Here is a 113,976-nt window from a genome sequence, read left to right on the forward strand (position 1 = left end):
CGCGTCTTCCATGAGAAGTTCGGCTATGGCACGGTCGAGGACGTCGAGGGCAACAAGCTGCTTGTGGATTTCGAGAAAGCCGGCGCCAAGCGCGTAATGGACAATTTCATTAGTCGGGCCTGAACCCGATATTACACCCTTCGAGACGCCCGAAAAGGACAAAGAAAATGAGCGACGATACGGTCTGGTGCATTTCGGGCATTCTGCCGCGCGACAAGGCGGAAGCCCTTGAATATGTGGTGGAGATTGCAGCCGACACGGTCGAGATGATCCCGCCGACCGTTACTTCGTTCGAGGTGGAGGACGGCAAGGTCTGGATGACCCAGATGTTCTTCGTGGGCGAGCCCGAGCCCGATCTGGTCACTGCCGTCCTCGCCGAAGCCGGGCTTACCGACTGGGCTTACGATTGCGCCCCGGTAGAGGACCGCGACTGGGTGAGTGAAAGCCAACGCCTGCTCGCCCCCGTCCGCGAAGGTCGCTTCTTTGTGTATGGCAGCCACGACGCCGACAAAGCACCGGATGATACCGTCAACCTGCTGATCGAGGCAGGCCAGGCGTTCGGTACCGGCCAGCACGAAACCACGTCCTGCTGCCTCGCCCTTATCGACGCGCTCGGCAACGAAGGCTATGCACCGGCCACCATCCTCGATCTCGGCACCGGCTCGGGCGTCCTTGCCCTTGCCGCCCACCGTGTGTGGGCGGATGCCCGCGTGGTGGCGAGCGACATCGACCCCATCGCGGTTGAAGTACTGGTTGAGAATCTCGCCGTGAATCGGGCGATTGAAAGGGGAATCGGTGAGGACCGGCCCGGCATTGCCCCGCTGGTGGCGGACGGGCTTGATGCCCCCGCCTTTGCCGAGGAAGGCCCGTTTGACCTTGTCACCGCCAACATCCTGGCGGCTCCCCTGATATTCCTGGCACCCGGTATCACGGGTGTTACCGCCAAGGGTGGCAAGGTGATCTTGTCGGGTATCCTGCAAACGCAGGCGGATGAAGTGCTGGCGGCCTATGTGGCCGAAGGCCTTACCCTCGAGAAAAAACTGGAGCGCGGCGATTGGGCCGCGCTCCAGCTTGTTCGGAACTAGAATTCAGTCGGACGGGCGAGACAGAACCCCTTGGGAAGGGGGGGAGGGGGAGGGTTGGAGCCCTGTCCCGCGCCGTCCGTTGGGCAGAAACCTGCTCAGTGCGCGTAGGCACCGCCGCCAAGCGACGCCGGGCGGGTGATCCGCACCATGCGTGCCGTCTTGGCATAAACCGACTGGATGTCGTTCACGATTTCGCCAACCGTCGGGCGGCGCAGCGTGCGCATCTGGCCCTTCGAGACCATCAGCGCGAAGAAAGCGCCGTCGGTTTCGCCCGTGGGCTCCAGCGAGGCGAGTTGCGCCTTGATAGTGCCGACTGCTTCACGGACCATCTCGATGGCCGGCGCAAAGGTCGGGCGGTTAGCGGGTGCCATGCCCTTCAGGGCCAGCATGTCCATGAACGGGGTCTCATACGAGAGTTTTTCTTGTGCTGCCAACAGTGCCATTTTTCGTCTCCGTAACACTTTAACCGGCAACAGTGTCGCGCCCCTGTGGCGCCGATCGCTGTCATTCAGGTTGTTTGTGACGCTTATGTAACGCTGTTAACCCTGCCGGAGTAGTGGGGCAAAAAGCAAACGAGCCATGCGTTAAACGCATGACTGTTGCGGTGCACACAATACAGAATATGGCAGCTTTGAGGCGGAAGCGGTGTCAGCGAACGGCAATGATGCCGAGAAGCGTGGCGAGTAGCAGCAGCCAGAACAGCATGCCGGTCAGCACATAGGGCTTGGCAAGCCGGCGTTCGAACCATTCGCGCGGGCGCATACCGCGGGCGAGAAAGACCGCAAGGCCCGACAGATTGACACAGACGATATTGACGCCAAGGAGGAGCAGCGCACTCATGCCGAGCCGCATTTCCCCTGCCCCCCACAGGAAGCCAGCGGTCGCGGCGGGCGGCAACAGGGCAACAGCGACCATGACGCCCACAAGGTTGGTCGACAGGCCCGAAGTCAGCGACAGCACGCCCGCGATGCCGGAAGCGGCCGCCAGCACAACGGCGGCGATACCCACCTCGGTGCGCGCCAGCAGCTCGTGCGACTGGGGCACCCCGCCCCACGCCCAGCCGGTGAAGGCGGCGATGGCCAGCGCCACGGCCATGCCGACAAAAGCGGTATAGGCTGCTTGCTTCATCAAGGCCTTGTCGCCGAGCGACGTGCCGAAGGCAAAAGCGAGGTTCGGCCCGAGGAGCGGTGCGATCACCATGGCGCCGATCACTACAGCCACATTGTCCTGGATAAGGCCGATGAGCGCCACGAGCGTGGAGAGAACGGTGAGGATCAGGTAATTCTGGTTGATGGACGCACCGGCATTGAGCTTCTGGTACAGCTCTTCCCGCGTGTCCACCGCCCCTTCCGTTTCAATGGCCGGGATGGTGGCATCCACAGGCGTGATGACGATGCGGGCATAATCGGACATCTCGAGGATGCCATATAGCTTGTCGATCAGACTTTGCCGCCCTTCGCCCGGTGCCAGCATGGAATAGAGCGCCAGGCCGTCCTCAAAGGTTTCTTCCCGGCGGAAGGAGACAGCGCCGAATTCGCGGGAAAGCTTCCGAAGGCTTTCTTCAGTTGCCACCGGTGCCGTGATTTCAAGCTTCTTGATCGACATGCCCGCCCCCTATGCTTGTGCCCCATGACCCTCAAGGATCGGGGCCGTCAGGTCAAGCACCGACAAGGGCCAGCCATTCGTCTTCCGAAATGACCTTCACGCCGTGCTTTTCGGCGTCCTTGAGCTTCGAGCCGGCCCCCGGCCCCGCCACCACAAGATCCGTCTTTTTGGAGACCGAGCCCGAAACCTTGGCTCCCAGCGCCTCGGCGCGGGCCTTGGCCTCGTTGCGGGTCATTTTCTCAAGCGAGCCGGTGAAAACGACCGTCTTGCCGGAAACCGGACTGTTGGTCGCCTGCGCTTCCACCGGCTTCACGGAAAGCTCGGCCAGAAGATCGGCAACCACCTGCCTGTTGCGCTCGTCGTGATAGAAATCCTCAAGGCTGAGCACAGCATCAACACCGATGCCGTCCAGTGCCATCAGGTCTCGGTTATGCTGTTCCAGCGCTGCCGCCTGTGCCACCGGCAACTGCACCTCTTCATCAAACTTGCGTCCCTTGTTTGCTGCAAACAGGAGAAGCGCGTTCGAAGCTTCCTTCTCGTCCTCAATCGTCAGGATTTTCTGCAAGCCCTGCAGCTTGCTGGATTCCATGATGATGGTAATAAGATCCAGCGATTCCTGCTCGCCAATCGCTTCCACCATCTGCTGGCGGTATTCTTCGGCCTTGTCCAGCCAGTCGACCATCGCGGCGGGGGTTTCAAAATGGCGGGCGAAAATCTTGGCGGTTTCCGAACCGATGGACGGAATGCCGAGCGCGAAGATCAGGCGGTGGAAATCGATGGCGCGGCGTTCCTCGACCGCTGTCATCAGGTTCTCGACCGACTTTTCGCCAAAGCCATCCATCATCAGAAGCTCGGCCCTGTGCGATTTCAGGCGGAAGATATCAGCCGGGCTATCAAGCCAACCGCGCCCGAGGAAAGCTTCCACCTGCTTCTCGCCAAGCCCTTCGATATCGAAGGCATTGCGGCTGACGAAATGCTTCAGGCGTTCGGCGCGCTGCGCCTTGCAGGTGAGGCCCCCGGTGCAGCGCACCACCACATCCTCACCTTCGGCAAGCGCCGGGCTGCCGCAGACGGGGCAATGCTCGGGAAAGACAAACGGCTTTGCGTCTGCGGCGCGCTTCTCGGTCACCACCTTCACCACCTGCGGGATCACGTCGCCGGCACGCTGGATCACCACCGTGTCGCCGATCCGCACATCCAGCCGGGCGATCTCGTCCCTATTATGCAGTGTGGCGTTCGAAACGATCACACCGCCCACGCCAATGGGTTCGAGCTTGGCCACGGGCGTCAGCGCGCCGGTGCGGCCCACCTGGATATCGATATCTTTCAGGATCGTCATCGCCTGCTCGGCCGGGAACTTGTGGGCGATGGCCCAGCGCGGGGCACGAGCGACCATGCCAAGGCGGGCCTGCCAGTCCAGCCGGTCGATCTTGTAGACGACCCCGTCGATATCATAGTCAAGCGTCGCGCGGGCCTCGCCGATCTTGCGGTAATGCGCCAGCGCGCCGGCGGCATCCTCCACCCGCACCATCAGCGGATTGACCTTGAAGCCCCAGCGTTTGAAGGCCCCCACGGCCTCCATCTGCGTATTGAAGGTGAGGGTTGAAATCTCCCCCCACGCATAGGCGAAAAACTCAAGCGGGCGGGACGCCGTGATCGTGGCGTCCTTCTGCCGAAGCGACCCGGCCGCTGCATTGCGCGGGTTGGCGAATATCTTGCCGCCAGACGCTTCCTGCGCCTTGTTCAGCGCCAGAAAATCCGCCTTGGACATATAGACCTCGCCCCGCACTTCCAGCACTTCCGGCCAGTCGGTGCCCGCGAGGCTTTGCGGGATGCTTTTGATGGTGCGGGCATTTGCCGTGACATTCTCGCCCACCGTGCCATCGCCGCGCGTTGCCGCCTGCACCAGTTCGCCGCGCTCGTAGCGCAGCGCCAACGACAGGCCGTCAATCTTGGGCTCGGCCGTCATGGCGACGGCTATCGCGTCATTCAAGCCCAGAAAGCGCCGCACACGGGTGACGAATTCGGTGACATCCTCATCGGCGAACGCGTTCTCAAGCGACAGCATCGGCCGCTTGTGCGTCACCTTCTCGAACTTGCCGCTCGCAGGCGCTACACCGACCCTCAGGCTCGGGCTATCCGCCAGTTTGATCTCGGGGAAGCGGGCCTCGATGGCATCGTTGCGGCGCTTCAGGGCATCATAGTCGGCGTCCGAAATCTCGGGGTCATCCTCGCCGTGATACAGCGCATCGTGACGGGCGATTTCATTGGCCAGCCGCTGCAGCTCCGCCTTCGCTTCACTTTTAGTCAGATGTTCAACGGGGATGTCGAATAGTCCGGGCATTCTTCTCAAACCGCTTCCAGAAGCCGGTCGGCCGCCGCGCGGGCTTCCGGCGTGATCTCGGCACCTGCCAGCATGCGGGCCACTTCCTCGCGGCGCTCCTCGATGGCGAGGGGCACAACGCTGGTGCGGGTGCCACCGGCGATATCCGCTTTCTCGATCCGGAAATGGACGCCGCCGCGCGCCGCCACCTGCGGGCTGTGCGTCACGACCAGCACCTGTGCCTCGGTCGACAGCCGCTTCAGGCGTTCGCCCACCGCATCTGCCGTGGCGCCGCCGATGCCGCGATCAACTTCGTCAAATACCATGGTCGGTGCGCTGGAGCCCTTGGCGAGCACGACCTTGAGCGCAAGGATGAACCGGGCCAGTTCGCCGCCCGAGGCGATCTTCACCAGCGGCCCGAAGGGTGTGCCGGGGTTGGTCTTCACCTCGAAGGCGACGCTATCGCCGCCGGCCGCCCCCCAAAGATGCTCAGGCAGCGCTTCAATCGCTGTATGGAACTGGGCCTTTTCAAGCTTCAGGGGCGGCAGTTCGGCCATCACAGCCGCGTCGAGCGCCGCCGCTGCCTTCTGCCGGCGCGCGGAAAGGCCGGCCACCTTGTCTTTGAGTGCTGCCCGCGCCGCAGCCACCCTGCCCTTCGCGGCGAGCACCGCTTCATCGCCAGCATCAAGGGCCGCGAGCTTCGCCTGCAAACGTTCCTTCAGCCCCGGCAGGTCACCCGCCGGGCAGCCATGCTTGCGGGCAAGGCGGCGGATTTCAAACAGGCGTTCCTCGATCCGCTCGAGGGCGGCCGGATCAAATTCCAGATCAGCTTGCAGGGCTTCAAGGCCCGCCACGGCCTCGCCAAGCTCGATGGCGGCACGGTCGAGGGCAGCACTCACCGGCTCCAGCCGCACGGCCAGGGGGCCATCCTGCCTGAGCATGCGGCGCAGCACCCCGCGCACGGTGGCATCCACACCGCCGTCTTTCGTCAGTTCGCTATGGAAGGTGCCAAGCTCCTCCATCAGCTTCTCGCCTTGCATCATAAGGGTGCGGTCTTCATCCAGCTTTTCTTCTTCGCCGGGTTCGGGGTCGAGCGTGACAAGCTCCTCGACTGCATGGCGCAGGAAGTCCTCGTCCCGGCGCGCTTCGACGAGCGAGGCTTCGGCGTCCATCAGGATCGTTTCTTCGTGGCGAAGCGCCTCGTGGGCCGCTGCCACCTCGGCGCGCGCGTCGCCGTTGCCCGCGAAAGCGTCCAGCAGGTCGCGGTGAGCGGCGGGGTCCAGAAGGCCGCGGTCATCATGCTGACCGTGGATTTCAACGAGAAGCGTGCCGATTTCGGCGAGCAGCGTCTGGCTCACCGGCTGGTCGTTCACCCAGGCGCGGCTGCGGCCATCGGTGGTGATCTGGCGGCGCAGGATCAACTGGCCGTCGCCGTGGTCCATGCCGTTGTCGGCGAGCCGCCCGCAGGCAACATGATCGGGGGCAAGATCGAAGGCAGCGGTCACACTGCCCTGCTCCGCCCCCTGCCGCACCAGCGCACGGTCGGCGCGGGCACCAAGGGCCAGCCCCAAGGCATCTAGAAGGATGGATTTGCCGGCGCCGGTTTCCCCGGTCAACACATTGAGCCCGGCTCCAAGCGCGAGGTCGAGCCGGTCGATCAGGACAATATCGCGAATACTGAGGTTCGCCAGCATTGCCGCCTCCCCCTCACGCGTGCCGCGTCAGAACGGCCACAGTTTGCTGAGCCAGCTTCCTTCATGCACTTCCGGCTCCAGCGACTGGTTGTTCAGAAGCGCATAGGAATAACGGTACCATTTGTTGCCCGGGAAGTTGTGGCCGAGCACGGCAGCTGCCATCTGGGCTTCCGGATAGATGCCAAGCGCCAGATAGCATTCCACCAGCCGGTGCAGGGCTTCGGGCGTGTGGCTCGTGGTCTGGAAATTTTCCACCACGTTGCGGAAGCGGATCACCGCCGACAGATATTCCTTGCGCTGCATGTAGAAGCGACCGACTTCCATGTCCTTGCCGGCAAGGTGGTCACGGGTCAGGTCGATCTTCAGCTTCGCGTCGCGCGCATAATCGGTGTCAGGGAAACGACGGACCACCTCGGTCAGCGAATCCAGCGCCTTCTGGGTCTGGTCCTGGTCGCGGCCCACGTCGCTGATCTGCTCGTAATAGCTGACGGCAATCAGATAATAGGCATAAGGTGCGCCGCGGTTACCCGGGTGCAGCTGCAGGAAGCGCTGCGCCGCGAGGACCGCGTCGTCATATTTATTGGCCATATAGTTGGAATAGGCCGCCATCAGCTGCGCGCGGCGGGCCCAGACGCTATAGGGGTGCTGGCGTTCGGTCTCGTCGAAAATAGCGGCGGCCTGCCGGTACTGTTTCCGGTCCAGCCGATCCTGCGCGAGGTTGTACAGAACTTCCACATCGCGGGCGATATAGGTGTCTTCATCCTTGCCACCGCAGGCGGAAAGCGCCACCAGACACCCCGCGAGACATGCAAGTTTCAGCCGTTTCATCGCCATACCAGTCACTTCCCCTCGCCGCGACGCCAGTCTTCCGTTGCCGCAGGTAGAATTATAAATATAATTTTCAACCATCGCGCACAGGAGAAGTCCTGCGCAAAATGAAGGCCGGGTCATCCTCTAGCACAGGTCCGGCGGCCCAGCCAACGACGAATCGCCCCTTACCGCACGAGGATTGAGTATGAGCAGGAAGAGCGAAGAAAACGGCGAAATCATGACCGCCGACACACCCCTCGGGCACGCCGCCCTGATCGACGCGCACGTGGCCTCCCGTCTGGCCGAAGCAAGGCGTGAACAGGGCCTCAGCCTCAGCGCGCTCGGGCAGGCGGCAGGGGTCAGTTATCAACAGATCCAGAAGTATGAAAACGGCCGAAACCGTATCAGTTGCGGCACGCTTTCGGTATTGGCCAGATACCTGCACAAGCCGGTCGAATGGTTCTTCGACACCCCGGAAAGCACAAGGGCGCCGGAGACAGCCAGCGCCCTTGATCCGATCGACAAGGCAATCGGCGAATTATTGATGGCGGTTCGCCAGTCGCAGTTCGTCCGTCGTCAGGCCGGCAGCTGACCGCGCACCAGCGCGTCATAGTCGAACATCAGCGACTTGGTGATCTCGCCAACCTCGAACCGGAACGGCCCGATTTCCGAAAGCGGGGTCACCTCGGCGGCGGTGCCGGTGAGGAATGCCTGCTCGAACCCTTCCAGCTCGTCCGGCATGATGGCGCGCTCGACCACTTCGATGCCCCGGCGGCGAGCGAGATCGATCACCGATTTCCTCGTGATGCCGTCAAGGAAGCAATCGGGCTTCGGCGTGTGGAGCTTGCCGTCTTTCACGAAGAAGACGTTGGCGCCGGTCGCTTCCGCCACCTGACCGCGATAATCATACATCAGGGCGTCGTCATAGCCCTTGGCTTCCGCAGCGTGCTTCGAAAGCGTACAGATCATGTAAAGCCCTGAAGCCTTGGCAGCGGTCGGCGCGGTATCTGGGGCCGGGCGGCGCCACTGGGCGATATCGAGGCGCAGGCCGCGCAGGCGCGCCTCGGGCGAGAAATAGGACGGCCATTCCCAGCAGGCGATCGCCGCATGGATCGTGTTCTTCTGGGCAGCCACGCCCATCATCTCGCTGCCACGCCAGATGATCGGGCGGAAATAGCAATCCTTGTAGCCCGCCTTGTTCATCACTTCGTAGCAGGCGTCATTGATCTGCTGCTGGGTGAAGGGAACCTTCATGCCAAGGATCTCGGCCGACTTGAACAGCCGCTCGGTATGTTCTTTCAGCTTGAAGATAGTGCCATTGTAAGCGCGCTGGCCTTCAAAGACCGCACTGCCATAATGCATGGCATGCGTGAGCACATGGACCTTGCAAGCACGCCAGGGGCGCATCTCGCCGTCCATCCAGATCCAACCGTCCCGATCATCATAGGGCGCCGTGCTCATTTTCGTCTCCAACCACTGAATTTAAAAGAAAAGTTCGTTTTCGGCTTGCCCGACGTAACATTATGTCGCATATATGTCAACAACACTGACATATGCCGGCAACGTTTTTTCAGCAAGAGGGCACATCCAGACCATGACACCGCGAAAAATTCCGCAATCGAATCTGTACCTTCGGGAAGAGGAACTGCGGCGCGGGATCGAGCTTCTGTATTTTGCCTACCGGGACTTCACCCGCGACCCTGACGAGATCCTTGCCAAATCACGATTCGGGCGGGCCCATCACCGGGTGCTCTATTTCGTCGGTCGCAGCCCCGGCATCACGGTTTCGGGGCTCCTTTCCATCCTCCGTATCACCAAGCAGAGCCTGTCGCGGGTGCTGGGTGAACTGGTCGAGCAAAGCTATATCCGGCAGGAAACAGGCACCGAGGACCGCCGCCAGCGGCTTCTCTACCTCACCGACAAGGGCGAAGCATTCGAGCGCCAGCTGTTTGCAAGCCAGCGTGACCGCGTGGCCCGCGCCTATAAGGTCGCTGGCCCCGAGGCCGTGGCGGGCTTCTGGGAAGTGCTCCTCAATATCGTCGATGATGACGAGCGCGACAGCGTCCTCAAGCATATCGAGAAATAGGCCTCGTTCATTCTGGACTCGACGGTACTGGCTTGTTGCCCTGTCGCGGCCATGCTAAACGGCAGCGCCAGAACAAACGAGGAGACTGATGCATGACCCTTGATCAGCGCCTGATCGACGGCTACCGACGCTTTCTCGAGACCGACTTCGAACGCGACCGCGAGCTTTATCACTCGCTCGCCGAAGAAGGCCAGACCCCCCATACACTTGTTATTGCCTGCTCCGACAGCCGCGTATTGCCCCAGCATGTGCTGGGCGCCGGGCCAGGCGACATGTTCCTTGTCCGCAACGTGGCAGCCCTTGTGCCACCCTTTGAGGATGACGCCGGCTATCATGGCACCAGCGCCGCCATCGAATTCGCCGTCACCAGCCTTGGCGTGAAGAATGTCATCGTCATGGGCCATGCCAAATGCGGTGGGGTCGGCTGTGTAGCCGATGGCAGCGTGAAGGAGACAAGCTTCGTCGGCCGCTGGGTCCGCCCCTTGCGCGAATGGCTGCACCGCCATGACGACCTGATCCCCAAAAACCCGACTGCCCGTGCCCGCCTTCTGGAGCGCGCGGCCGTGCACCTGTCGGTCGAGAATCTGATGACCTTCCCCTTCATCGCCGAGCGCGTCGCCGCCCGCACGCTGAATGTGGAAGGCCTCATCCTCGATATCTCGAACGGGGAACTCCTGAGGGTCATCGCCAAGCCGGACGGCATTTTCGACGTCCAGTCAGTGCTGAACGAAGGCTGAGCCGGTCGTCGCGGTCAGGGCAGCAGGTCCGTGGATGGCTTCAGTTTCTTGAAGCTGAACGGCTTCTCTGACACCGGCCCGAATTCGAAGACATTCTTCGAGACGCGACGACGCAGGACGATATCCACATAAAGGGTTTCATTGGCCTTCAGGATATCGGCCACGTTCAGACCATCCGAGCGGAACTCGGCCATAGCATAGTGCGAGAATCCTTCCGAGGGTCTCGCCTCTACCCGGAACCCGAGCGCAGGCATCTCACGCATCAGGTCGGCGTTCACATAATAGACCAGCCGGCCCGACAGGGCGTTGAACTGGCGGTCCACAAAAAAGCCTTTCGGCAGCCTCTCCGGCGCATAGCCTTCGCCAAGCAACAGCAGGTCATAATCCCGGATGGTCTCGCCCCTGTCATCCCGCACCTGAAACACGACCATCAAATAGCGCGCCCCACCTTGCTGCGAGGCTGCTGTCAATTGTGCCAGATCCTGCAGGCGCTGCTGATAATCGCCGGGCGATTGCACGTCGAAACATTTCAATATTTCGTCGACGACAGGTTTCTCGCCTGCATTGGCGACCGTGACGCTGTTCATGATCCCGATATCAGCCCCGGAATGCGAGGCATCTGGCACGACACCAAGCGGTATGGGCGCGGGGCGGCGGAGACCTCCCTCAGGCACGAGACTATAGACAAGGGGATCCTCAGACAGGGCATGGTCCGTCTGCTGTAATTGCAGAAAACCGCAATTCATGTTGGCGCCCGCCACCCGGACAACCCCGTCCGATCCCTTCTCGACCAGATAGCTGTTCAGGAAGTCATAGAATTTATGGTCGATGGCCTGCCCCGTCAGGACAAAAGGATAGAAGCCCTCGGCTCCGGCCGCGTGCAGAAGCGCTTCCTCGTTCAGGCGCCATTGCCCTTCGCTACCGAGGCAGAGCCAATCCAGAATGCGCTGGCCCGGTTCCACGCCCTGGAACCATGCCTTGATGCGGCCTACCCGCTTCTTGCCAAGCGCGGCGAGGCTGGAGCCATGATTGGCCGGCGCCAGCATGACCAGATGCTGCAAGGGCACGATGGGTGCGCCCAGATGCCAGTAGAACCGCCGGATCCATTCCCGGACCACTGGGCCGCCGGTGGAGTGGGTCACGCAGGAAAAGGGCGCGATATTCCCGGCCCCATCCCCGAGCGTATCGACGAGGGCCGCATTGAAGGCCCGCGTGACATCATCCATCGAGACTTCATCATGAAAGCTGATATAGCGCCCGAGATGGATATGCTGCACATCGATCGGGACGCCGGACCGCGCAACAAGGGCTTCGGGGAGATCGCCATAGGTCTCCGTATCGGTCACGCTCCAGCCATGCACAAATACAAGCTTCATCGCGCCCCCCTGCTGCTGATAGGGCCGTCACTTCGCGGGAAACCATGATAAGTTGCATGATACCACCTTGCGTGATGCAGGGCAATCGGAGCCACGGCGCCTGAAAACGAAAAGGCCGCTCAAACGAACGGCCTTTCCTTTTGTCTTCTGGTCGAAGGACCTTCGACTTAGTCGAAGTGTTTGCCTTCTTTCACCGGCTTCCAAACTTTCTTCATCGAGAAGTAGAGGATGATGGTCAGTACCAGCAGGAACAGGATCACGTTGAGGCCCATCGAATGGGACTGCTCGAGATGGGGTTCCGCCACGAAGGTCAGGAAATTGACCACGTCGCGGGCCATCTGGTCCTGGGTAGCCTTGGTACCGTCCTCATACTCGACGATATCGTCGGAAAGCGGCGGTGCCATGCCGATCTGGCCGCCCTTGAAGTAAGGGTTGTAGCTCTTGCCCGGCGTTACCGACACATCGGCCGGTGCGTCCTCGTAGCCAGTCATCAGGCTATAGACATAGTTGGCACCGTCATGACGGGCCTTGACGATCAGCGACAGATCGGGCGGCAGAGCCCCGCCGTTCGAGGCGCGCGCGGCGTTCTCGTTGGCGAAGGGAGCCGGGATACCGTGCTGCGGCAGGGCCTTGATCATGGTCGGTTCGCCGAACTCGTCGGGCTCGCCCGGTACTTCATACTCGGCGGCGAAGGCCTTGATCATGTCTTCTTCGTAGCCAAGCGCCGCAAGGTTGCGGAACTTGAAATATTTGAGGCTGTGGCACGAGGCGCAAACCTGCTTGAAAACCTGGAAGCCACGCTGGGCCGAGGCCTTGTCGAAGGTCCCGAAGGGGCCTTCGAACTGCCATTCAACCTGCTTGGGGTGTGCCCCGGCGGTCGCTGCATTGGCCGCCATGGTCAGACCCGCAACCGCGGTCAGGGCAAGGGCAAAATTCTTGATCATTTTCATTTGTCCAATCCCCCGGCTCAGGCTTTTTTCACACATGCCTTGGCGATGCTTTCGGGCAGAGGCAAGGTCTGCTCGATCTTGCCAAGAAGCGGCATGACCACCAGGAAGTGCAGGAAATAGTAAGCGGTGCCGATAAGGCCGACCACCGGCCAGATACCTTCCGGCTTCTTGCCGCCAACGATGGTGAGGATCACCATGTCAACCACGAGGAACCAGAAGAAGATACGGTAGGTCGGACGGAACTTCGCCGAACGAACCTTGCTCGTATCAAGCCACGGCAGCGCGAACAGGAGAAGGATCGAGCCGAACATGGCCAGAACGCCCAGAAGCTTTGCCGGGATGATCACGATATCGGTGAAAGGAATGCCGATATCGAACGTGATCGAGCGCAGGATCGCGTAGAAGGGCAGGAAGTACCATTCAGGCACGATGCTGTCCGGGGTCACCATCGGGTCGGCCGGGATATAGTTATCCGGGTGGCCAAGCGCGTTCGGTGCATAGAACAGGAACAGGCTGAAGAAGATCAGGAACACACCCACACCGAACGCATCCTTCACGGTATAGAAAGGATGGAACGGGATCTTGTCACCCTTGCCCTTGGCATCGATGCCGAGGGGGTTGTTCGAACCCGGCAGGTGCAGCGCCCAGATGTGCAGGATCACAACGCCGCAAATCACGAACGGCAGCAGGAAGTGCAGGCTGAAGAAGCGGTTCAGGGTCGGGTTGTCGACCGAGAAGCCACCCCACAGCAGGGTCACGATATGGTCACCCACCACCGGTATCGCCGAGAAGAGGTTGGTGATCACCGTTGCACCCCAGAAGGACATCTGGCCCCACGGCAGCACATACCCCATGAAGGCGGTCGCCATCATCAGGAGGAAGATGACAAGGCCGATCATCCAAAGCATTTCGCGTGGGGCCTTGTAGGACCCGTAATAGAGACCGCGCAGGATGTGGATATAGACGGCGATGAAGAACATGGAAGCGCCGTTCGCATGCATGTAGCGAATGAGCCAGCCATAGTTCACGTCGCGCATGATGCGCTCGACGCTGTCGAAGGCCATCAGCGTGTTCGGCGTATAGTGCATTGCTAGCACGATACCGGTCACGATCTGGATGACGAGGCAGAGCCCGGCGAGCGAGCCGAAGTTCCACCAGTAATTCAGGTTGCGGGGTGCAAGGTAGCCTGCACCGAGCGAACCATGGATGAGCGAGAAGATCGGCAGCCGGTCGTCAATCCATTTGACAACCGCGCTGTTCGTTTCAAACGCAGGTCCGTGAGCCATCTGGGCCTCCCTTAACCGATCTTGAGGACGGTATCGCTGGCAAAGGCATAGCCCGGAACTTCGAGGTTCCGGGGCGCGGGCCCTTTGCGGATACGGCCAGAGGTATCATAGTGCGAACCGTGGCAGGGGCAGAACCAGCCGCCGAACTCGCCGCGATCGTCACCCGTTTTGGTGCCAAGCGGCACGCAACCGAGGTGCGTGCAGACGCCAAGTACCACAAGCCATTCTTCCTTGCCGGGCAGAACGCGCTCGGCGTCGGTCTGCTTGTCGACGAGTGCGCCGACGTCAACAGCCTTGGCTTCCTCGATCTCGGCCGCCGTGCGGTGGCGAATGAAGACGGGCTTGCCTCGCCACTTGACGACGACGCCTTCGCCGACGGCGATCTTGGAAAGATCGACCTCGATCGAGGCCAGCGCCAGCGTGTCGGCAGCCGGGTTCATCTGGTCGATGAACGGCCACACGGCCACGGCCGCGCCAACAGCGCCGAAACCGGCGGCGGCAACATGGAGGAAATCACGGCGATTGACGCCGTCATCACCTTCCACCGTATTTTCGATTGTGCTCATTTAATCATCCTTGGCCGGAAATCATGCGGGCCGACTGGTCCTCGCCGAGGCGGCAACCGCACTTTTCTACCCTAACCTGGCGGTGTCGATGCGACGAAAAGCCGCGAGGCCGCCGCCAAGCGCCCCTGCGCCCGGGCAAAACAGGCGCCCGCGCGTTGGCTCCGGTTTAATCGTGCTCGCTCAAAGAGGCAAGGCTTTATGCCTGCCCCGACCAAAAAAATGCCATGTTTCAAGGGGTAGGAAATCGAAAGCCCGTTGCGCTCCTTGCGGCTATTCCTTATGCCACCGGATATGGACATCGCCCTCTATGAACCAGACCTGCCCCAGAACACCGGCACCATGCTGCGGCTTGCCGCCTGCATGGACGTGACGGCGCATGTCATCGAGCCCTGCGGCTTCCCCTTTTCGATCAAGGCGATGAAGCGCTCGCTGATGGATTATGCCGACCATGTTTCCCTCGCCCGGCACGAAAGCTACGAGGCCTTCGATGCGTGGCGCAAGGGTGCCGGGCGGCGACTGGTTCTCCTGTCCACCAAGGCAAGCCTCCCCTATGATGACTTCGCATTTCAGGGCGACGATATCCTGATGGTGGGGCGGGAATCGAAAGGCGTGCCGGACGATATTGCGATGCAGGCCGATGCTCGCGTCCTGATCCCCATGAAGGCCGGGGTACGCTCGCTGAATGTGGCGGTGTCGCTGGCCATGGTGCTCGGCGAAGCGATGCGGCAAACCGGCGGATACAAGCCCTTCACGAAAGGACAGTCATGAGCGACGCACTGACCATCGAAGACAAGAAAGCGAAAGCTGCCGACTGGTTCCGCACCCTTCGCGACCGCATCTGCGCGAGCTTCGAGGCCATCGAGGACGATAACCAAGGCCCGAAGGCCGATCTCGCCCCCGGCCGTTTCAAGCGTCAGGAATGGCAGCGCACCAACCAGGCCGACAGCCAGCCCGGCGGTGGCGGCGTGATGTCGATCATGACTGGCGGACGTGTGTTCGAAAAGGTCGGGGTCAATATCTCCACTGTCCACGGCACCTTCACGCCCGAATTCGCGAAATCGATTCCGGGGGCGGACGAAGACCCGCGCTTCTTCGCGACCGGCATCTCTTTGGTCGCCCATATGCAAAGCCCGCGCGTGCCGGCCGTGCATATGAACACCCGTTTCATCGTGACCACAAAGCACTGGTTCGGTGGTGGCGCTGACCTCAACGCCCCCCTGCCGGTGGCCGAGGACACGGCCGATTTCCACGCGGCCTTCAAGGGCGCCTGCGACCGCCACGGCGACGACTATTACGCGCGCTTCAAAAAATGGTGCGACGAATATTTCTACATCCCGCACCGGGGCAAGGCGCGCGGCGAAGGCGGCATCTTTTATGACGGCCTGAACACCGGCAACTGGGAAGCCGACTTTGCCTTCACGCAGGACGTGGGCACCACGTTCGACACCATCTATCCTGCCCTCGTGCGCCGCCATATGAACGAGGACTGGACCCCGGACGAGCGCGAAACCCAGCTCGTGTACCGGGGCCATTATGCCGAGTTCAATCTTGTCTACGACCGCGGCACCACATTCGGGCTCAAGACCGGCGGCAATGTAGACGCCATCCTGATGTCCCTGCCGCCAGAAGCCAAGTGGCCTTCGCCGATTTGAGAGGCCGAATTTTCGCAGGGGATTGGCACCTCAGGATTGCATAATCTCGCCGGATGTGAAGAACTGTCCCAATCAATGGATTGGGGGGAATTCATGCGTCGGGCTCTTGGCTTCATTCTATTTTTGTTTGCGTCTTACGCTGCATCTGCTGCCATGCCCGCAGACCGCGCTGCCATCCTCGAAGCATACAATGCCTCGAACGAGGCGGGCCGATCAGGCGACCGTGAGACCGCCAAAGTCAAGGCAGGAGCAGCGTTTCTGCTGGCGTCAGACACATTCTCTCCCGGCGATGAAGCGTTTCTGGCCGTGGCGATGAATTATGCCCTGTGGACTGACAACGACGAGGAAGCCGACCTTGTTCAGGACCGCGTCATGTCGATACTTGCGCAAAAACGCGGCTACCGGGGCGCACGCACGCTCGAAACAATAGTCGGTTTGACACCCATGTTGATCGAGCATGGAACCCTGAAAGCAGCTAAAGAGAAGTATCGCCAAGAGCTGACGGAAGCCAAAATGGAACACCTTGTCCCTGCGACAGAATTGGCGGGCGCCAAGATCGCATATGGCAAGCTTTCGTATGCGACGTTGTACTTTAAGGAAGCCCAAAAGGCCTTTCACCAATCAATCGAGGTTCTTGCGCCTACCACCGACAGCGAGGCCCGCAAGCTACTCGCAGAAGCCTACCTGTGGCGAGCCAAGGCACTATTCGAGAGAGGAAAGGTCAAGCGCGCCATTGAAGACCTAGAACGCTCACTGGCTATTCTGGATGAACTCGCACCATCCGGTGACAACATGATGGAGACCAGAAGAATGCTTGTGATTGCGTTCGAGACCACAGGCCAATCAGGAAAAGCGACTGAACACTGCCTGTGGATTGGCGCGGCAGGAGGCATCCCGAACATGAGAGAGTATGGGCCGATCTATCAGGTGCCGCCTGGTTATCCCTCGCAAGCGCTGGACGCAGGAGCACAGGGCGAAGTCGTGGTCTCGATGACCGTTGACGAGCAAGGCTTTGTGAAAGACCCGGAGGTCAAAACTCTCACCGGTTCCCGATTGCTGATTGCACCTTCACTACGAGCCGCGAGAAAACAACGCTTCGCGCCCCGTTTCGAAAACGGCAAAGCTGTCCCCACAGCGCAGGTCGAATCCGAATTCACGTATGAAATAGCCCGCTGATATTGCAGTAAAGGCGCCAAGTGGTACCCATTCCAGGAGAGTATAATGACCCTGCCCGCCCCGCTTCTCGTGAATCTCCGGTTGCCGGTCATCATGGCGCCCTTGTTCGTCATCTCGAACCCCGCGATGGTGATCGCGGCCGCGAAGGCAGGGATCATCGGCACCTTCCCGACACTCAATGCGCGCTCGCCCGAAATCCTTGAAGGCTGGATGGAAGAAATCACCGCTGCCCTCGGGCCCGATGACGCCGCGTGGGGCGCGAATCTCATCCTCCATAAAACCAACAATCGCCGCGATGCGGACCTTGCGCTGATCCTGAAGCACAAACCGAAGCTCGTTATCACCTCGGTTGGCGATCCCGCCCCGGTGGTGGAGGCGGTGCATGATTATGGCGGCGTGGTTTTCCATGACGTGCTGTCGTTCAAGCACGCAGCCAAGGCTGCCGCCGCCGGCGTGGACGGGCTGATTGCCGTGTGCGCGGGCGCGGGCGGCCATGGCGGCACCATCAGCCCTTTCACCTTCATCCCGGCGCTGAAGGCGAAATATAACTGCACCATCATCGCCGCAGGCGCGATCGGCGATGGCCGCGCCATGCGGGCGGCCGAGATGCTGGGCGCCGATGCGTGCTATATGGGCACCCGTTTCCTCGCGAGCACCGAATGCCGCATTGACCCCGCCTACAAGCAGATGATGATCGATGAGGATGCCGACGGGCTTCTCTATACCGACAAGATTTCGGGCATTCCCGGCTATTTCCTGAAGGAAAGCCTGAAAGCCGCCGGGCGTGACCCCATGACCGGCCTGCCCGCGGCCGATGCCGAAGCCATCGGCTTCAAGCGCCCGTGGCTCGATATATGGTCAGCGGGTCAGGGTATCTCGACAATCCACGATGCGCCGACGATTGCCAGGATCGTGGACAGGTTGGCAGGTGAGTATCACAATTCAAAATTGCAGTGAGCGAAATTCTGTGGCTCACTCACCCCAAAGCCTTGGGGGAAATATGAATAAATTTTCGAACTTTCTGGCATTCTTACTGCTCAGCACTGCAGCTATTGCTGACACCACTTCAGCGCGGCAAGAGCTGAAGGAGGCATACAATGCCTATAAGACCGCAATGGCATCCAACCAACGCGCCGACGCAAAAGCAGCAGCAGCCCGGGCTTACGAAGCCGGCAAAACAGTGCTGCCGGGCGACAGCAAGCAACTCGCCGCCCTAGCCCTGAATTACGGACGTTTGCACACCGGAAGCGAAGCCGAAGACATCCTCACACACGCGCTTGAAATTATGGAAAGAGCATACGGAAACGAAGCGTTGGAGCTCGTAGATCCGTTGATGGCTCTCGCCAAGGAAAAAGCTTCGCTAGGGCGGCTTTCAAGGTCAACAAGGCTTTACCAACGCGCAATGGAAATCGTTACACGCCACGAAGGAGAAGACAGCTTCCTGATGGGAATGGTCCATCTGCAAATGGGTGAAATCGCTGTAGCGGACGCCGCTTCCGGCACCGCAGATCACTATCTCGAAAAAGCCATCAGCATTTTCGAGACAATCGACGGAGACACACCACGATTTCAGGCAGCCTTGGCAAAATTCTGGATCGCCAAAGTCCGCCTTGCAGAAGACAAACCAAAGGCAGCCATTGACCTGTTTCTGCAAGCACTGAACTCCTTCGACCGAATTCAGCCAAATAGCCAGATTGTCCTGACTACCCATGCGTTTCTGATTGAAGCCTATGAACGCCGCGGGATGCGCAATGAGGCGACCGAGCATTGTCTTGCTATCGGCCAAGCCACCCCTGTGAAACCAGATCAGGACTATATGCCCGTCTACAAAGCAATGCCTACCTACCCGTCCAACGCATTACGAGCGGGTATAACCGGCCATGCGCTCCTGTCTGTGACCGTAGACAAAGATGGGTTTGCCCGAAATCCCATTGTTCTTGAGGTCGAAGGTAGCGACTCTTTCGCAGAAGCGGCACTGAAGACGATCGAAAGATTCCGCTACGCTCCCCGCTTTGTCGATGGCGCGCCGGTAGAAACGGATGATGTGACATACAAATTTACGTTCGACATCACCCACTGATCGCCTAGGCCACCGATTTCCTGAGGGCCGCCACCAGATCATGCATGACCTGATCGGCGGTTTGCTGTGTTGATGCGGCGAGCGTTTCCATCTGGCCAGCCAGATCGTCCACCTGTGCGGTTTCTTCCGCCACATTGCCGATATGGCTTGATACATCCCTGGTGCCAAGGGCGGCTTCCTGAATGTTGCGGCTGATTTCAGAGGCGACGGCATCCTGCTCCGTCACCGCTGCCGCGATGGCATCGGCGTTCGATTTCACGTCCCCGATCACCGACTGGATCGCCTTGATCACCTTTTCCACATTGAGCGCGGCTTCCTGAATACTGGAAATCTGGTCCCCGATCGTTTTCGTCGCGTGGGCGGTTTCGTTGGCAAGGCTTTTCACTTCGCTTGCGACTACGGCGAAGCCACGGCCGGCATCGCCTGCACGGGCGGCCTCGATCGTGGCATTGAGCGCCAGAAGATTGGTCTGGCTTGCGATATCATCGATCAGCTTCACGACATTGCCGATTTCCCTAGCGGTCACGGCAAGGCTGCCGATCACCTGCGTTGCCCTGTCGGTTTCCTCCACCGCCCGGTCGCTGATCAGGCGGGACTGTTCGGCCTGACGACCGATTTCGGCAACCGACGTGCTCATTTCCTCGGTCGCGGCTGCCACCGCGTCCACATTCACGCTCGCCTGTTCTGAGGCCGCTGCCACGCTTTCGGCGCCGCCCCGCATCTTTTCGATGGTCGCGCCCACGTCCCCGATTGCCTGCTGCAGTGAGCTATTCGTAGCGGCGAGTTTCTGGGATGCAGCGTTGGCTTCCCTTTCCAGCCCTTCCACAAGCCGCATCATCGACGCCTGCTTGTCTGACGCTGCCGCATCCAGATAGGTGGTCACCGCAATTTCGAGATCCAGCATGATGGCGCGGGTTATGGCCTTCGAGACCGGCGCTGCCGAACTGCCACAGACACGCTCGATCACGGCGGTGAGCGCCGACATCACGAAGGAATAGCCGCCGATATACCAGTTGGGCCGGAGGCCGATCCGATTGTGCGCCTGCCCGATGGCATAGGCACGCTGCCAGTAATCCTGATCGAAGCGCCCCGAGAAAAGCACGCCCCAATGCTCGGCCTGCTTCTGCTTCAGCGGCCCGATCCGGTCACGAGAGCCGAGGATTGTGCGGGTTTCATCGTGCTTCCACAAATGTTCGTAAAAGGCATCGAGAATGGCCGGAACCTCAGCCAGAATGGCGGGCCCATGCGCCGCCAGCGATTGCCGCGTTTCTTCATCGATCAGGAAAAACCCGAGACGCTCGGCAGAACGGTCCGCCGTAGCCGGAACTTCTTGAATCATTGCTACCCCCAGACTGTGTTGGCCGAAAAACGGCGTGTTTCACTCACACGGGTACAACTATAGAAGGAATTCAGATCAAGCGCTTGAGAACTACACACACATCAGTCCGGCAGGTTTCAGCCAAGGGAAAACCCGTTTTCGATCCAGCGCTCCTCCAGTTCTTTCAAGCGCTTGCCGAGTGCGGGGCCAGCCGGAATGCCGTCTGCCATAAGGTCCGCCGCTTTCACCGGAAACGCCGGAATATCCCAGTCCGTGCAGGCCTCAAGGGCATTTTTTCCATGTTTTTCATGCACTTCTGACAACCACACAACAGCCAGGGCCACATTCCTGCCGAACCGATATGCCGCTTCCTGCCATCTGGACAGCCTTGGCCTTTCCGGCAGTACCAGCGCCTTCGCCACATCATCCAGAAAGCGTGCCTCACTGCGACTGAGCCGGAACGAATCACCAAAGACTCGCATCCGCTCCCTGTCGCCTCCCAGAAGGGCAACCAGCCGGATCATCACTGATGCATAACTTTTGGTTGCAATTTCAAGACCCATCAGCAACCGCCACCGAACCCCGGTATCAAGGCCGCTGAAAAGAGCCTTCAGCACACCCTGCTCCTGCATCAGGCCGATCACGGCAGGGGCTGCAGGCTCCTTCAGGAGCTTCAGGAACTCGTCGCGCTTGCGCTCTGCCGAAAGGCCCGCAAGCCCCGGAAGCGCATCCCGGATGGCGGCAAGTGCAGCTTCATCCCGCTCCATGCCCCCCATCACTGCCATAAAACGGAAATAGCGCAAAAGCCGCAACCGGTCTTCCGCGAGACGGCGGGCGGGATCGCCAATGAAGCGCAGGCGCCGCGCGCGCACGTCCGCCAGCCCCCCGACTGGATCATAAAGCCGACCCTCGGGGTCCAGATACAGCGCATTCACCGTGAAATCACGGCGGGCGGCATCTTCCGCCCAGTCATCTGTATGTTCGATGCGGGCATGACGACCATCGGTTTCCGCGTCCCGGCGCAGCGTCGTGATTTCGACAGGCCTGCCCTCAGCCACTGCGGTGACGGTACCGTGGTCGATCCCGGTTGGCACGGCACGCAGACCAGCCGCCTCTAATCGCCACAGGGTCTCGTTCGGCTTCAGGGGGGTGGCGGCGTCAAGATCAAGCACCGGGCGGCCGAGGAAGGTATCGCGAACCGCACCGCCCACGAAGCGCAGATTGCCGGGCCCGAGGGCAGCCGTTACGGCACGAACAACATCAAGATCCAGCCAGTCGGGATGGAGGTCGAGGACAGCCTCTTCCTGAGGCTGGTCAGGGGCGCCCGTCACGTTCGCCATTGTCCTTCTCGTCGCCTTCCGGCTCCTCCATGGGTTCGAAGCGTCCGGGCACCAGCGTGTCGCCCTCCATGTGCGGCGGGATATAGCGCGTGTGGGCGTCGCTGCGTCGGTCATCGGTGAGATAAAGCCCGATGGCCGCCACAAGCATACCCACAACACAGGCGCCGAGCATCTTCCGCAGCCGCCGGATATCGGCCTCCAGCTCTTCTTCCGTGCGGTCAGCCCTCGCGCGGTGGCGCAACCAGAAGACTACGGCAACAAGCGGCAATGCCAGCAGAACGAAGCGGAAGAAAATGGCAATCACCCGGCGAGGCTCCTTTTCAGAAAGGTGGCAGGATCGTCTGTATCGGCAGTAGCGCGCATCAGATCGGCAAGATTGACGATCATGCCCGCTGTTGCGCCCCAGATATAATGTTTTTCGTGCGGGATGACATAAAAGTGCCGGGTGCGCCCCCTGAATTCGGCAGACTGGCGCTGATGGTTGCGCGGGTCCAACAGGTGTGCCAGCGGCACTTCGAAAATTTCGTCGACTTCGTCTTCAGCCCGGATCAGGTGAAAGCCTTCCTGCACCAGCCCCACGAAGGGTGAAATCTGGAAACCGGTCACCGTGCAATAGGTATCGAGATGCCCCCGCACATCCACATAATGCGGCCCGATGCCGACCTCTTCCTGCGTTTCGCGCAGTGCAGCGGCAAGCGGGCCAGTGTCGGTGTCATCAATGCGGCCGCCGGGGAAGCTCACCTGCCCGCCGTGTGCGCGCAGGCCGCCATGGCGCTTGGTCAGCAGCACGGTCGGCTCGGACCGTTCGATGATCGGGATCAGCACGGCGGCAGGGCGCAGGGGCTTGCCGGCAAGCGCCGAGACCGCCACAGGGTCGCTGCGGTCGAGGTCCCCGTCGCCGCGCAGGCCGCGGGCCGCGCTGTTGCCGGGGGCAAGCGCCCTGTCCAGCCAGTCACGCATCCGAAAGATCCTCCATACTCACACTGCCAAGGTCAAACGCCTCGCCCTGGCTTGTCAGCCGCAATGCCACCCGGCCATCGCCGACATCCACATGGCTCGCAGCGGCTACCAGTTCGTAAAAGACCGGACGGGCAATCAATGCCTCCAGCCGGCCCCTGATCAGGATATAGGGGCGCGGCTCGCCGGTTTCATCATCCGTTTCCACCCGGATCGGATGATCCTTACCTGCGATCACCGTGTCGCCCACGTTCGTTGTGAAAGCGAAGGCACGCTCGTCTCCCTCCCCGACATCTTCAACTGCAATCGCCAAGAAGGGGGCGTCCTCGACCCGGATGCCGACCTTTTCGACCGGCGTGACCAGATAGGTCTTGCCGTCTTCATCTTTCCGAAGGATCGAGGCGAAGAGCCTTACCATCCGTTCGCGCCCGATGGGCGTTCCCATATAGGTCCAGCTGCCATCCTTCAGGATCGCCATGTCGATATCGCCACAAAAGTCGGGATTCCAGCGCTCCACGGGTGGATGGCGCTGGCCTTCCACCTGTTTGATAATCTCTTCAAGCCTGAAAGCAGATTGCGGGCGGTCGTTCATTGACTGAGAATCCTCCATACCGGCTGCGATGATAACGCGCAGCCGGGCGGAGAAACAACCGTTCGGAAAGGAACCGCCGCGATCAGGCGGCAGCCGGAGTCACGGCTTTGGCCGATTTGCTTGCTTTTGCTGCCCGAAGGCGGGCGGGTTCCAGCGACGCGACAGCTTCGTCGGATGCCGGGGCAAAGCGTACGAGCTGACCAACTGCCGGCAGGGCGGCAATCATGCCACGCTGGCGGACGAGCAGGCGGTCAGCATCAGCACCGCCCGGAAGCGTGATATGGCACGGCTTCACCGGCACGAAACCGAAGCGGCCATAATAGGCAGCGTCACCCACCAGCATCACGCGCTGGTAGCCAAGGCGGTCGACTTTCGCGAGCGCCTTTTTCATGAGCGACGAGCCGATGCCCGAGCCTTGCGTTTCCGGGTCCACAGCAAGCGGGCCCAAATACAGCGTCGTGCTTTCGCGGCCCGTGAGCATATCGCGCACGGTGACGGGCCAGAAACGGATGGTGCCGACAACACGGCCATCCGCGTCGCGGGCCACCATTGAGAGATGCTGAACGGGGGCGACATCCTGCCGCAAGCGGTAGGAGGCTTTCATCAGCCGGGCGGGGCCGAATGCCTTGTCGAGAAGTTGATCGATCTGGCCGTCTTCAAACGGCCGTTCCGGACCATAAGTGATCATCTGCACTGCCCTTCAAACCCGGATTCTATGCCCGGGATGTCGATCCTGTCGTACGCATGTGCGCTACAACCGAGAAAAACGTTTGCTCAAGGAAACGCTTATCTTCGTCGCAGCGAAATCACCGTAGTAACAGGTCGGGTCAGTAGCATGGTCTTGATGACACTTTCATTTAGGAGGCGTGAAAATATGATGATCACCCCCCTCACACAAGCGGTTTTTCCATTCATACGAAAATAGAAAAAATGAAAAGGCGCCTCTAACCAAAGAGACGCCTTTTCAATGAGTTACAAGATGGTCAGCGTCGCCTTACCAGTCGACCTGAAAGCGCAGACCAAGGGCGTCGACGCTGTTTTCACCGTCCGTGCCATTGGCGGCCACGCCAAAGGTGTTTTCGATGTCGCTGCGGCTAAGGTTCAGCATCATGCGGGCATAGCGGTTGAGGTACCAGTTCACGCCAAGGAGGTAGGTATCCATCTCGCCGCCGAAGACGCCCTTGTCGCTGAGATCGATCCGGTCAAACCGTGCAGCGATCTGCCAGGCGCCGAAGCCGCCTTCGTCCACCGGGTTATTGACCTTCGGGCGGTCCCATACGCCTTGGCCCAGTTTCAGCGCACGCTGTTCGTCGGTCAGGAACATGCCGATTTCAACGAAGCCGCCGTTGAAGCTGGCATTGCCGCCGTCGGCCGCGACATTATCCGCCGACACAAAAGCCCACTCACCGGTCGCGTGGAAGGGGCCCTGCACATAGGCAGCCTCAAGGCCGTAAAGAACATCCTTCGAGGTCACATTGCCCGTGTCGATGAAACGCAGGGTGCTGAGATGCTGGTGCGGACGCTGGCGATAGCGGAAGGCGCCTTCATCGAGATTGCGGTAGCGGACCGACGCGCCGAGCATCCACGCACCGTCGCCGATCTTGTCACCATAGTGACCGCGAATGGCGAGGGTCTCGCCTTCCTTCTCGCCGCTCGTGCCCGCACTGCCCCGGAAAGCGCCGGCCGACACCGAATAATTGTCACCGCCGATGGTGGCCGACACGCCGATCTGGCGCGCGAAGCCGAAGGCATCGGTGTAGGACGAGCGTTCCATGAACGTGGTGTGACGGCTGGAGGTCAGTTCTTCCATCGAGGTCGGCGGATTGAACTGGCCAAGCTGGTAGGTTACGCCGTGACCGGCCTTGTAGGACAGGAAGGCGTCCTTCAGCTCAACCTCGTCACCCGCGAAATCGACCTCGAACTTGTAACCGGTGCGGGCACCTGCCTTGCCTTCGATCCCGAGGCGTGCGGCGCGCAGCTCGGTGGCCGAAAGGTCCATCGCATTGTCCTTGTCGGACGCCCATGCAGCATCGGCGAAGATGCGGCCGCGCACGTTGAAGGTGAAGTCACCAGCCGCGAAGCCAAGCTCGGAGGCAGGCTCCTCCTTCTTCACGACAACGGTCTTTTCCTGCTTCTTCTCAAGTTCTTCGATGCGCTTGGCAAGAAGCGCGAGCTGTTCTTTCAGCTCCTCGATCGACTGGGCTGAAGCAGGCACACCCCACACATAGGCCGCAAGGGCGGCAACGGCGGTGGCACTGCGCAGGGTTCCGGCACGGTGTTTCTGGCTGATCATTCTGTCTTGTCCTTGTTGCGGCCCGGCCCGGCGGGCAAAACGCGGCCCGAAGGCTGCATGGGCGCTTGTTTATGACGCACGTGTTACATTTTCATGACAAACGTCATAATTCAGTCATCAAACGGTAAGAAAGATGACACCGGCAGCGCTGGCCGGTGTCACGAAATGCTTCAGACTGTGCGAACGCCGCTGAGGAATACTCCTACTTCCGACTTGATGGTAGCCGCAAGCTCACCGAGCTTTTCAGCAGCCGTCATCACATGCGAGGAAGCCTTGCCGGTACGTTCGGCCCCGGTCGACACGTCGCGGATGTCGCTGGTCACACGCTCCGCCCCTTCAGACGTGAACTGGACGTTACGGCTGATCTCGTTCGTTGCCGCATCCTGCTCCTCGACAGCCGCCGAGATACTGGACATGACGGAAGAGAATTGATCGATCGTCCGCTCGATGGCCTTGATCGCGCTGACGACGGATGCCGTAACCGACTGCATGTCCTGGATCTGGCCGGTGATCTGTTCGGTTGCCTGCGCCGTCTGGTTCGCAAGGCTTTTCACCTCGCTTGCCACAACGGCAAAGCCCTTGCCGGCGTCGCCCGCCCGTGCGGCCTCGATGGTGGCGTTGAGGGCGAGAAGATTGGTCTGTTCAGCGATATCATTGATGAGCCGTACCACATCCTCGATCTGGTGGGCATTCTCGGCCATCCGGTCGATGGCAACCCCGCCCTGACCCGCTGCCGTCACCGCCTCGCCTGAATAGCGGGTAGCCGTATGGACCTGACTGTTTACCTCGCGGATGGCAGCCGCCATTTCCTCGATGGCGGCAGCCGTGGTCGCCACATTGGCGCGCATCTGTTCGGCCGCCGACGAAACGCTCGCTGCCTGCCGGCCTGTTGCATCTGCCACACCGACCATGTCGCCTGCCGTTGAATTCATCGAAACTGATGCTTTCTCCAGATCGGCCACAGCCGCCGTAATGCGGCTATCGAACTGCTGCACCAGCTCCTCCAGCCGGCGGGCACGTTCCTGCCGGGCGAGCGCTTCGGCCCGTTCCTTTTCCATCTTCTCGCGTTCGGCGGCAGCGCGTTCCTCGGCAAGGGCCAGATCCTGCTTCGCCTTTTCCTCGGTCATCCGGCGGGCTTCTTCCTCGAGCCTCAGCCGCTCGGCAGCCGCATCGCGCAGATTGAGCGCCACGCGCGCCATGCTGCCGAACTCATCCCGTTGCGCAGTGCCCGGCACATCGGTTTTATAGTCGCCTTCCGCGATCTTGCCGAGGGCGGCTTCGAGCCGCACCACCGGCCCGACCGTCGTCAGGATCACCAGCCAGCCAACAAGGCCCGTGGCAACCAGCACGATGCCCACAACGGTAAGGACGACATTCTGGATCAGGTCATAGGTTGCCTGCTCGGATGCATTCGCTGCCGCCACACCTGCCTCTGCCTTTTCACGCACCAGCGCGAAATGCTCCGCCGTGCGCGAATAAATGCTGCTCAGCGTTTCGACCTCAACCTCGATCTGCAGACGGTCCTTGGCGTAGGCATTGAAATTCTCGACATAGCTCGCAAGGCGTGCCTCGATATCCGCCTTTTCCGAAGCCGGGAAATTGGTTGCGGCAAGTGCCGTGCGGAATTCTGATGCGCGTGTCGCTATCTCGCCGATGTAACGCTCCTGCAGACGGGCGATGAAATCTTTCTCATGCCGCCGCATCATCAGCATCAGAATCTGCAGCTTGTCGCTCGGGTACTCCTTCAGCAATTCTTCGATATTGTGAACCGCCGCACGCAGCGCGCCTTGCAGCCCCTCGGTTTCTGAGAGGCCGACCGCCTTTTTCAGCTCAACGACCTTTTCAAACTGGGTGCGATGCTCGGGCAGTATCTCTTCAAGAGCGGTCACGGCCCGTTGAACGGCGCCATCGTCCGAGAGCGCCTTGATCCGCTTCAGGGTTGCGAGCGCCTTGTCAGACGATTCGCTATATTGTTCCGCATATTTCAGGTCATTGCGCAGAAGGAAATCCTTTTCCCGGCGGCGAATGTTCAACGACTGGATTTCCAGTTCCGCCGCCTGGTCGCCGAGCTCGTTATAGCGCGCCGCTTCCGCTCGCGCCGCTTCCATGCGCGACGATCCGATAAAATCAGTGACAAGAATGGCAATAAGTCCAAGTGCCGCCACCCCGACGAGCGTGAAAACGCGGATGGCTGTCTTGAGATTCTGGAAAATGGAAATAACCGACATGAGTGTCCTCCTGCCAGCGCCCTGAGGCGCGGGTTTTCAAGTGACAGCTCCCTTTGGTCGAAATGGCAACCGGTGCGTAATTGCCCGCCTGCTCGTTCTCATGCGGTGGATTGTTCCCCCGTCAGATGAGGAGATTATCCTAAGTCCGTAAATAATTTAATAAAATTTATGCACCCAGCAATAGCACACGCCAAAAAACAAAACCCCGGGAAGAGACCTTCCCGGGGTTTGCCAGGCCATCCGAGGACAGCCTATATCGTGTGGCTGAGAGCCGGACTTAGAAGTCCATGCCACCCATGCCGCCCATGCCGCCACCCATCGGGGCAGCCGGGGCTTTGTCTTCCGGTGCGTCAGCCACCATGGCTTCGGTGGTGATCATCAGGCCGGCGATCGAGGCAGCGTCCTGCAGCGCGGTGCGGACAACCTTGGTCGGGTCGATGATGCCCTTGGCAACGAGGTTGGTATATTCCTCGTTCTGGGCGTCGAAGCCGAAGTTGGTGTCGTTCTGCTCCAGGAGCTTGCCGGCAACAACCGCACCGTCAACACCGGCGTTTTCAGCGATCTGGCGAACCGGAGCCTGCAGGGCGCGACGGATGATGTCGATGCCTTTGGTCTGGTCGTCATTGGCGCCTTCAAGTCCTTCGAGGGCTTTGGTTGCATAGAGAAGCGCGGTGCCGCCACCGGCAACGATACCTTCTTCGACGGCTGCGCGGGTTGCGTGCAGGGCGTCGTCAACGCGGTCCTTGCGCTCTTTCACTTCCACTTCGGTCGCACCGCCAACCTTGATCACGGCCACACCGCCAGAGAGCTTGGCAAGGCGCTCCTGGAGCTTTTCCTTGTCATAGTCAGACGTGGTGACTTCGATCTGGGCCTTGATCTGCTCGACGCGGGCCTTGATGTCGTCAGCTGCGCCAACGCCGTCAACGATCGTGGTGTCTTCCTTGGTGATGGTGACTTTCTTGGCAGTACCGAGCATGTCGAGGCCGACATTCTCAAGCTTGATGCCAAGGTCTTCCGAAACCACCTGGCCACCAGTGAGGATGGCGATGTCTTCGAGCATGGCCTTGCGGCGGTCGCCGAAGCCCGGTGCTTTCACGGCAGCGATCTTGAGGCCGCCACGCAGTTTGTTCACAACGAGGGTGGCCAGTGCTTCGCCTTCGATGTCCTCGGCAACGATCAGGAGGGGCTTGCCCGACTGAACGACAGCTTCAAGGAGCGGCAGCATCGGCTGCAGGCTCGAGAGTTTTTTCTCGTGGAGAAGGATCAGCGGATTGTCGAGTTCGGCAATCATCTTCTCGGCGTTGGTGATGAAGTAAGGCGACAGGTAACCGCGGTCGAACTGCATGCCTTCCACGACGTCCAGCTCGCTGTCGAGGCCTTTGGCTTCTTCAACGGTGATAACGCCTTCCTTGCCGACTTTCGCCATGGCTTCAGCGATCATCTTGCCAACTTCGGCTTCGCCGTTGGCCGAGATGGTGCCGACCTGGGCGATCTCTTCGTTGGTCGTCACGTCACGCGAACGCGACTTCAGGCTTTCGATAACCTTGGTGGTCGCGATATCGATACCGCGCTTCAGGTCCATCGGGTTCATGCCGGCGGCAACCGACTTCATGCCTTCGCGGACGATGGATTGGGCCAGAACGGTCGCGGTGGTGGTGCCGTCGCCAGCCACATCGTTGGTGCGGCTTGCTACTTCCTTCACCATCTGGGCGCCCATGTTTTCGAACTTGTCTTTAAGTTCGATTTCCTTGGCAACCGAGACGCCGTCCTTGGTGATGCGCGGTGCGCCGAACGACTTTTCCAGAACCACGTTGCGGCCTTTCGGGCCGAGGGTGGTTTTCACAGCATTGGCGAGGATATCAACGCCCGCCAGCATCTTGGCGCGGGCTTCTTCGCGGAACTTTACTTCTTTGGCAGCCATATTGGCCTCCTGAACTGAATGGGTCTTAAAGGAATGACAGATGGGTCAGAGCAAGCGGGCTGCTTACTCGATGATGCCCATGATGTCGGATTCTTTCATGATGAGGAGATCGACGCCGTCGACCTTCACTTCGGTGCCCGACCATTTGCCGAACAGGACCTTGTCGCCCTTCTTGACGTCGAGCGGGGTCACTTTCCCGTCGTCGCCACGCACGCCGTTGCCGACAGCGATAATTTCGCCTTCCGAGGGCTTTTCCTTCGCGGTATCCGGCAGGATGATGCCGCCCGAAGTTTTAGCTTCGCTTTCAATACGCTTGACCAGTACGCGGTCATGAAGCGGACGAAGAGCCATTATGTGTCTCCATATCTGATAAAGCGTCAAATGAGCTGTTAGCACTCAATTCGCATGAGTGCTAACACGCCGCCTATGTAAGCCACCTGTGTTACGGCTTCAAGGCCGCGTGATGACATTTTTTGACTTTCGCCGGCTGCGTGTGAATTTGCTGCAAGCCTGCGCCACAGAATAAGCTTTTTGGCCAGCCGGAATAGAACAACACACCTAATACGATAGTAATATCACTCCAAGGGGTTCACACTCTGAATGTAACATAACCGCCACAGACGGAATCATATACGACGTTAACCATTATTAATGGCAACTATATTTCTTGAAGATGGTCATCAGGCGTCGATAATTTCAATCCTGACCTCTCGAAAGGTCTGAACCCAAAAAACATAATCGACGGCACTGCTTAAGCAGATGCCCGTCCAGGGAGAATATCAATGCAAGGGAAGACCAGCAAATTTCTGCGGGCCACGTCCATTGTCGCGCTTGTCGCCGTACCGATGACCACCGCGGCGTCGGCGCAGGATACCACCGCCCGCTCGGCTGACTTTGAAGAAATCGTCGTTACCTCGCGCAAACGTTCCGAAACGCTGCAGGACGTCCCCTTCTCGGTGAACGCCAAGACCGAAGAACAGCTCCGCAATTCCGGTGCGACCGGCCTTGCCGACCTCGCCCGTAACGTGGCGGGCCTTGCCATTACCGACCTCGGGCCCGGCCAGAGCCAGATTGCCATTCGCGGCGTCGCCGCCGGCCAGACCGCACGCGACCTCGCAAACGTGAAAGAACAGGTTGGCGTCTATCTTGACGAATCGCCGATCTCGGTCGCGCTGTTCACCCCCGATGTCGACCTCTTCGACCTCGAACGCGTTGAAGTGCTGCGTGGGCCGCAAGGCACGCTGTTCGGCGCGGGTTCGCTATCGGGTACCGTCCGCTACATCACCAAGATGCCGGAAATGAACAGCTCGGAAGCTGTTGTTGAGGCCGACGTCAATCAGGTCGACGGTGGTGGCTTCGGCTGGAGCCTGAAGACGGCGGTCAACCTGCCGATCGCCGAAGACAAAGCCGCCCTGCGCGCTGTGGCCTATCATACCAGCTATCCTGGCTTTATTGACGCGACACAACCCAACGGCCGCGTCGACAAAGACGTGAATGACGGCGAGCGGTCCGGTTTCCGGGTGGCGCTTACGCTGCAGCCGACAGAAAGCCTGACCATCACGCCGCGCATTCTGTTCCAGAAGCTGGACACCGATGGCTTCCCGCGCATTGACGTGTGGAACATTCTCGGCAACCCCTACACCACGACCGAGCCGGCTTTCGATCTCGGCGAACGCGGCCAGTTCACTCAGTTGGAGGAAGGCCTCACTGACGACTTCTTCCTGGCCGACGCAAAGATTGAATGGGAAGGCGATGCCGTCACCTTCACCTCGGTCACCAGCTACACCGACCGTGAAGTGCTTGTGCTGCGCGACGCCTCCCAGCTTACCGGCAGCGTGACCTACGATCTCGCTGGACCGGTTGGATACGAACTGGGTGAGGGTGCGCGGATTTCCTCCCCGCTGGCCGACACTTCAGACCTTGAGATATGGACACAGGAAGTGCGCCTGACCTCGAATGGCGATGGCCCGCTTAGCTGGGTGATTGGCGCCTTCTACACCGACTGGAAACGCGGCTACAGCCAGATCCTGAACGCGCCGGGCTGGGACGATCTGACCGGTCTCTCCAACGTCGGCACGGTCGGCTCGCAAAAAGACCAGCCTTATTGGTCCGTGATCGACATGGACTTCAAGCAAAAGGCCATTTTCGGCGAAGCAACCTACGCCATCACCGACGCTCTGGATTTCACCGCCGGCCTGCGCTGGTACGATTATGATGAAAGCCGTGTGCTGAAGTTCGACGGTGCGTTTGCTGTACCGACGAATGCACCGGGCGAGGCAAGTGCTGATGGCTTCGCACCCCGCTTCATCCTTTCTTACGATGCAACCGAGGATGTGACGCTCAATGCGCAGGTCGCCAAGGGCTTCCGTCTTGGTGGTATCAATGATCCGCTCAACGAGCCGCTCTGCAGTGCCGACGACCTCGAATCCTATGGCGGACACCCGGGTTTCTCCGATGAGTCCGTCTGGAACTATGAGGTGGGTGCGAAAACCAACCTCGGCGCCCGCGGCACCTTCAACGTTGCCGGTTTCTATACCGACATCAAGAATCTGCAGATGCCGGTGTCCGCTGGCAACTGCTCGTCGCGTATTCTCCTCAATGTGCCCAAGGCGCGCAGCATGGGTATCGAGGCAGAGTTCAACTATCTCGTAACCGAGAATTTGGATATCAGCCTTGGTGCAACTGTTATCGATGCGGAGCTTCGCTCGGACGTAACGGATGTGAACGGCAATATCCTTGCCGGCGCGGAATCAGGCGCTCGCCTGCCGACTGCACCGAAACTCCAGATGACGGCGGTGATGAACTACTATTGGCAGTTCGGCACCGACTATGAAGGCTTCCTCACTGCTTCGGTCCAGCATATCGGCTCGAACTATTCGCTGATTGCCCATCAGACACCGGGCTTCGGCTCGATCGCACTGCGGGACTTCGGCGATCCGACGATCGACACCTTCAATTTCGATCCGAAGATGCCTGCTTATACGCTCGGCAACCTGCGTATCGGCGCACGTCGCGGCCACTATGAAGTATCCTTCTATGTGAACAACATCTGGGATGAGCGTGCCTATCTTTCGCTCGATCTGGAGCGTGGCGGCGCCGCACGGGTCGGCTTCACCACCAACCAGCCCCGTACCTTCGGCGTGAATTTCCGCAGCGAATTCTAAGCCTTTTCCAAGCGTGATAAATCTGGGCGGTGCCACGGTGCCGCCCATTTTTCTTGAAACTGTAGCCTCATGATGATCCATGCCCGACTGAACAGAGCTGTTTCGTTTTTCGCCGCCAGCCTCGCGCTGGCCCTGCCCGTGCGCGCGGCAGAGCCTGCCGCAGAGCCTGACCGCAGCTGGACCCTGCAGGTGGAAAACGATCTGTTCAGCCAGTTCATGGGGCTTGCCGACAGCGATTCCGATGCACCCGATTTCGATGGTGACAGGGGCTATACCCAAGGCCTGCGCCTTGGCCTGACGCTGAAGCGCGAGGAGGATCTTTTCTTCATCTTCGACTGGATCGACGATAACGGCCTCAGCATTCTGGGTGGCGGTGAGGGCGACACCTCGGTGCGGACCAAGCAATATTTCTTCGGCCAGAATATCTACACGCCCAAGGACATCACAGTCAGCACCCCGCAGCCCGACGACCGCCCCTATGCCGCATGGCTTTATGCCGGTGGCTCGGTCGCGCGCCAGACAGGGCGTTCTTTCGAGGTGATCGAACTGGATGTTGGCGTGATGGGGCCGATGGCACTTGGCAAGGAAGTGCAGACGGCTTGGCATGATATCGTCAACACCCGGCACCCGGAAGGCTGGCGAAACCAGCTGCGCAACGAACCGGGCTTTGTGATGACCTATATGATCGCGAGCCAGCTTGTCCGGCATGACGCCGGCGGCGAGGCCAATGGCTTCGGCTTCGATATCACGCCGCATGGTTCCATCGCCATCGGCACCATTTATGATTATGTCAGCGTCGGCGGCACCGCCCGCATCGGCTGGGGCCGCGACCGCGAGATCGTGACGCCGAACCGCATCCAGCCTTCCACCCCCGGCAGCGACTGGTTTTCACCCGGCAGTTTCACCGGCTATTTCTTCGTGGGAGCAGAAGGGCGGTTCATGGCCCGCAATGCTTTCCTCGACGGCAACCTGTTCCGGGATAGCCAAAGCGTCGACAAGCATCACTGGGTGGCTGATATCGTGGCTGGCGCCGTCATGTTCGCGGGGGACTGGCGGCTGGCCTACACCCACACCTTCCGCACCGAGGAATTCCACGGGCAGGAAGGCGGGCAGTTCTTCGGTGCTGTCTCGGTTACCAAGCTTTTCTGAGATGCGTCACATCACCGGGTCCTTGGCATCCACATAAATGCCATCCCCCACGCTCGCGACCGGCAGGGCAAGTATCTTGTCGATCTTCTTGCCGTCCATATCCATCACCTCGAAATGCCAGGATTCCCAAACGGCAGTGTCGCCTTCTTCCGGGATGCGTCCCAAAAGCCGCAGGATCATGCCGGAAAGCGTGTGATAGCGCCCTTCTTCGGGCACAAACCGGATGCCGAGGCAATCTTTCAGGTCCGGCAGCGGCAGGCTGCCATCCAGCAGCCATGAACCATCGGCCCGCAGCATCGCGCGGCCCGTGCCTTCGGTTTGCGCGAAATCACCGGTCAGCGCTTCGAGTAGGTCATGGATCGTGACCAGACCCTCGATCTCGCCGTATTCATCAACAACCAGCGCGAAATGATCGGCACCCTGCCGGAAACGCTCCAGAAGCTCCATCCCGGTCAGCGTTTCAGGCACGTAAACGGCGGGGCGGATACGGGCGCGGAGGTCAGCACTGCCCGACGCCACATCGCCCAGCACATGCTTGGCCTGCACGTAGCCGAGCACATTGCCCGGCCCGCCCTCGCACACCGGGAAACGCTCATGCGCGCTTTCGATCATGAGCTTCAGGTTTTCAGCAAGCGGCCGGAGAAGGTCCACCCAGACAATCTCGCCGCGCGGCACCATCAGCGAGCCAAGCTGGCGGTCATCCAGCCTGAGCACATTGCGCACCATCGCATGCTCGTGCGCCTCGATGACGCCGGCGTCCGAGCCTTCGGCGAGCACGGCATGGATCTCCTCTTCCGTCAAGAGGTCGATCTTGTCCTGCCGTACACGAAGGAGCGTGAGAAGGGTCGTGGTGGAAACTGACAAGAGCGCCACAAAGGGGCGACTGGCAAAGGCGAGAATCTGCATCGGCCGGGCCACAAGGCGGGCGATGCCTTCGGGATGCAGTTGCCCGATCCGCTTAGGCACCAGTTCGCCCACGACGATGGAAAGATAGGTCACAGCCACCACCACCATCACGGTGGCGCTGATGGCTGCCGTTTCTGGATCGGTCCCGAGCCCCGTCATCCACCGTGCGAAATCGTCCGCGAGCACGGCCTCACCCACGATACCATTGAGGATACCGATCGAGGTGATTCCGATCTGCACGGTGGAGAGAAAACCGGTCGGTTCCTCAGCAAGCTTGAGAGCAGCAGCGGCCTGCCTGTCACCTTCCTCGGCGCGTTTGGCAAGCCGCGCACGGCGGGCGGTGACAATGGCGATCTCCGACATCGCGAAGACACCATTCAGGATGATGAGCCCGATCAGCAGCAGGATTTCCATCTCTGCCTCGCCCTAAAGCGCCAATGCAGGCACCGGGCGGTCGCTGCCGCCAATGCCACTCGTGTGATCGTCATCCATGCTGAAAACCCTGAAATGCTGGTGAGAAAGTTTATAAAGTCCGCCGGCCACATGTCAAATGAAGGTGGCAATTCCCGAAAAGGTGCCCTAGAAAGTGCTGCCGCGTCCTGTAAAGCGTTGAACGCGGCCTGTATTCTGACACATGAAAAGTACCCGATGCGTTTGATGAAGCCGGCTATAGTCGCTCTGATGGCGGCCATTTGCACCGCCCTGCCCGCTGCGGCAGGCGATGAACGCCGTCTGGTGTTTGGCTGCATCTGCGACGACACGCAGGATCTGCGCGACCGGCAGGGGTTGGTGATCGATTATCTCGCATCCGTTCTTTCGGATATCCCCGGCCTGACCATCGATTCCGCGCGCCTGCCCGATATCCCGGCCATGTCGGCGGCGATCAATGCAGGTAAGGTGGATTTCGTGTCGGAAACGCCGCTGGCGGCATGGGGCATTATCGATCGTACAAATGCCGAAATCACCTTCCGGGAGCGCCGCCACGGTGTGACCGCCTATCACAGCCTGATCATCGCGTCGGAAAAGTCTGGCGTGAAAAAGCTCGAAGACCTTGTTGGCAAGGTCGTTGCCTTTGAAGGACCGGGCTCCACCTCCGCTTTCCTGTTTCCGCTTTCGATGCTGAGGGGCGAAGGGCTTCAAACCGTCGAGCTCGCCTCCCCAAGCGACCCGGTGCCGGCCGGCAAGATCGGCTATATCTTCACCCATGAGGATGGTGCCGCCGCGCGCTATATTGCCGATGGCAAGGCCGTCGCCGGGGCACTGAGCGACGAAGACTGGGCTTCCCCGCGAGCCGAAGCCCAAATGGCCCGCGTGCGGATGAAAGTGATCGCCAAAAGTGAGCCGCTCCTGCGGGCCGTCACGCTCCTGCGCCGGGACATGGACCCTGCACTCAAAGCGCGGCTGATTACGGCCCTCGGGAACATGCATGACGACCCGGAAGGCTGGCAGGCGCTCAGGGACTATAACCGCGTCCGGCGTTTCGACCGTGCCGACGAAGCCATCCTCGCGGATATGGAACGGATGCGCGTTTACTATGAGCGCGTGAAAGACCGCGTAGGCTGATCCTCACCGCATATACCGGTATGAAAAAGGGGGCATCGCGCCCCCTTCCTATTCTCTCGCTTATTCTGCTGCTTCCGCCTCTGGCGACCAGCGCAACACGGGATTTCGCGCTGCCTGCGTTTCGTCCAGCCGTTTCCAGGGCGCAAAGTAAGGCGCGCCGGTGAAGCGTTCGGTTTCGCCAGCCTTGGCAGCAGCGGCGAGCCCGCGCATCGAGCGGATGAACTGATCGAGATTGTATTTGCTCTCGCTCTCGGTCGGCTCCACGAGCATGGCACCGTGCACAACGAGCGGGAAATACATGGTCATCGGATGGTAGCCCTCGTCGATCATCGCCTTGGCGAAATCGAGCGTGGTGACGCCGGTGCCCTTCAGGAACTCATCATCGAACAGGACTTCGTGCATGCACGGGCCTTCGAACGAGACGGTCATCAGGTCATCAAGGCAGGCCTTGATATAGTTGGCATTGAGGACCGCATCCTCGCTGGCCTGGCGGCAACCATCCACGCCGTGCGATAGCATGTAGGAAAGGGCGCGTACATACATGCCCATCTGGCCATGGAAGGCAACGAGGCGACCGAAGCTCGGGTCGTTATCCCCATCTTCATGCTCTTTCAGCACAAGGCCTTCAGTGGTTTTCACCACAAAGGGAAGCGGCACATGATCCTTCAACCGGTCAGAGAAGACGACAGGGCCGGAACCCGGGCCGCCGCCGCCATGCGGGGTCGAGAAGGTCTTGTGGAGGTTGATATGCATGGCATCCACGCCAAGGTCGCCGGGGCGGGCCTTGCCGACGATGGCGTTGAAGTTGGCGCCATCGCAGTAGAAAAGCGCACCGGCGGCGTGAATGGCATCGGCAATCTCGCGCACTTCATTCTCGAAAAGACCGCAGGTGTTAGGGTTTGTCACCATCACCGCTGCCACCGTATCATCAAGCGCTGCTTTGAGCGCTTCGATGTCGACGCGCCCGTTTTCCTTGGCCGGGATCGACTTCACCTTGTAACCGCAGAAAGCCGCAGTCGCCGGGTTGGTGCCGTGCGCCGATTCCGGGCAAAGGATCACCTCACGGGCGTCACCGCGGGCCTCCAAGGCCTTCCTGATCGCCATGATGCCGCACAGCTCGCCGTGGGCACCGGCTTTGGGCGACAGGGCCACCGCCGGCATACCGGTCAGTTCCATCAGCCAGTGGGACAGTTCTTCCATCAGGCCGAGCGCGCCCTGCACGGTCGATTGCGGCTGCAGCGGGTGGATGTCGCCAAAGCCCGGCAGACGGGCCATCTTCTCGTTGAGGCGCGGGTTATGCTTCATGGTGCAGGACCCGAGCGGGAAAACGCCCATGTCGATGCCATAGTTGCGGCGCGACAGGCGGGTATAGTGGCGCACCACATCGGGCTCGGCGAGGCCGGGGCAACCGGTGCCGCCGGTGCGTTCAAGCGCGCCGAGGTTCGAGACAAAGCCATCGATTTCCTCAACGTCCACACCGGTGCGGTCCTTGGAGCCGATCTCGAAGATCAGCGGCTCGGCCAGGCGCAGACCGACATGGCCCGAGAAGCTTTCATACTTGTGCTCGTCGGTCGTCACGGCATTGGGGGTCGTCGGCCGACCTTCGCTATTCATGCTCATGCCGCATACTCCTTCAGGCCGTTCACAAGGGCCTTGATATCGTCCCCCGTCACCGTTTCGGTGGCGGCAATGATCAGCAGGTCATCGAAGCCTTCGCCGGGATAAAGGCGCGAGGCCGGCACACCGGCGAGCACACCCTTCTCGGCGAGGGCATCAACCACCTTCGCGGCATCCTTCACGCGAACGGTGATCTCGTTGAAGAAGCGCTTCGAAAGCACTTCGACGCCAGCGCCTGAAAGCGCCTTGGCGACCGCCTGCGCGCGGGCATGGTTGACTTTCGCGAGGCCCGTCAGGCCCTTGTCGCCCAGAAGCGACATATGGACCGTGAAGGCGAGCGCACAAAGGCCCGAGTTGGTGCAGATGTTCGAGGTCGCCTTCTCGCGGCGGATATGCTGCTCGCGGGTTGAAAGCGTCAGCACGAAACCGCGCTTGCCATCGGCATCCACCGTTTCACCGCAGAGGCGGCCCGGCATCTGGCGCACATATTTCTGGTTGGTGGCGAAAAGGCCAAGGTACGGCCCGCCGAAATTGAGGCCATTGCCGATCGACTGGCCCTCGCCCACCACGATATCCGCGCCCATCTCGCCGGGGCTCATCACGAGGCCCAAGGACACGACTTCGGTGACAACCACAACAAGCAGCGCCTTGTGCGCATGCGCCTTTTCAGCCACGGGGCGGAGGTCGAGCACTTCCCCGAAAGCGGTCGGGTTCTGGACGACCACACAGCTCGTGCTGTCGTCGATCGCGTCCATCACGGCTTTCAGTTCGCCGTGCGGGTCCGCCGGATTGGCGGCCAGCGAGACAACCTCGTCTTCCGTATATTGCGTCATGGTGGTGACGACGTCGCGGTAATGACCATGCAGGGAGCCGGCGAGGATCGCCTTGTTCCGGCGGGTCACGCGGCGCGCCATCATCACGGCCTCGCCGCACGCGGTGGAGCCGTCATACATGGAGGCGTTGGCCACATCCATGCCGGTCAGCATCGCCACCTGGGTCTGGAATTCGAAGATATACTGCAGCGTGCCTTGCGCGATTTCGGGCTGATAGGGCGTATAGGCCGTCAGGAATTCACCGCGCTGGATGATGTGATCGACGGTCGCCGGCACATGGTGCTTGTAGGCACCGGCCCCCACGAAGAAGGGCACACTGGAAGCCGGGACGTTCTTTGCCGCCAGCCGCGAGAGGTGGCGTTCCACCTCCATCTCGCTTTTGTGCGCGGGCAGATCGATCACGGGGTTAAGGGCATCCTTCGGGACATCGATGAACAGGTCATCGATGCCCTTCACGCCGATCTTGGTCAGCATCTCCTGCCGGTCGGCAGGGGTCAGCGGCAAATAACGCATTGGGTCAGGCTCCGGGCGCGGAAAAGCGGGGGCAAGCCTCAGTCGAGGCTTGCGAGAAACTCGTTATAGGCGTCTTCGTCCATCAGGTCGTCGAGCTCGCCTTCGTCCTCAAGCTTCATCTTGAAGAACCAGCCGGCATCCATGGCGGCGGAGTTCACAAGCGCGGGCGTACCTTCAAGGTCATGGTTCACGGCCTTGATCTCGCCCGAGAGCGGGGCGTAAACCTCGCTCGCGGCTTTCACGGATTCGACCACTGCGGCTTCGTCGCCTTTCGAGTAAGTGGCGCCAACCTCCGGCAACTCCACAAACACCACATCCCCCAGCGCCTGCTGGGCATAATCGGTGATGCCGACGGTGGCGATGCCGTCCACATATTCGATCCACTCGTGATCTTCGGTAAATTTCAGCATGTCAGGTCCCCTATCGAAATAAGCTGAAGATATCAGGCAGTCTTGCGCTTGTAGCGCAGGGTAACGAACGGCAGGGCGGCGACCGTGGCCGGATGCGCCTTGCCGCGGATCATCAGGTTGAGCTTCGTGCCAACGGCCGAAAGCGCAGGCGGCACAAAGCCCATGGCAACCGGGCCACCCACCGTGGGGCCGAAGCCGCCGGAGGTGATCACACCGATCACGTTGCCTGCCTCGTCGGCAATCTCGGTGCCTTCACGGGCCGGCGCGCGGCCTTCGGGGCGGATACCGACCCGCACCTTGGCGGGGCCATCGGCCAGTTCCTTCAGGATACGCGACGCGCCCGCAAAATCACCTGCTTCCTTGCGCTTTTTACCCAGCGCGAAGGTGACGCCAGCCTCAACCGGGCTGACGCTTGCATCGAAATCATGGCCTGACAGGCAAAGGCCCGCCTCAAGGCGCAGGCTGTCGCGCGCGCCAAGGCCGATCAGTTCCACATCCGGGTGGCGAGTCAGACGCTCGGCGAGCGAAACAACCGCCTCCTCCGGCACCGAAATCTCGTAGCCGTCTTCGCCCGTGTAACCCGACCGGCTGATCCAGCAGACAACGCCTTCAAGCGTCACGGACGTTGCTTCCATGAAGCCGAGCTCGGCCACTTCCGGCGCGAACTGCGCGAGGACTGCTTCCGCCTTCGGGCCTTGCAGCGCGATCAGGGCCTTGTCTTCAAGGGGTTCAAGCGTGATCAGGTGGCCGAGCTTTTCCTCGACAATGTCGTAATCCTTGTCCTTGCAGCCGGCATTGACGACCACATACAGGGCACCATCGGGCTCATGCGTGCGGGTGACCATCAGGTCATCCTCGATCCCGCCTTCATCATTCAGGAGAAGCGTGTAACGCATCTTGCCAGGCTGCAGGGACTGGAGGGCACCGGGCATCAGCTTTTCAAGGGCGGCGGCCGGGTCGCTGCCATCGCGCGAGCGCACCATCGCCTGCCCCATGTGCGACACATCGAAAAGACCGGCCTTTTCCCGCGTGTGATTATGCTCCCCCATGATCCCCAGGGGATACTGGACGGGCATGTCATAGCCAGCAAAAGGCACCATCTTGGCGCCGCGCGCGACATGCAGATCATAAAGCGGGGTTTTATGGAGAGGGGTATCGGTCATTGGCGCAGGCACTCCGCAGGCGTGGGTTGACGCCGGGGTGAACCGGCCCAAAACCCCCTCTGTCATGGGACCTGAGAGATTTCGCCGTCCGCGCGGATCATCGCGCCAGACGGCTTACCCCGTCGGTGAGGCGATCAAGGTTGCCCTCGCCCGCCTGCTTTCCAGAGTTGTCCGCCGACCGTGCGGTCCTTCTGCCTGAGAGTTTCCGGGGTGGTTGCTCCTTCGGCGCCGGAATTTGGAGTCCGGTCTCTCCCGCACAGTCACCACGGGGAGCATTAGCCCGCCCCCGCAAGACCTGAATCAGTGGCCGCGATCATAGTGGCAGAGGGAAAAGAGTCAATCGGGGTTTGGGGCATGGGGCTGACAGCCACATGACGATCAATCACTGAAACCGCAGTCTCGTTTTCCACCCACATCAGTCCATTCAGCAACAACGAGAAAAACGCGCGACTTTCGGGCAGGTCTTTTTCTGCCAGCAGTGTCCGTCTGTCGAGAACATCCCAGATTATATGATCCGCCCGCAGGTCACGGGCGCGCCCCATGAAGTCCTCGCGCGGTGCAGCATCCCTCCCGGTCAGCCTTACCGTACCGTTCGGAGCGAAGTGCTGAACTGATGGAGTTGGTACGGTGCCGTCTCCCGTAAACCGGAGATAAGGCCGTTTCGACCAGCGAACTGAAGCAGGATCGATTGGCATATCCCGCAGGACAGGGTCCAGACGACCGAGAAGATCATGGATGGCATCCCCCGCGGCACGCGCCGATGCCTCATAGGACGCTGCAAGCGCCAGCAAATCCGGCCGCGCAAGCGGCTCGAACGCCGGGCGGGAGCGATTGAGCATTTGCGAGGGAAACCCGAAATGGCGGCGGCAGCGATCAGTCAGATACAGGGCATCTAAAAGATTTTCCCGGCCAATCCCGTTTTCCTGAAGATTGACAAGTTGGCTCTGCAAGGATTGCCGGGCCTCCGCTTTGAACGCGCTGCTGAACATTGCTTCGTGTTTTAAACGGCGCCCCATAAGCAGGCGGCTGACACGGGCTGCATATCCCTTGCGCCAGGGCAGCAATGCTGGCACCCCGCGCAGGGGTGGCGCGGGCCGATAAAAAGAACGGCCAACTTCGCCAAGACCACCGCGCACATGGACAATACCGGTCAGGCGACATGAACCGAGATCGGCCATCGAACCCAGATAATGACCTTGACCACAGAAAATGTTGCGGCGCTGCCCTTCAGCGGCATCCAGTTCCTCTCCCTGATGATTGCCCGGCCAAGCCATATGGTTCAGGCCCAAGAGTACGGCAATCATATCAGGAATGATTATGTCGGCTGGCGATCCTTCCGGTGATCGATTGATTGCCTGATGACGCAATCCCGCGTGGCGAGATGCCGCCAGCACAAGACGGCTATCAAGTCCGCCTGTCAGGTCATGCAGGATGGTTGCACCGTCAAATGCCCGCGAAAGCACAGCCATATCGGCAGAGAGAGATTCCGCCACTTCCCCAGCAGTCACATCGCGGGCGGCAAGGAACCGGCTGAGCCTGCCTGTGCGAACAACGTTCCAGGTATCCGCCAACATGTCAGCCTCAAGTCGGCAGTCAGCAGGGAAAAGTGACACTTCGCCGAAACCAGTATGCACCCCTGCCCCCATGCCAAGCGCAGCCTCAAATCCGGCGACACGGAACGTGCGGGTCAGCGACAACCCCATCCGCTTGAGCAGGGCCTCGATCATATACACATTGGTCGCTACCACCTGCACACCGCCGACGTTTGCCGTGAACAGGTTGTATTGGGAAAGAGGGTCAAGACTGACCTTGAGACGCCCCGAAACGAAGTCGATATCCGCAAGGGCAAATACCCCCGCTGCGGTGCCTTCCAATGTTACGGAATCAGCAGGTGCGGGCGTCGCGCCTACGGCCGCACTGTATGCACGCCCACCAGCGATTGCATGCCCATCGAAGAACTGGAAACGGCCACGATTCCGCGAAATAGAGGGCACTACAATAAGGAAGCTGCCGAGCCGCACTTCCTGAATCGCCCCGTCTACCGGGCTTAATCCGGGCCAGTCCGGCAATCTTCCCCACTCAGGAAACGCCTCACCCGCCCGGCGCGCTACCATGAAATCCATCGACCGCATCCCGAGCAATCAGACAACCTGAGCGACAGGTTCCCCTGAAGGGCGGATTTATGCAATCATGAAGTGCAAAAAATGATCTAGACCCCCGCCCAACGGCGGACGAGATTGTGGTAAATGCCGGTGAGCCGCACGGTTGTCGGGTCATCGAGGCCCTTCTCTGCGGCGAGGTCCTGCACGGACTGGTCGAGATCGAACAGCAGTTCCCGCTCGGCGCCGTCGCGCACCATGCTTTGCAGCCAGAAGAAGCTGCAAAGGCGCGTGCCTTTCGTCACCGGTTTCACATGATGGAGGCTGGTGGAGGGGTAAAGGACCATCGATCCCGCATCGAGCTTCACTTCCTGTGCGCCGTACTGCGTTTCGATCACCAGTTCGCCGCCTTCATATTCGTCCGCGCCCGCGAAGAAGATCGTAGCGGAAAGGTCGGTGCGCATCTTGATGGGCGTGCCGGGGATGCGGCGGATGGCATTATCCACATGCGTGCCGAAATTCTGACCGCCCGAATAGCGGTTGAAAAGCGGCGGGAAAATCTTGTCCGGCAGGGCGGCCGACAGGAACAGCGGGCTCTGAGATAGGGCCTCAAGGATCACCTCGCCCACCCGCACGGCGGCTTCGCTGCCTTCGCTTAGTTGCTCGTTCTTTTTGGCGCGTGCAGCCTGCGCGCCCGAGGTGGCGTTGCCGTCCACCCAGTCGCCGGCTTCGAGAAGGGCGCGGCAGGCTTTCACCTCGTCAGGGGTCAGGACATCGGGAATGCAGATCAGCATCGGCGGCCTCGTCTGGATAGCAATCCGCCGGGCAGAACCCGGCGGACAAGATGGTTCATTTGCCAGACTGCCCGGATCAGAAGTCGATGTCGAGCGTCACAGTGGCCGAGCGGCCCGGCGCGATATAGGTGAAGGGCGCGCTGCTGCGATACAGGCTGTCGTAATAGACCTTGTCGGTCAGGTTCTGCACATTCAGCGAGATTTCCACGCCTTCCTTCAGCTCGAAATGCGCGAAGGCATCGAAGCGCCAGTGCGAGGGCAGATAGGTGGTGCCGACATAAGTGGTGCCGCCGTAAATCTTGCTCGCATACACCGCCGTACCACCGAAGCTGAAGCGCTCGGTTGCCTGATATTTGGCAAGGAGCGTCGCGCTCGTTTCCGCCACGTTCGGCAGTTTGGAGCCGATTTCCACTTCGTTGTCCGACGCAAGGATTTCGGTATCGAGAAGGGTGACGCCGCCAAACAGGCTGAGCTTTTCGGTCACATTGCCCGAGAGGCCGATCTCGAAGCCGTCAACGCGCTGTTCGCCGTTGAGCGTGGTGACTTCCGACGAGCCCGAACCGGTGACCGAACGGCCAGCCGTTTTCTCGATACGGAAGAGCGCAGCGCTCACCAGGAAATGCTCGTCGAACACGGCCCATTTGGTGCCGATTTCGTAGTTCATGTTGCGTTCGGCATCGATGCTCTGGCTGCTGCCGGAAATGCCGCCATAGGCCGCACCGCCGCCGTCCACCTGCTCGCCCGGCGGGTTCGAGGACGAACCGATGGCGACATAGACGTTGCCGTTTTCGGCGGGCTTGTAGGTCACGCCGGCATGCCAGTTGAAGAAGTTGTCGTCGCTGCGAAGCTGCATGTCGCCGCCGCGCCCGCCAATGCTGGTGTAATCGATGCCGAAATCATCGAAACGCAGCCCGCCGAATACCTGCCACTGGTCATTCAGCTCGATCGTGTCGATCAGGAAGAAGGCCTTCGTGGAGATTTCGGATTCGGTGTAGGACGTGCCCGGAACGGCGAAAAGATCCCACGGCAGGTGCGGATCGGGGTTCCACAGATTCTGCGAAACCGAGGTGCTGGCCGGGGTCGGCGAACCGCCCGTGGACGGGTCTTCGGAATCGAGGAAGCCGTAGGGGTTGTTGTGGATTTTCTCTTTCGAGAATTCAAAGCCGCCCACAAAGGTGTGCTCGACGCCGCCGAAATCGGATTTCCAGGTCAGGTCCGTCTGGTTGACGAGATATTTGTTCGTCTGGTTCCGGTTCTTCGGGCTTGCCGATACGGTCCAGTTGGCCGGGTCTGGATCGGTGGTCACCGGGCGCTCGGGCGCCGAAACAACATAGCCGTTCCAGGTGTGGCCATAACGCAGGACGCTACGCAGCACCTTGCCGTCGCTCAGCTCAGCGCGGATCTGGCCGGTCACGATATCGATATTGTTCTTGTGGAAGTCGCGGTTCACAAGGCCATAGAAATTGTTGCGGTCCACCTTGAAGGGCTCGTTGTTCGCCACGTCATAGGGCACGCCCCAATCTGGCAGGCCGTCGGTTTCAAGGTGATAATAATCAAGGCCGAGCTCAACGGATTCGTTCATCTGGTAAGCGGCGGCTGCGGCCACGCCCCAGCGCTCGTTAAAGACCTCGTCACGACCGGCGGTTTCGCTGTCGTGATACATGCCGTTCACGCGCACAGCGAGCTTGTCACTGAGCTGGCGGTTCACATCGGCCGTCACGCGCTTGGTATCGTCGGTGCCGACAGTCACTTCCACATCGCCGAAATCCTGGGCTTGCGGGGCTTTGGAGATCATCGAGATGGCGCCGCCGGTGGTACCGCGTCCGCCGAAGGCCGAGCTCGGACCCTTGAAGATTTCGATCTGCTCAACGGCGAAGGTCTCGCGCGAGGTAACACCCGGATCGCGCACGCCATCGATATAAACATCGTTGCGGGCATCGAAGCCACGGATGAAGACGCGGTCACCGAAGGCGTTGCCGCCCTCTCCGGTGCCAAGCGTGACGCCCGGCTGGATGCGCATCAGATCACGGAAGGTGTTGGTGCCGGTGTCGTCGATCAGCTCTTTCGGCAGAACCGTGATCGATTTGGCCGCATCGAGGATCGATTGCGTCAGCTTCGAGGAAGCCGAACGGTCGATCTTGTAGGGCGCCATCGGGTCGGCATAGGGGTTGGAGCCGGCCTGACGGCCTTCGACCAGAACTTCCTCAATATCGTCATTCTTCGGGTTTTTCTTCGCGTCCGCTGTATCGGCGAAGGCGTGAGAGCTGACGAGAGCGGCCGAGAGAAGGCCAACCGTGCCGCGCGCGGCATGGCGCACTGCAACTTTCCTCAGTGAAAGAGGCTGCTTGTTACCGGACATTTCGATCCCTGCGATTTTGTTATGGGGATGTCGGTGCAATCGAAACTGAAACTCACTCTCATGAACCGACGAACGCCTTCTTATATGCGATCCATTCGCAGTTTCAATCGCAAAAGTGTCTTCTTGATACAATTGTGACAAAGACAAAGAAAAAGGCCCGCTCCAGATGGTGGGACGGGCCTTTTTCAGGATTGCGTCAGGGCAGAAACGCTCAGCTGCGTTCCATATTGTAAACCGCCTCGTCGGGGCTCAGCTGGAAGCCGACGATCACTTCATAATCGTAGCGGCGGGCCTGCTCGATCGAGGGCACCACATGACGGATCGTCTGGGCGCTCGAGGCCTTGCCGTCGGCATCAAAATTCAGGGTCACCGGGTAGGTCTGCTTGGTGATGATGCGGCTGTTGTCCTTGAGGACTGCCACGAAATAGGAAATATCCACCGTGCGGCTCGTGAGCGCAGGGCCGGCAGTGGCGCCGACCACGAAGCGGGTGGTGGCGACCACGGATCCGCTTTCCTTGTCGTCAGGCTCGTCGCAGTCCGTCACCACATTCATGATGGTGGCGGTGTAGGAAACATCCTGATCGGTGCGGCCGCTGCCGGCGAAGCGCGTTACCGTGCCGGCGTCACCAACCACGGCAATGGCGGAGCAGCGTGAAATCTTCACCTCGAGCGGGTTTCTGTTGCAGGCTGCAACCATCAGGCAAAGCCCGGCAAGGACAAGAGCACGCGCGATCATGTATTCCCTTTCGATCAATCTCATCGCCGCGGGAAGCAAAGCATCCCGAAGCGCCGCGATCATAGGGTGGCATTTAGGCAGGCGCAAGGCACCAATCGTTGCATCGCTCCGGGTGAGCGGATAGGCTCCGCCCCCATGATCCAGATCACCGATACCATAGGGCTTGATGAAGCCGAAATCAGCTTCACTTTCATCCGCGCCGGGGGGCCCGGCGGGCAGAATGTGAACAAGGTTTCAACGGCCGCCCAGCTCAGGTTCGATGCGCGCCATTCGCCGTCGCTGCCGCCCTATGTGCGGGCGCGGCTTGAAAAGCTGGCGGGCTCGAAACTGACAACGGCAGGCGAGATTGTCATCACCGCCAACCGCTTCCGCACGCAGGAGGCCAACCGCGAGGACGCGACAAACCGTTTGATCGAGATGATCAAGGCGGCGTCGATCAAACAGAAATACCGGGTCCCGACCAAAGCCTCGAAAGCGCAGAAGAAGAAGCGGCTCGAGGCCAAGGGACACCGGTCCGGCATCAAGGCGATGCGGCGCGGCCCGGCGCGGGAAGATTAACCCCCTCGCCTTATACCTGCCTATACCTGTCGCAACACCTTGCGCGCCGCCCGCTGCACATCGCCGGTCAGGGCCTCAAGGAGCCGGGCGCCGACGCGGGACGCCTGCCAGTAAAGCCGCACTTCCGTCACCTTGCCCGGCAGCAGTTCCACCAGCCGGCCAGACTTCACATAAGGCGCCGCCAGCATCTCGGGGTTCATACCCCAGGCGAGGCCGGCGAGTGTGAGATCGATGAAGGCCTGTGTGGACGGCACCCAGTGCCGCGGCGAGGCCAGATCAACCCCGCAATGGTCCCTCGCCCAGCGTGCCTGCAGATGGTCCATCCGGTCGTACCGCAGCACCGGGGCGCCCTTTAAGCTTGCCTCATCAACCACGCTCGGAAAATGCTTCGCGACATAAGCGGGGCTCGCTACCGCCAGATAGCGCAGCGCGCCAAGCGCAACGGTGCGGCAGCCCTGTACCGGTGTCGGATCGGCGGTCACCGCCGCCAGCACCTCGCCGGAGCGCAACCGCTCTGCAGTATGTCCCTCATCCTCCAGCACCAGATCGAACAGCGCACCGGTCTTTTCGGAAAAGCTCGTAAGCGCCGCCGGGAACCATGTGTTCAGGCTATCGGAATTGACCGCAATCCGGATGGTGGGGCGTTCCTCCGCCTGCTGCCCAAGGATCGACGGCAGTTCCCCCACCATCTCGCTTTCCATCAGGCGGACCTGCTCGACATGGGCGCAGAGCCGCGCACCCACTGCCGTGGCGCGGCAAGGCTGTTCCCGCACCACCAGTACGGTGCCAAGGCGCTCTTCGAGGAGCTTCAGGCGCTGCGAGATGGCGGACGGCGTTACGCCAAGGGCAGCCGCCGCCCGCTCGAAGCTGCCTTCACGCACAATGGCCGCAAGGGCGGAGAGGGACGCATAATCAAGCACATTAGCATTCCTTAATTCACATTATATAATTGAGATACACTAATATTCGGGCCAGCGCTACAACGGCGCCATGACCGAGATCCTTTCAACATTCGCCAATGGCTTTGCCATCACCGCCGCCCTCATCATGGCCATCGGGGCCCAGAATATGTTCGTGCTGCGACAAGGATTGCAGCGCGAGCATGTGGGGCCGATCGTCCTGTTCTGTGTGGTGTCCGACGGCCTCCTGATCAGTGCCGGTGTGGCCGGCATGGGAGCAGCGCTTGAGCTTGTCCCCGGCCTGTCGCTTTTCCTGTCGCTCGGCGGCGCTTGTTTCCTTGGCTGGTACGGGGCCGTGGCCTTCCGCCGGGCGGCAACGTCAAGCTCCATGCAGGTGGCAGGCGGCGCAGGTAAAACACTTGCCGCAGCCCTCGCCGGGGCCGCCGGTTTCACCTTCCTCAACCCCCATGTCTATCTCGATACGGTGCTGCTGATGGGGGCCGTTAGCTCGACCATCGCCGAACAGTTGCGGCCCGTATTTGTAGCCGGGGCCCTGACTGCCAGTATCATCTGGTTCACGGCACTTGGTTTCGGCGCGCGTTTTCTGTCGCCCCTCTTCGCCCGACCCGCCGCATGGAAAGTGCTTGATGCCCTTGTCGGCACCATGATGGTGGCAATGGCGGTCGGACTTCTTGTCCACGCCTTCGATCTGGCCTGAAGCCCCTCCTCAGGCCGGCTTGCCGAGCGCCTTGAAGCCTTCCCCGAACACGCGGGTCATGCGGTCGAGGATCGCTGCGAAATCGCCGGACCGGCACTGACCGCCCGACAGCACATCGATCCGCCCCGTTTGCGCCAGCGACAGGGAAATCGCCCCCGACATCAGGTGATAGAACCAGTAGATATCGGCTTCCTTCACATCCGGGCGCACTTCAGCCAATAGCTCCACAAGCCGCCGCACCACCGGATCGAATGGCGTGTGGGTCGTATCCACATCGCCGCCCATCGTGGTGCTGTTCAGCTTGGCGATCAGCGCGCCATAGTTCAGATAGCCGGGCTCGCCCGACATCATGAAACGGAAGGTCGGCTCCAGATAGGCCCGCACCACGCCCTCGGCCGTCATCTTGCCCGCATGCGCCGCCGCGTAGGCATCGAGCGATGTCTGCCGGGTTTCGTTCACAAGGCCGGCGCGGCGGGCGATCACGGCATCGAACAGCCCGGTCTTCGTGTTGAAATAATAATGCAGGAGCGACGTATCGGTCCCCGACGCGGAGGCGATCTCGCGCATCGTAACGCCGTCATAGCCGCGCCGTGCCAGCAGTTCCTCGGCAGCGTCCAGAATACGCTCCCGCGATTCCTCGCGCCGGTCCGCCTGCCGGCGCCGTACCGGTTGTTTCTTCGCGGTTGATACTGCCGCCATCCCTGTCCCCTCTTGTTGGCGCCACTTTGGCCTGCCCGCCCGATCATGACAAGTCCCAACTTAAATTTATTGATCGATCAATAAATAAATTGACACCAACCCGGTTTGGCGCAAGCCTGATGCTCGGCGCGTGGAGGGCGCCCGCCTCAGGACGCTACGTCCGGGCTGAAAACGGGAGGGTTTCATATGATCAGGGTTCAACGGACTCTGCCGGCGCGGCTTCTGCTCGCCGGCGCTTCGGCAGCGGCACTTGCTACCGGCATGCCGGCCATTGCACAGGATACAACGGGCGACGACGAGGCGCTCACCATCGATACCATCGTCGTTACGGCCCGGCGCCGCGACGAATCGATTGTCGAAGTGCCGATTGCCGTCAGCACTTTCGACGCCGACAAGCTGGACATGCGCGGGGCGCTGGATATCACCGCCCTGCAGCGCAACACGCCGAACCTGACACTGCAGGTTTCGCGCGGCACCAACTCCACGCTTACCGCCTTCATTCGCGGTGTGGGGCAGCAGGATCCCCTGTGGGGCTTCGAGCCCGGTGTCGGCCTTTATGTGGACGATGTTTATATCGCCCGCCCGCAAGGCGCGATCCTTGATATTTTCGATATTGAACGGATCGAGGTCCTGCGCGGCCCCCAGGGCACGCTTTACGGGCGCAACACCATCGGCGGTGCCGTTAAATACATCACCCGGCGGCTCGGGCAGGAGCCGAGCTTCAAGGTCCGCACCAATCTCGGCAATTACGAGCAACGCGATCTGGTGGCCTCGGGCTCGGTTCCCCTTGGCAACAAGGTGGCGCTCGGTGCGGCTGTCGGCTGGTATAACCGCGATGGCTACGGGACCAACCATTTCACGGGCGCGGAAACCAACAACAAGAAGTCTTTCGCCGCTCGTCTCACCCTTGAGGCAACGCCCAGCGAAAACCTGTTCTTCCGCCTGAGCGCGGACAGGACAGACGACGATTCGAATACCAACCACGGCCACCGCGAAGCGGCTGTTCCTGCCGACTGGGCGGTGCTGCCGGCAGTCCTGCCGGGCTACAGCCCTTCGGCTGAGCCGGTACCCGCCGGCGCCTTCCCGGTACAGGCCAACAAGTATGACACCTGGGCCGGCCTCGGTGATGAAGGCGAAGTGATCACGCAGGGTCTCTCGGGCCTTGTCGAGTGGACGCTGAGCGACAGCCTGACCTTCAAATCGATCACCGCTTACCGCGACGGTGTGACCCACGGCACCGGCATTGATTTCGACGGCACCCCTGCCCCGATCCTCGATATCAGTGCGGGCGGCACGGTTTATGACGACCACCAGTTTTCGGAAGAGCTGCAACTGGTGATCCAGCGCGACAGCTGGAGCGGCATTCTTGGCGCCTATTATCTCGATGCACTGGCGACCGGCCAGTATGACACCATCCTCGGCATCGGAGCGGCTGCGATCCCCGGCGTGCCGACACCGCACCTGACTCAAGGCACCAGCGGTGAGGTTGATACCAAGTCCATCGCCCTCTTTGGCGATTTCGACTTTGACATCGGCGAGCGCTGGAACCTGTCTCTCGGTGGCCGCTGGACGCGCGACAAGAAAGAAGGCACTGTCTTCAAGGCCAATTATCTGGGCCTTGGCTCGCCCATCTCGGGCGTCAATAGCAGCATCCTGATCCAGACGCTGACTGATTACACCCGCGAGCTGACCTTCGAGGAATTCACCCCGCGCGTCAGCCTGTCCTATGCGCTTGCCGATGATATGAATGTCTATGCCGCCTATAGCCGCGGTTTCAAATCGGGCGGCTTCGACATGCGGGGCGATGCCACCGCAACCCCGGCAACCCAGGAAGGCTATGAGCCCGAAACGGTCGATTCCTTCGAAATCGGCCTCAAGGGCAATGTGCTCGATGGCCGGCTCTCCTTTGCGGGCGCCATCTTCCACACCCTGTATGACGGCCAGCAGGTGACAAGCCAGCAGGTGAACCAGGCCGGCACGGGCGTGGTCAGCTTTGTCGACAACGTCGGTTCTTCCACCATCAACGGCGCGGAGCTTGAAGCAACGGCCTGGTTCTCGAACGCCTTCAGCGTCGATTTCGCACTTGGCTATGTGGATGCCGAGTTTGATGAATATCTGGCCTATGCCCCAAGCGGCGGCGGCTATGTGCAGGTGGACGTGGCAGACCAGCGCCAGTTCCAGAACACGCCTGAATGGAACGGCAACGTGGCGCTCAATTACATGATCGACATGGATACACGCGGCACGCTCGCACTGCGCGGGGCATTGTCGTTCCGCAGTTCGATCAACATGTTCGAAACGCCGGTGCCGGCCATCGACCAGCCGGCTTACGAGCTTCTGGACGCCAGCATTGTGTGGACGGCGGCAAACGAGAAGTGGCGGGTCGGCATCCATGGCCGCAACCTGACGAACGAACGCTACCGTACCGGTGCCTATAATTTCCCGGGCCTTGCCTTCGGGGATTCGATTATCGGCTTCTACGGTGCGCCGCGCACCATCTTTGCCTCGATCGAGTATCGCTACTGACCGGGGCATGGTGCCGCCGGGTCCCCCAGGAACCGGCGGCGCCACCAAGGATGGATGACACGATGAAAGACTTCTTCTGGCGCTCGCAGGACGGGCTCAATCTCCATGCTGCCGACTATAGGCCCGAAGGCCGCGAGAAAGGCCTGCCGATCATTTGCGTGCCGGGCCTCACCCGCAACGCCCGCGACTTCAGCGATTTCGCACCGTGGGCGGCGAGCCTTGGTCACCGCGTCCTCGCCGTTTCCCTGCGTGGCCGGGGGCAATCGGACCGCGACCCGAAGCCGCGCCGTTACCGGCCGGATACCTATGCCCGCGATATCGTCACGCTCATGGATACGCTGGGCCTTTCGCGTGCCATCCTCGTCGGCACCTCGCTTGGCGGGCTTGTCACGCTGGAACTGGCCCATATCGCCCCGCACCGGGTAGCGGCAGCTGTCCTGAATGATATCGGGCCGAGTGTCGACAAAAGCGGTATCGCCCGCATCGCATCCTACGCCGGCACGGCAGCCCCGGTGACCGACTGGCAAAGTGCCGCCGCACACTGCGAGCGTATCAATGGCGTCGCCTTCCCGGATTTCACGGAAGCCGACTGGCAGCGCCTCGCCCGCTGGACCTTCGCCGAAGGGCCGGAAGGTCAACCGGTGCTGGATTATGACCGCGCCATTTTCCGCCCCGCCCCGCGCTGGCTGATGCCGGTGATCGAATGGCACCTGTGGCGACGCTTCCGCAATCTCGCGGCGGACCGCCCCGTATTGGCGCTGCGCGGCGCGATATCGGATATCCTGTCGGCTGAGACGTTGGCCCGCATGGGTGCCACCGCACCCGGCGTGCAGACCGTGGAAGTACCCCGCGTCGGCCACGCCCCCACCCTTTCGGAACCCGCTGTCAAAACTGCGATGAAGGACTTCTTCGCCGCCCTGCCGCCCGCGTAGCGCTTGACCGCCAATCGCCCAAGGGATAGCAAGGGGCAACAGCATGTTCCGGAGCCCTGATCCCATGAGCGGACATCCGTCCATCCGTATCCTTCTCGCCTCGCCGCGCGGCTTCTGCGCTGGCGTGGACCGCGCGATCAAGATCGTCGAACTGGCGATCCAGAAGTTCGGCGCGCCCGTCTATGTGCGCCACGAAATCGTGCATAACCGCTATGTGGTCGAAGGCCTCGAGGCCCAGGGTGCCGTGTTCGTGGACGAGCTTCACGAAGTGCCCGAAGGTCTGCCGGTCGTCTTCTCCGCCCACGGCGTGCCGAAATCGGTGCCCGCCGAGGCCGAAAAGCGCGAGATGATCTATGTGGATGCCACCTGCCCGCTTGTCTCGAAGGTTCACCGCGAGGTGGAACGCCACGACGGGCTCGGCCGCCATATCCTGATGATTGGCCACGCCGGCCACCCGGAGGTGATCGGCACCATGGGCCAGGTCGCAGAAGGCTCGATGACGCTGATTGAAACGGTTGAAGACGTTGAAAAGCTTGAGGTCGCGGACCCTGCCAATCTCGCCTTCGTGACGCAAACCACGCTTTCGGTGGATGATACGGCGGATATCGTCGCCGCCCTGCAGGCCAAATATCCCGAGATCACCACGCCGAAGAAGGAAGATATCTGCTACGCCACCACCAACCGGCAGGTTGCCGTGAAGGAACTGGCGAAGGAGACCGACCGGCTGATCGTGATCGGTGCGCCAAACAGTTCCAACAGCCGCCGGCTGGTGGAAGTGAGCGAAAAGGCAGGCTGCCCGGCCCGCCTGATCCAGCGCGCGGCCGATCTTGACTGGGACTGGCTTGAGGGCGTCACCACCCTTGGCATCACGGCGGGCGCGAGCGCCCCTGAAGTGCTGGTTACCGAACTGATTGATGCCATCCGCACGCGCTATGACGCGAAGGTGGAACTGGTGACGACTGCCGAGGAAAGTGTCGTCTTCAAGGTGCCGCCGATCCTGAAGGATGTTGCCTGATGGCGGTCTATACGCAGGTCGACGACCAGACCCTTGCCGAATTCCTGAGCCAGTATGACGTGGGTGAGCCGACGAGCTTCAAGGGCATCGCCGAAGGCGTGGAAAACTCCAATTATCTTCTGGAGACCACCAAGGCCCGCTTCATCCTGACGCTCTATGAAAAGCGCGCCAACCCGGCGGATCTGCCCTATTTCCTCGCCCTGATGGAACATATCGCCAAGGCCGGCCTGCCCGCGCCCCTGCCGGTGCATGACAAGGCCGGCAATGCACTGAAAACCCTGAAGGGCCGCCCGGCGTGCCTCATCAGCTTCCTGACCGGCGTCAGCGTCAATGATACGGGGCCGGAGCAGTGCGCCGCCCTTGGTGCTGCGCTCGCCGGCATGCACAAGGCAACGGCGGATTTCGATCAGACCCGCCCGAATGACCTGTCGCTCGCCGGTTGGCACACGCTGGCGGACAAGATCGGTGACCGTGCCGACGAGATCGAACCGGGGCTCGCAGCCCTCATCCGCGAGGAACTGGCCTATCTGGATGCCCACTGGCCGGCCGAGGGCAGCCTGCCAGCTGGCACCATCCATGCCGACCTGTTCCCCGATAACGTGCTGATGCTGGGTGGCAAGGTCACGGGGCTGATCGACTTCTATTTCAGCTGCACCGATTTCCTCGCCTACGATATCGCCGTGTGCCTCAATAGCTGGTGCTTTGACGATGCCCACGCCTTCGCGCCCGTGCGCGCCAAGCGGCTGATGGAAAATTACGATATCCTCCGCCCGCTGACCGCCGCCGAGACAAAGGCCCTGCCGATCCTCGCCCGTGGCTCGGCACTGCGCTTCATGCTGACCCGCGCCTATGACTGGCTAAACCCGGTGCCCGGCGCCGTGGTCCGCCCCAAGGACCCGCGCGACTATCTGCTGCGCCTGAAGTTCCACCGCACCGTATCGGACGCCGCCCAGTATGTCGTCTGAACGCACGGTGGTGATCTATACCGACGGCGCCTGTTCCGGCAACCCCGGCCCCGGCGGCTGGGGCGCGGTGCTGGAATGGAACGGGCACGAGAAGGAACTATCGGGCGGTGCGTTCGAAACCACCAACAACCGGATGGAACTGACCGCCGCCATCGAGGCGCTGAATGCCCTCACCCGCCCCTGCAAGGTGATCCTGCACACCGACAGCACCTATGTGAAGGACGGCATCACCAAATGGATCCACGGCTGGCAGTCGCGCGGCTGGAAAACCGCCGACAAGAAGCCCGTGAAGAATGCCGACCTCTGGCAGGCGCTCCTCGATGCTGAAGCCCCCCACACGATCGAGTGGAAATGGGTAAAAGGCCACGCCGGCCACGACGGCAACGAACGCGCGGACGAACTCGCCCGCATGGGCATGGAGCCCTACAAACCATGATCCGCCATCTGGGTGCCGCCGACTATCGCGCGATGCCCTGGGCGAACGGGCGCGGCACCACGACCGAGCTTGCCCGCGAGAATCGCCCTGATGGCACCCTTTCCTGGCGCCTGTCGGTCGCGACCGTATCGGAAGACGGCCCCTTCTCGCCGCTGCCCGGGATCGACCGCACCTTGACGCTCATCTCCGGCGAAGGCTTCGACCTGCTGATCGATGGCACCCGCCACGCCCTTGCGCCCCTCTCCCCACTCGCCTTTTCAGGCGACGCAGCCGTGAGTGCGGTCGGCGTGAAAGGCCCGAGCCTCGATTTCAACGTGATGGTGGACCGCCGCGACTGGCAAGCAAGCGTAACCCTGATCACCTCGCCCCACCGCTTCACGGTGAAAGGCGGCGACCTCGCCTTCCTTTACATGCTTGATGCCAGCGCCGGCAGAGCCGCAGCGGGTGACCTGATCGTCGTTCAGGATGAGGATGCATATACCTTCACGGAAGGTGAGCGGGCGTTGTGGGCAACACTCAAGCCTAGGTGACCCGGCTCCCAAGAGGCGCCCAACAAAAGGGCGTATTGTTACTCTAGCGGCATTCCATAAAAGCGGCCTACTACATCACCGCCGAACATCGAGACCGGCTGATGGATGCCTTCAACTCCCGTTTCGGAAATTCGCCCACGGAGTTCATATCCCGCGTCACAAATATTTGCGGACAAATCGATAAGAATGGCAGCGCCAACAACTTCATATGCCGCCTCTCCCAAGAACACAGCGTCCCTCGCAGGATATTCGGAGAGAATTTTCAGTTTCCTAAACTCTCCGGAGGAACAGCTTTCTGCAGGTGCCGCGCTGAATTCCACAATCATGCTTCGTGTCAGCGATCCATCTCTTGAGGTCAGCAAGAGGCTCCAACGAGAGCCATACTTCATAGCTTGAGGAGTCGGCTCATTCATCCCTGATTGAAATTCATTCTTGCTGGCAGCGCTGCATGCTGCCAGCAAGAAACATAACAACGCATTTGATAGAAGTTTCATCACGGCTACCTGCAACGCGTTGCCTACATAAATCTACAGGGCAGAACCTCTCACGGCCCTATGAGTTGTTGTATGCAAAGCCTAGTCCTGCTTCTCAAACACACCGCCAAAATAGTCCCCGGCGTTCCACTGCGGGGCAGCGTCGCGGTTGGCGATTTCGTTGGCGATCAGCCAGTTGACGCGGGCGAATTTGGCGGCGGCGTCAAAGTGGATCGGCTGGTCCATCGTGTCCGACGGCTTGTGATAGATATTCTTCATGAAGGTGTCGGTGAGCGCTGCGCTGTCGGCGCCGTCCACGGCGGGGGATATCCCCACCTTCAGGGCCACTGCCGGCACGCCACGCTGCACGAAGCGGAACTGGTCGCTGCGGGTGAAGCGACCCTCGTTCGGCAGCGGATCGGGGCTGAGCGCGAGGCCCGCCTTGGCAACCGCGGCCTCGACAATCGGGCCGAGGTCCGACCGTTCACCACCCAGCGCATTCACATCGGCGAAATCGAACAGCAGTATCGGCATATCAAGGTTCACATTCGCCACCATCTGGTAACCGGCGGGCGGGAAATGCGCGAGATAATCGGAGCCCTGCAGGCCTTCTTCCTCGGCCGTGACCGCTGCAAACAGCACCGAACGGCGCGGCCTCAAGCCGCTTTCCTTCCACACACGAGCGACCTCGAGAAGCGTCGAGATACCGGCCGCGTTATCCAGCGCGCCGTTATAGACCTTGCGGCCTTCGCCCTCGTCTTCCTTCACGCCCTTATGGTCCAGATGCGCCGACATGACGACGACCTCATGGGCGAGCTCGGGGTCTGACCCTTCAAGGAGGCCGAGCACATTGGGGCTCGTCACCGGGTCCGACGCCTTGCTTTCCGCCTTGATGGCGAGATGCAGGCCGAGGTCAACCGGGGCCACCTTGTCCGTGCCCGCGTCCACGGCGGCGAGGATCGGGTCGAGGTCTACGCCAGCAGCCGCGAACAGGCGCTTCTGCATGGCGGGGGAGAGAAGCAGGCTCGGCAGGCCTTGCGCCTCACCGCTGCCTTCAGGGCGGACCCAATCGAAGCTCGGGTCGTTCACGAATTCCAGATAGCGATCATAGCCGAAGCGGGCGTTCTCGGCGGGTGTGCGGATCGTCACCATCGCCACCGCGCCGCGCTTCGCGAGTTCCTTGCCCTTCACGGCGTTGGAGCGCTGATAGGCACGCACCTCACTGTGGAAGCCCTTGGGCGCATCGGCGATCAGGACGACGATCTTGCCCTTCACATCCAGCCCTTCAAGGTCATCATGGCCAAGCGACGGGGCATGCACGCCGAAACCCGCAAACACCAGGTCCCCCGCCACATCCACCTTCGGGAAGGCTGAACTGCCGCGCATCTGATAGTCATCCGCGAAGGTCAGCGTCTCGGCCGTGCCGTTAGCGGTAAGGGTGACAGACGTGTTTTCGCGCACCAGCGACGCCTTCACGAACGGCACCTGCTGGAAATAGCTGCCACCATCGCCCACCGGCTTCAGCCCGGCGCGGGCATACGCCGCCGCCACATAGCGCGCTGCAAGCTCGTGCCCTTCGGACGCCACCTTGCGGCCCTCGAGCAAATCATCAGCCAGAAAGGCCATGTCGGCCTTGATGCGCCCGGCTTCGAACGCCGTTGCGGCCGGCTCCTGCACCTTGGCGGAGCAGGCAGAAAGTGTAAGCATGCAGCCGGACAAGGCCGCGATCAGGGTGTGTTTCTTCATCTCTTGTCCCAGGCCCTATTTCTTGTCCGCAAATGTGTCGCCAAAGAAGTCGCCTTCGTTCCATTCGGGCTTTTCTTTGCGGTTGGCGATCTCGTTGAGGATCAGCCAGTTGATGCGGGCGAATTTGGCCGCCGTATCGAAACGGATCGGCAGGTCCATCTGGTCCTTAGGCGTGTGGTAGGTGTTTTTCAGGAAGTCGACAAACACGTCCGCCCCCTTCACACCGTCCGCCGTGAGGCCGAAGCCGGTGGCCAGCATCACGGCTGGCACGCCCTGCTGCACGAACCGATAATGGTCGCTCCGGGTGAAGATGCCCTCTTCCGGCAGCGGGTCGGGGCTGAGCGTCACACCCGTCTTTGCAAGCGCATCGGCCGTGATCGGCCCAAGCGTGGAGCGATCGGCCCCGAAGGCGATCAGGTCGGCGAAATCATAGAGAAGCACCGGCATATCGAGGTTCACGTTGGCCACAAGCTCACCGACCGGCGGCGGGAAATGCGCCAGATATTCCGAACCCAGCAGCCCTTCTTCCTCGGCCACTACAGCCGCAAACAGGATCGAGCGGCGCGGCCGGATGCCGTTTGACATATAGGCGCGGGCGACCTCCAGCATCGTGGCGATGCCGGCGCTGTTATCAAGGGCACCGTTATAGATATGGTCCTCGCCCTCGGCGCTTTCCTTCATGCCTTCATGATCGAGATGGGCCGAGAGCACCACGACCTCGTTCTTCAGCTTCGGGTCGCTGCCTTCAATGAGCGCCAGCACATTGGGGCTTGAGACAGGGTCCAGAAGCTTGCTCATGCGGACAAGATCGACATGCGCCTTCAAGGGACCGGTCGGCATGTCATCCACGCCTTCGTCCGCCGCTTTCAGCACGGCGGCGATATCGATGCCGCTGCCCGCGAACATGCGGTTGGCAACGTCCGACGAGACAAGAGCGGACACCACCGCCGTCTTCGCGTCCTCGGCGCTGCCGATCCAGTCGAACGACTTTTCCATGAAGGCGCTTTTCAGCTTGTCGAACGTGCGGCGCTCTTCCTCCTGCGGGGTGCGGATGAAGATCACGCCGGTGGCGCCGCGCGCCTGCAGATTCTTCCATTTGGACCTGCCGGAGCCGAGATGCGCACGGATCTCGCTATTCAGGCCCTTGGGCGCGCCCGAGACCACAACAGCGATCTTGCCATTCAGGTCCAGCCCTTCGAGGTCATCCCAGCCGGCTTCGGGCGAATAGACGCCATAACCGACGAAAACAACATCGCCCGCAGCTGTCATCGACGGCAGCTTCACCTCGCCCGCCATCAGATAATCGGTGCCGAAGGCCAGCGTCTCGGCCTTGCCGTCCAACGTCAGCGTCAGCGAGGAAGCTTCGTCATCGATCGTGGCACTGCGGAACGGCACCTGCTGGAAATAGGTACCATCAGCGGCTGCGGGTTTCAGGCCGATCAGCTCGAACTGGGTTTTCACATAATTGGCCGCAAGCGCATAACCGCGCGTGCCGGTGCGGCGGCCTTCCATCAGGTCGTCCGACAGGAAGGCCATGTCGGCCTTGATACGATCCTGGCTGAAAAGGGGCTCGTGGCTCGCCTTCTTCGCATCCCCCGTGGTGGCGCAGGCTGACAGGAGCATCGCCCCGCCCATCAGCGCCATCATTGCCATTCTTGTTTTCATTTTGCGGTTTCCCCCGTCTTCATTCTGAAACGAAATATTGGACCGTAACGCGCCTGTGTGCCACGTCAATTGGTCAAAAGTTGCCTGAAATCAGTCGTGCCGCAGGGCTTCGACAACGGCCCAGAGCCTGTCCTGCCCCCAAAGCGTGGTGCCGCCGACCCGGAAGGTGGGCACACCCCAGCTGCCGGCATGCAGCATGTCCTGCCGGTTGCGCTCGGCTTTTATCCGCCAGTCGGCATCAACCTCAATCCGGGCGAGGCGCGCAGGCAGGCCTGCAGCCTCGAGGATATAGGCCATGCCCTTTTCGGAATTTCCGTCCACGCCTTCGGACCAGACTGCTGTCATGAAGGAGCGGAAAAAGGCCATGTCGCTGCCGTCATCCGGAAGCGACATACCGATGCCAAGCGCGCGTTCAGCGGCCGCGCCAACAGGATCGACAATCGCGCCGAACGGGATACCCAGAAGCCGCGCCTCGCGCGCCGCATCGAACACGATATAGCGCCGCTTGGCCGCCGGTACGGGCAGGCCACGCATCACCATCGGCAGCACGGGCCGCAGGCGCAGGGCGACCCCGGCAGCTTCCACGAGCTTCGCAGCCTGCTCCATCGCGAGGTAGCTGTAAGGGCTGCGGACCGAGAAGAAGAATTCCACCGTGCGACCGGTGATCGAACGATCAAGGTTTGACAGCGCATATTGCCACAGCCGGGTCAGCTCGAAATGGGTTTCCCCGTCGCCGAGTCCGAGCGCATTCAGGCGGCGTTCCAGATGATCAAGCCGGTCGAGGCCCGGATAGAACTCCCCACCATAATAGATCGTTCCGCTGGCGTAATGACCAAGCCAGCGGAGCAGCTTCTGATTTTCCTCAAGCCTCTGCTCGCCCATGTCGGCGCCCGCACAGAGCTTGCGGATTGCCGTCACATCCTGCCGCCAGACGGCAGCCCCCAATTCTTCGGCAAGTCCGAAGAAATCGGGATGGTCTTCGTTCGCGGCGAGGAAGCGACTGGCCATGCCGATCGCCAGCCGGTCCGGCACCAAAGCCGTATGCGGGAAACCTAGGCCATAGAGCCGGGCGAGCCGCGCCGAATCGAGAATCGAATAAGCCTCGAATCGTGCCGGATCGGGATACATGGCGGCAGGCAGGCGTTCCACCACGCGCGGACGGATCGTGACGTCGAACCGCTCCTTCAGCTCGGGCAGCACCTGTACCATCAGCTGGCTATAGGGATCGTCCACCCGGTGGAAATAGGTCAGTTCGTGGCCCTGGCGCCTGACACGACGGGCGATTTCCGTACCCGCGCGCTGGAGATTGAGCCGCGCCTTGCTGGTGATCCAGCTCGCGGCGCTGGCCTTGACGAAACTCTCGAAACTCATCGCGAGGCATCGCCTCCCGGCAGCTTGGTGTCGCTGCGATCATCAACGGCGTCGATCCCGACCGTGCTTTCAAGCGGCGCGACGATCAGCACGGTGCCATCCACCGCCACCACGCGCACCGGCGTGCCGATGGCAGCGTCCGGCCCTTCGGCAAGCCAGCGGCTGTCGCCCACCTGCACATGGCCACGACCGTTGGCGATCGTCTCTACCACGACATAGACCTTGCCGACATGCCCCTGACCGCGGCGGTTGACGCTCGTCACAGTCGAGGATGTGTCGCGGCTGTAGATATAGCGGCTGGCGATATAGATCGAGGCACCGGCGAGGATGGCGAACACCACGCCCTGCCCTTCAAGCCCGCTGCCCGGCCACACGAAGGCGACGGCACCGGTGATGAGGCCTGCAACCCCGATCCACAGGAGATAGACCCCGGGCAACACCATTTCGCCCGCGAGGAGCAGAAGCCCCGCGCCCCACCACAGCCAATGGGCATTGACCACGAGCCAGCCGGTTTCCTGTTCCATCGGTTATCCTCTCGCTTTATCGGCTCAAGCGTTGCTGTCGGGCACACTGGTGCGCGCGGCGCGGTTGCGGGCCGGTTTGCCCGTATCTTCCAGAAGTTCCTTGATACCGCCAATGGCGCCGATCACGCTGGCAGCTTCCATCGGCATGAAGACGAGCTTCTCGTTCGGCGAGCGGGCAAAGGATTCGAGCGCCGACACATATTTCTGGGCCACGAAATAATTGATCGCCTGCGCGTCGCCCTTGGCGATGGCGTCCGACACCATCTGCGTTGCCTTGGCCTCGGCCTCGGCTTCACGTTCGCGGGCTTCGGCGTCCTTGAAGGCAGCTTCGCGGCGGCCTTCCGCTTGCAGGATGGCAGCGCGTTTTTCACCTTCGGCCTTCAGGATTTCAGCCTCGCGCTGGCCTTCAGCAGTCAGGATCGCCGCACGCTTGTCGCGCTCGGCCTTCATCTGGCGCGCCATCGAATCAACAATGTCGCGGGGCGGCGTGATGTCCTTGATCTCGATCCGCGTGATCTTCACGCCCCACGGGCGAGTGGCATCGTCCACCACACTCATCAGGCGACTGTTGATCTCGTCGCGTTTCGAGAGGAGCTCGTCGAGGTCCAGTGAGCCCATCACTGTCCGGATATTGGTCATGGTGAGGTTGAGGATGGCAAGCGTGAGGTTCGATACCTCGTAGGACGCCTGTGCTGCATCCATCACCTGATAGAAAACGACCCCGTCGGCTTCGACCATCGCGTTGTCGCGGGTGATGACTTCCTGGCTGACGATATCCAGCACCTGTTCCATCACATTGACCTTGCGGCCGACCCGATCGATGAGCGGGAAGATGAAATGCAGGCCCGGCTGCAGCGTCTGGGTATAACGGCCAAGGCGTTCGACCGTATATTCAAAGCCCTGACGCACCGTCACGACGCCCGAAAAGACGAGAACAATGGCGAAAAACGCCAGAAGAGCAACGATGATGCCCGGCAGATCCATTTCCATGCGACTGTCCCCCGATTTTGCCCGATAGACTGACTGTGCCCTCTCGTTATGGGCGATGCAAGGCTCATGAAAAAGGGCGGCCAAAGCCGCCCGTTTCCGGTAACGCGAGAACGGTGCTCAGAGCTGGCCGAGCATGTGATCGGCACTCGACACCTGAAAGGCGCCCGGCTCTTCCACATTGAGCACGGTGACCTTGCCGTTATCGACAATCATCGAGAAACGCTTGGAGCGTTTGCCCATACCGAAGCCGGTGCCGTCCATCTCAAGGCCAAGCGCACGGGCGAAATCGCCGTTACCGTCCGCGAGCATCGTGACCTTGCCATCCGCCGTATTGGCCTTGCCCCATGCATTCATCACGAACACGTCGTTCACCGCCACGCAGGCGATCTCGTCAATGCCTTTTGCCTTGATCTCGGCCGCCTTGTCGATGAAGCCCGGCAGGTGCTTGGCCGAGCAGGTCGGCGTGAAGGCGCCGGGCACCGAGAACAGCGCCACTTTGCGGCCCTTGAAAAATTCTTCGGTCATCACCGGGCCGGGGCCATCGGCGGTCATGGTGGTGAGCTTGACAGCGGGAATCGTATCGCCAACGGCAATGGTCATGATGTCTCTCCTTGACTGACCTGAATGTTCGGACTGCGAGACTAACCCTTTCGGGAAATTTGGCAATCGCTATCCGGGCCCTCCCGGTATGCGATCAGGGAATAGCGATGCTGCGGTCGATGGCGTGGCCCCGACCGTCAGTGAAGGTCAGCCTCACCGTCTGCCCCTTGAGGCTGAGGCCGGCTTTCTCGCCCGCGCGGGTCAGGGCGGTTGGCACCACGAAACGGGCCGCCATCCCCCCTTCCATCAGGCGGCGCTCAGCCACCCCAAACTGGATGGCTTCGTCACCTTCCACGAGAAGATCAGCCGCATCAAGGGCATCAGCCCCGCGGACGGTAACGATCAGGCGTTCATGGCCGACCTGCCCGGTTGCTTGCACCTTTGATATCTCGAGACCCGCGCCACCATCGCCGTCCCTGTCCGGCACCGCCTTCAGGGCCGCTTCCATGCGGATCGCAGTCGCGCCGCCTTCGGTTGCTGGCAGGCTATAGCTGCCGTCATAGGGAATGCAGATATCCTTGCAGACCATGAACCCGACCGAAACCGCATCGCCCGCCGCAGCGTCCGCCTTGAAGGGCAGGATCAGGCGGCCGTCATAACCATAGGTGACAAGGCCGAAAAGCTCGAACCGGTGCGGCAGCGGATAAAGCGGCTCCACAGGATTGCCATCCACGGCAACGGTAACTGGCAGCCCCGCCTCCCCTGGCGAGCGCCAGTAGGTTTTCCAGCCCGGCGCCATTTCGGCTTCCCATCCATAAACGGTTTCACCCTTCACATCCGCCGCGACGATACGGGTGCGGACATGGGAATCGTGTGCAAGCCAACCGCTAGCATCCTGCGCGCCCGCAGGTGTCGCACCCATCGTTCCGGCGAAGCACACCGCCATCAGCACAGCCAGCTTTTTCAATGCACACCACTCCTTGCAAAACATCGCGGGCAACGCCCGTTCGCGCCCTGTTTACCTTCAAGCCCGCCTCGCATCCAGCCAAACTGCATCACATTGGCGTCACCCCGAAGATGCCTGAGCCATTTGCCTCGCCCCTGAAAGCGGGTTAAGCTTGGCGCATCTTTGGAAAGGATTCCGATGACTGCCTCCCTCTCGCTCAGCGGCCAACTGCTGCTTGCCATGCCGGGCATGACCGACCCGCGTTTCGACCGCAGCGTGATCTATATCTGCACGCACGATTCTGCCGGTGCGATGGGGCTGATCATCAATCAGCCGATTGACTTCCTGACCTTCGAGGGCCTTCTGGACCAGCTTGAAATAACGGCAGCGCCCGAAGTGCCCGAAGTGCCCATCCATTGCGGCGGGCCCGTGGAGCCGGGCCGCGGGTTCGTGCTGCATTCGGCGGACTTCGTTCAAGACAGCACCCTTATTGTCAGCGAGACACTGGCGCTGACCGCCACCGTTGACGTGCTGAAAGCCATTGCGGGCGGCACGGGCCCGCGCAATCACCTGCTGGCCCTTGGCTATGCGGGCTGGGGCGCTGGCCAGCTTGAAAGCGAAATCACCCAGAATGCGTGGCTCACCGCCGAAGCGGACGAGGAAATCATCTTCCATACGGATGTGGACCAGAAATGGCCGCGCACCATGGCCATGCTCGGGATCGATATCTCGATGCTGTCGAGCCTCGCTGGCCACGCCTGAGCAGGCACCCTGTCAGTCAGCCCCTTGCCCCGCCAGCCGTTTCTGCGGCATGCGCCCGATGGAAATACCCTGACGGCGCACCATATGGCGAATATCGGCGGGCATTGCCTCGTGGTCGAAGGGTTGACCGACCCGCACCTCGAAAATTTCGTCGATCGCGATCTCGATCTTGCCCCATAGATTGGTGAAATCCCGGTTGCGGTTCTCAAGCGGCTTCCAGACCTGAACGAAAACGCAGCTTCCGGGGCGTTCGGACGATTTGTCATCGAGAAACGGCAGGCCGACGCAGGAGAAGGGCAAGCCCGGATGAATGGCGCTCGAAAGGCTACCTTTCAGATAAAGCCCGGTCTGGTGGGCCATCGCCTGCTTGATGAAGGCCACTGCAACTTCTGCCGTGCGCGTGGTGCTCGAAAATTCCGCCATCCGACGGCCCCGAATGCCACAGCCAAGCTCGGCCTCAAGGCCGCTGCCACCCAGCCGAAAGCGCAGGTCGCCCTGATCGTCGGTTTCCAGGATCGTGATCCACGGCAGCATGGAGGCAATGGCACGCAATTCAAGCCGCGACAGGCGGGCCATCCCGCCGTCCTCGGCAATAGCGTTCCATAACGCCAAAAAGCGTTCTTGCGTTTCCTGCACCCGATGACCCCCTGATCAATCGGCGCGGAGTGTATCAGTATGGGACACTAACGCCAAGCAAGAATCAGTATGAATTACAACGCCTCAGTGAATCTATTGGCAAGACGGTCGGGCCGATTGGCACTAATACTGCATTTTTTCGATGATGCTGTCGCCGATTACAGCCATGGCGGGAGTTTTTTCTTCAGCAATACGACGAGCGACCGCCTGCACCGCCTCCTGCGTTACCGCATCGATGTCACCCAGAATCTCGTCCACCGGGATGATCCTATCAAAAAGCAGGATTTGGCGGGCAAGCTGTTCCATCCGCGACGTGGTCGCCTCCATCCCCATCACGAGCCCGGCCTTGAGCTGTGCACGGGCAACGTTCAGTTCGGTTTCCGGCAGGTCAGTGGCGAGCTTTTCGATCTCGCCGCGAATGACCGGCAACAGTTCTTCCGCCATCTCGGGGCCAGTGCCCGCATAGATACCGAACATGCCGGTATCGGCGTGGCTCGAGGCAAAGGAATAGACCGAATAGACAAGCCCGCGCTTCTCCCGCACTTCCTGAAAGAGCCGGGATGACATGCCGCCGCCGAGTACAGTCGAGTATAGCTGCATCGGATAATAGTCGTCGTCATGGAACGAAGGCCCACCCCAACCAAGGGTCAGGTGGACCTGCTCCAGGTCCCGGACGTCAAGATGTTTGCCGCCGACGAAATGCGCTTTCTGATCGGTGCGCGCCTCTCCCGCCTTCACATGGCCGAAAGCGGCCTCGACAGCCTGCACAAACTCGTCATGATCGATGCTGCCAACGGCAGAGACAACCATGTTGCGCCCCACATAGTGGCGGTCGATATGGCCGATCAGGCTTTCACGCGTGAAGCTGCGGACCGTTTCTTCCGTGCCGAGGATGCTACGCCCCAACGGCTGCGCCTTGAAGCAGGCCTCCTGCAGATAATCGAACACGATATCGTCCGGCGTATCGTTCGCCTGGCCAATTTCCTGAACGATGACTTCCTGCTCGCGGGTCAGCTCCGCCGGGTCCAGCTCGCTATGGAGGAGGATATCCGAAAGAAGATCAAGTGCCAGTGGCAGGTCGTCCCGCATCACGCGGGCATAGAAGGTGGTCTGCTCACGGCTCGTATAGGCGTTCAGGTGGCCACCCACGGCCTCGATCTCGAACGCGATATCGCGCGCACTGCGGCGCTTCGTGCCCTTGAACACCATATGCTCAAGGCAGTGGGTGATACCATTCAGCGCTTCCGCCTCGTGGCGCGCGCCGACATCCACCCAGACACCGACGGCAACCGACTGCAGCGTGCGGCGGGTTTCGCTGACGACACGGATTCCGTTCGGCAGGCGCGTCAGGCGTGCGGTCAAGAGCGACCTCCGGTCCGCATCAGGGCCTTCAGGGCGTCAAGATCATTCGGCAGCGTCTGGTAACGCTCTTCGCGGTCCAGAAGATCGGCAAGGTGCGCCGGCAGCACGGGATCGACGCCAACAGCCGCCTTCACGGCCGCCCCGAACTTGGCCGGATGCGCTGTCGACAGGGTCACGCGCGGTGTGCCGGTTGCGGGCAGGCAAACCTCGGCCGCACGGATACCGACCGCCGTGTGGGGATCGGCAACATAACCGGACGCCTTGTAAACCGCCTGCATCGTTGCGCTCGTTTCCTTGTCGTCAACGCGGGCCGCCGAGAAAAGATCCTTCAGGGCTGCATATTCTGCAGGCGCAAAGCTGAAGGACCGGTTGGCGGCGAACGTATCCATATAGGTGCGCACAGCCGCACCGTCGCGGCCCGCAAGATCAAACATCAGGCGTTCGAAGTTCGAGCTGATCTGGATATCCATCGACGGCGATATCGTCGCATGCACGTCCCCCATGGCATAGGAGCCGGTCTTGAGCGTGCGGGCGAGGATGTCGTTCGCGTTCGTCGCGATCACCAGCCGCTCGATCGGCAGGCCCATGCCACGAGCGATATAGCCTGCGAAAATGTCGCCAAAATTGCCGGTCGGCACGCTGAAGGAAACGGCCCGCTCAGGGGCGCCGAGCGACACGGCAGCGGTGAAATAATAAACGATCTGGGCCATCACGCGTGCCCAGTTGATCGAGTTGACCGCACCAAGCGACACTTCATCGCGGAAGGCATGATCGTTGAAGGCAGCTTTCACAAGCGCCTGACAATCATCGAATGTGCCTTCAACGGCGATATTAACCACATTGGGCGCGAGGATCGTCGTCATCTGGCGGCGCTGCACTTCAGACACACGGCCTTTGGGGTGCAACATGAAGATCGAGACATTCTCGCAGGCCCGCACGGCTTCAATGGCGGCCGATCCGGTATCGCCCGAAGTGGCACCAAGGATGGTCAGGCGCTTGCCCTGCCGCGCTGTGAAATGATCGAAGAAGCGACCGAGAAGCTGCAGCGCGAAATCCTTGAAGGCGAGCGTGGGACCGTGGAACAGCTCGAGGAGCCAGTCGTTCGCACCGATCTGGTTGAGGGGGGCGGTTGCCGCATGGCGGAAAGCATCGCCGTATGTCTCATCCAGCATCGCCATCAGTTCAGCGTCCGTCAGGCTGCCTTCCACGAAGGGGCGGACCACCCGGAACGCCGCTTCCGCATAAGGCAGGCCGCGCAGGGCACGAATCTCGTCGAAGGACATTTTCGGCAGGCTTGCCGGCACATAGAGGCCGCCATCACGGGCGAGGCCGGTCAGCGTGACCTCTTCGAAGGACAGGGTATCGGCAAGGCCGCGGGTCGATACATATTTCATGCCTGGACGCTTCCAACTATCGGCTGTTCAAACGGGGGAGAGTCTTAGGGGCTCAGGCGCGGGAACGCAAGCAATGTCCACTTTTCCTGTGGCTTAGCTTTTCCGTGCCCGGCGCAGGCCATAAGCCACATAAACGCCGACAAGGGTGAGGGCGAGCCCGAACCATGTCATCGCATATTCGAAATGATTGTTGGGGATATCCACCCGCGCCTGCCCGGCTTCCGGCAAGAGGTCCTCCTGCCACGGGTCCGCGATCACCCGGAAATGATAATATTCCTTGGTGCGCAGGCCGAAAACAGCCGCCATCTCGTGTACGTCGGCTGTGTAAAAAATGCGCTTTTCGGGTTCGTTTTCGGGCGACATGAAGCCCGGCACCGCGCTGGTGCGGAAAACGCCACTTAGGGTCATCTCCTGCCCGCGCGGCAGCGGCACATCAAGCTTGTCCATCGGCACCCAGCCGAAATTGACCAGGACAGCCATGCCGAAGCGCGTCTTGACCGGCAGATACAGGTGATAGCCGCCCTTGCCCGCCTGGTTCGTGGCAAACACGGGCAATGGGTCAGCATCGGCGACAGTGCCTTCAAGGCTGACCCGGCGCCAGTCAAGCATGGTCGGATCATCCACATGCACCGGCAGCGGCATCGGATCGGTCGTCAGCCCTACATGGATGCGGTTGAGGATCGCGCGCTTTTCAGGGATGCGCCCGACCTGCCAGCTGCCGAGACCGATAAGGATCGCAAGGGCAACAAGCGTGGCAACCGTGAGCCCGGCGCCCGGACGGAAACGGCGTTCACTGGTCATCGTGCAGACGGCCTTCGTGGGCATCGTGCCGGACCTGCAGGGCAAAAAGGATGCCCTTGAAGACCCTGAGCATCCAGAGCCCGAGGCCGGACACAAACACCGGCCACAGAATGATATGCACCCACGTGGGCGGCGCGATTTTCACTTCCACGATGATCGCCGCAATGGTGACGATGGCACCAAGGATCAGGATCACGAAAACGGCCGGGCCGTCGCCGGGATCGGCGGAGGAAAGGTCACGCCCGCAATCAGCGCAGTGCTCGTTCAGTGCCAGCGAATAGAGGCTCGGGAAAAGCGCACCTTTGCCGCAATAGGGGCAACGGCAGCCAAGGCCTGCCTTAAAAGGCGACACCGGCCCGGGCTTGCCGCCCGGACCGGTGTGCATCATATCGTTTTGACTTTCGTCAGCCATCAGTGCGGCGTGCCGCCATAGACGACATAGACGAAGATAAAGAGGAACAGCCACACCACGTCCACAAAGTGCCAGTACCAGGCAGCTGCCTCGAAGCCGAAGTGATGATCCGGCTTGAAGTGACCGCGGTAGGCGCGGCCAAGGCAGACGGCAAGGAAGATGGTGCCGACAAGCACGTGAAAACCGTGGAAGCCCGTCGCCATGAAGAAGGTGGCGCCATAGATGTTGCCCGAGAATGCGAAGGCCGCATGGGCATATTCATAGACCTGCACGCAGCTGAAAAGCGCGCCGAGGAGAACGGTGCACCACAGGCCTTTTTTCAGGCCTTCACGGTCGCCGTGCAGGATCGCATGGTGCGCCCATGTCACGGTCGTGCCCGAGAGCAGCAGGATCAGGGTGTTCATGAACGGCAGGTGCCACGGGTCGAAGGTCTCGACGCCGGCCGGCGGCCATGCCGCATCGGTGCTGATCACGTCCCAGAAGGTGCCCATGTCAGAGATATGGTGCAGCGGGTACATGGCCGCGCCGAAGAAGGCCCAGAACCATGCCACGAAGAACATCACTTCCGAGGCGATGAAAAGGATCATGCCGTAGCGCAGGCCGATGCGGACCACGGGCTTGTGGTCGCCGCGTTCGGCTTCCTTCACCACGTCTTTCCACCAGGCGAACATGCTGTAGATCGTGCCAAGGAGGCCCGCACCAAAGAACCAGTGGCCGAACGACGCGCCCTGCGCACCAAAAAGGGTGGCTTCCGGCTTCATGCTGAAGACGGCACCAACCATCATGAACAGAACAGCCAACGAGGCCACAGCCGGCCACGGGCTGGGGTCTACCAGATGGTAGTCGTGATGAACATCGCCCGCCATAAAGTCTCTCCTTGAATAGCACCGGCCGGGGCCGGCTTTTCCATACCCTATACTGACCTCAACGCCCGCTGGCTACTTCCTTTTCGTCCTTGACGAAAAAGGTGTAGGACAGGGTCACTTCGGTCACTTCTTCCACACTTCGATCCTCGACCATTGCGGGATCGATGAAATAAACAACGGGCATCATCACCCGTTCGCCCGGCTGCAAGGTCTGCTCGGTGAAGCAGAAGCAGTCGATCTTGGCGAAATAGCCGCCAACCTTCAAAGGCGCCACATTATAGGTCGCCGTACCGGTGATCGCCCGGTCTGTCGGGTTGTAGGCTTCGTAATAGGCCAGCGCCTGCTCGCCCAGACGCACGGTCTGGTCATGCTGCGCGGGTTTGAACTGCCACGGCATGTCGCCGTTGAGGCTGGCGTTGAAGCGCACGCGCATGGTGCGGTCCAGCACTTCGCCGGTCACGCCTTCAGCGCGCGAGGTGGTGCCGCCATAACCGGTCACCTGGCAGAAAAGCTTGTAAAGCGGCACGGCGGCATAGGATGCGCCGACCATGCCGAGCGCCACAACACCGACAATTATACCGACCCGGTTGTTACGGCTGATCGATTTGTCAACAGGTGTAGTCACGGGCTCAGAACCTCGATCTTGAAGAAGCTGACAACGCCGATGAAGATGACGAGAGCCGCGAGTGCAAGGCCAACGGCGCGGTTACGCTTCTTCATGCGGGCGTGCATTTCCGAATAGTCGTCCATCAGGCAAACATCCTCGATACGATCTTCTCGCCGGCCAAGACCGCGAAAATGGTGAAGAGATACAGGATCGAGAAGGCGAAAAGCTTGCGGTCCGCCTTTTCGATCTTGCGCCAGACCTGCACGGCAAGCGCCACAAGCACCAGGCCGAGGAGGATCGAAACGGCGCCATAAACAGCACCGGCAAAGCCCATGCCCCACGGCACCACGGCAATCCCGGCTGTCAGCACGGCATAAAGAAGGATCTGGCGGCGGGTTTCGTCCTCGCCGGCCACCAGCGGCAGCATCGGCACGCCGACGCGCGCATAGTCCTTCGAAATGAACAGCGACAGCGCCCAGAAGTGTGCGGGCGTCCACAGGAAAATGATCCCGAACAGCACGAGCGATTCGAGGCTGACCGTATCTGTCGCCGCCGCCCAGCCGATCACCGGCGGGAAGGCGCCGGCAGCCCCGCCGATCACTATATTCTGCGGCGTGCGGCGCTTCAGCCACATCGTGTAAACGACGACATAGAAGAAGATGGTCAGCGCCAGCAGCACGGCAGACGTGATGTTGACGGCAAGGCCAAGCAGCACCACGGACGCCACCGATAGCACCATGCCGAAGCCAAGCGCGGTTTCAGGCCCCATGCGGCCGGCCGGGATCGGGCGGCCTGCAGTGCGGTCCATGATCGCGTCGATATCGGCGTCGTACCACATATTGAGCGCACCCGAGGCACCGGCCCCGATGGCGATCAGGAGGATCGCCGTGGCGGCCAACACAGGGTTCATGGTGCCGGGTGCCGCAATCAGGCCGACAAAGGCCGTGAAAATGACAAGCGACATCACCCGCGGCTTCAGAAGCGCGAAGAAATCATGCGCTTCGGCCTCCCGCGCGCCGGTTTCACCGGTTGCGGAAGGCCGATCGGCTTGTTTCAAGGCTGTCGTACTCTCAGCCAATTGCAGTTCCTTCAAACGAACCGTGCAGTCTTACTTGATATGCGGCAGTTCGTTGAACTGGTGGAACGGCGGCGGCGACGAGAGGGTCCACTCAAGCGTCGTGGCACCTTCGCCCCACTGGTTGTCCGCAACGGTCTTCTTCGTGAAGAACAGCGTCTTGGCCATCACCACGATGAACAGGAGCACGCCGACAGCGGTGATTTCATAACCGATGGACGAGATCTTGTTATAGTAGGCGAAGGCATCCGGATAGTCGACATAGCGACGCGGCATGCCCTGCAGGCCAAGGAAGTGCTGCGGGAAGAAGATGGTGTTCACGCCGATGAAGGTGATCCAGAACTGCAGCTTCGAAAGGAACTGCGGATACTGTTTACCCGACATCTTGCCAATCCAGTAATACATGCCGGCGAAGATGCCGAACACGGCACCAAGCGACAGTACATAGTGGAAGTGCGCTACCACATAATAGGTATCGTGCAGCACGATATCAGCGCCGGCGTTCGACAGGACAACACCCGTCACACCGCCAACGGTGAAGAGAAGGATGAAGGCGATGGCATACAGCATCGGCACTTCAAACTTGATCGAGCCGCCCCACATGGTGGCGATCCACGAGAAGATCTTCACGCCGGTCGGCACCGCGATCACCATCGTTGCTGCAACGAAGTAGGCCTTGGTGTCGACATCAAGGCCAACGGTGTACATGTGGTGCGCCCACACGACGAAACCGATGAAGCCGATGGCAGCCATGGCGTAGGCCATCCCGAGGTAACCGAAGATCGGCTTTTTCGAGAAGGTCGACACGATGTGGCTGACGATGCCGAAGGCCGGCAGGATCATGATGTAAACTTCAGGGTGACCGAAGAACCAGAACAGGTGCTGGTACAGGATCGGGTCGCCGCCACCAGCCGGATTGTAGAAGGTGGTGCCAAAGTTACGGTCGGTCAGCAGCATGGTGATGGCACCGGCGAGAACCGGCAGCGACAGCACCAGGAGGAATGCGGTGATCAGGATCGACCAGGCGAAAAGCGGCATCTTGTGGATGGTCATGCCCGGCGCGCGCATGTTGAAGATGGTGGTGATATAGTTGATCGCCCCCATGATCGACGAGGCGCCAGCCACGTGCAGCGAGAAGATTGCCAGATCCATCGACGGCCCGGGGTGGCCGATGGTGGAAAGCGGTGCATAAGCCGTCCAGCCGCCACCGAAGCCGTTCATGCCGGCCGCACCCTCAACCATGGTCGAGAGCAGCAGCAGGATGAATGCCGGGGGCATCAGCCAGAAGGATACGTTGTTCATACGCGGGAACGCCATGTCCGGCGCGCCGATCATCAGCGGCACGAAATAGTTGCCGAAGCCACCGATCAGCGCCGGCATCACCATGAAGAACACCATGATAAGGCCGTGGCCGGTGGTCAGCACGTTGAACATGTGCCGGGCATGATCCTCGGTGATGCCGAGGAACGAGGGCAGGAACTGGACGCCGGGTTCGGCGAGCTCCATCCGCATCAGGCCAGACATGCCGAAACCGATCATGCCAGCGATGAAGGCGAACCACAGATACATCACGCCGATGTCCTTGTGGTTGGTGGAATATACCCACCGACGCCAACCAGTCGGGTTTCCGTGAGCAGCCATTGCTCTATCCTTTCCTGATCACTCAGCGACCGAGTGCGGTGGTGCCTGCGTCGGCATATTCAGCCTTGGCATGCTCCACCCACTTGGCGAAATCTTCTTTGGTCATAACCTCGACCACGATCGGCATGAACGCATGGTCCTTGCCGCACAGCTCCGAGCACTGACCGTAGTAGGTGCCGGGCTTGTCAGCTTCGAACCAGGTTTCGTTCAGACGGCCCGGAACGGCGTCAAGCTTCACGCCGAAGGCCGGAACGGTCCAGGCGTGGATCACGTCGGAAGCGGTGAGCTGCACTTTCACCTTGGTGTTTGCCGGCACCACGAGGCGGGTATCGGCATCCAGAAGGCGGGCATTGAGCTTTGCAGGCTTGCCGAGGAAGCCCGTGAGGGCCGCTTCATATTCGGCGCGCTCGCTTGCGTTCACGAAGGCGCTGTCCGGCACGACAACCGAGGTGAACTCGATACCGTCATGGTCCGGGTAGCTGTAAGTCCAGTTCCACTGGTTGCCGGTCACACGGACGGCAAACTCGGTTTCCGGAACCACGTCCTGATAATAAAGCAGCGGCAGCGAGGTGAAGCCGATCACCACAAGGATCAGGATCGGAACCACGGTCCACACGAACTCGATGATCGTGTTGTGACTGGTTTTCGAAGGAACCGGGTTGGCCTTGGCGCGGTACCGGAACATCACCCAGAACATCAGCACGAAAACAAAGATGGTGATGACGGTGATGATCCACATCAGCATGATGTGGAAGTCGTCGATCCGCTGGGCCTGCTCGTTGGCCGCCGGGACGAGCCAGTGGCCGCCATCGACGGGCATATGCTCTGCGGCATCGGCGAGCGCCGTGGCTGCGAAGCCGAACGCTGCTGCAACAGCAGCCACGATTCCGGCGAATAGCCTTTTGACGATCATAGTAAGCTTTCCTCTTTTTCCACCCAATGGGACGGGTTTCCGCCGTTACCGAAGCGTTTTTCCGGCTAAGCGAAATGGCCTGCGCGGCACCAAGACCGGTGCCGATGACAGACCTGAATGCGGCGACGTTATACCAGACGATTACGCACGCTCAAGCCTCATCAAGGGCTTGCTGCCATTTTTCTGCCGCAGGGCTTAAAATTCGGCAGCGCTTCTGGCATAGACCCCGAGCCCACCCCATTATAAGGTGATAGAAACCGGCTTGTCGCGTGCCAAAGCATCCGCGTCTGCCCAGTAACCGGAGACCCTTCATGGCCGACACCGCCCCTGCCCTCGATTTCTTCTTCGCCGAAAACGGCCTCGACGAGGCCCGTACCCTGCAGCTTGTGGACGATGCACTGCACGGCATGGACGACGGTGAACTGTTTTTCGAGGCAACACAGGCCGAGTCCTTTTCTTTCGATGACGGCCGCCTGAAGGCCGCGAGCTTCGACAGCGCGCAGGGATTCGGCCTCCGTTCCGTACTCGGCGAGTCGACCGGTTATGCCCATTCCACCGATATGAGCGAAGAAGCCATCCGTCGCGCCGCCGAAACCGTGCGCGCGATCCAGACCGGGACAAGCGGATCCATGGCAATTGCCCCCGCACGCTCGAACAAGCGGCTTTACGGCGATCATAACCCGCTTCTCGGCATCGACTTCACCAAGAAAGTCAAACTTCTGGAGGAAATCGACGCCTTTGCCCGCGCCACCGATCCGCGCGTAAAGCAGGTCTCTGCCGCCCTTGTCGGCAGCTGGCAGCAGGTGGAGATCATCCGGGCAGGCGGCCACCGGGTGCGCGATATCCGCCCGCTCGTGCGGCTCAATGTCTCGGTGATGCTGGCGGAAGGCGACCGGCAGGAAACCGGCTACGACGGCGCCGGAGGCCGCCGCGACTACGATTTCCTGTTCGACGAGAACCAGTGGCAGGCGCAGGTGCATGAAGCGATCCGGCAGGCCAGCGTCAATCTTGAAAGCGTCGACGCCCCGGCAGGCGAGATGACCGTCGTGCTCGGCCCCGGCTGGCCGGGTGTGCTGCTCCATGAAGCCGTTGGCCACGGGCTTGAGGGCGACTTCAACCGGAAAAAGACTTCGGCCTTCGCCGGCCTATTGGGCGAACATGTCGCCGCCAAGGGGGTCACCGTGGTGGATGACGGCACCATCGAGGCGCGCCGGGGCTCGCTATCCGTCGATGACGAGGGCACGCCCACGGAACGCACGGTCTTGATCGAGGACGGCATCCTGAAAGGCTATATGCAGGACCGGCTGAACGCCCGCCTGATGGGCATGAAGCCCACCGGCAACGGCCGCCGTCAGGGCTTCTCGCACAGCCCCATGCCGCGCATGACCAACACTTTCATGCTGGCCGGCAGCCATGACCCGGCCGAGATTGTGGCAAGTGTGAAAGACGGCCTCTATGCCGTCAATTTCGGCGGCGGTCAGGTGGATATCACGAGCGGCAAGTTCGTCTTCTCCTGCACGGAAGCCTACCGCGTGCGGAACGGCAAGGTGATGGAACCGGTGAAGGGCGCCACGCTCATCGGTAACGGCCCCGATGTGCTGAAGCGCGTGTCGATGATCGGCAACGACCTGAAGCTCGACAACGGCGTCGGCATCTGTGGCAAAGCGGGGCAAAGCGTGCCTGCGGGCGTCGGCCAGCCGACCCTGCGCATCGACGGGCTTACCGTCGGCGGCACGGCTGCGGCCTGAACGGAGAAGTCACCCCACCATGCTCTCCTACCAGCACAGCTATCACGCCGGGAATCTGCCCGACATCCACAAACACGGCGTCCTTGCAATCTTCCTTGCTGCCATGGCAGCGAAGCCCAAACCCATGACCGTAGTGGAAACCCACGCCGGGCGCGGGCTTTATGACCTCGGCGGCATGGAAGCCCAGAAAACGGGCGAGGCAAGCGAAGGGATTGTGCCGCTTCTGAAGAAGAAGCTGCTCCCCGCCGATCATCCGTTCCTTACCGCCGTTGCCGCCACCCGCAAGCTGCATGGGGCAAACGCCTACCCTGGCTCGCCGCTTATCGCCCAGCATCTGCTGCGCGAGGGGGATATCCTGCACCTTATGGAGCTGCACCCGCAGGAGCATGCGGCGCTCCGCGAAACCGCCCGCGCACCCGGCGTGAATATCCACCGCCGGGACGGGTATGAAGGCGTTCTTTCCATCTCGCCCCCCACCCCGCGCCGCGGCCTTGTGCTCATCGACCCGAGCTACGAGATCAAAAGCGAATATATGGAAGCGGCCTCCTTCATCAAGGAACTGCATGCCAAATGGCCGGAAGCAACGATCCTGCTGTGGTATCCGATCCTGCAGGCTGGCCTCCATACCCTGATGCTGGACGCACTCGAGGGCACCGACCTGCCCGGCGTGTGGCATGATCAGGTGATGTTCAGCGACACGAACCTCCGCATGCTTGGCTCCGGCCTGTTTGCCGTGAACCGGCCTTACGGCGTGGACGAGGCACTTGCCGAGATTTCGGGCGCTGTTTCGAAACTGGCGGGCAACCGATGATCCGCACGCTTGGCGTTACGCTGTGCCTGCTGGCCGGCTTTGCGGTCCGTGCAGCCGACGCACCGCCGGTCGCAGTGCCTTATTACGACTATCCGCCGAAAATGGTGATCCTGAACGGCGAGCCCACAGGCACGTATGTCGAATCCTGGAAAGCAATTGCTGCCAAGGCCGGGGTGCGGCTGCAATGGATGCCGTCGTCGATCGCCGAAGAAACCGCGATGCTCGACCAAGGGCAGCGGCCGATGTGCAACACCGGGCGGCTCGTGACGGAAGAGCGCCGCAAGAGCTGGGTTTTCCTGCCCTATGTCTATGACTGGCTGGCCGAGGATGTGATCGTCACAACCCCTGCCCTCAAGGCGCGCATTGCCACATATCCGCACCTCAAGGATCTGCTGACTGACGCGAGCCTCCACCCGACCTTCGTCGGCGGGCTCGCCATCGGCGAAGGCTTTGAGGGGGCCAACACCAAACGGTCGCACTGGCGCGATCTTGATGTGAAATCAGAGGCACAGGCGGTGCGCATGGTCGGGGCTGGCCGCGCCGACTATACTTTGTCGAACAGGGACCAGTTGGCCGAGGCGATCCGGCATGACCCGGCACTCGGCCAACTGGTCACGTTGCGGTTGCCCGGCATGTATCCGCGCACGCCGGTTTCCATCGCCTGCACACGCGGCACGCCGCCCGCACTGATTGAAGCGCTTGGCAAAGCGATGCAGGACTTGGGGTACGAGCCAGCTCCCTGAGGGGCGGGCCAGCGCTGAAGGGGGCAGCATGGCAGCAGGCAAGGCATTGAACGAAGCAAGCACGGACACGCGGCGGCCGGTCAGCAACCTTGCCTATATCCTTGCCTGCATCCTGATCTGCAACCTGCCCTTCATCGGCTTCTATATCATCGGCAGCGCCCCGCGCCTGCGCTTCATCCTTGCCTATACCGTCCTCGCGATCCTTATCAGCGTGCGGCCGCGTTTCCTGTATCTCCTCGCCTTCTGGGCCTTGCTCGTTTACGACCTGCTGACAACCGCAGCGGGGGTCTTTTACTTCTCTGTCGAGGAAATTGCGGCGGCGACAAAATTCCTGCCGATGCTGAGCCCATCCGAAGGTTTTGCCTTCTATCTGCCGTTCGTGGCCATTCTGGTGTGCGGCACGCTCGCCACCATCGGCGCGCTGCGCTTCCGGCCCGTCAGTCCTGCCCGGATGATCCTGCCATTCTTTGCCATCACCCTTGCCCTTGGCGCTGCCGAGCATCTGAATGTCGCGCTCAGCGGCTATCATCTCGGCAAGGCCATGGGGCAGGACAAACCGTTCGAATCCGCCGCGCTGGCCTCAGGTTTCGAAACCCGCGTTCAGGCGCTGCCGGAAGGTGGCAAGGCTTTGCTCGTGATCGTGGAAAGCTACGGCCTGTATCTTGATCCCGCCATCAGGGCGCAGATTGCGGCCCCGCTTCATGCTGCCGCCTTGCAGAAACGCTATGAAATCCGCGAAGGCACGACACCGTTCCTCGGCCACACGACAGACGCTGAAATGCGGGAGCTTTGCAGCACATGGGCCGGATACCGGGACATCGGCGCACCCGACAGCCTGCCCATCGGCCCCTGCCTGCCGCAACGGCTCGCGGATAAAGAGATTGAAACTGTCGCCATTCACGGCTTCTGGAGCGCGATGTTCAACCGGGCCGACTGGTTCCCGAAGATCGGCATCGGGCGCAGCATTTTCTATGAACAGATGAAAGGGCAAGGACTTGAGGAATGCCGGGGCGTCTTCATCGGCCCCTGCGACCCCGCCGTGCTGGACACAAGCGTCGTGGCAGCGTTGAAAAGCGGCGGCCGGAAGCTCGTCTACTTCCTGACGCTCACGAGCCACCTGCCCTTTGTTGCGACCGATCGGTACGATACACCTTTCCCGTGCGGCACGGACGCTTCGCCGATCACCGATTTTCAGGCCTGCAAGCAGGCGAATTACCTGCACAGCTTCTTCATCCATCTGGCCGGCACGCTGGCGCGCGAAGACCTGCAGATTGACCACATCCTGCTGGTGGGCGATCATGTCCCCCCGTTCCTGAAACGGGATGCAAGGGCGCTCTTCGATCCCGGCACGGTACCATGGCTTGCCTACGACAGGCGCACAGCAAGCGATATGAACTGACTGATTTTAATCGATTATAAAGCGCTTCTTAACGGTCACATGGCACGCTGGGCACCGGTTGACAGCATTGGGGGACGCACATTTATGGCTCGGACTGCGGCAGCGGACACAAAATTGAACGAACAGGCGACGGCGAGCGACAGCCGCCGCCCTGTCGGCAATTTTATCTATATCCTTGCGTGTCTGGTGATCTGCAACCTGCCGTTCGTCGGCTTTTACATCATCGGCACTGATTCCCGAATGAATTACATCGCACTGTATACGGTGCTTGGAATCCTTGCGGCGCGGCGAATCAATCCTTGGCTGGTCGCCACTCTTTGGAGCGCACTGGTGCTTGATCTGCTTTCGACCGGAGCGCGTGTCTTCTCCTTCACGCTACTGGAACTGGCCGGGGCTCTCAAATTCCTGCCCATGCTCGCCCCGTCGGAAGGCATAGCCTTCTATCTGCCTTTCCTTGCCATCATCCTGTCAGGTGTTCTGCTAACATTTGCGGCCTATCGCTACCGGCCCTTGAATCCGGACAGGCTTGCCGTGCCTTTCACCATGATTACTTTCACGCTAGCCGGCGGCGAATATTTTTCGCTTCAGTCAATCCATTATGACCTCGGCAAGACGCTAGGCCCATCGGAAGAGTTTCAGTCAGCCTCCCTTGACACGGGTTTCGAGCAACGGGCCATCACACTGCCGGACAATGGCAAAGTTCTTATGGTGATGGTTGAAAGCTATGGTGAATACAAGGATGTCGCCATCAGGGATATTGTCAGCGCCCCGCTCTTCAGCGAGACCATCAGCAGCCGTTTCAATATCCAGACCGGTTCGACCACCTTCCTTGGCCATACTACCGACGCCGAAATGCGCGAGCTTTGCGGCACTTGGGAAAAATATAGTGACCTTGAAGATGTAGAACGTCCGTCCTTTGGCACCTGCATGCCACACCGGTTGTTGGAAGCCGGTGTGGAAACGGTGGCCATTCACAACTTCCGCGGTCGCATGTTCGACCGCCGCGACTGGTATCCGAAGATCGGCATCACCCGCGCCAGCTTTTACGAAAACATGTACAAACTTGGCATGGCAGAATGCCGGGGCGTCTTCCTTGGCCCCTGTGACCCTGATGTCCTCGACAAAGTCGTAGCACCGGAACTCACCAGCGATGGCAAACGGTTCGTCTATTTCCTGACCCTGACTGGCCACCTGCCCTTCGTGGCAACAGAGGCGGATACGCCATTTGCCTGTGGTGCAAAAGGCGCCGCCATCAGCGACTACCAAGCCTGTCAGCAAGCCAATTACATCCATCATTTCCTAGACCGTCTTGCCGAAACAGTCGCCAGAGCTGACGAGGATCTGACCACAATACTGATCGTGGGCGACCATGAGCCACCCTTCATGAAACGCGATGCCAAACAGCTCTTCAACCCGAAGATCGTGCCTTGGTTCTATCTGACTCGCAAAGGCCCCGACGTAGCACAAGGGGCGCCCGAAACACCATCGGAGACGGGTGCAGGGCGATGAAAGCTTGTACAAGCCTCCTGTCGATAGTGTTCCTGAGTGTCCATGCGCTGGCCGCGGGAGACAAACCCGCTATCAATGTGACCTATTATGACTATCCACCAACCATGAAGATCGTGGATGGCCGCCCGGCCGGCCCCTATGTAGATCAGATCGTCAAAGTTGCCGAAACCGCCGGCCTTTCGATCCACTGGCTGCTGACCACGATCAATGCCGAAACCAAGATGCTGGACCAGGGCGTGCGGCAAATCTGCACCACCGGGCGCCTGCATAATGATGAGCGCGCAGCGCGCTGGCTTTATGTGCCTTATGAATGGGATTGGCTGCCGGGCGACATTATCGTGTCCCGGCCTGAAAAGGCTGCAGTCGTGGCCGAACACCCGCATATCCTTGATCTCCTGCATGACCGCAGCCTACACCCGATGATGGTCGGCGGCAGCACCTTCGGCAACGAGGTCGACAAGGCGATCAAGTACCGTGACCATTGGGTCGCCAATGATGCTGGGTCCGAAATCCAGGTGATCAAGCTTATCGCCGCCGGCCGCGCCGATTATACGATCATCGCCTTCGACCAGTGGGAGGAAGCGCTGGCCGCGGACCAGAGCCTTTCATTCCTTTCCGCCCTGAAGATTGATGGCGTCCTGCCCCCGGCCCCCATCTATCTCACCTGCAGCAAGGCGACCGACCCGCAGGTGATCGTCAAGCTGGGCGAGGCTATGGGCAAGCTCGGCTACAAATACCGGCCGGAAATCGACCGCTAAAAGAAAAAGGCCGGCAACCGTGCGGTCACCGGCCTTTTCCAATTCTTTACGCCAGATCAGCCGACGAGCGTGGCTTCCGTCTTGGCCTTCACTTCGTCAAGCGTCACGCCGTCCGCAAGCTCGACAACCTTGAGCCCGCCTTCGACCACATCGAACACACCAAGGCCGGTGATGATACGGTCCACAACGGCGGTGCCGGTCAGCGGCAATGTGCAGGCCTTCAGGAGCTTCGATTCGCCCGCCTTGTTGGTGTGATCCATGATCACCACAACGCGCTTCACGCCGGCCACAAGGTCCATGGCGCCGCCCATGCCCTTCACCATCTTGCCGGGGATCATCCAGTTGGCGAGATCGCCGTTTTCGGCCACTTCCATGGCGCCGAGGATCGACAGATCGATATGCCCGCCGCGGATCATGCCGAAGCTGTCGGCGGACGAGAAATAGCTCGTGGTCGGCAGTTCGGTGATCGTCTGCTTGCCAGCATTGATCAGGTCAGCATCTTCCTCGCCCTCATAAGGGAAAGGCCCCATGCCGAGCATGCCGTTTTCCGACTGCAGAGTGACCTCGATCCCCTCGGGGATATGGTTCGCCACAAGGGTGGGGATACCGATGCCGAGGTTCACATAGAAACCGTCTTCGAGTTCGCGGGCGGCGCGTGCCGCCATCTGGTCTCTGTCCCAAGCCATCATGCGGTCTCCTTCTTGCGCACGGTGCGCTGTTCGATGCGCTTCTCGAAGCTGCCCTTGATCAGGCGCTGCACGAAAATGCCGGGGGTGTGGATATGGTCGGGGTCAAGGCTGCCCGCGGGCACGATCTCTTCCACTTCGGCCACAGTCACCTTGCCGGCGGTTGCCATCATCGGATTAAAGTTCCGCGCCGTTTTCCGGTAGATGAGATTGCCTTCGGTATCGGCCTTCCATGCCTTCACGATGGAAAGGTCGGCCACAAGGCCGGTTTCCATGATGTAGGTTTCGCCGCCGAAGTCCTTGTGTTCCTTGCCCTCGGCAATCAGCGTGCCCACACCGGTCTTGGTGTAGAAGCCGGGAATGCCGGCGCCGCCCGCGCGGATGCGTTCGGCAAGCGTGCCCTGCGGGTTGAACTCAAGCTGCAGTTCGCCCGCCAGATACTGGCGCTCGAATTCCTTGTTCTCGCCCACATAGGACGAGATCATCTTGCGGATGCGTTTGGCGTCCAGAAGCACACCAAGGCCGAAGCCATCGACGCCGCAGTTATTGGAAATGACCGTGATATCCTTCACACCGCTTTTGAGAAGCGCCGCGATCAGATTCTCCGGGATGCCGCAAAGGCCGAAGCCCCCCGACATGATGGTCATGCCATCGAACAGCAGGCCTTCCAGCGCTGTTCCGGCATTATCAAACACTTTTCTCATGGCCACTCCCCAGGCTTGTTGGCACCGCCGGCGCCAAATTTCAATGAGCGTTGAAAATCGATAACGATTTTTTGCACTGCACGCAAGACGGAGTAGCTTTGAATATGCCGTATTTCGGCCTATATTGAAGGCAACAAATACAAAAGCCGGATCACATTCCGGCGACAGCGAGCGGAGACCAACCATGATGCGCATCCTGTGCCGCACAATAGGCACCTTTTTCTGTCTGATCGGTATAGTCGGCATGCTGACGCCCATTCCGCTTGGGCTCATCTTCTTCATCATCGGGCTGATGTTCCTGATTCCGTCGACCCCTTCGGCGGCCACCGCCGTGCGCTGGGCGCGCCGCAAATCAGACATTTTCGATCGTTCGATGGATGCAGTGACCGTGCGCCTGCCGGTGCCCTACCGCCGCGTCCTGCGCCAGACCGAGATCGATTTCTACGAGATCTAGGAGCGACCTCTGCCGTCATCGGGGCAAGCCGCCCGCCGCTCGCGGCTGGCTTCCTCGAACCAGCGGCGCACCAGATCGTCGCGCCTACCGGGATAACGCGCCCCGACAAGGCTTTGCGAGACCATCCTGTCCGGGCGGAAATTCCTGAAGCTGCGCCGCATCTCGCACCAGGCGCCGAGCACTGCCGAGTTTCCAAAAAAGACGAGCGCAATGGGCCAGATCGTCCGCTCTGACCGCTCCCCCTTTTCATTGATATAGGCAATCGTCACCTTCTCCTGCGCCCGGATGGCGCCGCGGATAAGGGTAAGGTCGATGGGGCCTGCAAGCCGGTCATCGATCGGTGCGGCGAAATAGGCGGTCGCTTCCATGTCGGCCCGCACGTCATCAGGCAGCACGGTGCGCACCTTGGCAAGCAGCGATTCGGCGGCCCGGATCAGCGCCTTGTCGCCGTAGCGGCCAGCCAGTTTGGCGCCGATCACCACGGCTTCCACCTCTTCGGTTGTCAGCATCAGGGGCGGCAGGTGATAGCCCGCGTGCAGCACATAGCCGATCCCCGCCTCGCCCTCGATGGGCACACCGTCCGCCTGCAGGCCGGCTATATCGCGGTACACGGTCCGCACGGAAACGCCGATTTCCGCCGCGATATGATCGGCGGTCACCGGTTTGCCGTGACGACGGAGTATCTCGATCGTTTCAAAAAGGCGGTCTGCTTTGCGCATGGAACCCCTCGGATCAATTTTCTGCACCCTATCTTAAGGCTCCTGACAAGCCCTGTCAGTAGCCTGTCAGTATGGTCCGTTTGTCGCCACCGACAGCGGCGACACAAGATCCAGAACAAGGGGACCCGAGACATGACAAGCGAGACTTTCACCCTCCTGCAATTCCCGACGGCACCGGGTGCCGTCAATCTTTCCTGCTTCTGCATCAAGGCCGAAATCCTGCTGCAGATGACCGGGGCAAACTACCGGATCGACGAGACCGAAGACTTCATGAAAATGCCCAAGGGCAAGTTTCCAGTGCTTCGGGCCGGCGACAAGCTGATCCCGGATTCGGAATTCATCCGCCATTATCTGGAAGACACGCTTTCGAAAGATCTGGATGCTGCCCTTACCCGCAGCGAACGAGCGGTGGCCCATGCCTTTGCCCGCATGATAGAGGAACGGCTTTACTGGGTCGCGGTCTACAGCCGCTGGGTGGACCCGGATGTGTGGCCGATCCTCAAGGAAGCCGTCTTCGATGACGTGCCGGCCGACATGCGCGACGAAGTGGCAGACGGTGTGCAGAAGGAAATCCTGCGCGACCTGCACGGCCACGGCCTTGGCCGCCACAGCCAGGCGGAAATCTATGCCCTTGGCGCGCGGGACATTGCCGCCATCGCTGATTTCCTAGGCGACAAGCAATGGATGATGGGGCCGGGCCTATCGAGCCTTGATGCCGTCGTCATCAGCCTTCTGGGCAGCATCATGGGGGCGGGCCTGCCCTCGCCGCTGATTGCCGAAATCGAACGCCATCCGAACCTTGCCTGGTATGTGGAACGCGGCCTTGGCCGTTTCTTCCCGGCCGTTCAGATGAAAAAGGCAAGCTGAGGTTCCTTGCCCACCTCCCGCCTTCCCCCGAAGGCGAAGGGCCGCCCGGTTTCAGCCCCGAGCGGCCCTATTTTTTGGGTGCCCAGAAACAGAAAAGCCGCCCGGTCGCCCGGACGGCTTTTCTTCAATCATGCGAGCGAGGCTCAGGCCTTGTTGTTGGCCATGCCTTCTTCGATCAGTTGGGCGGCTTTCTCGGCGCCTTCCCAACCAACGACCTTCACCCATTTGCCTTTTTCGAGGTCTTTGTAATGCTCGAAGAAGTGGGTGATCTGGTCGAGGAAGATCTGCGGCAGCTCGTCGTAGCTCTTCACGTTCGAATAGAAGGGATGCAGCTTGTCGACCGGCACCATCAGGAGCTTCTCGTCCATGCCGCTTTCGTCTTCCATGATGAGGACGCCAAGCGGGCGGCAGCGCACAACGCAACCGGGCATGAAGGGGGTGCGGTTGGCAAGGAGAACGTCAACCGGGTCGCCATCGTCCGCCAGCGTGTGCGGGATGAAGCCGTAGTTGCAGGGGTAGCGCATCGCGGTGTGCATGATGCGGTCCACAAAGAGGGCGCCCGATTCTTTGTCCATCTCGTATTTCACGGGCTCGGTGCCGGCGGGCACTTCGATGATGACGTTGACGTCCCAGGGGGCGTTTTCGCCAACCTTGATCTTGCTGATATCCATGGGGAGGATCCTTGCTTTACTTGGGTAGTGGCTAACCCCACATCCGGTCCGCGACGATGCCGATAAAGACGATCCAGCCGAAATGGATGTTGGAGCGGAAAACTCTCAGGCACACTGCCGGGTCATCGATATCGACGCGCACGATCTGCGCGCCAAGGTGAAGCCCCGCAAGCGCGATGCCGATGTAGTAGATTTGGCCCATGTTTGCAAGCAAACCTGCACCGACAAGGCAGGCGAGAAAGAGGCCATAAAAAAGGGTAACCCAGCCCCTGGTGCCGGCCCCCAGCCGCAGTGCCGTGGACTTCACGCCAATGAGCGCGTCGTCTTCCTTGTCCTGATGGGCATAGATCGTATCGTACCCGAGCGTCCATGCAGGCCCGCCAGCATAAAGAACGATAGCCCAAAGCGGCAGCTCGCCCGTTGCCGCCGCTGCGCCCAAAAGGGCACCCCAGTTGAAAGTAAGGCCGAGCCACGCCTGCGGCCACCAGGTGATCCGCTTCATGAAGGGGTAGCCGGCGACAAGCAAGAGCGACGCCGCGCCCACCATCACCGCATACTGGTTGAAACTGAGGAGGACAGCGAGCCCTACAAGGCACTGTGCCCCAAGAAAGACCCACGCGCCTTTCAGCGTCACCTCGCCCGCCGGGATCGGGCGGCTGCGGGTACGGGCGACCTGCCCGTCAAAATCGCGGTCGACGATATCATTATAGGTACAGCCAGCCCCGCGCATGACGAGCGCACCGATGGCAAAGAGGGCGAGATACAGGATATCCGGCCCGCTACCTTCGGGGGCCGCCATCGCGAGCGCCCACCAGCAGGGCCACAGAAGGAGCCAGGTGCCAACCGGCCGGTCCATCCGGGCAAGCTTCAGCCAAGGCCGCCAGCTTGCGGGCGCGTGCCGGTAAACCCAGCTTCCCTCCACCGCATCGGCGGTTTTTTGCACTGTCACAGCCATTGCTGCCCTCGCCATTCCATACCCTGCCCGTTTGTGCCATGCCTGCCGCTAAGTCAAGCACGGCTTGACAGGCGCCCGCCCCCGTCGCAGTTCTTGGGGCAAAAGCAGCAGGAGACAAAGATGCGCGCCATGAGCGGGATCAGGCTTTTTGTGGAAGACGCCCTGCCGGGTGCGGGGCTTGTCACCCTGTCAGCCGATCAATCCCATTATCTGGGCAATGTGATGCGGGCGCGCATCGGCGACAGCGTGCTTCTGTTCAACGGGCGGGACGGCGAATGGGAGGCATCGGTCGCCGAGATCGCCAAGAAGGCCGTCACGCTCAGCCTCAAATCCCGCACGCGGGAACAGTCCGCCTCGCCGGACCTGTGGCTTTGTTTCGCCCCCATCAAGCGCGCCCGGCTTGATTATATCGCGGAGAAAGCGACCGAGCTTGGCGTGTCGCACATTGTGCCGGTGATGACCCGCCGCACCAACGCCGGCCGCGTGAATACCGACCGCCTGCATGCCAACGCGGTGGAGGCTGCCGAACAGTGCGAACGGCTGGACGTACCGACCCATACAGAACCCGTAAAGCTTGAAAAGCTTCTCGCCGACTGGCCCGAAGGCCGCCGCCTGATGTTCTGCGATGAGGACCTTTCCGGCAAAAGCGCCGTCGAGGCCTTGCGGGAAGCGGCGAGCGAAGCGACCGGCCCATGGGGCATCCTCATCGGCCCGGAAGGCGGCTTTGACGACGCCGAGCGCGCCATGATCCGCCGCATGCCGCAAACGGTAACCGTTTCTCTCGGGCCACGAATTCTTAGGGCAGATACAGCAGCCATGGCCGCAGTCGCGCTATGGCAGGCCGCGATTGGCGACTGGAAATAGAATTCCATTCCATAAAAACCTGAGTTCAATTCGAACTTCGCAAACACTTTTCGGATATATGATGGTATTGTATCCCACATAATCGCAATAAAATGCGAATGCAATTTCAGGGAATATGCCATGCCGCGCGATACCATTCTTCTGCAGATGAGCTTCAGCGACTTTATTGTTCGCCTGACCGCTGCGCTCGACGCCGATGGCTCCACCCCGAAGGATACCGTCGCCGCCCTGATGCGCGACACGATCGAAGAGATCGACCTCGCCCCCCACCTCACCTCCCCCGCCAATGACTGCGGCTACAGCCGCAACATCGTCCACACCGACCCCAAGGGCCGCTTCAGCGTGCTCGCTATCGAGTGGTTGCCCGGCGCCATGACGGCGATCCACGGCCACCGCGCCTGGGGCTGTGTCGGTGTGGCCGAGGGTACCATCGGCTGCGACATGTTCGAACTGGTGAACGAAGAGACGCATCAGGTGCGCCTGTCGGACTTTATCGAAGCCGAAAAAGGCGCCATCGCCGCCGTCGACCCCAAACCCTGCGGCATCCACCGGCTGTATAACCGCGGCACCAAACGCGCGGTGACCCTGCATGTATACGGGATCGACCTTTCAACCGACCCCTGCTGCATCAACGTGCCTTACCATTTCTGACACGCGCCCGATCACGGGTTAGCCATCCTTTCGTCACGACCGTGTGACGAGAAATAAGATTTCTTGTATGGCCAACTTTCAGCGCTTAAGAGGGTTTCAACATAGAAACCTGAGGGCAGCGAAATGTCAGAGTACGGGCCAGTCATTGAATCGAAAGCCGAACTGACGGCTTATCTGGAAGGCGGTTCCAAGCCGGATCGGGCCAGTTGGCGGATCGGCTCGGAGCACGAAAAATTCGTCTTCCATCGTGCCGACAATGCCCCGCTCGCCTATGAAGGAACAGACGGTCGCCCCGGCATCCATGATGTGCTGAAGGCCTTCGTTGACCGCGGCTGGAACGGGATCGAGGAAGGCGGCCACGTCATCGCCGCCGAGAAGGACGGCGCTTCCATCACACTGGAACCCGGCGGCCAGTTCGAGCTTTCGGGTGCCCCGCTCGAGACCCTGCACGAGACCTGCAACGAGACCTCGGCGCACCTGCGCGATGTGAAAGCCATCGGCGAGGCACTCGGCATCGGCTTTCTGGGCCTTGGCTTCCACCCCGTGCTGAAGCGCGAGGACGTGCCGGTGATGCCAAAGGGCCGCTACAATATCATGCGCGCCTATATGCCCACCAAAGGCAGCCTCGGGCTCGACATGATGCTGCGCACCTGTACCGTTCAGGTGAATCTCGATTTCGCGGACGAAGCCGACATGGTGGAAAAGTTCCGCCTCAGCCTTGCACTGCAGCCGCTCGCGACCGCGCTTTTCGCCAATTCGCCCTTCAAGGAAGGCCGCCCGAATGGGATGAAAAGCTACAGGAGCCATATCTGGACAGATACGGATCCCGACCGCTGCGGCATGCTGCCCTTCGTGTTCGAGCCCGGCATGGGGTTCGAGCGTTACACCGATTATCTCCTTGATGTGCCCATGTATTTCGTGAAGCGCGATGGCAAATATATCAATGCCGCCGGCCAGTCCTTCCGCGATTTCATGGCGGGCAAGTTGCCGGCGCTGCCCGGCGAAAAGCCGACGATGGAAGACTTCAAGGATCATATGACCACCGCCTTCCCCGAAGTGCGCCTGAAGCGCTATCTGGAGATGCGCGGGGCTGACGCCGGCCCGTGGTCGCGCCTTTGTGCTCTGCCCGCCTTCTGGGTTGGCCTCCTCTATGATGCGAGCGCCCAGACGGCAGCCTTCGACCTCGTGAAAGACTGGTCGGTTGCCGAGATGGAAGCCCTGCGCGCCGACGTGCCGACCCACGGCCTTGCCGCCAAAATCCGGGGCCGCAGCCTGCAGGACCTTTCGCTTGAAGTGCTGAAAATCGCCGACAGCGGTCTCAAGGCCCGCAACATGGCTTCCACCTGCGGGGAAACCGAACAGGGTTTCCTTGCCGACCTTTTCGAAACCGCCCGTTCGGGCAAGGCACCCGCCGATATCCTCATGGACCGCTACAACGGCGACTGGGGCGGCGACGTGACCCGCGTGTTTGCAGACTTCGCTTACTGAGGGAGACCTATGAGCCAGATCGACATTCGCCTTGGCAGCAAGGCCGACGTACCCGTCATCCTTTCCTTCATCAAGGAACTCGCGGAGTATGAGCGCCTGTCGCATCTGGTGGTCGCCACCGAGGAAACGCTCGGGGCAGCGCTGTTCGGCGACCGCCCGCAGGCCGAGGTGGTGATTGCAGCACTCGACGGCAAAGACGTGGGCTTCGCCCTCTTCTTCCACAATTTCTCGACGTTCCTTGGCAAACAGGGGCTATATCTGGAAGACCTTTACGTCCGCCCCGAAGCACGCGGCGCGGGGGCCGGCAAGGCGCTTCTGAAGCACCTTGCCAAAATCGCCCTGGAACGCGATTGCGGCCGTTTCGAATGGTCGGTCCTCGACTGGAACGAACCCTCGATCCAGTTCTACAAATCGCTCGGCGCCAAGCCGATGGACGAATGGACCATCTTCCGGCTGGACGGCGAAGCGCTTGCCGCCCTCGCGGGCAGCTGACACGCAGTGACTACCTACGTTCCCGGCACCCAGTTTGCTCTATTGCACGCCTCGTGTATCTGCTGTTGACTGCCCCTGAGACGTTGCGTCTCGCAATTAACAGCACGTCCAAGATACTTGCCCGCATTCGGGGCGCGCTTCGGTAAAGCACAATTATTTTCCCGCATAAATTGTAGCGTCATCGAAGCCATCATCAGATCATTTAATTCCTCCATGGCACGTAACGTCGCCCTAGGAGCACTGTCATCACCAACGCTTTCCGCCATTCTAACTGCCATGTTTTGTTCCACTCGTTTATAATCTGCTGCCAACAGATCGCACGTATTCAGCTCGGCGTCCTGCGCTGAAACTGGGATTAACAATCCCCTGAGCAGAACCAATAACGAAACAGCTAACACAGTTTTTAAAGACTTCATTCTTCCTCCTTGCCCGATACAGTTCAGAGCTAAATTTATTGCCACTCCACAAAACCAAAAAAACATTCAATGATTGAATTCTAGCAAGATCATTGTACGAAACCATCAAAAAGCACCCAATTCCCACGCCCCGAAAATTCTGCTAATCTCCGCCTTATCGGCCACGAAAGGCCGGGTCGGCAAAAGGCCGGCCAGAACAAAAATGTTCGGTAAGCGAAAGAACACGCGTGATGGCCTTTTCGGTCAATACGAACCCCAGCGCCCTTCTGGCGCTGCAGATGCTGTCCAAAACCAATGCAAGGCTCGAAGTCTTGCAGCGGCAGATTGCGACAGGCCTGAAGGTTTCTTCCGCCAAGGATAATGCCGCCGTTTTTGCCATTGCCCAGCGCATGCGGGGCGAGGTCGCCGGGCTGAATGCCGCGCGCGGCTCCATCGACCGGGCACTGTCCGAAGTTGATGTGGCGCTCGCCGCTGGCGAAGCCATTTCCGACCTGATGATCGAGATGAAGGAACTGGTGGTTGCGGCCAAGGATCCGGGGCTCGATAGCGCCAGCCGCAAATCGCTCAATGACGAATTCGTCCAGCTGCGCGACCAGATCAACTCGATTGCCAACAATGCGACGTTCAACGGCCGCAACGCCGTGAAAAACGGTGGCAATTCCATTCAGGCCATCACGGATTCAACCGGATCGGCCGCCAATGTCATCACCATTGCCGCGCAGGACCTGTCACTAGAGGGCAATACGGTCAATCTTCTGGGCCTCACGTCCAACATTTCAAGCATTGCAGACGCCGCCTCGGTGCAGGCCCTCCTTGAAACGTCGCTCGAGAATGTGAACTCGGCGCTTTCCAAACTTGGCGCCGGTGCCAAGCGGCTGCAGATCCAGAAAGAATTCACCGGCAAGCTGCAGGACAGCATCAATGTCGGCATCGGCAATCTGGTGGACGCCGACATGGCCCGCGTATCGGCCGAATATAATGCCCTTCTGGTGCGCCAGCAGCTTGGCCTGCAGGCGCTGGCCATCGCCAATCAGGGCCCGCAGCTGATCCTCGCCCTGTTCCGCTGATTCCCCCCAAGACGACCCCAAAGAAGAAAGGGCCCCGACGGGGGCCCTTTCACTTTGATCAGCTAACTGAGAAAGGCTTATTTCGCGAGCTCAAAAAGGATCGAGGAAACCCAGCCCTTGTTGCCAAGTTCGTCTTCCACTTCCCACATCACGCCTTCCTTGTTGCCGGTGGGGTAAAGCATCATGCCGGGCTCGACCGGGCGCACGACCGCGCTTGAAGGATCGGCCGCCGAATACATGCGGCCCGGCTTCACCATATTCACCGCCTGACTGAAGTTTTCTTCCGAGGCATTATCGGGCAGCGCGCTGAACTGCGACACGAGGTCCGTGTAAGCCTGCAGGTAAGCCAGCGTGATCACCTGGCCGATTTCGGTATTCTCATAGCCGGACGCGCCAGCCGCGCCAAGGAAGCCGCCCGAGAAGAGGCCGCCGCCAGCACCCCAACCGAGGTCTTTCTTCTTGGCATGGCCTTCCACCATCGCGACCTGCTCGGACGAGCGGACGTCAGTAACGGTGAGGACAACGTTTGCGGTCTTCTTCTTGATGCTGATGCCGCCGGCAAGGGCACCGACGGTGCGGCCGCCAAGCAGACCGCCGACGAGGCCGCCGATGGCATTGCCACCAGCCGACGCGTTCGAGGAAACCAGATCAGGCACCAGCACATAGTCGGCTGCCTTCATCTGCCCGGCCCCGATGTTGGAGCCCCGGCGCAGATCGCCACCCGAGGCGAGCGCGCGCTCGGCCTGCAGTGCCGCCATGCCCTTGCCGCGGTCAACGAGGGTGAAGCAACCGGATTTCATCACGAAGACCTTGATCAGCGCTTCGGGGCTGCCGAGTTCATACTGGCGCCACCACTGGTTCTCCGGCTCCACCACGGCAAGCGCGCCGAGCTTCTTGTCGCAGTGCGGAATCTGTGCGGTTTTTTCCGCTTTGGTTTTCTGAACATCCTTCGCGAGGACGGCGGAAGGCGTAAAAAGCATCGCCACAGTGGCAAAAACGGCCGCCACGGGGCCCATCGTTTTCCTGATCATTGAGCACCCCTGCTGAGTATAAATAAGGACGCAGAGCCTACGCCGGGAACAAGGGTTTGTCCAGTTTGGGAGGCCCCTCGGGCGGCATAAAATGGCCGCCCCGGCGGGGCTCAGAAATAGAAGCGCGCGCCAACGCTGACCGTGCCCGAGGCACGCGGATCGTTTTTCGACGTATCGTCATACATCAGCGTCAGTTCCACCCGGTCGAGGAGGAAGGCGGAAAGACCAACCCCCCAGTCCCAGAGGTTGGAGCGGCCATCGCTGCGCATGTCATAACCCACACGGGTGATGAAGGTCAGTTCCGGCATGTTGGGGACCGGCACCTCAAGATCGGAAAAGGCATAGAGGCTTGCCACATCCGGCGAATGCCAGCGACCCTCGGGCGACCATGCAAGTCCGCCCCGGATGAAGAAGAGGCCGAAATCGCGCGCCATGCTACCCCGCAGGCCCGGCAGCGTGCGGGTACCATCGTCCCCGTGATACATGTCAAGCTCGCCGGAGATATCGTAAATCACGGTTCCCTTGTCGATGCGGTAACCGGCGAAAAATTCGGTTTCCACCTGCCCGCCAAGCCGGTCATCGAAGGTCGCCGCCAGCATGCCACCGTAAAGCCCGCTTTTGTGATAGGCAGCGACAGAGCCGATGGCGGCGAAATCCTTGTCGGAAAGACTGATGCCGCGGTCGCGGTAATCGCTGACAACGCCGACATAGCCTTCAAGGTCAAGATCGCTTGCCTGCACGGCGGGCGTTGTCGCCGCAAGGGCCATGGCCATCAGCATGTAACGTGTTGTCATTCTTTCCTCTCCTCGCTGCCTGTTTTCCCTTCTCTGCGGGGCAAAGCGGGCAAAAATACGGCAGGCGGCCAGCCTTCAGAACAGGCTGCCCTGCCCGGCCGGTGGTTCCTTGCGCCGGGGCGCCGGGGCCGGTTGTTTCGGCTTCGGGGCAGCGACGGGCTTTGCGCCCGCCTCGCCGCCTTCCACCTGCATGCTAACAGACCCGTCCCGGAAACGCACATCGACACGGTCACCCGCCGCGAGCGATGCTGCCGCCGTCACCGGATGGCCGCCTGCGTCCGTCACCATCGTATAGCCACGATCCAGCACCCGCTCGAACGACAGGCTTTCAAGGATTCGGCCTTGCGCTGCCAGCCGCTCGCCAAGCCGGTCAAGCTTTGTCGCATAGGCCGGGTTGAGCCGTGCCGAAACACTCGTCAGCCGTTCGTTCCGGTAGCGGATCGATTGCTTCAGCGACGACAGGCTGAGCGCCCCGACGAGCCGGTTCAGCCGCGATTCCTGTATGCGCGCCACCGCCATCAGGGCGCGCGGCAGGCGTTCGGAAAGCTCGTCGAAGCGTTGGCTGGCGAGCCCCAGAAGATCGCGCGGCTTGGGCAGTGCGCGGGCCAGATGCGTCAGGCGCTCGCGCCGGTCGGTGATCAGCCGGCCACGCTGGAACGCCAGCCGCTTGCCGAAATCGGCGAGTGTGTAATCCAGATCGGCCTTCACCGGTACCGCCATCTCGGCCGCCCCCGTCGGGGTCGGTGCGCGCAGGTCGGAAGCGTAATCGATCAGCGTTGTATCGGTTTCGTGGCCGACCGCCGAAATCAGCGGAATGGCGCTTTCCGCCGCCGCCCGGACCACGATTTCCTCGTTGAAAGCCCAAAGATCCTCAATGGAGCCACCGCCGCGCGCCACGATCAACAAGTCAGGCCGGGGTACAGCGCCAGTGCCATCAATCGCATTGAAGCCGCGGATGGCCGCGGCCACCTGTGCTGCGGCCCCCTCGCCCTGTACCAGCACAGGCCAGACAATCACATGACGCGGGAAGCGGTCGCTCAGCCGGTGCAGAATATCGCGGATCACCGCACCCGTTGGCGACGTCACCACCCCGATGACCTGCGGCAGATAGGGGATGGGCTTCTTGCGCGACACCTCGAACAGGCCTTCGGCGGCGAGCTTCTTCTTGCGCTCCTCAAGAAGCGCCATCAGGGCGCCTGCCCCCGCAGGCTCCATCTTCTCGACCACCATCTGGTACTTCGAGCGCGCGGGGTATGTTGTCAGCTTGCCGGTGCAAATGACCTCAAGCCCGTCTTCCGGATTGAAGGCGAGCTTGCGGGCCTGCCCCGCCCAGCAGACGCCGTCCATCACCGCATTCTCGTCCTTGAGGCCGAAATAAAGGTGGCCGGAGGCAGCGCGTTTGACACCCGAAAGCTCGCCGCGCACCCGCACATGGCCGTAAATATCCTCGACCGTGCGTTTCAGATTGTTCGAAAGCTCGGAAACGGTGAAGGCATGGGCATTCGTCGCGTTTTCCGCGCCTTGGCCGCCCCAGCCTTCGTCATCGTATCCCATTGCTACCGTTCCCCCTTAAAGGCTTGAGTGATGGTGAACCTATGCTACAAGGGGCCGGCATTTCAAGCCCGGCGCGGCCTGCCGGGCGCTTTAAGTCTGGCGAGGTGGCATATGAATATTCTTCTGATCGGATCGGGCGGCCGGGAACATGCCCTTGCCTGGAAAATCCGCCAGAGCCCGATGGTCGATACGCTTTATGCCGCCCCCGGCAACGGCGGGATCGATGCCGTCGCCACCAAAGCCGATCTGGACGTGACCGACCATGCAGCCGTCATCGCTTTCTGCCGCGAAATGGCCATCGAACTGGTCGTTGTCGGCCCCGAAGCGCCGCTGGTCGCCGGCCTTATCGATGACCTCCGCGCTGCGGGCATCAAAGCCTTCGGCCCCACCAAAGCGGCCGCCCAGCTTGAGGGTTCCAAAGGCTTCACCAAGGATATCTGTGCCCGTTACAATATCCCGACCGCCGCCTACCAGCGCTTCACCGATGCCGCTGCGGCCCGCGCCTATGTGACCGAACAAGGCGCCCCCATCGTGATCAAGGCGGATGGCCTCGCAGCCGGCAAGGGCGTGATCGTCGCCATGACGCTCGCGGAAGCCCTTGAAGCCATCGACGACATGTTCAGCGGCGAGTTCGGCGACGCAGGCGCTGAGGTCGTAGTTGAAGCCTTCCTTGAAGGCGAGGAAGCCAGCTTCTTCGCGCTTTGCGACGGCAAAACTGCCCTCGCGCTCGCCACCGCGCAGGACCACAAACGCGTGGGCGACGGCGACACCGGCCCCAACACTGGCGGCATGGGCGCCTATAGCCCCGCCCCCGTGATGACGCCTGCCCTGTGCGACCGCGTGATGGCGGAAATCATAGAGCCGACCGTGAAAGCGATGGCCGACATGGGCCATCCCTACACCGGTGTGTTCTTCGCCGGGCTGATGATCACCGACAAGGGCCCGGAACTCATTGAATATAACTGCCGCTTCGGCGATCCCGAATGTCAGGTGCTGATGACCCGCATGAAAAGCGACATCGTGCCGCTCCTGCTGGCTGTCGCCACCGGCGATCTTTCGAACGCTGCTGTTGAATGGTCGGATGACCCCGCCCTCACCGTCGTGATGGCCGCCAAGGGATACCCCGGCACCTACCAGAAAGGCAGCGAGATCAAAGGGATCGCGGAAGCCGAAGGCAAAACCGGCGCCCATGTCTTCCATGCCGGCACCAAGGCGGAAGGCGGCCATGTGCTGGCCACCGGCGGCCGCGTGCTGAACGTAACAGCGACCGGCAAAACCGTTTCCGATGCGCAAGCCAAGGCCTATGCCGCTGTCGATATCATCGACTGGCCCGAAGGCTTCTGCCGCCGCGACATTGGCTGGCGGGCAGTAGCGCGGGAACGCGGCGAGGCTTGAGCCACCGATAGCATTTGCGCGCACCGCAAATGCCCGGTAGATCATAAGGTAAGAGGCCGCCAAGCATCAGGCGCAAGCGGCCCGTGACCGAACAGCCGGGGCCTTATGATCGACGCCATCAACATTGGCATTCTTGTCGTATCGCTTCTGATCGTGATCGCCGTGTTCACGAGCCTCTTCAGCTCGCGCTTCGGCGCGCCGCTGTTGCTTGTGTTCCTTGGTGTCGGCCTGCTCGCGGGCGAAGACGGGCTGCTCGGCATCCAGTTCGACAATGCGGCGACGGCCTATTTTATCGGCTCCATCGCGCTCGCGCTGATCCTGTTCGACAGCGGGTTTGAAACAAAGCTCGCGAGCTTCAAGATCGCTGCCACGCCCGCTATCACACTTGCCACTGCGGGGGTCTTGCTGACCACCGGCATCATGGGCGCAGCGGTGCATTATCTGTTTGATCTGCCTTGGCTTCTCGCTCTCCTTTGTGGCGCGATTGTCAGCTCGACGGACGCCGCTGCCGTCTTCTTCCTGTTGCGGCTGGGAGGCATCCATTTGCGCGACAGGATGCAATCCACCATCGAGGTGGAATCCGGCTCGAACGACCCGATGGCCATCTTCCTCACCGTCATGCTGGTGGAGCTGATTGCCGCGCCAGCGGGCGAAGCACACACGGCATGGAGCTTCGTGCAGATCCTGTTCCAGCAGATCGGCTTCGGCATCGCGCTGGGCGTCGGCGGCGGGCTTGTGATTGTCGAGCTTGTCAATCGCGTAAAGCTTGATGCGGCCCTTTATCCCATCGTGCTTCTGGGCTCGGCGCTAGCCCTGTTCGGGCTTGTCGGCACACTTGGCGGCAGTGCCTTCCTTGCCGTTTATGTGGCCGGGCTTTATGCCGGCAATGTGCCGCTTCGGAACGCCGGGTCGCTGCGCCGGTTCCAGCGCGTGACCACATGGCTTGCCCAGATCGGCATGTTCCTGACCCTCGGGCTTCTGGCCACACCGTCCGAATTCGGCGTCGTGCTCATCCCCGCGCTTGTCCTGACAATCATCCTGATTTTTGTGGCGCGCCCTGTGGCCGTCTGGTCCTGCATGTGGTTCTTCGATTTCAGTCGGGCTGACATCACCTTCATGTCGTGGGTAGGCCTGCGCGGGGCGGTATCGATCCTGCTGGCCATCGTGCCGCTGCTCGCTGGCATCGAAGGTGCGCAGATGGTTTTCAACGCCACTTTCATCGTGGTGATGGCGTCGCTTGCCATCCAGGGCTGGAGCATCGGCCCCGTGGCCCGCTGGCTGAAGGTGACGGTGCCGCCGCGCGAAGGCCCTGTGGAGCGGATCGACCTGCCCCTGCCCGTTGAAACCGATCAGGAAATCCTTGTCTACAAGGTTCATCCGCAAAGCAGGGTCGCCAAGGGCGAGACGATCCCGCGTTGGGCCATGCCTTCCCTTATCCTGCGCGACCGGCAGCTCTTGCAATCGCACATGGCGGGCAACATCAAGGCGGGCGATCACCTTTATGTCGTCACCGCACCCGGCCGCGCCGGGCTTCTGGACCAGCTTTTCGCCGGTCCCGCCGCTGATGACCACGACCGTGATCTTTTCGGCGACTTCATCCTGTCGCCCGAAGCGCTGCTTGCCGATGTTGCCCGGCTTTATGGCTTCCCGCTCAAGAAGGGTGACGAGGAAATGACAGTGGCGGGCGCCATCAAGCGCGAGCATCACGGCCTTCTGGAACGCGCCGACAGGGTCGCCTACGGCCCGGTGGACCTGATCGTCCGGCAAGTGGACGAACGCCACCGCATCACCGAAGTCGGCCTGTCGCTCGATGCGGACGACCTTTCCCCTAAACCGATTGTTAAGGACGGCCTGCTAGACCGCTTGAAGGCAAACCTCACGGCCCGGCGCAAACAGCGCGGCAGCGAGGACAAGTAAGGCAAGGCACCACATGGACCTGATGATTGCAGGATGGGAACGGCTGGAAGGCGCGACGCTCGACCTGCTAATGGCGGCCTGTTTCTTCGTGCCGCTCGGGCTCCTTCTCAACCGCCGCACGCTGCGTGCCGGGCTCGCCCCCTTGCGGGAAGAAACTCGGTTCAACCTCACCGTCTTCATCCTCGACATACTGTTTGTGACCCCCTTGATCGCGGTGCTGCTGTACCGGATGCGCCTGGCAATGCCGGAAGGCATGGTGCCGGGCCTTGCTCCCGAAACCTATACGCTGATCGGCATTCCGCTGACCGCTTTCCTTGCGATCTTCATCGGCGACATGACCAGCTATTTCCGGCACCGCCTGGAGCACAGCAGGCTACTCTGGCCCGCGCATGTCATGCATCACAGCGACCGCGCCATGACCTTCCTCGCGATCTTCCGTTTTCATCCGGTGAACCGCCTGACCACCGCCCTGATCGACGGTTTTGTACTGGCTGCCCTCGGCTTTCCGGCATGGGCCGTTGTCGCGAACAGCCTTGTCCGGCACTATTATGGCATGTTCATCCATGCCGACCTGCCCTGGACCTACGGCCCGCTCGGGCGCTTCTTCGTCTCGCCCGCAATGCACCGCTGGCATCATGTGCGTGAAGGCGAAGGTGTCGGCAGCAATTTCGCGACTGTCTTCTCGATCTTCGACCAGCTTTTCGGCACCTATTATGTGCCGGGCCCCTGCCGCGATCCCCTCGGCGTGACAGAAGCTGCTGGCAAGGGTGTGTCCGGGCAATTGGCCCATCCCTTCAAGACATGGGGCCGTGCGCTGGCCGTGCGTCGCCCGAAAGAGGTCTGACTGTCGGCCTACTGCTGTTCGTGCTTGGATTTCTTGGGCTTCACCTTGTCGCCCGGGAAAACGACGCTGACCGAGGTGCCGACACGCGGCACGCTGTCGATCCCGACCGTAGCCCCCATCTTGTCCGCAAAGGCGATCACCAGTGGCAGGCCGAGGCCAGAGCCTTCATGATTGCGGGCAAGGCCGCTGTCCACTTGTCCGAAGGGCCGCTTGGCAACCCTGATTTCGTCCGCCGTCATGCCAACGCCGGTATCTTCCACGATAAGGGCGGCGCCCCGGCCGAGCGTGCGTTCGAATTTCAGGGTCACAGTGCCGCCGGGCTCGGTGAATTTGACGGCGTTTGACAGAAGATTGAGGCATATCTGGCGGAACAGCCTTTCGTCCGCCTCGACATAGAGGCTCTTGTCAATGTCGCGCACCAGCGTGACACCACCGTTTTCGGCGCGCTGTTCCATCAGGTGCGTCACAAGATCGAAGCTCTCGACCGGATCGATCCAGGTAAGCGACGCCTCGAGCCGGCCAGCCTCCACCTTCGACAAGTCGAGGATATCGTTGATGATGGACAGAAGGTGGGTGCCGCTGTTGTGAATATCGCGGGCATATTCGGCATAACGCGCCATGCCGATCGGCCCCAGCATCTGTTCGGCGAGGATTTCCGAGAAACCAAGGATGGCATTGAGCGGCGTCCTCAGTTCGTGGCTCATGTTGGCCAGAAATTCGGACTTGGCGCGGTTGGCGATCTCTGCCGTGTCGCGGCTGCGGGCCAGTTCCTGTGCCTGTACAATATCTTCGGTCACATCCCGGCCGATCAGCAGCAACACCGGCTCGGGCGCGGTTTCAATCTTCTGCGCGAACAGGCGGAAGTGGCGGATCACATTGCCGCGCGCCAGCACCGTGGCCGGCACATCGGTCATCGAAGCCGTCATCTTCAGCTCTTCCGAGAAGCGGCTGTTGAACATGGGGTCGGCCCACATGCAGATTTCCTCGGCCGTCTTGCCGATCACATCATCGCGCCTGCGGCCAAGGACATTCAGAAAGCTGGGATTCACGTCCAGAAACCGGCCGTCCTTGAGGCTCGACAGGGACATGGCGTCGGGCATCAGGCGAAAGACATTGCGGAACAGGGCTTCCGAGCGCGCCCGTCCTTCACGCTCCTGCACTGTTTCGGTCACATCCGTGATGCTGCAGACGACGGCCTTGCGGCCACCCCAGTGCGTAGCGCGCGGACCGCAGGAAAGCCAGCGCAGGCGGTTGTCGCCATCAATCACCCTGATTTCATGGAAGCCGCCATCGCTGTCGCGCCCGTCCGGCGACAGGATGGTATGCAGGCCATCAGCGTCTTCGGGGTGGACCCAGCGGCGCAGATCCACATCGGCCGGTTTCCGCGCACCAGCCTGAAGCCCCAGAATTTCGTAAAGGCGCCCGTTGGCAAAAAGCACCGCATCTTCCGACACGACCAGAATGCCTTCAGCAAGTGAATCGAGAAGGACGGCGAGACCGTCTCTGAATTCCAACTCGATCGACACGATACTCCCCCGGAAAGGGTTGGCGCGGGGGCGGTTTCGAAAATTGCAACCACCCATCGCAACATCATAGAAAGACTTGCAGTTCAAGGGAAGCACGAACATGGCGACGGCAGTATCTGCCTATACATCGATCCGATATAGCGCCGACCCGAGATTTGGTCGTGACATGTATATAGATTTGATATATACCTGCTGACATAAACAACAGGGCCCAAAAAGGGTCCGCAACAGCGAAAGCGAGGACACAGTGAGGAAGATTCTCAAAGTCGCGGCACCTATCGCGGTGCTGCTGGCTGGTGTGGCAGCATTTCAGGTTCTGGATGCCACCAAGCCGCAACCCGAAAAGAACGAAGACAAGCCCCGCCCCACGTCGCTTTATGTCGATGAGGTGCGCTCTGAGACCGTGACCGTCGGCGTGAAAACGCAAGGCGAAGTCAGCGCCAAAACGCAGATCGACCTGATCCCGCAAGTATCGGGCCGCATCGTGAAGGTTGCGGATGCCTTCGCGGCGGGTGGCACCTTCGGCCCCGGCGACGTTCTCGTCCAGATCGATCCTGCAGACTATGAGCTTGCCGTGACCCGCGCCCGCGCCCGCATCGCCGAGGCACGCGTGAAGCTGGATCAGGAACTGGCAGATGCTGAAATCAAGGAAAAACAGTGGAAAGACTGGGTGAAGGATGGTGAACCCACGCCGCTCGCGCTGAACAAGCCGCAGGTGGCGGAAGCCGAAGCCAAGCTCCGCGCTGCTGAGGCCGACCTTGCCGAAGCCCAGCTAGCCCTCAGCCGCACCCGCATCACCGTACCCTTCAGCGGTCGCGTGATTGCCCGCAATATCGGCGTCGGCCAGGTGGTCAACGCCGGCACGTCCATCGGCCGTGTGTTCGCCACCGATGTCGTGGAGATCAAGCTGCCGCTGACCGACAGCCAGATCGCCGAGCTTGGCCTGCCCATCGGCTTCAACGCCAGCGCCAACAATCCGGCGCCTGTCGTCACCCTGTCGGCAACGCTTGGCGGTCGTCAGCATATCTGGGAAGGTTCGCTTGTCCGCACGCTCGCCGATGTCGACAAGGACACCCGCCTCATCTACGCCGTCGCCGAAGTTCAGGACCCTTATGGCAAGAGCGCCGATATGGGCATGCCGCTGGCGGTTGGCCTGTTTGTGAACGCTGAAATCGCCGGCACCCATTCGCGCTCGGCACTTGTGATGCCCCGCGTGGCACTTCGCGGTGAAGACAAGGTCTATGTCATCAACAAGGACGACAAGCTTGAAATCCGCCCGGTGGAGATCGTTTCCACGTCCGTGGACACGCTGCTTGTATCCGAAGGTGTCGCACCCGGTGAACGCGTTGTCGTGTCGCCCGTGCATTCGGCCTTCGATGGCATGCATGTTGTGCCCATCATTCGCACCGTCGAAAACGAGTCGGCTGCAGAATCCACTACTGTCGCATCGCGCTGATAGGGGGAAAGCATCATGAATGGATTGATTGAATGGTGGGCCCGTAACCCGGTAGCCGCCAATCTCCTGATGATCGGCCTCGTTATCGCCGGCATCCTTGGCTACAGCCGCATGGAACGGGAACTGGATCCTACGGTCCTGTTCTCCGGGCTCGAGATCGAGGTTTCCTGGCCGGGCGCTGCGCCGCAGGAAGTTGAAGAACAGATCGTCATGCGTATCGAGGAAGCGATCAGCGACCTCGACAATATCGAATGGGTCCAGTCCACGGCCAGCGAAGGCTTCGGCGGCATCTATATCCTTGCCGACAGCAAGGTGGATTTCACCCAGTTCATGAATGACGTGAAGCTGCGGCTTGATTCCATCGCCACCTTCCCGCGTGACATGGATCAGGTGCAGGTTCGCCAGTGGGTGAACCGCAATGAATTCATCCGCGTGGCCCTGCATGGCAACGTGGGCGAACGCGAACTGAAACGCACCGCCGAGAAGCTTCGCCGCGAAATGGCGGGCTTGCCCGGCCTGTCGCTCGTCGAGCTCTTTGGCACCCGCCGCGAGGAAGTGTCGATCGAGGTGAGCGAGGAAGCGCTGCGCCGCTATAACCTGAGCTTTGCCGAAGTGGCCGATGCCGTGCGCGGCAACTCGATCAACCTGTCGCTCGGCTCGGTACGCACCGAGGCCGGCTCCAACACGCTCCGCACCCGCAACATGGCGGATACCGAGCATGACTTCGACAAGATCGTCATCCGCCAGACCGCAGACGGCGGTATCATCCGCGTGGGCGATGTTGCCAAGGTGGTTGACGGCTTCGAAGAAGAGGAAATCCTCGCCACCCTCAACGGCGAACCTGCGGTCCTCCTGCAGGTGATGACCACTGAAACGATGGATGTGGTGAAGGCGTCCGAATCCGTCAACAAATGGATCAAGGACCGTTCCGACAGCCTGCCCACTGGCATGCGGATGACGCTGTGGACCGACGCGGCCGAAGATTTCAACGGCCGCATGACCACCATCGTCAATTCTGCCCTGCAGGGTTTGGCGCTCGTGATGATCGTACTTCTTCTCACCCTGCGGCCCATTGTGGCCTTCTGGGTGACGGTCGGCATCGCCACCGCCTATGCAGGGGCCTTCGTGCTGCTGCCGGCGGTCGGTATCTCGCTCAACATGCTGTCCACCTTCGCCTTCCTTCTGGTGATCGGTATCGTCGTCGACGATGCGATTGTGGTGGGCGAAAGCATCCATACCGAATCGCACCGCACCGGTGGCGGGATCACCGCTGCTGTTCTTGGCACCCAGCTGGTTGCCAAGCCGGTGATCTGTGCGGTTCTCACTACCATCATCGCCTTCCTGCCGTGGATCTTCCTTTCGGGCGGCACCAGCGAGTTCACCCGCCACATCACGTGGGTGGTGATTCTGGCGCTGACCTTCTCGCTTGTTGAGGCGCTGTTCATCCTGCCGGCACACCTGTCGAAACTGAAGCCACGCGAGCATGCGGCAGGCTTCAGCCTGATGCAGAAACGCGTGTCGGATGGCATTATCGCGAGCGCGCACACCTTCTATCGCCCCCTCGGCGACTGGGCCGTGCGCAACCGTTATGTCACCTTCGCCGGCTTCGTTGTCGTGGTTATGATCGGCTTCGGCCTTCTCGCCACGGGCTGGGTGAAAACCAGCTTCATGCCCGATATCGAGGCCGAGGAAGTGGTCGTGAATGTGGACCTGCCGGACGGCACGCCCTACAGCCGCGCCCTTGAAATCCTCGCCAGGCTGCAAGCGGCCGAGCAGGCCCTTGTGGACGAAGTCGAAAAGGCTTCGGGCGGCGAAAAGGAAATCGTGGAGAACTGGTACACCCGGTCCCGCCGCGACAATGTGATCGCCATCGTGAAGCTGGCACCGCCTGAAAAGCGCGACATGTCGGCCAAACAGGCTGCCGAACGCCTGCAGGAACTGATCGGTGAAATTCCGGACGCAGAAGCCGTGTCGGTTCAGTTCACGCTTGGCAACAACGACCCGGACTTTGAAATCTCGGTCAGCCACCCGGATCTTCAAATCCTGCGGGATGCGACGGCCGATCTCGTGACCTACCTGCGTCGTTACTCGGCCCTTGTGAACCTGCGCGACAACCTCCGGGACTCGAGCGAGGAAATCCGCATCCACCTGAAGCCCGGCACTGAAAAGCTCGGCCTCACGCTTGCCGATGTCTCGCGCCAGGTGCGTCAGGCTTACTATGGCGAGGAAGTCCAGCGCCTGCCACGTGACGGCCAGGACGTTCGGGTGATGGTCCGCTATCCGCTGACCAGCCGCCGCAACATGGAAAGCCTGAAGGATTTCCGCGTGCGGACCACCGATGGCCGCGAACTGCCGCTCTTGGCCGTTGCCGACCTCGAGTTCGCGCCGGGCATCAGCCAGATCAACCGCCGGGACCGCCGCCGTGCGTCCCGCATCAGCGCCGACCTGACCGAGGATATCCGCGGCCAGATCATGGAAGATCTCGAGAAGAACTTCTATCCTGACTGGGAAAAGCGCTATCCGGGGATCAAGACCGGTGCGGTGGGCCAGGCTGAGGGTGAAGCGCGCTTCATGGAAGAGGTGATGAGCCTCTACACCATGGCCCTCTTCGGCATGTATATGCTGCTGGCCGTGGTGTTCCGCAGCTACTTCCAGCCGGTGGTGATCATGATCGCCATTCCCTTCGCCATCGTCGGCGCCATCGTCGGCCACATGGCAACGGGAACGACCATGGCGATCTTCAGCTACTTCGGGATAGCGGCCGCCGCCGGCGTGGTGGTGAACGACAACCTCGTGCTCCTGGACTATTTCAACAAGCTCGTTGAACGCGGCATGAAACCGGCACAGGCCATCGTGGAAGCGGCAGTTTCCCGCTTCCGTCCGATCCTGCTGACGACGCTGACCACCATCATCGGCCTTGCGCCCATGATGCTGGAGGAATCGATCCAGGCGGCCTTCCTGAAGCCGGTCGTGATCGCCCTCGTGTTCGGGGTGGCCATCGCCTTCTTTGTCACGCTCTTCTGCGTGCCGTCGCTCCTCATCATCGGGGAGGATGTGAAGGCAGGCTTCCGCTGGATCGGCCGCAAGCTGAAGGCCCTGTTCTTCATGTTGATCGGCCGCAAGCCGGCGCCTGAGGCGCAGGATCCGGTTCAGGCCGAATAAGCCGAACTCAGACGAAACAGGAAACCGCCGCGCCCACCCGGACGCGGCGGTTTTTCATTGTGCCCGCCCCATGCTAGGCTGGCGCCGCAGCGATCAAGGGGGAGACCGGATATGAAACCCGCACCGAAAGATTGGCCACGCCTGTCATCGTCCGTCTTTTATGAGGACGCACCAGCCATGATCGACTGGCTGATGAAGGCCTTCGATTTCAAATTGAAGATCAAGGTGGAGGGCGACAAGCCGGGGGTGATCATCCACGCTGAACTGACCTACGGCGAGGCCATCATCATGGTCTGCAGCCACAGCAAGCTGACAGGCAACCGGTTCGGCGTGCCGTTTGTCTCGCCCAAGGAGGCCGGCGGCAATACCCAGACGATCATGCTGCATGTGCCCGATGTAGACGCACACCATGCGCACGCCAAGGCAGCTGGCGCCGAGATCGTGATGGAGCCCACCGTCAGCGATTACGGCCCCGAATACTGGTGCGACAAGGGCTACGGCGCCAAGGACCCCGAAGGTCATCTCTGGTGGTTTGCCGAGCGGCTCAGAAACCCGCCCGGCGCCTGAACCCTAGAAGCCGGCTGCGAGCGAGCCCGGACGGCGCGGGTCAGCGGCCCCCTCAAGCACGCCATCCGGACGGCGCAGGATCGATTGCGTGGAGCCGAGCACGCGGTCCCAGCTTTCGGTTTCATCGAGCACACCCTTCACCTGATGCCCCATCTGGCCGAGAATACGGGCCGTATCGATGGAATGGCCGGGCTCCATCAGCAGGCGGTCGGGATACCATTGATGATGGATGCGCGGCATGGCGGTCGCCTCCATCATGTTCATGTCAAATTCCATGACATTCAGCATGGTTTCCAGCGTCACGGTGATGATGGTGGAACCGCCGGGGCTGCCGGTCGCCATGTAGGGCTCACCGTTCCTGAACACCAGCGTCGGCGTCATCGAGGAAAGCGGCCGTTTGCCGGGCTCGATGGCGTTCGCCTCGCCGCCCAGAAGCCCGAAAGCATTCGGCACGCCGGGCTTTGCCGAAAAATCGTCCATCTCGTTATTCAGAAGGAAACCGGCGCCGTCGACCGAGCGGCCGTTGCCGTAGCTGAAGTTCAGCGTATAGGTGTTCGAAACCATGTTGCCCCAACGGTCGGCGGTCGAATAATGCGTCGTCTGCGGGCTTTCGTAGGGCAGCTTCTCGGCCGGCAAAATTTCGGTCGACGGCGTGGCATGGTCGGGATCGATCTTTGCACGGATCGCGGCGGCATAGGCCTTGTCGGTCAGCGCCTCGACCGGCACATCGAAGAAATCGGGGTCCCCCAGATATTTCGAACGGTCCGCATAGGCATATTTGAAGGCTTCGGTCAGGCGATGGATATAGGCCGCACTGCCATGGCCCATCGATTTCAGATCATAACCTTCAAGGATATTGAGGATCTGGATCACATGCACCCCGCCCGAGGATGGCGGCGGCATGGAAACGACCTCATAACCCTTGTAGGTGCCGCGCACCGGGGTGCGTTCCACGGCCTTGTAATTCTTCAGGTCCGCATGGGTGATGATGCCGCCGCTCGCTTCCATCGTGGCAACAAGCTTGTCGGCAACCGCACCTTCATAGAAGCCGGCGGCACCCTTCTCGGCGATTGTTTTCAGCGTCTTTGCCAGATCCTTCTGGCGCAGGATTTCGCCCGCACGGTAGGGGCTGCCATCTGCCTTGAAGAAATAACGAGCGGTCGCCGGGTCGGCGGTCAGGCGCTTCTGGTAGCGCGCCAGCGAATCCGCCAGCGCATAGCTCACCGGGAAGCCGTCCTCCGCCAGCCGGATAGCCGGCGCCATCACCTTCTTCAGCGGCATGGTGCCATATTTTGCCAGTGCCTCGGTCATGCCCATCACAGTGCCGGGCACGCCGGACGCCTTGTTGCTGAACCAGGTAAGCTGTGTGTCCACGTCGCCCGCCGCATTCAGGAACATGTCGCGATGCGCGCGGGCCGGTGCCATTTCGCGGTAGTCGATGGCGATCACCCGGTTTTCCTTTTTCAGGTAAACCATCATGAAGCCACCGCCCCCGATATTACCCGCCTGCGGGTGTGTCACCGCGAGCGCAAACCCGGTGGCGACTGCTGCATCGACCGCGTTGCCTCCTGCCTTCAGGATTTCAAGCCCCGCTTCGCTGGCATGTCCTTCCTGCGACACCACCATGCCACGCTCGGCCAGAACCGGATGGAAGCGGCTTGTATAATCGATGATCGGCGTATCGCCGTCTGCCGCGATGGCAGCAACCGACCAGAAAGGCAGGAGAAGCAGGACAAAAAGGACGCGCATCAAAGACATGGATTTCCCCCGGGGAACTGATTTCGTCATGGGCAAGATGCCGCATGATAACGGTCAAGGCCGGTTCGTCCAGTCCCTAGCGGCAATGTGTGCAGGCTCAGGCGGGAATAAGCTGTACGGATGGCATCGATGCGTAAGCGGGATCGATGCCCTGCCCCAGATCCACCAGCGTGCGGTCGCGCACGTCCCCGATCCGGGCGACCGGGTTGGTCAGCGCGGTGCTGTAGGGAATATCAAAATGCAGAAGGATCATCAGTTCGTTGGGCTTCCCTTCCTTGTGCGAGAAGGGAAGATGAAGGAAATGGCTATCATAGGTCTCGGTGTCGGTCACCCATTCGCGGGTGCCGGTCAGGCCCATCGGCCAGCTGAGCATGCTGTCATAGAGATCTTTCAGAACGCCGATATCTTCCTCGAGATGGCTGCCATTCTTGAAGAAGTTGCGATAGGTGATTTCTTCGCCGAGACGCTCGACAATTTCGGTACCGGCAAGACGCACGACAAACTCGCCCGCCTCGTCGCGTTCGACGATGATCATACGGGGCAGCAGATGGCGCACACGAACGGGACGGAAGTCGGCGCGACTCGGCACCGGCTTGTCGCCTCGCAGTTCCTGCCAATAGGCGATGAATTCCCTGAAATGGCTCAGCACTGCCACGAACGCTCACCCTATTCGACCCTGCTTTCGAGTATCTGTGAGGGAGCGTTAATAGAGTGTAAATTTCCTAAAATTGTAACTATCTGTCCGAGACCTACGACCAGTTATAGTCGGCCGCCTCGAATTCTTTCATTCTGAGATGGTATTGGAGGCTGAATCCGGGCCAGATCGTCGTATTCTTGCCATTCGCGTTCAGATACCAGCTGTTGCAACCGGTCATCCAGATAGTGCGCTTCATCATTTCCTGAATTTCGCGGTTATAGTCTGCCTGACGCGTGTCGGTGACCTCGATACGCCCGGCGCGCCGCGCCTTCGCTTCGGCGAGACAATCGAGGATATAGCCGATCTGCGCTTCCAGAATGAAGACGATCGAATTGTTGCCAAGCCCTGTGTTCGGACCAGCCAGCAGGAACAGGTTCGGGAAGCCCGCAACCGTGACGCCCTTGTAGGCTTCCGCCCCGCCCTTTTCGGCCCACACATCCTTGATATCGCGCCCGCCGACACCAGCGAAAAGCCCCTTGTGGAAGGGTTCGGCGGCCTCGAAACCGGTGCCGAAGATGATCACATCGGCGGGCCTCAGCACGCCGTCCTTGCCGATGATCCCTTCTGCCGTGATCCGGTCGATCCCTTCGGTGACAAGCGAGACATTATCCCGCGCCAAGGCCGGGTAATAGTCGTTGGCAATCAGGATGCGCTTGCACCCCGGCAGATAGTCCGGCGTCAACTTGGCGCGAAGCTCGGGGTTCGCAATATGCTCGGCGATATGCTCCTCACCCATGCGGCGGGCACGTTCCATGAAGCTCGGCCTGCGCACAAAGCCGATGCCGCGCATCTCGTAGGTCCAATATTGCCAGTAACGCCAAAGGCGCTGGGTGAAGGGCAGCGTGCGGAACATCCACTTTTCAAAAGCGGTGATTTCCCGGTCTGGCTTCGGCATCACCCACGGCGGCGTGCGCTGATAGAGGTCAACCTGCCCCGCGCCCGGCGCAATCTGGGGCACAAACTGAATGGCGCTCGCGCCCGTGCCGATCACAGCAATCCGCTTGCCCGTCAGGTCCACATCATGGCGCCACTGGGCGGAGTGGAAGGCCGGCCCTTTGAATTCCTTGAGCCCCGGCAGGTCGGGCACCACGGGTTCATGCAGCGGCCCGAGGCCAGCAACCACATACCGCGCCTTGACGGTTTCGCCATTTCCGAAAGTGAGGTGCCACAGGCTTGTCGCCTCGTCGAAACGGGCGGCCGTCAGTTCGTGTCCGAACCGGATACGCTCCATCACGCCAAACCGGCGCGCCACGTCCTCGATATAGTCGCGAATCTCCCGCCAGCCCGAAAACATGCGGGACCAATCGGGATTGGGCGCGAAGGAAAAGGAATAGAGGTGCGAAGGTACGTCGCAGGCACATCCCGGATAGGTGTTTTCCCGCCAGGTGCCACCCACTTTGTCGGCCTTTTCGAAAACCGCGATATCGCGGTATCCGGCTTCCAGAAGGCGCACGGCCATACCGATGCCGCCAAAGCCCGTGCCGACAACGGCAACCTCTATGCTATCCAGCGCTTCACTTCCCATCCGATCCCCCACGTTCGCCATCCGAACTGCTGAAACTTCCGCTTCCCCCGCGTTGGCCACAGCCTATAGTCACGCCTAATGGATGGGAGTGAAAAAATGAAACGAATTCTGATTTCCGCATTGCTTATGGCTGCGGCCTCACCAATGGCCCTCGCCACTGACCGCACCGCGAACGAACAGGCAGTGGTGGATCTTTATAAGGAGGTGGTGGGCTTCCGTTCGGTCGAAGGCCGGGGCGGCATGCGTCCGCTCGCCAAAATGCTGGCTGATCGTTTTGTCAAAGGCGGCTTTCCGGCAGATGACGTCCACTATCTGGAAATGCCGAACGATACCGCCGCCCTTGTTGTCCGCTATGAGGGCAGCGACTCCACCCAGAAGCCCGTCGTGCTGATGGCGCACATGGATGTGGTCGAGGCCCTGCCCGAAGACTGGCAGCGCGACCCCTACACCCTCATTGAGGAAGACGGCTATTTCTATGGCCGCGGCACGATGGACAACAAGGAAGGCGTCACCGTCCTCACCCACAATTTCCTGCGCCTGAAAGCTGAGGGCTATACGCCCGACCGCACGCTGATCATCGCTTTCTCCGGCGACGAGGAAACTCATATGGCGACAACCGAGGCGCTTTACACGAAGCATCTGGATCTCACCAACGCCGAGTTCGCCCTCAACACCGATGGCGGCGGCGGCACGATGGATGCCGATGGCAACCCGCTCGGCGCAGGTGTCCAGACCGGCGAGAAAACCTACATGAGCTTCACGCTCACCGCCCGCAATCCGGGCGGCCACAGCTCGCAGCCGCGCGATGACAATGCGATCTACGATCTGGCGGCCGCGATCATGAAACTGAAGGCTTACCGCTTCCCGCTGAAGCATAACGACACGACCGTCGCCTTCATGAAGGAAATGGCCACCCGCGAGGGCGGCGAACTGGGCAAGGCACTTGCCGCCTTCGCCAGTGACCCGACGGACAAGAAAGCTGCCGACGTGATCTGGAAATACCCGTCCTATGTCGGCATCACCCGTACCACCTGTATCCCGACGCTCCTCAAAGGCGGCCACGCCGAAAACGCGCTGCCGCAGTCAGCGGTCGGCACCGTCAACTGCCGGGTCTTCCCCGGTGAAACGGTCGCCGAGGTGAAAGGCAGGATCGAGAAGGCCATTGATAATGGTGCGATTGAGGTCACCGTGCTCGACAAGCCGGCGCCGAGCCCGGTGTCGCCGCTGCGCGACGATGTGATGGGCATGATCACGGCATCGCTGCACACCCAGTATCCGGGGGTGAAGATCACGCCTTACATGGCTCCTTATGCGACGGACGGCAAATGGTCGCGCCTTGCAGGTATCCCGACCTATGGCGTGTCGGGCCTCTTCCTCGGGCCTGATGATGACCGCTCCCACGGGCTCGATGAGCGCGTGCCTGTCGGTTCCTTCTTCAAGTCGAACGCTTACTGGTACGATCTTCTGAAGCGCGTCGGCGGTTGAAGCTCAGCCGTTCCACTTGAACTCGGGTTGGCGCTTTTCGAGGAAGGCGCCAATCCCCTCGGCGGCATCGGCGCTATCGTGCGCATCGAGGAACATGGCGGCGGTGACCGCATCATCATCCACCTGCCCGTCGGCGATCAGCCGCAGCGTCTTCTTGATACCCCGCACCGATGATGCCGCATTGGCAGCAACCCGGCCGGCGAAGGCGAGCACTGCGCCTTCCAGTTCTTCATTGTCATGCACACTATCGACAAGGCCGATGGCAAGCGCCGTGCGCGCATCGATCACCTCTGCGGTCATCAGCATGCGGCGTGCCGCAGAGAAGCCGACAAGATTGACAAGTTCCCGAGTGTCATTCAGCGGATAGACAAGCCCAAGCTTCGCAGGCGGAATACCGAAGCGCGCAGCCGTACCGGCAAATCGGAAATCGCAGTGGATGGCAAGCCCGCAGCCACCGCCCATCGCTGCACCGCGTACCATGGCGATGGTCGGCTTGTCCGTGCGAGCAAGGCTTCGTTGTGCGTTTCGGATCGCCTTTCGGTTGGCCTCCCGCCGCTCGGGATGCTCCGCAATATCCCTCAGTTCCGCGAGATCGGCGCCCGAGGCAAAAGCCATATCACAGGTACTCGCCACCACAATCACGCGAACGGCGGGATCGGCGTCAAGCGCCGCAGCGGCCTTCGGCACCGCCTCCCACATGGCCTGCGTCATGGCGTTCCGCTTGTCCGGCCGGTTGATCATCAGCCAGCCAATCGGGCCATCCGTGCGGATATGTATAAGGGAAGCGGGATCGTTCAGGTTCGTCATACTATCACCTAGAAAAGGCTCGCCTGGCGCTCGTGTTCGGGCGGGTCAAGGCATTCGGGGCTGTCGAAGCGTACATTGCCGACGCGGGTGGAAACCGGCCGGACATCGAACGCCCGTTCTCCCACAAAGGGGAAGTCTTCCAGAAAGCGGCGCGGCAGGGGATCATGGGTCGTGAGCCACGCCTCATGGTCGGCGTGCGCCACCACCATCGGGCGGCGATGGTGGATGGTTGACAAAGGGCCGGTCGCCGGGGCCGTCAGGATCGCCATCGTCTCCAGCCAGTGTTCACCCTGCGGGCCATGCCAGGTGGACCAGACACCGGCAAACGCCATCAGGCTGCCGTCCGCAGGTGCGATCAGATAGGGCTGTTTGCGCCCGCCTTCGATTTTCCATTCATACCAGCCGTTCATCGGCACAAGGCAGCGCTTGCGCTTGATGGAGGCACGGAAATAAGGCTTGGCTGCAACCGTTTCGATCCGGGCATTGATCACCGGCTCCTTCGCTGGCTCCTTGATCCATTCGGGCACGAAGCCCCATTCGACCGCCACAAGCTCCGGGATGCCCTTTTCGTCATGCCGCACCACCAGCACTGGCTGCTTCGGCGCGATATTGTAGCGCGCGGGGATATTGGCCGTTGCCTCCACGGCAAAAACGGCGCGAATGGCATCCAGCGGCGAAGTCAGAATGAAACGGCCGCACATCAGCCTTGCCTCCTTGTCAATCGCGAACCAGTATAGGGCCCGACCTGAGACGAGGGGAAGACAAGCTTTGACAGACGCACGGGAAAATCCCGAACGGCCGGTGGTTGCGGTGGGTGTTGTGGCCTTCCGCGGCAGCGAGGTTTTGCTGATCCGGCGGGGCAAACCGCCGAAGGAAGGCGACTGGAGCATTCCGGGCGGCCGCCAGCAGCTGGGCGAAGGCACTCGCATGACCGCCGCACGTGAAGTGCAGGAAGAAACCGGCCTTGCCGTAAAGGTCGGCGAGCTGATCGATGTCGTCGATTTCATCGAACCCGGCGAAGGCGGCAAGCCGCGCTTCCATTATACCCTTGTCGATTATATGGCCGAAGTGTC

Annotated in this window: 108 protein-coding genes and 1 riboswitch (2 of these 109 running past the window's edge); of the genes, 43 read left to right on the plus strand and 65 right to left on the minus strand. The window is 60.9% G+C overall.

All coding sequences use genetic code 11. The features are described from left to right. Both OU694_RS15140 and OU694_RS15145 read left to right on the plus strand, forming a co-directional pair. Nucleotides 1-123, plus strand: partial view of an ATP-dependent helicase gene (locus OU694_RS15140; RefSeq protein WP_308911854.1) — the end only. 2,259 nt of this gene lie to the left of the window's left edge; 123 of the gene's 2,382 nt are visible here — the last part of the coding sequence; its start codon lies beyond the left edge, outside the window; the stop codon is at nt 121-123. A gap of 44 nt (nt 124-167) precedes the next feature. Continuing rightward, nucleotides 168-1,085 (plus strand): 50S ribosomal protein L11 methyltransferase, encoded by a 918-nt coding sequence (locus tag OU694_RS15145; protein WP_308911855.1) that lies wholly within the window; start codon nt 168-170, stop codon nt 1,083-1,085. A gap of 95 nt (nt 1,086-1,180) precedes the next feature. On the opposite strand, the gene OU694_RS15150 is transcribed toward OU694_RS15145, so the two are convergent. The 5 genes from OU694_RS15150 to OU694_RS15170 form a co-directional block, all read right to left on the minus strand. After that, the gene (locus OU694_RS15150; protein ID WP_308911856.1) at nt 1,181-1,528 is read right to left on the minus strand and encodes a hypothetical protein; all 348 of its coding nucleotides are present in this window, start codon (nt 1,526-1,528) and stop codon (nt 1,181-1,183) included. 205 nt (nt 1,529-1,733) lie between these two features. Next, the gene (locus OU694_RS15155; RefSeq protein WP_308911857.1) at nt 1,734-2,690 is read right to left on the minus strand and encodes a TIGR00341 family protein; all 957 of its coding nucleotides are present in this window, start codon (nt 2,688-2,690) and stop codon (nt 1,734-1,736) included. Nucleotides 2,691-2,742: 52 nt separating this feature from the next. Beyond that, nucleotides 2,743-5,034 (minus strand): NAD-dependent DNA ligase LigA, encoded by a 2,292-nt coding sequence (gene ligA / locus OU694_RS15160; protein ID WP_308911858.1) that lies wholly within the window; start codon nt 5,032-5,034, stop codon nt 2,743-2,745. A 5-nt stretch (nt 5,035-5,039) separates the two neighbouring features. Next, nucleotides 5,040-6,707 (minus strand): DNA repair protein RecN, encoded by a 1,668-nt coding sequence (gene recN, locus OU694_RS15165; RefSeq protein ID WP_308911859.1) that lies wholly within the window; start codon nt 6,705-6,707, stop codon nt 5,040-5,042. A gap of 27 nt (nt 6,708-6,734) precedes the next feature. Next, the gene (locus OU694_RS15170; protein WP_308911860.1) at nt 6,735-7,541 is read right to left on the minus strand and encodes an outer membrane protein assembly factor BamD; all 807 of its coding nucleotides are present in this window, start codon (nt 7,539-7,541) and stop codon (nt 6,735-6,737) included. A 214-nt stretch (nt 7,542-7,755) separates the two neighbouring features. Here OU694_RS15170 and OU694_RS15175 point away from each other — a divergent pair, with 214 nt between their 5' ends. Further along, nucleotides 7,756-8,109 carry a helix-turn-helix domain-containing protein gene (locus tag OU694_RS15175; RefSeq protein ID WP_308911861.1) on the plus strand — a complete coding sequence of 118 codons (354 nt, stop codon included), beginning with the start codon at nt 7,756-7,758 and terminating at the stop codon, nt 8,107-8,109. On the opposite strand, the gene OU694_RS15180 is transcribed toward OU694_RS15175, so the two are convergent. Further along, nucleotides 8,094-8,978, minus strand: coding sequence for a branched-chain amino acid aminotransferase (locus tag OU694_RS15180; protein WP_308911862.1), 885 nt, complete (start codon nt 8,976-8,978; stop codon nt 8,094-8,096). The genes OU694_RS15175 and OU694_RS15180 overlap by 16 nt on opposite strands. Before the next feature lie 133 nt (nt 8,979-9,111). Between OU694_RS15180 and OU694_RS15185 the strand changes: the two genes are divergently transcribed. Beyond that, on the plus strand, nt 9,112-9,603 hold the full coding sequence (locus OU694_RS15185) for a MarR family winged helix-turn-helix transcriptional regulator (RefSeq protein WP_308911863.1): 492 nt from the start codon (nt 9,112-9,114) through the stop codon (nt 9,601-9,603). 92 nt (nt 9,604-9,695) lie between these two features. Further along, nucleotides 9,696-10,340: a carbonic anhydrase gene (locus OU694_RS15190; RefSeq protein ID WP_308911864.1), complete on the plus strand. Its 645-nt coding sequence runs from the start codon at nt 9,696-9,698 to the stop codon at nt 10,338-10,340. A 14-nt stretch (nt 10,341-10,354) separates the two neighbouring features. Here the strand turns inward: OU694_RS15190 and OU694_RS15195 are convergent, their stop codons facing one another. The 4 genes from OU694_RS15195 to petA form a co-directional block, all read right to left on the minus strand. Then, complete coding sequence (locus OU694_RS15195; RefSeq protein ID WP_308911865.1) at nt 10,355-11,716, minus strand: esterase/lipase family protein; 1,362 nt, start codon at nt 11,714-11,716, stop codon at nt 10,355-10,357. Between the two features lie 167 nt (nt 11,717-11,883). Then, entirely contained in the window at nt 11,884-12,660 is a 777-nt protein-coding gene (locus OU694_RS15200) for a cytochrome c1 (RefSeq protein ID WP_308911866.1), read from the minus strand. Between the two features lie 23 nt (nt 12,661-12,683). Further along, nucleotides 12,684-13,952 (minus strand): cytochrome b, encoded by a 1,269-nt coding sequence (locus OU694_RS15205; RefSeq protein WP_308911867.1) that lies wholly within the window; start codon nt 13,950-13,952, stop codon nt 12,684-12,686. 11 nt (nt 13,953-13,963) lie between these two features. After that, on the minus strand, nt 13,964-14,518 hold the full coding sequence (gene petA / locus OU694_RS15210; RefSeq protein ID WP_308911868.1) for a ubiquinol-cytochrome c reductase iron-sulfur subunit: 555 nt from the start codon (nt 14,516-14,518) through the stop codon (nt 13,964-13,966). A 279-nt stretch (nt 14,519-14,797) separates the two neighbouring features. Between petA and OU694_RS15215 the strand changes: the two genes are divergently transcribed. The 5 genes from OU694_RS15215 to OU694_RS15235 all read left to right on the plus strand — a co-directional run bounded on the left by OU694_RS15215 (nt 14,798) and on the right by OU694_RS15235 (nt 19,426). Then, nucleotides 14,798-15,286 carry a tRNA (cytidine(34)-2'-O)-methyltransferase gene (locus OU694_RS15215; protein ID WP_308911869.1) on the plus strand — a complete coding sequence of 163 codons (489 nt, stop codon included), beginning with the start codon at nt 14,798-14,800 and terminating at the stop codon, nt 15,284-15,286. Next, nucleotides 15,283-16,170, plus strand: a complete 888-nt coding sequence (gene hemF / locus OU694_RS15220) for an oxygen-dependent coproporphyrinogen oxidase (protein ID WP_308911870.1) — start codon at nt 15,283-15,285, stop codon at nt 16,168-16,170. Before OU694_RS15215 ends, hemF begins: the two co-directional genes overlap by 4 nt. Nucleotides 16,171-16,263: 93 nt before the next feature. After that, nucleotides 16,264-17,346, plus strand: coding sequence for a TonB family protein (locus tag OU694_RS15225; protein ID WP_308911871.1), 1,083 nt, complete (start codon nt 16,264-16,266; stop codon nt 17,344-17,346). A gap of 45 nt (nt 17,347-17,391) precedes the next feature. Further along, complete coding sequence (locus OU694_RS15230) at nt 17,392-18,303, plus strand: NAD(P)H-dependent flavin oxidoreductase (protein WP_308911872.1); 912 nt, start codon at nt 17,392-17,394, stop codon at nt 18,301-18,303. A gap of 43 nt (nt 18,304-18,346) precedes the next feature. After that, a complete protein-coding gene (locus OU694_RS15235) occupies nt 18,347-19,426 on the plus strand; it encodes a TonB family protein (RefSeq protein ID WP_308911873.1) in 1,080 nt (359 codons plus the stop codon). A gap of 4 nt (nt 19,427-19,430) precedes the next feature. Here the strand turns inward: OU694_RS15235 and OU694_RS15240 are convergent, their stop codons facing one another. The 10 genes from OU694_RS15240 to groES form a co-directional block, all read right to left on the minus strand. Further along, nucleotides 19,431-20,765, minus strand: a complete 1,335-nt coding sequence (locus OU694_RS15240; protein WP_308911874.1) for a protoglobin domain-containing protein — start codon at nt 20,763-20,765, stop codon at nt 19,431-19,433. Between the two features lie 116 nt (nt 20,766-20,881). After that, nucleotides 20,882-22,084: a CCA tRNA nucleotidyltransferase gene (locus OU694_RS15245; protein WP_308911875.1), complete on the minus strand. Its 1,203-nt coding sequence runs from the start codon at nt 22,082-22,084 to the stop codon at nt 20,882-20,884. Beyond that, entirely contained in the window at nt 22,059-22,388 is a 330-nt protein-coding gene (locus OU694_RS15250) for a hypothetical protein (protein ID WP_308911876.1), read from the minus strand. The genes OU694_RS15245 and OU694_RS15250 overlap by 26 nt, the downstream gene beginning before the upstream one ends. Continuing rightward, nucleotides 22,385-23,044, minus strand: coding sequence for a CoA pyrophosphatase (locus OU694_RS15255; protein WP_308911877.1), 660 nt, complete (start codon nt 23,042-23,044; stop codon nt 22,385-22,387). Before OU694_RS15255 ends, OU694_RS15250 begins: the two co-directional genes overlap by 4 nt. Further along, nucleotides 23,037-23,633: a DUF1285 domain-containing protein gene (locus OU694_RS15260; RefSeq protein WP_308911878.1), complete on the minus strand. Its 597-nt coding sequence runs from the start codon at nt 23,631-23,633 to the stop codon at nt 23,037-23,039. The genes OU694_RS15255 and OU694_RS15260 overlap by 8 nt, the downstream gene beginning before the upstream one ends. Before the next feature lie 82 nt (nt 23,634-23,715). Next, the gene (locus tag OU694_RS15265) at nt 23,716-24,321 is read right to left on the minus strand and encodes a GNAT family N-acetyltransferase (RefSeq protein ID WP_308911879.1); all 606 of its coding nucleotides are present in this window, start codon (nt 24,319-24,321) and stop codon (nt 23,716-23,718) included. Nucleotides 24,322-24,627: 306 nt separating this feature from the next. After that, entirely contained in the window at nt 24,628-25,926 is a 1,299-nt protein-coding gene (locus OU694_RS15270) for an OprO/OprP family phosphate-selective porin (RefSeq protein ID WP_308911880.1), read from the minus strand. Between the two features lie 170 nt (nt 25,927-26,096). Then, nucleotides 26,097-28,154: a methyl-accepting chemotaxis protein gene (locus OU694_RS15275; RefSeq protein WP_308911881.1), complete on the minus strand. Its 2,058-nt coding sequence runs from the start codon at nt 28,152-28,154 to the stop codon at nt 26,097-26,099. Nucleotides 28,155-28,431: 277 nt separating this feature from the next. Further along, entirely contained in the window at nt 28,432-30,075 is a 1,644-nt protein-coding gene (groL, locus tag OU694_RS15280) for a chaperonin GroEL (protein ID WP_308911882.1), read from the minus strand. 63 nt (nt 30,076-30,138) lie between these two features. Next, a complete protein-coding gene (groES, locus tag OU694_RS15285) occupies nt 30,139-30,426 on the minus strand; it encodes a co-chaperone GroES (protein WP_373460431.1) in 288 nt (95 codons plus the stop codon). Nucleotides 30,427-30,857: 431 nt separating this feature from the next. On the opposite strand from groES, the gene OU694_RS15290 reads away from it, so the two are divergent. Both OU694_RS15290 and OU694_RS15295 read left to right on the plus strand, forming a co-directional pair. Beyond that, nucleotides 30,858-33,239, plus strand: coding sequence for a TonB-dependent receptor (locus tag OU694_RS15290; protein WP_308911883.1), 2,382 nt, complete (start codon nt 30,858-30,860; stop codon nt 33,237-33,239). A gap of 69 nt (nt 33,240-33,308) precedes the next feature. Next, nucleotides 33,309-34,388, plus strand: coding sequence for a lipid A deacylase LpxR family protein (locus OU694_RS15295; RefSeq protein ID WP_308911884.1), 1,080 nt, complete (start codon nt 33,309-33,311; stop codon nt 34,386-34,388). Nucleotides 34,389-34,394: 6 nt separating this feature from the next. On the opposite strand, the gene OU694_RS15300 is transcribed toward OU694_RS15295, so the two are convergent. Further along, on the minus strand, nt 34,395-35,708 hold the full coding sequence (locus OU694_RS15300; RefSeq protein ID WP_308911885.1) for a hemolysin family protein: 1,314 nt from the start codon (nt 35,706-35,708) through the stop codon (nt 34,395-34,397). 234 nt (nt 35,709-35,942) lie between these two features. Here OU694_RS15300 and OU694_RS15305 point away from each other — a divergent pair, with 234 nt between their 5' ends. Then, a complete protein-coding gene (locus tag OU694_RS15305) occupies nt 35,943-36,857 on the plus strand; it encodes a PhnD/SsuA/transferrin family substrate-binding protein (protein ID WP_308911886.1) in 915 nt (304 codons plus the stop codon). Nucleotides 36,858-36,917: 60 nt separating this feature from the next. Here the strand turns inward: OU694_RS15305 and gcvPB are convergent, their stop codons facing one another. From gcvPB to OU694_RS15345, 8 genes are all read right to left on the minus strand, one after another. Continuing rightward, entirely contained in the window at nt 36,918-38,477 is a 1,560-nt protein-coding gene (gene gcvPB, locus OU694_RS15310; protein WP_308911887.1) for an aminomethyl-transferring glycine dehydrogenase subunit GcvPB, read from the minus strand. Continuing rightward, nucleotides 38,474-39,820: an aminomethyl-transferring glycine dehydrogenase subunit GcvPA gene (gene gcvPA / locus OU694_RS15315; RefSeq protein WP_308911888.1), complete on the minus strand. Its 1,347-nt coding sequence runs from the start codon at nt 39,818-39,820 to the stop codon at nt 38,474-38,476. Before gcvPA ends, gcvPB begins: the two co-directional genes overlap by 4 nt. Nucleotides 39,821-39,858: 38 nt before the next feature. Beyond that, nucleotides 39,859-40,230, minus strand: coding sequence for a glycine cleavage system protein GcvH (gcvH, locus tag OU694_RS15320; RefSeq protein WP_308911889.1), 372 nt, complete (start codon nt 40,228-40,230; stop codon nt 39,859-39,861). 32 nt (nt 40,231-40,262) lie between these two features. Next, on the minus strand, nt 40,263-41,393 hold the full coding sequence (gene gcvT / locus OU694_RS15325) for a glycine cleavage system aminomethyltransferase GcvT (RefSeq protein ID WP_308911890.1): 1,131 nt from the start codon (nt 41,391-41,393) through the stop codon (nt 40,263-40,265). Between the two features lie 173 nt (nt 41,394-41,566). Next, a riboswitch (glycine riboswitch) is annotated at nt 41,567-41,658 on the minus strand. A gap of 10 nt (nt 41,659-41,668) precedes the next feature. Then, nucleotides 41,669-43,516, minus strand: a complete 1,848-nt coding sequence (locus OU694_RS15330; protein WP_308911891.1) for a hypothetical protein — start codon at nt 43,514-43,516, stop codon at nt 41,669-41,671. Nucleotides 43,517-43,602: 86 nt separating this feature from the next. Beyond that, on the minus strand, nt 43,603-44,286 hold the full coding sequence (locus OU694_RS15335; RefSeq protein ID WP_308911892.1) for a Fe2+-dependent dioxygenase: 684 nt from the start codon (nt 44,284-44,286) through the stop codon (nt 43,603-43,605). A gap of 76 nt (nt 44,287-44,362) precedes the next feature. Further along, nucleotides 44,363-46,603, minus strand: coding sequence for a TonB-dependent receptor (locus tag OU694_RS15340; RefSeq protein WP_308911893.1), 2,241 nt, complete (start codon nt 46,601-46,603; stop codon nt 44,363-44,365). A gap of 253 nt (nt 46,604-46,856) precedes the next feature. Beyond that, nucleotides 46,857-47,381, minus strand: a complete 525-nt coding sequence (locus tag OU694_RS15345; protein WP_308911894.1) for a hypothetical protein — start codon at nt 47,379-47,381, stop codon at nt 46,857-46,859. Between the two features lie 135 nt (nt 47,382-47,516). On the opposite strand from OU694_RS15345, the gene arfB reads away from it, so the two are divergent. Continuing rightward, nucleotides 47,517-47,939: an alternative ribosome rescue aminoacyl-tRNA hydrolase ArfB gene (arfB, locus tag OU694_RS15350; protein WP_308911895.1), complete on the plus strand. Its 423-nt coding sequence runs from the start codon at nt 47,517-47,519 to the stop codon at nt 47,937-47,939. Nucleotides 47,940-47,959: 20 nt separating this feature from the next. Here arfB and OU694_RS15355 read toward each other — a convergent pair whose 3' ends face one another. Further along, entirely contained in the window at nt 47,960-48,859 is a 900-nt protein-coding gene (locus OU694_RS15355; protein ID WP_308911896.1) for a LysR family transcriptional regulator ArgP, read from the minus strand. A gap of 70 nt (nt 48,860-48,929) precedes the next feature. On the opposite strand from OU694_RS15355, the gene OU694_RS15360 reads away from it, so the two are divergent. Continuing rightward, nucleotides 48,930-49,556, plus strand: a complete 627-nt coding sequence (locus tag OU694_RS15360; protein ID WP_308911897.1) for a LysE/ArgO family amino acid transporter — start codon at nt 48,930-48,932, stop codon at nt 49,554-49,556. Between the two features lie 9 nt (nt 49,557-49,565). Here OU694_RS15360 and OU694_RS15365 read toward each other — a convergent pair whose 3' ends face one another. Beyond that, entirely contained in the window at nt 49,566-50,255 is a 690-nt protein-coding gene (locus tag OU694_RS15365) for a TetR/AcrR family transcriptional regulator (RefSeq protein WP_308911898.1), read from the minus strand. A gap of 186 nt (nt 50,256-50,441) precedes the next feature. On the opposite strand from OU694_RS15365, the gene OU694_RS15370 reads away from it, so the two are divergent. The 6 genes from OU694_RS15370 (at nt 50,442) to OU694_RS15395 (ending at nt 56,659) form a co-directional block, all read left to right on the plus strand. Beyond that, nucleotides 50,442-52,781, plus strand: coding sequence for a TonB-dependent receptor (locus OU694_RS15370; protein WP_308911899.1), 2,340 nt, complete (start codon nt 50,442-50,444; stop codon nt 52,779-52,781). Nucleotides 52,782-52,843: 62 nt separating this feature from the next. Next, the gene (locus tag OU694_RS15375; RefSeq protein ID WP_308911900.1) at nt 52,844-53,713 is read left to right on the plus strand and encodes an alpha/beta fold hydrolase; all 870 of its coding nucleotides are present in this window, start codon (nt 52,844-52,846) and stop codon (nt 53,711-53,713) included. A gap of 64 nt (nt 53,714-53,777) precedes the next feature. Further along, nucleotides 53,778-54,728: a 4-hydroxy-3-methylbut-2-enyl diphosphate reductase gene (gene ispH / locus OU694_RS15380; protein WP_308911901.1), complete on the plus strand. Its 951-nt coding sequence runs from the start codon at nt 53,778-53,780 to the stop codon at nt 54,726-54,728. Beyond that, a complete protein-coding gene (thrB, locus tag OU694_RS15385) occupies nt 54,728-55,693 on the plus strand; it encodes a homoserine kinase (protein WP_308911902.1) in 966 nt (321 codons plus the stop codon). The genes ispH and thrB overlap by 1 nt, the downstream gene beginning before the upstream one ends. After that, nucleotides 55,683-56,129 carry a ribonuclease HI gene (gene rnhA / locus OU694_RS15390; protein ID WP_308911903.1) on the plus strand — a complete coding sequence of 149 codons (447 nt, stop codon included), beginning with the start codon at nt 55,683-55,685 and terminating at the stop codon, nt 56,127-56,129. The genes thrB and rnhA overlap by 11 nt, the downstream gene beginning before the upstream one ends. Further along, a complete protein-coding gene (locus tag OU694_RS15395; RefSeq protein WP_308911904.1) occupies nt 56,126-56,659 on the plus strand; it encodes a HutD/Ves family protein in 534 nt (177 codons plus the stop codon). The genes rnhA and OU694_RS15395 overlap by 4 nt, the downstream gene beginning before the upstream one ends. A 38-nt stretch (nt 56,660-56,697) precedes the next feature. Here OU694_RS15395 and OU694_RS15400 read toward each other — a convergent pair whose 3' ends face one another. From OU694_RS15400 to OU694_RS15435, 8 genes are all read right to left on the minus strand, one after another. Further along, complete coding sequence (locus tag OU694_RS15400) at nt 56,698-57,153, minus strand: hypothetical protein (protein WP_308911905.1); 456 nt, start codon at nt 57,151-57,153, stop codon at nt 56,698-56,700. Between the two features lie 81 nt (nt 57,154-57,234). Then, nucleotides 57,235-58,878, minus strand: coding sequence for a M28 family metallopeptidase (locus OU694_RS15405; protein WP_308911906.1), 1,644 nt, complete (start codon nt 58,876-58,878; stop codon nt 57,235-57,237). A 15-nt stretch (nt 58,879-58,893) separates the two neighbouring features. Continuing rightward, entirely contained in the window at nt 58,894-60,543 is a 1,650-nt protein-coding gene (locus OU694_RS15410; protein ID WP_308911907.1) for a M28 family metallopeptidase, read from the minus strand. 90 nt (nt 60,544-60,633) lie between these two features. Beyond that, complete coding sequence (locus OU694_RS15415; protein ID WP_308911908.1) at nt 60,634-61,914, minus strand: DsbA family protein; 1,281 nt, start codon at nt 61,912-61,914, stop codon at nt 60,634-60,636. Continuing rightward, nucleotides 61,911-62,438, minus strand: a complete 528-nt coding sequence (locus OU694_RS15420; RefSeq protein ID WP_308911909.1) for an NfeD family protein — start codon at nt 62,436-62,438, stop codon at nt 61,911-61,913. Before OU694_RS15420 ends, OU694_RS15415 begins: the two co-directional genes overlap by 4 nt. 24 nt (nt 62,439-62,462) lie before the next feature. Further along, nucleotides 62,463-63,422 carry an SPFH domain-containing protein gene (locus tag OU694_RS15425; RefSeq protein ID WP_373460452.1) on the minus strand — a complete coding sequence of 320 codons (960 nt, stop codon included), beginning with the start codon at nt 63,420-63,422 and terminating at the stop codon, nt 62,463-62,465. A 123-nt stretch (nt 63,423-63,545) separates the two neighbouring features. Next, nucleotides 63,546-64,028, minus strand: coding sequence for a peroxiredoxin (locus OU694_RS15430; protein WP_308911911.1), 483 nt, complete (start codon nt 64,026-64,028; stop codon nt 63,546-63,548). Nucleotides 64,029-64,122: 94 nt separating this feature from the next. After that, a complete protein-coding gene (locus OU694_RS15435) occupies nt 64,123-64,935 on the minus strand; it encodes a protein-disulfide reductase DsbD domain-containing protein (RefSeq protein WP_308911912.1) in 813 nt (270 codons plus the stop codon). Nucleotides 64,936-65,112: 177 nt separating this feature from the next. On the opposite strand from OU694_RS15435, the gene OU694_RS15440 reads away from it, so the two are divergent. Beyond that, a complete protein-coding gene (locus tag OU694_RS15440) occupies nt 65,113-65,676 on the plus strand; it encodes a YqgE/AlgH family protein (protein WP_308911913.1) in 564 nt (187 codons plus the stop codon). 12 nt (nt 65,677-65,688) lie between these two features. Here OU694_RS15440 and OU694_RS15445 read toward each other — a convergent pair whose 3' ends face one another. The 11 genes from OU694_RS15445 to coxB all read right to left on the minus strand — a co-directional run bounded on the left by OU694_RS15445 (nt 65,689) and on the right by coxB (nt 75,383). Beyond that, a complete protein-coding gene (locus tag OU694_RS15445; RefSeq protein ID WP_308911914.1) occupies nt 65,689-66,312 on the minus strand; it encodes a PAS domain-containing protein in 624 nt (207 codons plus the stop codon). Between the two features lie 123 nt (nt 66,313-66,435). Further along, on the minus strand, nt 66,436-67,674 hold the full coding sequence (locus OU694_RS15450; protein ID WP_308911915.1) for a M16 family metallopeptidase: 1,239 nt from the start codon (nt 67,672-67,674) through the stop codon (nt 66,436-66,438). After that, nucleotides 67,671-69,068 (minus strand): threonine synthase, encoded by a 1,398-nt coding sequence (thrC, locus tag OU694_RS15455; protein ID WP_308911916.1) that lies wholly within the window; start codon nt 69,066-69,068, stop codon nt 67,671-67,673. Before thrC ends, OU694_RS15450 begins: the two co-directional genes overlap by 4 nt. Nucleotides 69,069-69,161: 93 nt before the next feature. Next, the gene (locus tag OU694_RS15460; protein ID WP_308911917.1) at nt 69,162-69,869 is read right to left on the minus strand and encodes an SURF1 family protein; all 708 of its coding nucleotides are present in this window, start codon (nt 69,867-69,869) and stop codon (nt 69,162-69,164) included. After that, nucleotides 69,859-70,281 (minus strand): DUF983 domain-containing protein, encoded by a 423-nt coding sequence (locus tag OU694_RS15465; protein WP_308911918.1) that lies wholly within the window; start codon nt 70,279-70,281, stop codon nt 69,859-69,861. Before OU694_RS15465 ends, OU694_RS15460 begins: the two co-directional genes overlap by 11 nt. Continuing rightward, the gene (locus OU694_RS15470) at nt 70,281-71,147 is read right to left on the minus strand and encodes a cytochrome c oxidase subunit 3 (RefSeq protein ID WP_308911919.1); all 867 of its coding nucleotides are present in this window, start codon (nt 71,145-71,147) and stop codon (nt 70,281-70,283) included. Before OU694_RS15470 ends, OU694_RS15465 begins: the two co-directional genes overlap by 1 nt. A 58-nt stretch (nt 71,148-71,205) precedes the next feature. Continuing rightward, nucleotides 71,206-71,772 (minus strand): cytochrome c oxidase assembly protein, encoded by a 567-nt coding sequence (locus OU694_RS15475; RefSeq protein ID WP_308911920.1) that lies wholly within the window; start codon nt 71,770-71,772, stop codon nt 71,206-71,208. Next, nucleotides 71,769-71,897 carry a cytochrome c oxidase system small membrane protein gene (locus tag OU694_RS15480; RefSeq protein ID WP_289503164.1) on the minus strand — a complete coding sequence of 43 codons (129 nt, stop codon included), beginning with the start codon at nt 71,895-71,897 and terminating at the stop codon, nt 71,769-71,771. Before OU694_RS15480 ends, OU694_RS15475 begins: the two co-directional genes overlap by 4 nt. Beyond that, nucleotides 71,897-72,838 carry a heme o synthase gene (locus OU694_RS15485; RefSeq protein ID WP_373460453.1) on the minus strand — a complete coding sequence of 314 codons (942 nt, stop codon included), beginning with the start codon at nt 72,836-72,838 and terminating at the stop codon, nt 71,897-71,899. The genes OU694_RS15480 and OU694_RS15485 overlap by 1 nt, the downstream gene beginning before the upstream one ends. Nucleotides 72,839-72,862: 24 nt before the next feature. Further along, nucleotides 72,863-74,470, minus strand: a complete 1,608-nt coding sequence (gene ctaD, locus OU694_RS15490; protein WP_308911922.1) for a cytochrome c oxidase subunit I — start codon at nt 74,468-74,470, stop codon at nt 72,863-72,865. Between the two features lie 22 nt (nt 74,471-74,492). Then, nucleotides 74,493-75,383: a cytochrome c oxidase subunit II gene (gene coxB, locus OU694_RS15495; protein ID WP_308911923.1), complete on the minus strand. Its 891-nt coding sequence runs from the start codon at nt 75,381-75,383 to the stop codon at nt 74,493-74,495. A gap of 311 nt (nt 75,384-75,694) precedes the next feature. Between coxB and tldD the strand changes: the two genes are divergently transcribed. The 6 genes from tldD (at nt 75,695) to OU694_RS15525 (ending at nt 82,351) form a co-directional block, all read left to right on the plus strand. Then, nucleotides 75,695-77,131, plus strand: coding sequence for a metalloprotease TldD (gene tldD / locus OU694_RS15500; RefSeq protein WP_308911924.1), 1,437 nt, complete (start codon nt 75,695-75,697; stop codon nt 77,129-77,131). Nucleotides 77,132-77,150: 19 nt separating this feature from the next. After that, a complete protein-coding gene (locus OU694_RS15505; protein ID WP_308911925.1) occupies nt 77,151-77,942 on the plus strand; it encodes a 23S rRNA (adenine(2030)-N(6))-methyltransferase RlmJ in 792 nt (263 codons plus the stop codon). Then, entirely contained in the window at nt 77,939-78,685 is a 747-nt protein-coding gene (locus tag OU694_RS15510; RefSeq protein WP_308911926.1) for a substrate-binding periplasmic protein, read from the plus strand. Before OU694_RS15505 ends, OU694_RS15510 begins: the two co-directional genes overlap by 4 nt. Nucleotides 78,686-78,713: 28 nt before the next feature. After that, the gene (locus OU694_RS15515; protein ID WP_308911927.1) at nt 78,714-80,084 is read left to right on the plus strand and encodes an LTA synthase family protein; all 1,371 of its coding nucleotides are present in this window, start codon (nt 78,714-78,716) and stop codon (nt 80,082-80,084) included. A 114-nt stretch (nt 80,085-80,198) separates the two neighbouring features. After that, nucleotides 80,199-81,593, plus strand: a complete 1,395-nt coding sequence (locus tag OU694_RS15520; RefSeq protein WP_308911928.1) for a sulfatase-like hydrolase/transferase — start codon at nt 80,199-80,201, stop codon at nt 81,591-81,593. After that, nucleotides 81,590-82,351, plus strand: coding sequence for a transporter substrate-binding domain-containing protein (locus OU694_RS15525; RefSeq protein ID WP_308911929.1), 762 nt, complete (start codon nt 81,590-81,592; stop codon nt 82,349-82,351). The genes OU694_RS15520 and OU694_RS15525 overlap by 4 nt, the downstream gene beginning before the upstream one ends. A gap of 56 nt (nt 82,352-82,407) precedes the next feature. Here OU694_RS15525 and OU694_RS15530 read toward each other — a convergent pair whose 3' ends face one another. Then, nucleotides 82,408-83,037 carry a CoA transferase subunit B gene (locus tag OU694_RS15530; RefSeq protein WP_373460455.1) on the minus strand — a complete coding sequence of 210 codons (630 nt, stop codon included), beginning with the start codon at nt 83,035-83,037 and terminating at the stop codon, nt 82,408-82,410. After that, nucleotides 83,037-83,741 carry a CoA transferase subunit A gene (locus OU694_RS15535; RefSeq protein ID WP_308911931.1) on the minus strand — a complete coding sequence of 235 codons (705 nt, stop codon included), beginning with the start codon at nt 83,739-83,741 and terminating at the stop codon, nt 83,037-83,039. The genes OU694_RS15530 and OU694_RS15535 overlap by 1 nt, the downstream gene beginning before the upstream one ends. Before the next feature lie 184 nt (nt 83,742-83,925). Between OU694_RS15535 and OU694_RS15540 the strand changes: the two genes are divergently transcribed. Further along, entirely contained in the window at nt 83,926-84,195 is a 270-nt protein-coding gene (locus tag OU694_RS15540; RefSeq protein WP_308911932.1) for a hypothetical protein, read from the plus strand. On the opposite strand, the gene OU694_RS15545 is transcribed toward OU694_RS15540, so the two are convergent. Beyond that, nucleotides 84,192-84,914 carry a helix-turn-helix transcriptional regulator gene (locus OU694_RS15545; protein WP_308911933.1) on the minus strand — a complete coding sequence of 241 codons (723 nt, stop codon included), beginning with the start codon at nt 84,912-84,914 and terminating at the stop codon, nt 84,192-84,194. The genes OU694_RS15540 and OU694_RS15545 overlap by 4 nt on opposite strands. Nucleotides 84,915-85,046: 132 nt before the next feature. Here OU694_RS15545 and OU694_RS15550 point away from each other — a divergent pair, with 132 nt between their 5' ends. Then, on the plus strand, nt 85,047-85,781 hold the full coding sequence (locus tag OU694_RS15550) for a glutathione S-transferase family protein (protein WP_308911934.1): 735 nt from the start codon (nt 85,047-85,049) through the stop codon (nt 85,779-85,781). Nucleotides 85,782-85,924: 143 nt separating this feature from the next. Here OU694_RS15550 and ppa read toward each other — a convergent pair whose 3' ends face one another. Further along, nucleotides 85,925-86,452, minus strand: coding sequence for an inorganic diphosphatase (gene ppa / locus OU694_RS15555; protein WP_308911935.1), 528 nt, complete (start codon nt 86,450-86,452; stop codon nt 85,925-85,927). A 31-nt stretch (nt 86,453-86,483) separates the two neighbouring features. Next, nucleotides 86,484-87,422, minus strand: a complete 939-nt coding sequence (ubiA, locus tag OU694_RS15560) for a 4-hydroxybenzoate octaprenyltransferase (protein WP_308911936.1) — start codon at nt 87,420-87,422, stop codon at nt 86,484-86,486. A gap of 105 nt (nt 87,423-87,527) precedes the next feature. Here ubiA and OU694_RS15565 point away from each other — a divergent pair, with 105 nt between their 5' ends. From OU694_RS15565 to OU694_RS15580, 4 genes are all read left to right on the plus strand, one after another. Further along, nucleotides 87,528-88,271, plus strand: a complete 744-nt coding sequence (locus OU694_RS15565; RefSeq protein WP_308911937.1) for a 16S rRNA (uracil(1498)-N(3))-methyltransferase — start codon at nt 87,528-87,530, stop codon at nt 88,269-88,271. A 120-nt stretch (nt 88,272-88,391) separates the two neighbouring features. Beyond that, nucleotides 88,392-88,922 (plus strand): cysteine dioxygenase, encoded by a 531-nt coding sequence (locus OU694_RS15570; protein WP_308911938.1) that lies wholly within the window; start codon nt 88,392-88,394, stop codon nt 88,920-88,922. Nucleotides 88,923-89,045: 123 nt separating this feature from the next. Continuing rightward, nucleotides 89,046-90,410 carry a glutamate--cysteine ligase gene (locus OU694_RS15575; RefSeq protein WP_308911939.1) on the plus strand — a complete coding sequence of 455 codons (1,365 nt, stop codon included), beginning with the start codon at nt 89,046-89,048 and terminating at the stop codon, nt 90,408-90,410. Between the two features lie 9 nt (nt 90,411-90,419). Further along, nucleotides 90,420-90,902, plus strand: a complete 483-nt coding sequence (locus OU694_RS15580; protein ID WP_308911940.1) for a GNAT family N-acetyltransferase — start codon at nt 90,420-90,422, stop codon at nt 90,900-90,902. A 14-nt stretch (nt 90,903-90,916) separates the two neighbouring features. Here the strand turns inward: OU694_RS15580 and OU694_RS15585 are convergent, their stop codons facing one another. Then, nucleotides 90,917-91,318 (minus strand): hypothetical protein, encoded by a 402-nt coding sequence (locus tag OU694_RS15585; protein WP_308911941.1) that lies wholly within the window; start codon nt 91,316-91,318, stop codon nt 90,917-90,919. 230 nt (nt 91,319-91,548) lie between these two features. Here OU694_RS15585 and OU694_RS15590 point away from each other — a divergent pair, with 230 nt between their 5' ends. Next, entirely contained in the window at nt 91,549-92,385 is an 837-nt protein-coding gene (locus OU694_RS15590) for a flagellin (protein WP_308911942.1), read from the plus strand. Between the two features lie 77 nt (nt 92,386-92,462). Here OU694_RS15590 and OU694_RS15595 read toward each other — a convergent pair whose 3' ends face one another. From OU694_RS15595 to xseA, 3 genes are all read right to left on the minus strand, one after another. Next, nucleotides 92,463-93,413 carry a CsgG/HfaB family protein gene (locus OU694_RS15595; protein WP_373460456.1) on the minus strand — a complete coding sequence of 317 codons (951 nt, stop codon included), beginning with the start codon at nt 93,411-93,413 and terminating at the stop codon, nt 92,463-92,465. A 113-nt stretch (nt 93,414-93,526) separates the two neighbouring features. Beyond that, nucleotides 93,527-94,210 carry a TorF family putative porin gene (locus OU694_RS15600; protein WP_308911944.1) on the minus strand — a complete coding sequence of 228 codons (684 nt, stop codon included), beginning with the start codon at nt 94,208-94,210 and terminating at the stop codon, nt 93,527-93,529. A gap of 75 nt (nt 94,211-94,285) precedes the next feature. Continuing rightward, the gene (gene xseA / locus OU694_RS15605) at nt 94,286-95,764 is read right to left on the minus strand and encodes an exodeoxyribonuclease VII large subunit (protein WP_308911945.1); all 1,479 of its coding nucleotides are present in this window, start codon (nt 95,762-95,764) and stop codon (nt 94,286-94,288) included. A gap of 111 nt (nt 95,765-95,875) precedes the next feature. Between xseA and purD the strand changes: the two genes are divergently transcribed. The 3 genes from purD (at nt 95,876) to OU694_RS15620 (ending at nt 99,920) form a co-directional block, all read left to right on the plus strand. After that, nucleotides 95,876-97,159 (plus strand): phosphoribosylamine--glycine ligase, encoded by a 1,284-nt coding sequence (purD, locus tag OU694_RS15610; RefSeq protein WP_308911946.1) that lies wholly within the window; start codon nt 95,876-95,878, stop codon nt 97,157-97,159. A 105-nt stretch (nt 97,160-97,264) separates the two neighbouring features. Next, nucleotides 97,265-99,076 (plus strand): potassium/proton antiporter, encoded by a 1,812-nt coding sequence (locus OU694_RS15615; RefSeq protein ID WP_308911947.1) that lies wholly within the window; start codon nt 97,265-97,267, stop codon nt 99,074-99,076. A 13-nt stretch (nt 99,077-99,089) separates the two neighbouring features. Beyond that, entirely contained in the window at nt 99,090-99,920 is an 831-nt protein-coding gene (locus tag OU694_RS15620; RefSeq protein WP_308911948.1) for a sterol desaturase family protein, read from the plus strand. 8 nt (nt 99,921-99,928) lie between these two features. Here the strand turns inward: OU694_RS15620 and OU694_RS15625 are convergent, their stop codons facing one another. Beyond that, a complete protein-coding gene (locus OU694_RS15625; protein ID WP_308911949.1) occupies nt 99,929-101,446 on the minus strand; it encodes a PAS domain-containing sensor histidine kinase in 1,518 nt (505 codons plus the stop codon). A 247-nt stretch (nt 101,447-101,693) separates the two neighbouring features. On the opposite strand from OU694_RS15625, the gene OU694_RS15630 reads away from it, so the two are divergent. The 3 genes from OU694_RS15630 (at nt 101,694) to OU694_RS15640 (ending at nt 106,631) form a co-directional block, all read left to right on the plus strand. Continuing rightward, on the plus strand, nt 101,694-102,902 hold the full coding sequence (locus tag OU694_RS15630; protein WP_308911950.1) for an efflux RND transporter periplasmic adaptor subunit: 1,209 nt from the start codon (nt 101,694-101,696) through the stop codon (nt 102,900-102,902). A 15-nt stretch (nt 102,903-102,917) separates the two neighbouring features. Further along, the gene (locus OU694_RS15635; RefSeq protein ID WP_308911951.1) at nt 102,918-106,064 is read left to right on the plus strand and encodes an efflux RND transporter permease subunit; all 3,147 of its coding nucleotides are present in this window, start codon (nt 102,918-102,920) and stop codon (nt 106,062-106,064) included. A gap of 111 nt (nt 106,065-106,175) precedes the next feature. Further along, nucleotides 106,176-106,631 carry a VOC family protein gene (locus OU694_RS15640; RefSeq protein WP_308911952.1) on the plus strand — a complete coding sequence of 152 codons (456 nt, stop codon included), beginning with the start codon at nt 106,176-106,178 and terminating at the stop codon, nt 106,629-106,631. 3 nt (nt 106,632-106,634) lie between these two features. Here OU694_RS15640 and ggt read toward each other — a convergent pair whose 3' ends face one another. The 3 genes from ggt to OU694_RS15655 all read right to left on the minus strand — a co-directional run bounded on the left by ggt (nt 106,635) and on the right by OU694_RS15655 (nt 110,611). Beyond that, on the minus strand, nt 106,635-108,380 hold the full coding sequence (gene ggt, locus OU694_RS15645; RefSeq protein WP_373460458.1) for a gamma-glutamyltransferase: 1,746 nt from the start codon (nt 108,378-108,380) through the stop codon (nt 106,635-106,637). A 106-nt stretch (nt 108,381-108,486) separates the two neighbouring features. Then, on the minus strand, nt 108,487-109,044 hold the full coding sequence (locus OU694_RS15650) for a PAS domain-containing protein (RefSeq protein WP_308911954.1): 558 nt from the start codon (nt 109,042-109,044) through the stop codon (nt 108,487-108,489). A gap of 94 nt (nt 109,045-109,138) precedes the next feature. Next, nucleotides 109,139-110,611: a flavin-containing monooxygenase gene (locus OU694_RS15655; protein WP_308911955.1), complete on the minus strand. Its 1,473-nt coding sequence runs from the start codon at nt 110,609-110,611 to the stop codon at nt 109,139-109,141. 96 nt (nt 110,612-110,707) lie between these two features. Between OU694_RS15655 and OU694_RS15660 the strand changes: the two genes are divergently transcribed. Continuing rightward, nucleotides 110,708-112,096 carry a M20/M25/M40 family metallo-hydrolase gene (locus OU694_RS15660; RefSeq protein ID WP_308911956.1) on the plus strand — a complete coding sequence of 463 codons (1,389 nt, stop codon included), beginning with the start codon at nt 110,708-110,710 and terminating at the stop codon, nt 112,094-112,096. Between the two features lie 3 nt (nt 112,097-112,099). Here the strand turns inward: OU694_RS15660 and OU694_RS15665 are convergent, their stop codons facing one another. Beyond that, nucleotides 112,100-112,903: an enoyl-CoA hydratase/isomerase family protein gene (locus OU694_RS15665; RefSeq protein WP_308911957.1), complete on the minus strand. Its 804-nt coding sequence runs from the start codon at nt 112,901-112,903 to the stop codon at nt 112,100-112,102. A gap of 8 nt (nt 112,904-112,911) precedes the next feature. Beyond that, nucleotides 112,912-113,604, minus strand: a complete 693-nt coding sequence (locus OU694_RS15670) for an SOS response-associated peptidase (RefSeq protein WP_308911958.1) — start codon at nt 113,602-113,604, stop codon at nt 112,912-112,914. Between the two features lie 67 nt (nt 113,605-113,671). On the opposite strand from OU694_RS15670, the gene OU694_RS15675 reads away from it, so the two are divergent. After that, nucleotides 113,672-113,976, plus strand: partial view of an NUDIX hydrolase gene (locus OU694_RS15675; RefSeq protein ID WP_308911959.1) — the 5' portion only. Its footprint extends 166 nt past the window's final position; only the first 305 of its 471 coding nucleotides appear in the window; the start codon lies at nt 113,672-113,674; the stop codon falls past the right edge of the window.

Origin of the sequence: Pseudokordiimonas caeni, from assembly GCF_026719705.1 — a bacterium.
Classification (GTDB): Bacteria; Pseudomonadota; Alphaproteobacteria; order Sphingomonadales; family Kordiimonadaceae; genus Gimibacter; species Gimibacter caeni.

Bases quoted from the DNA above. Each gene is read 5' to 3' on its own strand.
- OU694_RS15145 (WP_308911855.1), top strand. From the start codon at position 168: ATGAGCGACGATACGGTCTGGTGCATTTCGGGCATTCTGCCGCGCGAC.
- OU694_RS15150 (WP_308911856.1), bottom strand. From the start codon at position 1,528: ATGGCACTGTTGGCAGCACAAGAAAAACTCTCGTATGAGACCCCGTTC.
- OU694_RS15155 (WP_308911857.1), bottom strand. From the start codon at position 2,690: ATGTCGATCAAGAAGCTTGAAATCACGGCACCGGTGGCAACTGAAGAA.
- ligA (WP_308911858.1), bottom strand. From the start codon at position 5,034: ATGCCCGGACTATTCGACATCCCCGTTGAACATCTGACTAAAAGTGAA.
- recN (WP_308911859.1), bottom strand. From the start codon at position 6,707: ATGCTGGCGAACCTCAGTATTCGCGATATTGTCCTGATCGACCGGCTC.
- OU694_RS15170 (WP_308911860.1), bottom strand. From the start codon at position 7,541: ATGGCGATGAAACGGCTGAAACTTGCATGTCTCGCGGGGTGTCTGGTG.
- OU694_RS15175 (WP_308911861.1), top strand. From the start codon at position 7,756: ATGACCGCCGACACACCCCTCGGGCACGCCGCCCTGATCGACGCGCAC.
- OU694_RS15180 (WP_308911862.1), bottom strand. From the start codon at position 8,978: ATGAGCACGGCGCCCTATGATGATCGGGACGGTTGGATCTGGATGGAC.
- OU694_RS15185 (WP_308911863.1), top strand. From the start codon at position 9,112: ATGACACCGCGAAAAATTCCGCAATCGAATCTGTACCTTCGGGAAGAG.
- OU694_RS15190 (WP_308911864.1), top strand. From the start codon at position 9,696: ATGACCCTTGATCAGCGCCTGATCGACGGCTACCGACGCTTTCTCGAG.
- OU694_RS15195 (WP_308911865.1), bottom strand. From the start codon at position 11,716: ATGAAGCTTGTATTTGTGCATGGCTGGAGCGTGACCGATACGGAGACC.
- OU694_RS15200 (WP_308911866.1), bottom strand. From the start codon at position 12,660: ATGATCAAGAATTTTGCCCTTGCCCTGACCGCGGTTGCGGGTCTGACC.
- OU694_RS15205 (WP_308911867.1), bottom strand. From the start codon at position 13,952: ATGGCTCACGGACCTGCGTTTGAAACGAACAGCGCGGTTGTCAAATGG.
- petA (WP_308911868.1), bottom strand. From the start codon at position 14,518: ATGAGCACAATCGAAAATACGGTGGAAGGTGATGACGGCGTCAATCGC.
- OU694_RS15215 (WP_308911869.1), top strand. From the start codon at position 14,798: ATGCCACCGGATATGGACATCGCCCTCTATGAACCAGACCTGCCCCAG.
- hemF (WP_308911870.1), top strand. From the start codon at position 15,283: ATGAGCGACGCACTGACCATCGAAGACAAGAAAGCGAAAGCTGCCGAC.
- OU694_RS15225 (WP_308911871.1), top strand. From the start codon at position 16,264: ATGCGTCGGGCTCTTGGCTTCATTCTATTTTTGTTTGCGTCTTACGCT.
- OU694_RS15230 (WP_308911872.1), top strand. From the start codon at position 17,392: ATGACCCTGCCCGCCCCGCTTCTCGTGAATCTCCGGTTGCCGGTCATC.
- OU694_RS15235 (WP_308911873.1), top strand. From the start codon at position 18,347: ATGAATAAATTTTCGAACTTTCTGGCATTCTTACTGCTCAGCACTGCA.
- OU694_RS15240 (WP_308911874.1), bottom strand. From the start codon at position 20,765: ATGATTCAAGAAGTTCCGGCTACGGCGGACCGTTCTGCCGAGCGTCTC.
- OU694_RS15245 (WP_308911875.1), bottom strand. From the start codon at position 22,084: ATGGCGAACGTGACGGGCGCCCCTGACCAGCCTCAGGAAGAGGCTGTC.
- OU694_RS15255 (WP_308911877.1), bottom strand. From the start codon at position 23,044: ATGCGTGACTGGCTGGACAGGGCGCTTGCCCCCGGCAACAGCGCGGCC.
- OU694_RS15260 (WP_308911878.1), bottom strand. From the start codon at position 23,633: ATGAACGACCGCCCGCAATCTGCTTTCAGGCTTGAAGAGATTATCAAA.
- OU694_RS15265 (WP_308911879.1), bottom strand. From the start codon at position 24,321: ATGATCACTTATGGTCCGGAACGGCCGTTTGAAGACGGCCAGATCGAT.
- OU694_RS15270 (WP_308911880.1), bottom strand. From the start codon at position 25,926: ATGATCAGCCAGAAACACCGTGCCGGAACCCTGCGCAGTGCCACCGCC.
- OU694_RS15275 (WP_308911881.1), bottom strand. From the start codon at position 28,154: ATGTCGGTTATTTCCATTTTCCAGAATCTCAAGACAGCCATCCGCGTT.
- groL (WP_308911882.1), bottom strand. From the start codon at position 30,075: ATGGCTGCCAAAGAAGTAAAGTTCCGCGAAGAAGCCCGCGCCAAGATG.
- groES (WP_373460431.1), bottom strand. From the start codon at position 30,426: ATGGCTCTTCGTCCGCTTCATGACCGCGTACTGGTCAAGCGTATTGAA.
- OU694_RS15290 (WP_308911883.1), top strand. From the start codon at position 30,858: ATGCAAGGGAAGACCAGCAAATTTCTGCGGGCCACGTCCATTGTCGCG.
- OU694_RS15295 (WP_308911884.1), top strand. From the start codon at position 33,309: ATGATGATCCATGCCCGACTGAACAGAGCTGTTTCGTTTTTCGCCGCC.
- OU694_RS15300 (WP_308911885.1), bottom strand. From the start codon at position 35,708: ATGGAAATCCTGCTGCTGATCGGGCTCATCATCCTGAATGGTGTCTTC.
- OU694_RS15305 (WP_308911886.1), top strand. From the start codon at position 35,943: ATGCGTTTGATGAAGCCGGCTATAGTCGCTCTGATGGCGGCCATTTGC.
- gcvPB (WP_308911887.1), bottom strand. From the start codon at position 38,477: ATGAGCATGAATAGCGAAGGTCGGCCGACGACCCCCAATGCCGTGACG.
- gcvPA (WP_308911888.1), bottom strand. From the start codon at position 39,820: ATGCGTTATTTGCCGCTGACCCCTGCCGACCGGCAGGAGATGCTGACC.
- gcvH (WP_308911889.1), bottom strand. From the start codon at position 40,230: ATGCTGAAATTTACCGAAGATCACGAGTGGATCGAATATGTGGACGGC.
- gcvT (WP_308911890.1), bottom strand. From the start codon at position 41,393: ATGACCGATACCCCTCTCCATAAAACCCCGCTTTATGATCTGCATGTC.
- OU694_RS15330 (WP_308911891.1), bottom strand. From the start codon at position 43,516: ATGGATTTCATGGTAGCGCGCCGGGCGGGTGAGGCGTTTCCTGAGTGG.
- OU694_RS15335 (WP_308911892.1), bottom strand. From the start codon at position 44,286: ATGCTGATCTGCATTCCCGATGTCCTGACCCCTGACGAGGTGAAAGCC.
- OU694_RS15345 (WP_308911894.1), bottom strand. From the start codon at position 47,381: ATGATCGCGCGTGCTCTTGTCCTTGCCGGGCTTTGCCTGATGGTTGCA.
- arfB (WP_308911895.1), top strand. From the start codon at position 47,517: ATGATCCAGATCACCGATACCATAGGGCTTGATGAAGCCGAAATCAGC.
- OU694_RS15360 (WP_308911897.1), top strand. From the start codon at position 48,930: ATGACCGAGATCCTTTCAACATTCGCCAATGGCTTTGCCATCACCGCC.
- OU694_RS15365 (WP_308911898.1), bottom strand. From the start codon at position 50,255: ATGGCGGCAGTATCAACCGCGAAGAAACAACCGGTACGGCGCCGGCAG.
- OU694_RS15370 (WP_308911899.1), top strand. From the start codon at position 50,442: ATGATCAGGGTTCAACGGACTCTGCCGGCGCGGCTTCTGCTCGCCGGC.
- OU694_RS15375 (WP_308911900.1), top strand. From the start codon at position 52,844: ATGAAAGACTTCTTCTGGCGCTCGCAGGACGGGCTCAATCTCCATGCT.
- ispH (WP_308911901.1), top strand. From the start codon at position 53,778: ATGAGCGGACATCCGTCCATCCGTATCCTTCTCGCCTCGCCGCGCGGC.
- thrB (WP_308911902.1), top strand. From the start codon at position 54,728: ATGGCGGTCTATACGCAGGTCGACGACCAGACCCTTGCCGAATTCCTG.
- rnhA (WP_308911903.1), top strand. From the start codon at position 55,683: ATGTCGTCTGAACGCACGGTGGTGATCTATACCGACGGCGCCTGTTCC.
- OU694_RS15395 (WP_308911904.1), top strand. From the start codon at position 56,126: ATGATCCGCCATCTGGGTGCCGCCGACTATCGCGCGATGCCCTGGGCG.
- OU694_RS15400 (WP_308911905.1), bottom strand. From the start codon at position 57,153: ATGAAACTTCTATCAAATGCGTTGTTATGTTTCTTGCTGGCAGCATGC.
- OU694_RS15405 (WP_308911906.1), bottom strand. From the start codon at position 58,878: ATGAAGAAACACACCCTGATCGCGGCCTTGTCCGGCTGCATGCTTACA.
- OU694_RS15410 (WP_308911907.1), bottom strand. From the start codon at position 60,543: ATGAAAACAAGAATGGCAATGATGGCGCTGATGGGCGGGGCGATGCTC.
- OU694_RS15415 (WP_308911908.1), bottom strand. From the start codon at position 61,914: ATGAGTTTCGAGAGTTTCGTCAAGGCCAGCGCCGCGAGCTGGATCACC.
- OU694_RS15420 (WP_308911909.1), bottom strand. From the start codon at position 62,438: ATGGAACAGGAAACCGGCTGGCTCGTGGTCAATGCCCATTGGCTGTGG.
- OU694_RS15425 (WP_373460452.1), bottom strand. From the start codon at position 63,422: ATGGATCTGCCGGGCATCATCGTTGCTCTTCTGGCGTTTTTCGCCATT.
- OU694_RS15430 (WP_308911911.1), bottom strand. From the start codon at position 64,028: ATGACCATTGCCGTTGGCGATACGATTCCCGCTGTCAAGCTCACCACC.
- OU694_RS15440 (WP_308911913.1), top strand. From the start codon at position 65,113: ATGACTGCCTCCCTCTCGCTCAGCGGCCAACTGCTGCTTGCCATGCCG.
- thrC (WP_308911916.1), bottom strand. From the start codon at position 69,068: ATGAAATATGTATCGACCCGCGGCCTTGCCGATACCCTGTCCTTCGAA.
- OU694_RS15460 (WP_308911917.1), bottom strand. From the start codon at position 69,869: ATGACCAGTGAACGCCGTTTCCGTCCGGGCGCCGGGCTCACGGTTGCC.
- OU694_RS15465 (WP_308911918.1), bottom strand. From the start codon at position 70,281: ATGGCTGACGAAAGTCAAAACGATATGATGCACACCGGTCCGGGCGGC.
- OU694_RS15470 (WP_308911919.1), bottom strand. From the start codon at position 71,147: ATGGCGGGCGATGTTCATCACGACTACCATCTGGTAGACCCCAGCCCG.
- OU694_RS15480 (WP_289503164.1), bottom strand. From the start codon at position 71,897: ATGGACGACTATTCGGAAATGCACGCCCGCATGAAGAAGCGTAACCGC.
- ctaD (WP_308911922.1), bottom strand. From the start codon at position 74,470: ATGGCTGCTCACGGAAACCCGACTGGTTGGCGTCGGTGGGTATATTCC.
- coxB (WP_308911923.1), bottom strand. From the start codon at position 75,383: ATGATCGTCAAAAGGCTATTCGCCGGAATCGTGGCTGCTGTTGCAGCA.
- tldD (WP_308911924.1), top strand. From the start codon at position 75,695: ATGGCCGACACCGCCCCTGCCCTCGATTTCTTCTTCGCCGAAAACGGC.
- OU694_RS15505 (WP_308911925.1), top strand. From the start codon at position 77,151: ATGCTCTCCTACCAGCACAGCTATCACGCCGGGAATCTGCCCGACATC.
- OU694_RS15510 (WP_308911926.1), top strand. From the start codon at position 77,939: ATGATCCGCACGCTTGGCGTTACGCTGTGCCTGCTGGCCGGCTTTGCG.
- OU694_RS15515 (WP_308911927.1), top strand. From the start codon at position 78,714: ATGGCAGCAGGCAAGGCATTGAACGAAGCAAGCACGGACACGCGGCGG.
- OU694_RS15525 (WP_308911929.1), top strand. From the start codon at position 81,590: ATGAAAGCTTGTACAAGCCTCCTGTCGATAGTGTTCCTGAGTGTCCAT.
- OU694_RS15530 (WP_373460455.1), bottom strand. From the start codon at position 83,037: ATGGCTTGGGACAGAGACCAGATGGCGGCACGCGCCGCCCGCGAACTC.
- OU694_RS15535 (WP_308911931.1), bottom strand. From the start codon at position 83,741: ATGAGAAAAGTGTTTGATAATGCCGGAACAGCGCTGGAAGGCCTGCTG.
- OU694_RS15540 (WP_308911932.1), top strand. From the start codon at position 83,926: ATGATGCGCATCCTGTGCCGCACAATAGGCACCTTTTTCTGTCTGATC.
- OU694_RS15545 (WP_308911933.1), bottom strand. From the start codon at position 84,914: ATGCGCAAAGCAGACCGCCTTTTTGAAACGATCGAGATACTCCGTCGT.
- OU694_RS15550 (WP_308911934.1), top strand. From the start codon at position 85,047: ATGACAAGCGAGACTTTCACCCTCCTGCAATTCCCGACGGCACCGGGT.
- ppa (WP_308911935.1), bottom strand. From the start codon at position 86,452: ATGGATATCAGCAAGATCAAGGTTGGCGAAAACGCCCCCTGGGACGTC.
- ubiA (WP_308911936.1), bottom strand. From the start codon at position 87,422: ATGGCGAGGGCAGCAATGGCTGTGACAGTGCAAAAAACCGCCGATGCG.
- OU694_RS15565 (WP_308911937.1), top strand. From the start codon at position 87,528: ATGCGCGCCATGAGCGGGATCAGGCTTTTTGTGGAAGACGCCCTGCCG.
- OU694_RS15570 (WP_308911938.1), top strand. From the start codon at position 88,392: ATGCCGCGCGATACCATTCTTCTGCAGATGAGCTTCAGCGACTTTATT.
- OU694_RS15575 (WP_308911939.1), top strand. From the start codon at position 89,046: ATGTCAGAGTACGGGCCAGTCATTGAATCGAAAGCCGAACTGACGGCT.
- OU694_RS15580 (WP_308911940.1), top strand. From the start codon at position 90,420: ATGAGCCAGATCGACATTCGCCTTGGCAGCAAGGCCGACGTACCCGTC.
- OU694_RS15585 (WP_308911941.1), bottom strand. From the start codon at position 91,318: ATGAAGTCTTTAAAAACTGTGTTAGCTGTTTCGTTATTGGTTCTGCTC.
- OU694_RS15590 (WP_308911942.1), top strand. From the start codon at position 91,549: ATGGCCTTTTCGGTCAATACGAACCCCAGCGCCCTTCTGGCGCTGCAG.
- OU694_RS15600 (WP_308911944.1), bottom strand. From the start codon at position 94,210: ATGACAACACGTTACATGCTGATGGCCATGGCCCTTGCGGCGACAACG.
- xseA (WP_308911945.1), bottom strand. From the start codon at position 95,764: ATGGGATACGATGACGAAGGCTGGGGCGGCCAAGGCGCGGAAAACGCG.
- purD (WP_308911946.1), top strand. From the start codon at position 95,876: ATGAATATTCTTCTGATCGGATCGGGCGGCCGGGAACATGCCCTTGCC.
- OU694_RS15615 (WP_308911947.1), top strand. From the start codon at position 97,265: ATGATCGACGCCATCAACATTGGCATTCTTGTCGTATCGCTTCTGATC.
- OU694_RS15620 (WP_308911948.1), top strand. From the start codon at position 99,090: ATGGACCTGATGATTGCAGGATGGGAACGGCTGGAAGGCGCGACGCTC.
- OU694_RS15635 (WP_308911951.1), top strand. From the start codon at position 102,918: ATGAATGGATTGATTGAATGGTGGGCCCGTAACCCGGTAGCCGCCAAT.
- OU694_RS15640 (WP_308911952.1), top strand. From the start codon at position 106,176: ATGAAACCCGCACCGAAAGATTGGCCACGCCTGTCATCGTCCGTCTTT.
- ggt (WP_373460458.1), bottom strand. From the start codon at position 108,380: ATGCGCGTCCTTTTTGTCCTGCTTCTCCTGCCTTTCTGGTCGGTTGCT.
- OU694_RS15655 (WP_308911955.1), bottom strand. From the start codon at position 110,611: ATGGGAAGTGAAGCGCTGGATAGCATAGAGGTTGCCGTTGTCGGCACG.
- OU694_RS15660 (WP_308911956.1), top strand. From the start codon at position 110,708: ATGAAACGAATTCTGATTTCCGCATTGCTTATGGCTGCGGCCTCACCA.
- OU694_RS15665 (WP_308911957.1), bottom strand. From the start codon at position 112,903: ATGACGAACCTGAACGATCCCGCTTCCCTTATACATATCCGCACGGAT.
- OU694_RS15670 (WP_308911958.1), bottom strand. From the start codon at position 113,604: ATGTGCGGCCGTTTCATTCTGACTTCGCCGCTGGATGCCATTCGCGCC.